This window comes from Roseomonas haemaphysalidis, assembly GCF_017355405.1.
Classification (GTDB): domain Bacteria; phylum Pseudomonadota; class Alphaproteobacteria; order Acetobacterales; family Acetobacteraceae; genus Pseudoroseomonas; species Pseudoroseomonas haemaphysalidis.
The window spans coordinates 226,491-339,045 of sequence record NZ_CP061178.1 but is presented as its reverse complement, the minus strand read 5'-3'; the positions used below and the strand labels follow the sequence as shown (position 1 = coordinate 339,045).

Genomic DNA, 112,555 nt, shown 5'->3' with positions numbered 1-112,555 from the left:
TGGATCAGCACGGAGCCGACGCCGCCGGCGCCGTTGATCACCAGCAGCGTGCCGGTGCTTTGCCGCGACACCTTCAGGCGGTCGAACAGCAGCTCCCAGGCCGTCAGGCTGGTCAGCGGCATGGCGGCCGCCTCCGCGAAGGACAGGTTGGCGGGCTTGCGGCCGACCAGCCGCTCGTCCACCGCCTGGAACTCAGCGTTGCTGCCGGGGCGGTTCAGGGCACCCGCGTAGAATACCTCGTCGCCCGGGCGAAACAGCGTCACGGCGGGGCCGACGGTGCGCACCACGCCGGCGGCGTCGAAGCCCAGCACGCCCGGCTCGTTGCCATTGGGCGCCGCGCGGCCCAGCACCTTGGTATCCACCGGGTTGACCGAGATGGCGCGGACCTCCACCACCAGGTCATGGACCTCGGGGTGCGGGTGCGGCCGCTCGATGTCGTCCAGGGCCGATGCGTCGCCCGGAGCGTGGTAGCCAACGGCTTTCATGCGTGTGTCGCCTTTCCGCTTTCGAATCGGTCCACCCAGGCCGGCTGCGCGCCGGGCCAGGCCAGGGACCGGGCATGGTAGATGGCGCGCGCGACGGCCCTTGCCACCACCTGGGTCGCCGCATGGCCGAGTTGCGTGAGCTCGGCGATGGGATCGTGCAACTCCCGCGTCCCGGTCGAGGCGGCGAACAGGGTGTCGCCATCGGTCGGCGCATGGGCGGGCAGGATGGCGCGGGCCAGCCCGTCGTCCCCCATGGTGGCCAGCCGCCGGGCCTGGACCTTGGATAGCGCCGCATCCGTCACCACCAGCCCGATGGTGGTGGCGGTGCCAGGACCGCCCTTCAGGCGCGGCGTCAGGTATTCCGGGCGGAACTCCGGCAGGCCCCGCCCGCCGAACTCGTTGCCGCATTCGAAGGGCGCAGCCCAGAACCAGGGGCCATCGCCGATCAACGGCGTGCCGACCGCGTTCACCGCCATGATCGCCGCCACGCGGTGGCCCTGCGCCGTGACGGTGCTGGCCGAGCCCAGCCCGCCCTTGACCGTGGCTGTGGTGGCCCCCGTGCCGGCGCCCACGGAACCGAGCGCGAAGGCGCCAGTGGCGGCGGCGCGCGCCGCCTGGTAGCCCAGTTCGCGGTACGGGCTGAAGCGGCCCCAGTCCTTGTCGCCGCCGTTCAGCAGGTCGAACAGGATGGCCTGGGGCGCCAGTGGAACGTTCACGCCGCCGAAGCGGATGCCGCGCCCGTCTTCCCGCAGTGCCGCCTGCACGCCCCCCGCCGCGTCCAGCCCGAAGGTCGAGCCGCCGGACAGCACGATGGCGTCCACGCGCTCCAGCGTCATGTCGGTGCGCAGCAGGTCGGTGTCGCGCGTGCCGGGGGCACCGCCGCCGATGGCCACGGCGGCGACGGCCGGCGCATCGAACAGGATGGCGGTGACGCCGGAGCCCAGCGCCGGGTCGGTGGCATGGCCGACGCGGAGGCCGGGGATGTCGGTCAGCAGGTTCAGGTCCATGCCCGCCATCCTGGGGCCCCGCCGCCCGGCCGCCAAGCCGGGCGCCGCGTCACTCGACGCGGATGCCGCCTTCGCGGATCACCGGGGTCCAGCGGTCGTATTCGGCCTTCAGGAAGTCGGCGAATTCCTTTCGCGTGCCGCCGACCACGACGCCCGCCTGGCTTTCGGCCACCGCCTTGCGCACCTCGGGCAGTGCCGCGATCTGGTTGAGCACCGCGTTGATGCGGTCGGCCAGCGCCGGGTCCATGCCCGGCGGTGCGGCGAAGGCGTACCAGATGGCGACGTCGAAGCCGGGGAGCGTGTCCGCGATGGCGGGCACGCCGGGCAGCATGTCCGTCGCCGGGCCGCCCATGGCCACCGCGCGGATCTGGCCACCACGCACCATCTGCAGGCCGGAGGACAGGGTGGGGAACACGAACTGCGCGTCGCCGCGCATCACCGCCGTAACGGCCTCGGAACCGCTGCGGTAGGGGACGTGCACCATGGAGATGCCGGCCTGGCGTTCCAGCAGCGCCATGAACAGGTGGCTGCCGTTGCCGACGCCGGCCGAGGCATAGGTGTAGTAGTCCGGCTCCGCCTTGGCGCGTGCGATGATCTCGGCGACCGTCTGCTCCTTGACCTTGGGATTGGCCATCAGCGTCGCGTTGAGCTTGGCGCCCTGCATGATGGGCGTGAAGCCGGTCATCGGGTCGTAGCCGATGCGCGGGTTCAATTCCTTGCCGATGGCGTTGGCGCCGATGTCGGCCATCATCAGCGTGTAGCCGTCGGGCGGCTGCTGCGTCACATAGGCGCCCGCCACCAGCCCGCCGGCGCCGGAGCGGTTCTCGATCACCAGCGATTGGCCGTTGGCGAATTCCTGGAAGCGCTGTCCGAAGACGCGGGCCAGGGTGTCGATGGCGCCGCCGGCCCCGAAGGGCACCACCATGCGCACCGGCCGGTCCGGCCAGGCGGCGGCAGCGGGGGCGCCCAGGGCAGGGGTGGCGAGCAGGCCGGCGGCCAGCCCGCCAAGGGCGCGGCGGGTCAGGATGGTCTTTGTTGTCATTGCTTGGACGTTCCTCGTGAGGGCAGGCAGCGGGCGTTCAGAACGCCTCTTCGTAGAGCCGCAGGGCGTCGGCCTCGGAGACCTCCACCGGGTTGTTGATCAACAGGCGCTGCTGCTGCATGGCGTCGCGCGCCAGCTGCGGCAGGCTGTCGCGCGTCACCTGCAGCTCATGCAGCCGCTTGGGCATGTCGCAGCCCGCCACCAGCGTCTCGATGGCCGCCAGGAAGCCCTCCGCCGTTTGCGCCGTGGCGCCCACCGAGGAGGCGAGCTGCGCGTAGAGCGGCGCGGCGGCGGCCAGGTTGAAGCGCAGCACCGGCAACAGCATCAGCGCGTTGGAAAGCCCGTGCGGCACGTGGTAGCGACCGCCCAGCGGATAGGCGAGCGCGTGCACGGCAGCCACCGGCGCATTGGCGAAGGCCATGCCGGCGAGGCAGGAGCCCAGCAGCATGGCGCCGCGCGCCTCGACATCCCTGCCGTTCGCCAGGACGCGCGGCAGGTTGGCCGAAAGCAGCGCCAGCGCCTGCTGCGCCAGCACGTCCGATAGCGGATTCTTCAGGCGTTTGCTGGTGAAGGCCTCGATGGCATGCACCATGGCGTCGATGCCGGTGGCCGCCGTCACCGGGCCGGGCAGGCCGAGCGTCAGCGCAGGGTCCAGCAGCGCCACATCGGGCAACAGGCGGCGGGACACGACGCCCCGCTTCTCGTCGCCCGCCGTGGTGACGATGGAGATGGGCGTGACCTCGGACCCGGTGCCGGCCGTGGTCGGCGCCAGCACCAGCGGCAGGCGCGCGCCGCGGGCGAGGTCGACGCCGTAGATGGTGTCCAGCGCGCAGGGCGAGCGGAGCAGGTAGGCGACCAGCTTCGCGACATCCATGGCGCTGCCGCCGCCGAGGGCGAAGACGCCATCCACGCCCGCCGCCCGCAGCTGCTCCACCGCGCCGAGCACGATGTGCTCCGGCGGGTCGGCCTGCACGGCATCATACAGCGTGACGGAAAGCCCCGCCGCGCGCAACGATGCCTCCACCGGCGCCACCAGCCCGGCGCGCACCAGCCCGGCGTCGGTGACCAAGGCCACGTGGCGGACGCCGAACTCGGCCAGGATCGCCGGCAGCTTGTCCAGCGCGCCGTCGCGCAGCACGATGCGCGGGGTGGTCGCGAAGTTCATCGCCAGCATGGCGGCGTTATTCCGCCGCCTGCTTGGCGTCCGGCCGCGCCCAGCGCTTGTCGAAGTCCCAGACCTCGGGGAAGCCCATCAGCTCGTTCATCTTGCCGAAGTCGTAGATCACGCCCTCGGGCAGGCCGTTGGTGTCGCCGTGCTGCAGCAGGTGGCGGTAGGAATTCTCCAGCGCCTGCGCGACCGTCAGGAAGCCCACCGCCGGGTAGATGGCGATGTCGTAGCCGAAGGAGGCAAGCTTCTCGGCCGACAGGATCGGCGTGCGGCCGCCGCCGTCGACGTTGTTGGCCAGCAGCGGCGCGTCGATCTCCTGGCCGATGCGCTTCATCTCGTCCTCGGATTCCGGGCTTTCGATGAAGACGATGTCGGCGCCGGCCTGGCGGTACAGCTTGCCGCGGCGGATCGCCTCGTCCAGGCCCAGCGTGGTGCGGGCGTCGGTGCGGGCGATGATCAGGAAGTCGCTGCTTTTGCGGGCCTCCGCGGCGACCTCGATCTTCAGCGCCATCTCCTCGGCCGGGATCACGCGGCGGCCGGGGGTGTGGCCGCACTTCTTGGGCACTTCCTGGTCTTCCAGCTGGATCGCCGTCACGCCGCCGGCCTCATACCCCATCACGGTGTGGCGCACGTTCAGCAGGCCGCCGTAGCCGGTGTCGGCATCGGCGATCACCGGCGTGGTGCTGCCCTGCGCGAAGCGCGCCATGCGGGACACCATGTCGGTGAAGGTGGCCACGCCCGCGTCGGGGATGCCGAGATGCGAGGCGACAGTGCCGTAGCCGGTGGCATACAGCGCGTTGAAGCCCATGCGGTCCGCGATGCGGGCGGAGATCATGTCGAAGATGCCGGGGGCGACGACGAACTGCTTGGCGGCGAGGGCTGCCTTGAGGCGGGGATCGGCCATGTGTGTGTCTTTCCTCTTTGGAGTGTTCTTAAGCCGCCAGCGCGGCGCGGACGCGCGGCACCAGCCCGCCGGCGGCCAGGATGGCGCGGACTTCATCGCCCAGCGGCAAGGCCTGCCACTGCATGCTGCCCTGCGCCACGGTCATGCTGTCCAGGTCGATGCGTGCGTCCTCGTCCGCCCGCAGCGCCGCCGCACCCTCGGGGCAAAGCAGCACGGGCAGGCCGAGGTTGACGGCGTTGCGAAAGAAGATGCGCGCCGCGCTGTGCGCCACGATGGCCGCGACGCCGGCGGCCTTGAGCGCGATCACCGCATGCTCGCGCGAGGAACCGCAGCCGAAGTTGCGGCCGACGGCCAGGATGTCGCCCGGCCGCACGCGCTTCACGAAGTCAGGGTCCAGCCCTTCCATGCAGTGCTGGCCCAGCTCCTCCGGCTTGCGCAGGGACAGGTAGCGGCCGGGCAGGATGACGTCGGTGTTCACCTCGTCGCCGAAGCGGTGAACGCGGCCCTGAAAGGTGCTCATGCAACGGTCTCCAGCATGCGGGCGACGTCCTCGGGCGGGACGATCTCGCCGGCCACGGCGGCGGCGGCGGCGACCCAGGCATTGGCCAGGAACACTTGGCTGTCCGGGTGCCCCATGCGGCCGCGATAGTTGCGGTTGGTGGTGGCGATGGCGGTTTCGCCGGCGGCCAGGATGCCCATGTGGCCGCCGAAGCAGGCGCCGCAGGTGGGGGTGGAAACGGCGGCGCCGGCGGCGGCGAAGACATCCAGCAACCCTTCCGCCAGCGCCTCGCGCCAGATCTTCTGGGTGGCGGGAACCACCACCATGCGGACGCCGGGGGCGATCTGCCGGCCGCGCAGCATCTCGGCGCATTGCCGCAGGTCGGTCATGGTGCCGTTGGAGCAGTTGCCGACATAGACCTGGTCCACCTTCTGCCCGCGCAGGGCACCGACCGCGACGCCCGAGGCCGGGGAGGGGGGCCTGGCCACCATGGGCGTCAGCGAGGAAAGGTCGATCTCGATGCGCTGGCGATACACGGCGTCGGGGTCGGCGGCCACGGCCGCGGCCGCCGGCACCCCGCGCTTGACCATGTCGGCCGTGGACGCCGCATCGCCCTCGAACACGCAGGTGTCGGCACCGGCCTCCACCGCCATGTTGGCCACCGCCATCCGCTCGTCGATCGCCAGCGCCGCCACGCCCGGGCCGCCGAATTCCAGCGCGGCATCGGCGGCGCCGTCCGAGCCGATGCGGCGGATCAGCTCCAGGATCACGTCCTTGCCCGTCACATAGGGGCCGGGCTGCCCGGTCAGCTCGACGCGGATGCTGTCGGGCACGCGCATCCAGAGCTGCCCCATGGCCAGGGCGCCGGCGAGGTCGGTGGAGCCGAAGCCGATGCCCAGGGCGTTGAAGGCGCCTGCCGTGCAGGTGTGGCTGTCGGCGCCGAAGACGATGGTGCCGTGGCCGACCATGCCGAGCTCCGCCAGCAGCGTGTGCTCGATGCCGCCGCGGCCCGGCTCGTAGTAATGGCGGATGCCGTGTGCCTTGGCGAAATCGCGCGTCAGGGCGATGGCGCCGGCCGCCACGATGTCCGGCGCGGGGGCGAAGTGGTCGGCCACCAGCACGATGCGCTCGGGGTCGAAGGGTCGGGCCGCGCCCATCCGATCGAACTGCTCGAAGGACAGCGGGCCGGACACGTCGTTCAGCAGCACCACGTCCGGGCGGATGGTGACGATGGCGCCGGCCGGGGCCTCGCCGCCAACCGCATGCGCGGCCAGGATCTTCTGCGTGATGGTGCCGTCCCGCATGGCGCCGCTCCCTCCATGGCAGGCCGCGGCGGGGCGCCGGGCGCTGCTCGTTTGCCGCCAGGCTGCGACCCGGCATATGCGCAAACGATAGCACGTCCCCGCATCGCGTAAAGCGCTTCCCTGGCGTCGGTCGGCGTGATTGCACCGCCAAGGCCCGGCTGCTAACGGCGCGGGCATGGATGACCGCCCTCCCGCCGGCCTTCCCGACCCGGCCGGGGCGCAGCCGGTGCGCGCCACGGTGGCCAGCCTCGCCCGCCGGGCCGGTGTCGCCGCGTCCACCGTGTCGCGCGCGTTGCGCGACGACCCGCGCATCTCGCCCAAGGTGCGGGAGCGCATCGTCGCGCTGGCCCAGGAAGCGGGCTATACGCCCAATGTCCTGGCCCGCACGCTGGTCAGTGGCCGCAGCGGCCTGATCGGGCTGGTGCTGGGGCCCGTGGACAACCCCTTCTATGCCGAGCTGATGCAGCAGACCGTGTCGCAGGCCGCCGAGCGCGGCTGGCGCCTGCTGCTGCTCCATGCCGGCCGCGGCCCGATCGAGGACGCGACCGCCGAGGCGCTGCTGCAATACCGGGTGGATGGCTGCCTGATCACCTCCGCCACGCTGTCGTCGCGCGCCGCCGCCATCTGCGCCGCCAACCGCGTGCCGCTGGTGATGCTGAACCGCGTGGCGCGGGAGCATGGCAGCGCCGTGTCCTGCGACAACATGGCCGGCAGCGCCGCTCTGGCGCGGCTGCTGCTGGACGGCGGGCACCGGCGCATGGCGGTGATCGCCGGCAATGCCGGCACCTCCACCAGCACGGAGCGTGTGGCGGGCTTCGCGCAGGCGGTGCAGGCGGCCGGGCTTCCGGCACCCCTGGTGCTGCCAGGGGGCGCCGGGCACCCGGAAGGCTTCGCGGCAGGGCAGGCCATCGCGGCCATGCCGGCGGCCGAGCGCCCCGACGCGGTGTTCGGGGTCAGCGACATCCTGGCCATGGGGGCCATGGATGCGCTGCGCGAGGCCGGGCTGACCGTGCCGGGGGATGTGGCGGTGGTGGGCATGGACGGCATCGGCGCCGCCGCCCGCCCGCCCTACCGCCTCACCACCGTGGTCCAGCCGCTGCCGGCGATGGTGGCGCGCGGGCTGGACCTGCTGCTGGCGCGCATCGGCGGCGCGCCGCTGGAGGACGAGATCGTGTCCCTGCCCGGCACGCTGGAAGTGCGGGGTTCGACGCGCTAGGGCGCGGCGGTGGCCGGTGCCGCCGCCGTGTCGATATGCGCGATCACGGACATGCCCGGCCGTAGCCGCGCCGCGAGCTCCTGCCCCTCGTCGATCGAGATCCGCACCGGCAGGCGCTGCGCCACCTTGGTGAAGTTGCCGGTCGCGTTGTCGGCGCGGATGACGCTGAATTCCGAGCCCGTGGCGGGCGAGAAACGCTCGATCCGCCCGCGCATCTCGGCGCCGCCCAGCGCATCGACGGTGAAGCGCACCGGCTGGCCGGGCTGCATGCCGGCGAGCTGGGTTTCCTTGTAGTTGGCCACCACCCAGCGGCGCGGCGGCACCACGGTGGTCAACTGTGTGCCGGCCTGCACGTATTGCCCCACACGGGCGCCGACCTCGCCGAGTCGGCCATCCTCGGGCGCCACCACACGGGTGTTTTGCAGGTCGATCTCGGCCAGGCGCACGGCGGCCTCGGCATTGTGCACGCTGGCTTCCAGCGTGGCGCGGGTGGCCTGGGTTTCGGCCAGGTTCTGCTCGGCCACCGTCACGGAGGCGCGCGCCTGTGCCAACCCGGCACGGGCCTGCTGCAAGGCCGCCTGGGTGGTCACCAGCGTGGCGCGCGACTGGATGTTGGAGGCGACCAGCGGCGCGATGCGGTCATTATCCGCGTCCGCCTTGGTCAGCACCGCCTCGGCGTTCTGCACCTGGGCGCGGGACACGGCGATGCTGGCTTCCCGCGTCTCGATGGTGACAGCGAGGTTGGTGAGATTGGCCTGAGAGGACGCCAGCGTGGCGCGCGCCTGCTCCAGCTTCTGCCGGTAGATGCGGTCGTCGATCTGGACCAGCAAAGCGCCCTGCTTGACCTCCATGTAGTCCTGCACCGGGATCTCGGTGACATAGCCGGCCACCTGGGGGCTGATCACGGTGACCAGCCCGCGCACATAGGCGTTGTCCGTCACCTCCTCCGTGGTGGTGAAGGGCGGTAGGCGCCAGGCGTGCAGCACCAGCAGCACGCCGGCGACACCGACCAGCAGCACCGGGATGGTGGCGCGGGACTTGAAGAAGTTCAGGCTCATGGGTGTGGATCTCAGGCGGGTTCGGCGGCGCGGGCGCGCAGCAACTTGAAGGCGACATGGCACAGCAGCAGCGCGATCGCGGCCAGCGCCAGCAGGGCAACGGCATGGAACACGTCGTTGTAGGCGAGCACGTAGGATTCGCGGGTGGCGGTCTGCGCCAGCAGCGCCGTTCCCTCGGCGCCGCGCAGCGTGGGGTCGCCCAGGGTTCCGGCATAGGCGCCGCTGTATTGCTGCACGCGCTGGGCCACCAGCGGGTTCTGCATCGTCAGCGATGACACCACGTGGCTGGAATGGAACTTCTCCCGGTACACCATCAGCGTGCCGAGGCCGGCCGAGCCGAGCAGGCCGCCGAAGTTCTGCGACACCAGGAACACCGCCAGAAAGCTTGGCAGGTACTGCATGCCGGTGCGGACCACGTGGGTGAAGCTCCAGGACATCGCGGCCGGCAGGAAGATCGCGGCACCGAAGCTGATCAGGCCCTGGGACAGGTACAAATCATGCGGCCGCGTCAGGCTGGTGGCATGGCTGTCCATCCAGGCGCCGACCGCGATCATGCTGAGCGCGATCAGGTGGATCAGCTCCGCCCGGTCCGGCTGGTTGAACGGTGCGACGCACAGGTAGCCGGCGATGGTGGCCAGCGATATCACGGTGAACAACCCGATCATGTGGTCGTTCAGGAAGCCGAGGTTCTGAAAGAAGCCGACCACGCCGCTGGTCTGCTCGGCCAGCACGAAGCGCGCGATCAGCATGGAGCCCGCGAAGGTGATCATGGCCCCCGACGACAGCCAGCGCAGGTGCAGCAGCGGCTGCTTGCGGTTCAGCTCGATCACCAGCACCAGCGCCAGCACGCCGATGCCGGCGGCCAGCGTTACGCCGACCCAGGGCGCCTCGGTCCACCAGTAGTAGCGCCCGACGGTGAGCGCGACCGAGATCAGCCCGGCGCCCAGCGCCAGCAGCGGCAGGCTGATGGCGTCCATGGCATCGAACACCTTGGCGCGGGGCGGCGGCGTGATGGGTACCAGGTGCACCACCGTCAGGCTGAGCAACGCCAGCCCGAGCTCCAGCATGTTCAGCCCGTGCCACAGCCCCACCTCCAGCAGGTGTGGCGAGATCACCCGTGCCAGCGGCGTGGCCAGCGAGGTGCCGAGCAGCCCGAGGCAGATGCCCGTGGTCAGCCGGCGGGCCGGGGGGAACGGTTCCAGCATGTATAGGAAGGCCAGCGTGCCGAGCGGGGCCGTGGCGAAGCCGGCGACGGCGCGCAGCACGACGGCCGCATTCAGGTCATTGGTGAACAAGTGCAGCAGCGACACCAGGGCGAAGGCCGCCAGCCCCAGCTTCGCGAACAGCCGGATGCCGTATTGCGTGCGGAACTTCCACAGCATCAGCGTGGCGGTGACGCTGGTGGAGGTATAGGCGGCGGTAAGCCACAGCGCCTCGTTTGTGGTGGCGCCGAACTGTGCCTGCGCCGCCTGGATGTTGACCGCGACCAGGTTGTTGCTCAGCCCGGAGGTGAGGCCGAACAGCAGCGAGCACAGGAAGAACCCGCACACGCGCAGCACCCCGCCTTCCGGCGGCGGCACGGTATCGGGCACGGCGGCCGCGGTGGTGGCGCTCATGACCGGGCTTCCGTGGACAAGGCATCAAGGTTGGCGCTGATGGCGCGCAGCACGTCCAGCGCCGTGGCGAGCTCGGCATCGTCGATGCCCTCCAGCACGCGTTCGCGCAGGCGAGCGGAGATCTCCACCACCTCGTCCGCGACGGGGCCGGCCGCGGGGGTCAGCGCCACGCGGTTGGCGCGGCGGTCGCCAGGGGCGGGCAGGCGGGTGACCAGGCCCTGTTGCTGCAGGCCGTCCAGGAGGCGCACCAGCGTCGGATGTTCGATCGACAGGGCAAGGGCGAGATCGCGTTGCGGCAGCCCCTCCGGTTCCGGCGCCAGCACCGCCAGGGCCCGGGCGCGCGCCAGCGTCTGGCCGGAAGCGCGCAGCTCGCTGTCGAAATGGCTGCGCCAGCGGAAGAACACGCGGCGCAGCTCAGCCCCGAAGGCTTCGTGAACGGGCATGGACACAACGGTTCCTGTAGCAAGCTAACGTTAGCATGCTAACTAAGGCTTGCGTTGCAGTGCGGCAAGCGCCGAAGCCATGCGCTGAGGCCCTGGCTGACCGGCGATGGGCGGGGCGGGGTGACAGCATCCGGCGGGGAACCTAAGTCTGCCGCATGCCCGACAGCCTGTTTCCCGCGCCCCACCCGTTTCTGCAGCATTGCCAGGCGGCCCTGGCGCAGATGCGACAGGAAGGCCGCTACCGAAGCTTTGCCGCGCTGGCCAAGTCGCGCCGCGACTTTCCGCGCTACACGGACAGCACGGGGCGGCGGATCACGGTGTGGTCATCCAATGACTACCTGGGCCTTGGCGGGTCGGACGTTCTGGCCGCGGCCGCCACGGCGGCGATCGAGGCACATGGCGTCGGCTCCGGCGGCACGCGCAATATCTCCGGCAACACCCCGCTGCACGAGGCGCTGGAAAGCGAGCTCGCGGCGCTGCACGCCAAGCCCGCCGCCCTGGTCTTCACCTCCGGCTACGTGGCCAACCAGGCGGCGCTGGGCACCATCCTGAGCAGCATGGATGGCAACTGGCACGTGTTCTCGGACGAGAAGAACCACAACTCCATGATTGCGGGCATGAAGAACGCCCGTGCCAAGAGCATCTTCCGCCACAACGACGTGGCCCATCTGGACGCGCTGATGGCGGCCGCCGGCCCCGGTGTCAACAAGCTGGTAGCCTTTGAATCTGTCTACTCCATGGACGGCGACATCGCGCCGCTGGCGGAGCTCGCAGCCACGTGCCGCCGCCACGGGGCGCTGAGCTACCTGGACGAGGTGCACGCGGTGGGCATGTATGGCGCGACGGGCGCGGGGGTCGCGGAGCGCGACGGCGTGCTGGACCGCATCGACATCGTGCAGGGCACCCTGGCCAAGGCCCTTGGCTGCCATGGAGGCTACGTGGCGGGCCCGGCCGAGGTGATCGACTTTCTGCGTTCGGCCGCCGCGGGCTTCATCTTCACCACCTCGCTGCCGCCGGCGCTGGCCGCGGCGGGCCTGGCCAGCGTGCGGCATGTCAAGGGTGCCACGGCACTGCGCGAGCGGCATGCCGAGCGCGCAGCGCGCCTGAAGGCGGCCTTCCAGGCGGCGGGCGTGCGGCCGATGCCCTCGGCCAGCCACATCGTGCCGGTGCCGGTGGGCGATGCCGCGCTGTGCCGCGAAGTCAGCCGCCTGCTGCTGGAAGAGCACGGCCTTTACGTCACGCCGATCAACTACCCCACCGTGCCGCGCGGCACCGAGCGGCTGCGCTTCACCCCCACGCCGCGCCACGATGACGCGGACATTGCGTTCGCCGCGCAGGCCGTGGCAGCGGTGCTGCGCCAGGTGGGACTGCTGCCCAACGCCCCCTGACGCATGGGCGGCCGATGGCTGAGGCGTGACAAATGCCCCATGCCCCGTGGCGACCCTTGTTGCGATGTTGCAAAGCTGCGCTGGATGCCTGGCCGGGACAACATTCCCAGGCGGGCCCACGACCCGCCGGGACGCAGGAGCGCATCATGGACGCCTTTTTCCGCCCGTTGTCCCCGTTCTGGAAGATGATCGGCCGCAACCCCTACGCCTCTGCGCTGGTCTGCGCCGTGATCGCCGGGCTGGCGGCCTATGTGCACTCGGGCCATCTGGTGGCGCTGTTCGCCTGCCTCGGCTCGATGATCATCATGTACAAGGTGGAGGCCGACCATCCGGCGCAGGGCATGGACCTGCCGGTGGTGCCGCTGGGCTGAGGCGCCCTAGCCGGCGCCGCCGCCGGCGGGCAGCGGCACGATCTCGACCATCGCGGTGCCCTGCTCGCGCATGCCGAGCTGGGTGGCGACGCTGGGGCTGACATCGAGCACGCGGCCGCGGGTGAACGGCCCGCGGTCCTGGATGCTGACAATGGCGGTGCGGCCGTTTTCTAGGTTCCGCACCTGCGCCCGGCTGCCGAGTGGCAGGCTGCGGGACGCCGCCATGTTGGAGTTGCGGTCGAATCGCCGGCCATTGGCCATGCGCCGCCCGTGAAAGCGGTTGGCGTAGAAGGATGCCCGGCCCCGCTGCGGCTTGGCGACCTTGGGGCCCTGCTGCGCGCTGCTGACGCCGTGGCTTGTCCGCTCGCGGCTGGACGCCGGCTCGCTGCCGCCCGCCAGGGCCAGGACCAGCCCGACCGCCAAACACCTCATCACCCGCATCGCCGTGCTCCCCTGCGTCTCCTCGCGTCGCAAGAGGGTGATGACGCAGGTTGGCCGGCTGATTCAACCTTGGCCGTTTCCTCAGGCCCGCAGCGAGGGCGTCCGGCGGTCCGCCACGGAGCGGCCGGGGCGCGGCGGCGGCGGCACCCGTTCGCGCCCCCCGACGGCAACAAGCAAGTTGGCGACGAGCAAGCCCAGCAGCAGCCCCGCCAAGCCATAGGTCGCCCCGGCCAGCGACAGCACGACCTGTGGCACATGGGTGTCCAGCGCGAGGCGCAGCACGGCGCGGACCTCGTCACCACCCGATGGCCAGTCCCACGCCGCCTGCACCGGCCGCAGCAAGGCGGGGCGGGCGCGAAGCCGGGCTTCGGCCTCGCGCAGCTGCTGCTCGCGCCGGACCGAACCTGCGAGGCCTTCCGCGTTGGCGGGCTCCGGGCCGCGCAGCGCGTCGATCGCGGCGCCGTCGGTGAGGGTGCCGTCCCAGCGGTAGAACTGGCCGGCGACCTGCTTGCGCTGGTCGATGTCGCGCCGCGCGCCTTCGGCCACCTGCAGCAGCGCGGTGCCGTAGGAGGCGGCCAGGGCGGGCAGCTGCATGGCGCCGATGGCCAGCCCCAGGCCCAGCCCCAGCCGCAGGAAGTCCGACAGCCACCGCCCGAGGAATCGCCGCATGCCCTGTCTCCCTGCCCAAGCGCCTCCCCATAGTCGCTGCGGCGGCGGTGGGCAAAGCCGGCGGCGCGGCTATGCTCCGCGCCGATGTCCAAGCCTCCTGCTGCCCCGCCCCGCCGCCCCGAGCGTGCCGCCACGGCCCATGACGTGGCGCGGCGGGCGGGCGTGTCCCAGTCGGCGGTGTCGCGGGCCTTCACGCCGGGCGCCAGCGTGTCGGCCGCCACCCGGGCGCGGGTGGAGGAAGCGGCGGCGGCGCTGGGCTACCGGCCCAACCTGATCGCACGGTCGCTGATCACGCGGCGGTCCAGCATCGTGGGCGTCGCCGTGGCCTATCTGGACAATCCCTTCTACGCGGCGTTGCTGGACGCCCTGTCCGTGGCGCTGGAAGCCACCGGGCACCGCGTGCTGCTGTTCACCGCCCGCCCCGGCGCCAACACGGACCCGATCCTGGAGGAGGTGCTGCGCTACCGGGTGGATGCGCTGGTGCTGGCTTCGGTCGGCCTGTCGTCGCGCTTTGCGCGGGAATGCCGCCAGGCGGGGGTGCCGGTGGTGCTGGTCAACCGCCGCAGCGAGGACGATGGCGCCGCCTGCATCACCGGCGACAACGCCGGCGGCGCGGCGCTGATCGCGCGCTTTCTGGCCGCCGGCGGGCACCGGCGGCCGGCGTTTCTGGCCGGGCTGGAAGACGCCTCCACCAGCCGCGAGCGCGAAGCGGGGTTCGCCACCGAATTGGCGGCGCTGGGGTTCGGCCCGCCGCTGCGCGCGGTGGGGCATTACGACTTCGGGCGGGCGGAGGCCGCCACGCGCGTGCTGTTGTCCGCCGCCGCGCCGCCCGACGCGCTGTTCTGTGCCAACGACCACATGGGCTTCGCGGCCCTGGGGGTGGCGCGGCGGGAATTCGGCGGGCTGCCGGTGTCCGTGGTGGGGTTCGACGATGCCGGGCCGGCCGGCTGGGCGGCGCTGGGCCTGACCACCTACAGCCAGCCCTTGCGACCCATGGTGGACCGCGTGGTGACGGCCCTGATGCGCCAGATGCTGGCGCCGGACGAGGCCCCGCTGCGGGAAACCGTGCCAGGGGCGCTGCTGCTGCGCGGTTCCGCCCGGGAGCCGCATGACGGGGTTTCGTTGCAGGATGGCGAACGGGTCTGGCGCGGCTGAGCCGGCTGCGCTAGACTTCTTGCATACGTATGCAAAGACAGACGAGAGGACGTCCCATGGCCCAGTGGCTCAAGCGCGGCACCGATGTCGAGGCGGCGAAGACCGCGGACAAGCAGGTCCGGGAAACGGTGGAAGCCATTCTGCTGGACATCGAGGCACGCGGCGACGCCGCGGTGCGCGAGCTGTCCGTGCGCTTCGATAAGTGGGACCGGGACGGCTACCGCCTCAGCTCCTCGGAGATCCAGGACTGCATGGGCCAGCTCAAGGACCGTGACCTGGAGGACATCGCCTTCGCGCAGAAGCAGGTGAAGAACTTCGCCCAGGCGCAGCGCGACGCCTTCAAGGACGTGGAGGTCGAGACGCTGCCGGGCGTCGTGCTGGGCCACAAGAACGTGCCGGTCAACTCCGTGGGTTGCTACGTGCCGGGCGGCAAGTACCCGCTGCTGGCCTCCGCCCACATGTCCGTCATCACCGCCAAGGTGGCGGGCGTGCCGCGCATCATCACCGCGGCCCCGCCCTACCAGGGCAAGCCGGCGCCGGCCATCGTCGCCGCGCAGCACATGGCGGGCGCGGACGAGATCTATTGCCTGGGCGGCATCCAGGCGATCGGCGCCATGGCGCTGGGCACGGAAAGCATCGAGAGCGTGGACATGCTGGTCGGCCCCGGCAATGCATTCGTGGCCGAGGCCAAGCGCCAGCTCTACGGCCGCGTCGGCATCGACCTGTTCGCCGGCCCGACGGAAACGCTGGTGATCGCCGATGAGAGCGTGGACGGCGAGATGTGCGCGACCGACCTGCTGGGCCAGGCGGAGCACGGCCCGGACTCGCCTGCCATCCTGCTGACCACCTCCGAGAAGCTGGCGCGCGATACCATGGCGCAGGTGGAGCGCCTGCTTGGCATCCTGCCCACCGCCGACATCGCCCGGAAGGCCTGGGAAAGCCACGGCGCCGTGATCGTCGCGGAGGACGATGCGGAGATGCTGAAGATCGCCGACCAGATCGCTTCCGAGCACGTGCAGGTGATGACGCGCGACCCGGACTGGTTCCTGAACAACATGACCAACTACGGCGCGCTGTTTCTCGGCCCGCGCACCAACGTGGCCTATGGCGACAAGGTGATCGGCACCAACCACACGCTGCCGACCAAGAAGGCAGCGCGCTACACGGGCGGCCTGTGGGTCGGCAAGTTCCTCAAGACCTGCACCTACCAGCGGGTGCTGACGGACGAGGCCTCGGCGATGATCGGTGAATACTGCTCGCGCCTGTGCGCGCTGGAAGGCTTCATCGGCCATGGCGAGCAGGCCAACCTGCGCGTGCGCCGCTTCGGCGGCAAGAACGTGCCCTATGGCGCCGCCGCCGAATGACCGCCGCCGTGAAGGTCGCCGTGATCGGCACGGGGCTGGTGGGCAGCGGCTGGGCGGTGGTCTTCGCCCGCGCCGGCTGCGACGTGGCGCTTTATGACAGCGTGCCCGGCGCGGCGGAGCGGGGCAGGGAGGTGGTGGCGCAGCAGCTGCGCGACCTCGCGGCCCACGGGCTGATCGCCGAGGCGCCGGAAGCGGTGCTCGGGCGCGTCAGCGTGGCGCGGGACCTGGCCGATGCGCTGTCCGGCGCCGCCTATGCCCAGGAAAGCACCTTCGAGCGGTTGGACGTGAAGCGCGAGGTCTTCTCGGCCATCGATGCCGCGATCGGGCCGGACACGCTGGTCGGCTCCTCCTCCTCCGGCATCCCGGCCTCGGCCTATACCGACCACGTGGCCTGCCGGTCGCGCTGCCTGGTGGCGCACCCGGTCAACCCGCCCTCGCTGGCGCCGGTGGTGGAGCTGGTGCCCGCGCCCTGGACGGCGCCCGAAACGGTGCGGTCGGTGCGTGCCCTGATGGAGCAGGTCGGCCAGTCCCCGGTGGAGATGACGCGGGAGATCGAGGGCTTCATCCTCAACCGCCTGCAGGGCGTGCTGCTGATGGAAGCATGGCGGCTGGTCGAGGAAGGCTATGCCACGGCCGAGGACGTGGACCGCACCGTCAAGGACGGGCTGGGCCTGCGCTGGGCCTTCATGGGCCCCTTCGAGACCATCGACCTCAACGCGCCCGGCGGCGTGGCCGACTACGCCCGCCGGCTGGGCCCGTTGTACCGGTCCATCGCCGCCTCGACCGCCGAGCACAAGGTCTGGGATGACGCGGTCATCGGCACGGTGGAGGCGCAGCGCCGCGCCGTCCTGCCGGCCGACGGCCTGGCGGAGCGCCGCGCCTGGCGGGACCGCCGGCTGATGGCCCTGGCCGCCCACAAGAAGGACGCCGAGGCATGACGGTGCAACTCCCCCGCACGCCATCCTTCCGGCTGGACGGGCAGCGGGCGCTGGTCACGGGGGCGGGGCGGGGCATCGGCCTCGCCATGGCCGCCGCGCTGGCCGAGGCAGGGGCGCATGTCACCCTGCTGGCCCGCACCGCGACCGAGATCGAGGAAGCCGCCGAGGCGATCCGCGCGGAAGGCGGCAGCGCCGACGCGCTATGCCTGGACATCAACGAACCGGCGGCCACCGCCGCTGTGCTGGCGGGGCAGCCCGCCTACGACATCCTGGTCAACAACGCCGGCACCAACCGCCCCGCCGCCTTCACCGAGGTGACGGTGGAGGATTTCGACGCGGTGCTGGACCTCAACCTGCGCGCCGCCTTTTTCACCGCCCAGGCTGTGGCCAAGCGGCTGGTGGCGGAAGGGCGGCCGGGCTCCATCATCCATGTGTCCTCGCAGATGGGGCATGTGGGCGGGGCGCGGCGCACGGTCTACTGCGCCAGCAAGCACGCGCTGGAAGGGCTGACCAAGGCCATGGCCATCGACCTCGCGCCGCACCGCATCCGGGTCAACAGCATCGGCCCCACCTTTATCGAGACGCCGATGACCGCGCCGTTCTTTCAGGACCCCGCATTCCGCGAAAGCGTCGTATCGCGCATCAAGCTCGGGCGTATCGGGCAGGTGGAGGAGCTGATGGGCGCGGTGGTGTTCCTGGCCTCGGCCGCCTCCTCGCTGATGACCGGCTCGGCGATGCTGGTCGATGGCGGGTGGACGGCGGAGTAGCGGCACCCCATCTCATGGAGCGACCCAGAGGAGGCCGCCGATGAACATCTGGCCTTTCCGCCGAACCGCCCAGGAGAGCCGCCCCATGAGCGAGACCCAGGACTACCCCGTCACCTTCACCGACGCCGAGTGGCGCCAGCGCCTGTCGCCCGAGCAGTACCGCGTGATGCGGGCCCACGGCACCGAGCGTCCCGGCTCCTGCGCCCTGCTGCAGGAAAAGCGTGCCGGCGTATTTTCCTGCGCCGGCTGCGCGCAGCCGCTGTTCGAGGCGGGCAAGAAGTTCGAAAGCGGCACCGGCTGGCCGTCCTTCGACACGCCGGTGGAAGGCGGCGTCGCCACCACCACGGACCGCAGCCATGGCATGATCCGCACCGAGGTGCACTGCGCCCGCTGCGGCAGCCACCTTGGCCACGTGTTCCCGGACGGCCCGCCGCCGACCGGCCTTCGCTACTGCATCAACGGCGTGGCGATGGACTTCACCCCCGCCTGACGCCCCGCCGCCGGGGCGGGGAGGCATGAGGGCAGCACATGCGAGCCGCCCGCCAGCCCCTGTCATGCCCCGGCGGCAAAGGCGCTATCGTGGCCCCGAAGGCACCTGCCAGCCGGAGGAGACCACCGCATGACCTTTCTGATCCCGAACGCCCGGCTGGACGCCATGCTGCGCGAGGACGCGCCCTATGGCGACCTGACCACCCTGGCGTTGGGGATCGGCGAGGAACGGGGCCAGGCGGTGCTGCGCGCCGGCACCACCATGACCCTGTGCGGTGCCGAGGAGGCCGAGGCGCTGTTCCGCCTCGCCGGCTGCGGCGAGGTGCACCGGGTCGCGGCCTCCGGCGCGCTGCTGGAAGAAGGCGGCACCATCCTGACCGCCAGCGGCCCGGCGGCCGGGTTGCAGCTCGCCGCCCGGGCGGCGCAGCGGCTGATGGAAACCGCATCCGGTGTGGCCACGCGCGCCGCGCGCATCCGCGCCGAGGCCCGCACCGCGCGGCCGGACGTGGTGGTCGCCGCCACCCGGCAGCACCTGCCGGGCATCAAGGACATCATGATCAAGGCCATCATGACCGGCGGCTGCGTGCCGCACCGGCTCGGCCTGTCCGACAGCATCCTGGTGCTGGCGCAGCACCGGGCATTCCTGGGGCGCGAGCCCGCGCACCGCTGGGTCAGCCGCCTGCGCGCCGCGCAGCCCGGCCGCAAGGTGGTGGTGGAAGCCGGCACGGTGGACGAGGCGGTGCTGCTGGCCCATGCCGGTGTCGACATGGTGCAGTGCGTCGATCTCTCGCCCGAGCAATTCGCCGAGGTCGCGCGCGCCCTGGCCGACCATGCCGGCCGCCCGCTGCTGGCCGCCGCCGGGCCGGTGGACGAGGGCAGCGCCGCCGCCTATGCCCGGGCGGGGGCTGACATGCTGGTGACCGCCGCTCCCTACGCCGCGCCGCCGCTGGCGGTGAGGGTCACGCTGGAGCGCCTTGGCTAGGCGCGATTCGCACGCCACACGGAATGATTGCATTCGCCGCTGCCCAGGATGCAAGCTGACGCCGCCTGATGTGGCGGCACCCATGATCGCCCCGGGCGGGGGATATACGTCATGGACCAGCGAGACCTGCCACGCGGCGGTCGCCGTGCCCTGCTGGCTGCCGCCGCCGCGGCGCCGCTGCTGGGCGGCACGGCCACCACCGCCGCCCTGGCCGCCGAGATGGGGCGGTCCGAGAAGCCGTTGCGCGCCGCCTTCTCCAATGCCGGGCTGCAGGCCACATGGTGCGCCCAGGGCAAGGCCGCCGCGGAATACTGGGGCAAGCTGTACAACGTGGATGTCACGTGGTTCGACGGTGAGCTGAACGCCACCCGCCAGCGCGCGGCCATCGACAACATGGCGTCCCAGCGCTGGGACTTCGTGGCGATCCAGGCCTTCGGCATCGGCACCCTGACCGCGCCGGTGCGCAAGATGATCGATGCCGGCATCCCGGTGATCGACATGGACACGCTGATCGCGCCGCTGGACCAGGTGAACGTCCACAGCTTCCTGGCGCCGGACAACGAGTTCATGGGCGCCTCCGTCACCGAGGCGCTGATGCAGGCGATCGGCGGCGAGGGCACCATCATCATGACCCAGGGCGCGCTGGGCCACACCGGGGCGCAGGGGCGCGCGCGGGGCTTCGATTCTGTGGTCAAGCGCTACCCCAAGGTGGAGGTGCTGGACACCCAGCCGGGCGATTGGGACGTGACCAAGGTGGCGCGCATCTGGGACACGCACCTGACCAAGTTCCCCAAGATCAGCGCGGCCTACTTCCACAACGACGACATGGCGCTGGCCGCCTACAACGTCATGCGCGCCAAGGGCCGCACGGACATCAAGATCGGCGGCTGCGACGCCATGCCGCCCGCGCTGGCGGCGGTGCAGGACGGGCGCATGCTGGCCACCGTGCGCAACCCATCCTGTCGCATCCATGGCGGCGCCATCATGGCCGGCGTGGCGGCCGTGGTGGCGGGCGAGAAGACCGGCGCGGACGGCATCCCGAAAAGCGTGATCACGGACGGTCCCGTCGTCACCAAGGCCAATGCCGGGGGCATGGCCTGGATGCAGAAGCACTTTCTGATCTAGCGGGACCACCCGCATGGTGACGGAACAGGGAGCGCTGCTGGAACTGCACGGCGTGTCCAAGCGCTTCGCCGGCGTGTTGGCGCTGGACGGCGTGGACTTCACCCTGGGCCGTGGCGAGATCCACGGCCTGGTCGGCGAGAACGGCGCCGGCAAAAGTACGCTGATGAAGATCATCGCCGGCGTGCACGGGCAGTTCGAGGGGGAGATGCGGCTGGATGGCCAGCCCATCCGCCTGCGCTCCCCGCGCGACGCGCGGGATGCCGGCATCGGCATGGTGCATCAGGAACTGTCCATCGTGCCCGCGCTGTCCGTGGCGGAAAATGTGCTGCTCGGCCGGCAGCCGCTGAACGGGCTTGGGCTGGTGTCCTGGCGGCGCATGCGCGACATGGCGCAGGCGCAGCTCCGGGAACTGGGCATCGAGGTCGACCCTGCGGCGGCGGCCGGCGACCTGCCGCTCGGCCTGCAGCAGATGATCGAGCTGGCGCGCGTGCTGCTGTCCGGCGCGCGCATCCTGATCCTGGACGAGCCGACCTCCGCGCTGTCCCCGCCGGAAGTGGAGCGGCTGTTCTCGCTGCTGGAGCGGCTGCGGGCATCCGGCCGCAGCGTGGTGTTCATCTCGCACTTCCTGGACGACGTCCTGCGGATCTCCGACGCCGTCACCGTGTTCCGCAACGGCCGTCGCGTCGACGGCGCGGCGGCGCGCGACATCGACAAGACCTGGCTGATCGAGCGCATGATCGGCCGTGGGCACGAGCGGCTGGAGGAAAGCCTGGCCGGCACGCGCCTGCTGCCGCCGCGGTCAAACACGCCGGTGGTGCTGGATGCCGCCGGCCTCGGCGTCGCCGGGCTGTTCGACGACGCCACGCTGCGCGTGCATGCCGGCGAGGTGCTGGGCATCTACGGCTTCATGGGATCGGGGCAGCTGGAATTGGCGCGCGCGCTGTCCGGCAAGCTGCCGCTGGACCACGGCACGGTGCGGGTGGACGGAAAGGCGGCACGACTGCGCGGCGGCACGCCGGCGGCAAAGCGCGCCGGCATCGCCTTCGTGCCGGAAAGCCGCCGCGCCATGCTGTTCGCGCCCGAGCCGGTGTACCGCAACATCAGTATCTCCATCCTGGAACGCATCGGGCGCCTGCTGGTGCACCCGCGCCGGGAGCGCGACATCGCGGAGGGCCATGTGCGCCGGCTCGGCGTGCGCCCGGCGCAGGTGGACCTGCCGGTGGGGCAGCTGTCCGGCGGCAACCAGCAGAAGGTGGCGCTGGCCCGCTGGCTGACCCACCTGCCGCGCGTGCTGCTGCTGAGCGAGCCGACCCGTGGCATGGACGTGGGCGCCAAGGACGACGTGGTGCGCATCGTGCGCGCGCTGCGGGCGGAGGGCATCGGCATCGTGGTCGTGTCGTCGGAGCCGGAAACGGTGCTGTCGCTGGCGGACCGGATCCTGGTGATGCGGCGTGGCACGCTGGCGCGCGAATTCGCCGGCGAGGCGGTGGGCAAGGACCACCTGCTGGAAGCGGCCTGAGAAACCCCCGAGGAACCCGGATGTCCGCACCCCTGACCGACCATGCCGCGCCGCCGGCGCCGCTCTGGCAGCGCCTCGGCGGGCAGCTGCGCAACCTCGCGCCCTTCGCGACGCTGATCGCGCTGGTCGTGCTGTTCAGCCTGCTGAGCCCGTCCTTCGCCACGCTGGGCAACCTCGGCAACGTGCTGCAGCAGGTGTCCATCACCGCCATCATCGCGGTGGGGCTGACCTACGTGATCCTTTGCGCGGAGATCGACCTCAGCGTCGCCTCCGTCGCCAACGCCGCCGGCATCCTGCTGGCTTTCTTCACGCTGCAGGACAGCAGCGTGAACATCGCCAACCTGCCGCTGCCGGGACTGCTGGCGATCGCGCTGACGCTGGCGGGGGCATTGGCGCTGGGGGCCATCACCGCTTTCGGCGTCACCTGGATCGGCATCCCGTCCTTTATCATGACGCTGGCCATGCTGCAGATCGGCAACGGCATCGGCGCGCTGCTGGTGCGCGGGCAGATCGCCTACAACGTGCCCGACCTGGTCGTGGCGCTGGGCAGCGGCTCCATCGGGCCGGTGCCGTGGATCGTGCTGATCGCGGCGCTGGTGCTGCTGGTGGGGCACCTGGTGCTCGCCTACACGCGCTTCGGCCGCTACGTCTACATGGTGGGCGGCAACCGCGAGGCGGCCGAGCATTCCGGCGTGGCGGTGAAGGCAGTGGTGGCGGGGGTGATGATGATCTCCGCCCTGTGCTCCGGCATCGCGGGCATGCTCGGCGTCGCCTATTTCGGCAGCGCGCAGCAGAACCAGTTCGACAACTACCTGCTGGATGCCATCTCGGCCGTGGTGGTGGGCGGCACCAGCCTGTTCGGCGGGCAGGGGGGCATCGGCAACACCATCGTCGGCGTCTTGGTGCTGGGTGTGCTGAACAACGGGCTGGACCACGTCCGCATGGACAGCTTCCTGAAGATCCTGATCCGCGGGATGGTGCTGCTGCTGGCGCTGGTGGTGAACGTCTACGCGCAGCGGCTGCGCGCGCGCGGGCGGGTCGCCAGCTGAGGCGCCCCGCCCGGCGGCTGGCTACCGCCCGTGGTGCGGGCGGAACAGGCGGCCGCCCTCGGCGAACAGCACCATGCCCAGCGCCAGGATGCCGCAGGCGGCGAAGCCCACCATCAGCGGCGCCGTGGTGCCGTCGAACTGCTGGCCGATGAAGAAGCCGATCAGCGCGCCGCCCACCGTGGTGACGAAGCCCTGCGCCGAGGAGGCGGTGCCCGCGATGTGCCCCAGCGGCTCCATGGCCATGGAGCCGAAGTTCGGCGCCGTCAGGCCGAAGCAGAACATCATGCCGGCCTGCAGCACCGCGAAGGTCCACAGGTTCTCATGCCCGGACAGCGCCACGCCGGCATGCACCACCGCGAAGCCAATGTAGCCCAGCAGCATGGCGTGCGAGATGCGCCGCGTGCCGAAGCGCCCGACCAGCTTGGCGTTGACCATGGAAGCCACCGCCATGGCGACCGCGATGCCCGCGAAGATGCTGGTGAACCACTGCGCCGCGCCGAAGGTGTCCGCGAAGACCTGCTGCGCCGAGTTGATGAAGCCGAACAGGCTGCCCATGATCAGGGTCATGGCCAGCATGTAGCCCACCGCCACGCGCTGGGTGAGCGTGTACTGGAACGCGGCGAGGATGCGCCCGGGCGCGATGGCGCGGCGGTCCTCCGGGTGCAGGGTCTCGGGCAGCTTCACCGTCATCCACAGCGCGACGCCTGCGCCGAACACCGCCAGCGCCGCGAAGATCCAGGGCCAGGGCGCGACCAGCATGATCACCTGACCGAGCGTCGGCGCGATCACCGGCACGGCCAGGAAGACGATAAAGGCCAGCGACATCACCTGCGCCATCTTCCGCCCCGCGTAGCAGTCGCGCACGATGGACACGGCCAGCACCCGGGTGCTGGCGGCGCCGATGCCTTGCGCCACGCGCGCCGCCATCAGCATCTCGAAGCTGCTGCTGAACATCGCGACGATGCTGGCCACGGTGTAGATGCCAAGGCCGGTCATCAGCAGGGGTTTGCGGCCGAAGCGGTCGGCCAGCGGCCCGTAGACGATCTGCGCCGAGCCGAAGCCCAGCAGGTAGGCCGTGATGATCCATTGCTGCTGGTTGGCGCTGCTGATGCCCAGGGCGTGGGCGATCTCGGGCAATGCCGGCAACATGGAATCGATGGCCAGCGCGTTGGCCGCCATCATGGCGGCGATGATGGCGACGAACTGCTTGAAGCCCATGCCGGGGTGAGGCGCGCCGCTGCGCGCCACGGGGGGCACGGTCGCCCCCGCTGCGGTGTCCATGCCTGCCGTCCTGTCGTTGTCGCCTGCTGTCTAGCCCGTGCCGCGCCGGGCTTGAACCCGCGGCAAGGCAAGGCTGCCCCGCCCTCTCACCGCGTCAGGTCCAGCCGGTTCTCGAACACCACAAAGAAGGGCGCCTTGTCCCAGGGCGGCGGCAGGGCGCGGCCGGCGGCATCGGCCGGAAAGCGGCGCAGCACCACGGCGTCCAGCACGTTGCCCCCGATGGCCTGAACCAGTCCGCCGCCGCTGGCCACCACGACGTCGCAATGCATGGGCCGGAACGATCCGGCCTCGGACAACCGTTCCTGCCAGTGGTAGAGCGGCGAGCGGGAACGGTCGGCGCAGATCAGGTCGCCGGGGCGGGGGCTGTAGTCCACCGGTTCGTGCGGCACGAAGGCCGCCCCCTCCGGGTTGCCGGACCAGGAAAACAGCAGTGCGTCGATGTAGGTGGAATGCGCGGCGGCGGGGGGGAACACGAAGCCCGGCACCCCCGCGCGCTGCATCACGTAGCTGACGAAGGCCGCCGACCAGGCCGGGCTGGCGAACAGGGAGATGGCGGGCAGCGGCGGGGGCGGGGCGCCTTCCGCCTGGAATTCGGCCATGGCCACCATCATGGCGTCGCGGGTGCCCTCATGGCGGCGGATCACGGCCGGCCCCTCGGGCACCGTTTCCCAATAGGCCAGGATGCTGGGGAAGTTCTCCGGTGCCGCCGGGGGGTCGAGGAATTCCGGCCAGCCGTCCACCGTCAGCTTGCCCCAGCGCTGCCATTCGGTCAGCGCCGCCTGGACCACCGCCGCGCGCTGCGGCGGCAGGCGCGCCGAGGCCGTGACCGGCGGCGGAGGCGGGGGCGGCGACAGCGTGCACCCCGTGAGCGACAGCAGGCCGGCCGCCGCCACTGCCACGCCAGCCCGAACCCATCCCCGCATCCAACCGCTCCACACCCGTGCGCAAGCGTCAACGCGGCAGCGGGCAAATCGTCACGCCGCTTTACACCGGATGGCCTTCCTTCCGTCCGTCGCTGCGCGCCGCGGCCGCGATCACCGCCACGGTTTCGGGGCTCAGCGCCCGGCCGGGCTGGCGCGGCTTGGTCAGCGGCGTCGGCACCATGCGGTTGCCATGGATCAGCGCCATGGCGGCGGCCCGCTCGCCCAGGCCCTCCAGCTCCAGCCGGGCGCGGTCGCGGCGGCGCACGTCGTCTTCCAGCTCGGCCACGGCCTCCTCCTCCACGCCGAGGTGGCGCAGGGTGGCCATGCTGAAGAGCAGCGCGGATTCCAGCGTTTCGCGGATCTGGAAGTCCACTTCCGCCTTGATCAGCGCCACGGCGTGCGGGCGGTCAAAGGCACGCGCCATCACCGGCACCAGCGGGAACTCGGCCTTCAGCATGGTCACCACCGCCGTGGTCACCTCCGGCCGGTCGGTGCACACCAGAACGGCGCGCGCCCGCTCGGCGCCCGAGGCGTGCAGGACGTCCAGCCGCCGGCCGTCACCGTAATAGACCTTGAAGCCGAAGCCGGCGGCGGCCTGGATCATTTCCGGGTCGCTGTCGATGATGGTGATGTCGATGCCGCGCGCCAGCAGCGCCTGCGCCGCCACCTGCCCGAAGCGGCCGAAGCCGACCATCAGCAGGTGGTCGCGCACCTCGCGGATGCCGTCCGTGCCTTCCACCCCGTCCATGTTGGCGGGCGGCGGGGGCAGGAGCTGCAGCGCCAGGGCGGCCAGCGGCGTCAACGCCATGGACAGCACCACGATGGCGGTCAGCACGGCGTTGATGCGCGGTTCGAACAGCCCGGCCGCCGCCGCGGCGGCGTAAAGCACGAAGGCGAACTCGCCGCCCTGGCCCATCAGCGCCGCGCGGTGCAGCGCTTCCCGCGTGCCGGCGCAGGTCAGCCGGGCGACCACGAAGATACCGGATGCCTTGACCGCCATCATCACCAGCACGCCGGCAACGATCACCGGCCAGTCCCGGCCCACCAGCGCGATGTCCAGCGACATGCCGACACCCATGAAGAACAAGCCCAGCAGGATGCCGCGGAACGGCTCGATATCCGCCTCAAGCTGGCGCCGGAACGGGCTTTCGGACAGCATCACGCCGGCGGCGAAGGCGCCCATGGCCATGGAAAGCCCCGCCGCCTGCATGGCCAGCGCGGCGCCCAGCACCACCAGCAGGGCCGCCGCCGTCATCACCTCCCGCGCATGGGCATTGGCGAGCATCGCGAAGACCGGCGTCAGCAGCCAGCGGCTGATCGCCACCAGCCCGGCGATGGCGGCCAGCGCGATGGCCACCGTGACCCATTGCGAGGCGTCGCTGCCGCCCGATGGCACCGGCGCCAGCAGCGCCACCACGGCCAACAGCGGCACGATCGCCAGGTCCTCCAGCAGCAGGATGGACACGATGCGCTGCCCGGCCAGGGTGCCGGCCTCGCCGCGCTCCTCCATGATCTGCATCACAATGGCGGTGGAGGACAGCACGAAGCCCATGGCGGCCACGAAGCTCATGGGCAGGGGAAAGCCGCACAGCCAGCCGAGGCCGGTGAGCAGCCCGCCGCACACCACCACCTGCGTCAGGCCTGAGCCGAAGATGTCGCCCCGCATGCCCCACAGGCGCGACGGCTGCATTTCCAGCCCGATCACGAACAGGAACATCACCACGCCCAGCTCGGCCACGTGCAGCACCGCCTGGGGGTCGTCGAAGAAGCGCAGGCCGAAAGGACCCACGGCCAGCCCCGCCGCCAGGTAGCCCAGCACGGAGCCGAGGCCGAGCCGCCGGAACAGCGGCACCGCCACCACGCCCGCCGCCAGCACCACCACAACATTGACCAGGTCGCCGCCCTGTTCGGCCGCCATCGGGCATTCTCCATTCGAGGTCGGGGCGCAGGATAATCCCAAGCGGGCTTGAGCGCGACAATCGGGAACCCCGGGCTCGCGCCTACGTTGAGAAAGGTGGCGAAACAAACGCGGAGGCTGGCATGGCGATGAAGCGCGGGCGCAAGTGGCTGATCGGGCTTGCGATTCCTGTTGCCGTCATTGCCCTGGCGGTGTTGCTGTTCCGCTGGGACTGGCTGATTCCGCTGATCGAGCCCCGCGCCTCTGCCGCGCTGGGCCGCCCGGTTACGCTGGAACACCTGCATGTGAAGCTGGGCCGCACCGTCGTGGTCACTGCCAACGGCGTGACCGTGGGCAACCCGGAAGGGTTCGAGGACCCGGTGCCGCTCGCCCGCGTCGGCCGGCTGAGCGCCGCCGTCAACGCCTGGGACTGGTGGCGGGGCCGCGGCCTGACGCTGCCGTGGATCGAGCTGGATCACCCGGTGGTCAACGTGCGTGCCATGCCGGACGGGCGCGCCAACTACCTGTTCAACACCACCCCGCCTGCCGCGGACGCGCCCCCGGCCGAACCGGCCGCCGCGCCGCAGATCGGCGTGGTGCGCATCCGCGATGGCGAAGGCAAGGTGGTGATCCCGCAGTTCCGCGCCGACTTCGCCATTCGCGTGGCGACGGAGGAAGGCTCGCCCGAGGCGACCGCCGCAGCCGTGTCGCGTGCCGCAGCAGCCGCGCCTGCCCCCGCCGCGGCCCCGGAGCCGGAGCCGCAGTCCACCATGGTGATCGCCGAGAACGGCCTGCCGCTGCCCGCGCCCCCCGCGCCCGAGCCACCGGCGGCCGCCAACGACCTGCCGCCGCCGCCCGCGCTGGACGACGAGCCGGCGCGCATCGTCGCCAGCGCCGAGGGCACCTACGCCGGCCAGCCGATCCGGGCCCGGCTGGTCGGCGGCGCCCTGCTGTCGCTGCGCGATACCGAGAAGCCCTGGCCGGTGCAGCTGCGGGTGGACAACGGCCCCACCAATGTTGCGCTGGAAGGGACGGTCAGCGACCCCCTGCACTTCCAGGGCGCCGCGTTGCGGCTGGTGCTGGCCGGGCCGGACATGAGCCTGCTGACGCCGCTGACCGGCGTGCCCATCCCCAAGACCCCGCCCTATCGCGTGGCGGGCGCGCTGGACTACACCGCCGATCGCATCCGCATGGAGCGGATCCAGGGCACCGTCGGCAGCACCGACCTGTCAGGCAGCGTCGCGGTGCTGCCGCGCCAGCCGCGGCCGGACGTGACCGTCGACCTGTCGTCCCGCCGGGTGGACCTGGACGACCTCGCCGGCTTTATCGGCGAGGAACCGGGCCAGACGGCCCCCGCGCCAGCCAGTGCCAAGGTGCTGCCGGACACGCCGGTGAGCCTGCCCAAGCTGACGGCCGCCGACCTGCACGTGCGCTACCGTGCCGGCAGCATCCGCGGCGGTCGGCGGCAGCCGCTGGACAACCTGCGTGCCGATTTCGACATCGTGGACGGGGCCATCAACCTGCACCCGATCGGCTTCGGTATCGGGCGGGGGCAGATGCTGTTCACCGGCCGCCTGTCCCCCGCCGGCAACGGGCTCAGGGCGGATGTGAAGGCCGAGTTCCAGCGGCTGGACATTTCCAAGCTGATGGCCGCCGCCGGCTCCGAAGGCGGCGGCGCGCTGAACGGGCGGGCGGAACTGCGGTCCACCGGCGCCTCGGTCGCGCAGCTGCTGGGCAATGGCGACGGGCGGGTGGTGCTGTCCACCGCCGGCGGCAACCTGTCGGCCCTGCTGGTGGACCTGTCGGGGCTGCGGCTGGCCAACGCGGTGCTGTCGGCGCTGGGCATCCCGGCGCGCACCGACCTGCGCTGCTTCGTGGCCGACCTGGCGCTGCGCGATGGCACGCTGAACACCAACGCCCTGATCATCGATACCGACGACGCCATCATCATCGGCGATGGCAGCGTCAACCTGGCCCGTGAAACGCTGGCCTACCGGCTGCGCACCCGCTCGCGCGACTTCACCATCGGCGCATTGTCCACGGACATCCGCATCAGCGGCACGCTGCGGGACCCGGGGGTGCTGCCGGAGGTGATGGAACTGGGCGCACGGGGCGGCGCGGCGGTGGGGCTGGCGCTGATCAACCCGCTGCTGGCGATCCTGCCGACCATCCAGTTCGGCACCAGCGAGGACAGCGGCTGCAACGTGCTGGCCGGGCGCGCCGGCCAGCGCGCCCGGTAGCCCGGGGCTATTCGACCCGGATGTCGGCCTTGCGCGCCACCTCGCCCCAGCGGGCCGTTTCGCTGGCCACAAAGGCGGAGAACTCGGCGGCGGTGTTGCCCACCGGGGTGATGCCCAGCTCGGCGAAGCGCGCACGCACCGTGTCGGAGCGCAGCGCGGCGACCGCCTCCTTGTTCAGCCGCTCCACAATGGCCGGCGGGGTGCCGGCGGGCGCGAAGAAGCCGTGCCAGGACAGGCTTTCGAAGCCGGGAACCGTTTCGGCCACCGTGGGCACGTCCGGCGCCGTCGGGCTGCGCGAAAGCGAGCCGACGCCCAGGATGCGGATCTTGTTTTCCCGCGCGAAAGGCCAGGCGGAGGAGAAGTTGTCGAAGGCCAGCGGCAGCTCGCCCGTCAGCAGCGCGGTCATGATCTGGCCGCTGCCGCGGTAAGGCACGTGCTCCATGGTCACGCCTGTCAGCTGTGAGAACAGCGCGCCGGCGAGGTGGATGGAGGTGCCGACGCCGGAGGAACCGTAGTTGTAGCGGCCAGGGCTCGCCTTCAGCAGCGCGATCAGTTCCTGGACGTTCCTGGCCGGCACTTCCATGCCCACCGCCAGGGCGTTGGGCTGCGACGCGAGCTGGGTGATCGGCGCGAAGTCGCGGATGTTGTCATACGGCATCTTGGTGAAGATGGCCGGGTTGATGGCGTGGGAGCTGATGGTGCCGAGGCAGATGGTGTAGCCATCCGGCGTGGCGCGGGCGCAGGCTTCCGAACCGATGTTGCCGCCGGCGCCAGGGCGGCTCTCGATCACCAGCGGCTGGCCCATGGCCTGGCTCATGGTCTGGCCGACCAACCGGGCCACGGTGTCGGACGTGCCGGCGGAGAACGGCACGATCACGCGGATCGGCTGGGTGGGATAGGGCCGGGGCTGGGCGGCGGCCGGCAGCGCGCACAGTGACAGCAGCGCGGCGGCCGCGATGGTGGCGCGGGACAGCATCTTGGTCATGGTTCCTCCTGGTGACGGGGCGTTGGCCGCCCGCCGGATTGATGGCTTTCTTGGCCCGGCAGCAGCGCTGCCGGCGGGCGTCAGCGGTCGCGCGTTTCCTCCGGAAAGGCCACGGACAGCGAGCGCAGCGTGTGCGCGCGCATCAGCGCCTCGGCCCGCTCGGCATCGCGGTCGGCGATGGCGGCCAGGATCGCGGTGTGCTCGGCCAGGGCCTGCGGCCATTGGTCGTCGGCCGACAGCACGCGGGCGCGGCCGATGTGGTCATAGACCTTCAGCGCATGCAGGCTGCGGTCCAGAAAGCCGTTGCCGGTGATGGCCAGCAGCGCGGTGTGGAAGGCCTCGTTTTCCCGCCGCAGCACCACCGGGTCACCCAGCGCGGTGGCAGCGCGAATGGCGGCGAGGCGGGTTTGCAGCGCGGCGAGGTCGGCGGGCGTGGCGCGGCGCGCGGCGAGGCCGGCGGCGGCGCCTTCCAGCGCGGCGCGGATGCGCCCCATGTCCACCAGCCGCGCCGTTTCCAGGCTGGCGACAAAGGAGCCGCTGCGGGGGCGGGTTTCCACCATACCCTCGGCTTCCAGGCGCCGCAGCGCCTCGCGGACCGGCTGGGCGGATACGCCGAGCGCCTGCGCCAGGCCGCGCTCCGACAACTTGCTGCCTGGCGCCAGCACACCCTCGATCAAGGCTTCCCGCAACCGCTCATAGGCGCGTTCGGCCAGGGGGCGGAGATCCTCGGTCGACAAGGTGTCCAGCGTCAGGTCCATCGCTTCTGCAATAGCAGATGGGATGACAGCGCCGCAACCTTGCTGTCAGCCGAAGCCGAGCCGCCCCAGCCCCGGCAGCTTCAGCGCCGGCCGCCGCAGGTCCAGCCCCGCGACGCCGCCTAGGATGTTCAGCTCGATCCCCTCCACCCAGGCCACGGTCAGGCCGCCATAGCCGCCGAGGCTGAGGCGGAAGCCGGTGCCGGACGGGGTTTCGCGCAGCCAGCGCCCGTCATAGGGATAATCCTTGCCGATGGCGGTGGGCGGCAGCGCCAGCGATACCTCCGGCAGCCCGTCCAGCACCGCGGCCACGAACGTGTTGGAGTTGGGGCCCGGCCAGGCGCGGTAGTCGCCCTGGTTGCGGAAGGCATAGCCCTGGATCGCCTGCCGCACGCGCGGGATCAGCGCGCCGGCGGCCTCGCCATCCGCCGAGAACACCGTCTCCGGCACCTTGCCGAACCAGCGCCCGTCCGGCTCGAAGCCGTTCATGCGGATCGGCGCGCCCCAGGCGGTGTAGTCGTATCGCGTATAGGTGGCGGCGCCTTCCTCCTTGAAGACGATCCAGCAGTGGACGGCGAAGATGCCGCGCCATCGCACCGTCTGCGCCGCGAACACGCGCAGCACCGCCGGCCTGTGCGCGGCGGGCGCGGGCAGCAGGCCGGCGCTGGACCGGTCGGCGGTCTGCCAGCCGGCGCCCTGGCCGCTGTTCCAGTACAGCGCAGCCGAGATGCCGAGGGGGAGGAGGAACAGCAGCAGGAAGCCCCACAGGGCAATCTTCAGGACAGCAAGCATGCACCCCAGATGGCGCCGCTGCCGCGAAACGGCAACCGGCCTCAGCCGGACGCGATCAGCCGGTGCACGGCGGCGACATGCGCGCGCATGCGGGCCGCGGCGGCCACGGCATCGCCCGCCGCGATGGCGGCGACGATGCCCTCGTGCTCGTCGAAGGAGGGATGCCCGGGGGGCGGGCCGTCCGGGCGTTCGCGCGGGCGGTCCCAGGTCAGCACGCGGCGGATGGCGGCGAGCTGGTCGAACAGGTGCAGCAGCAGGGGGTTGCCGGCGGCCAGTGCCACCTCGCGGTGCAGCCGGGCGTCCTGGCCCTCGTATCCGCGCCAGGACAGGCCGGGACGACGCGAGGCCGCCATGGCCGCGCGCATCGCCTGCAGCCCGGCGGGCGTGGCGTGGCGCGCGGCCAGGGCGGCCAGCTCCGGCTCCACTGCCAGCCGCGCCGCCACCACGTCCGCCGGCCCGGCCCGCCGCGCGAGCTCCGCGATGTCGCCGATCGCCGCCAGCGGGCGCGGGCCCAGAAAGGTGCCCTTGCCGACGTGCCGCCACAGCTGGCCTTCCGCTTCCAGCACCGCCAGCGCCTTGCGCAGCGCGGGGCGGGAGGTGCCCAGCGCGGCGGCCATCTCGCGTTCCGGCGGCAGGCGGCCAGAGGCGGGCAGGGACAGGCCGGCGAGGTAGGCCTGCAGCAGGGCGGGAACGGGGACGTCGTCGGACAGGGGCGGCTCCGGGGTGGCTTGACGCTGCGTGGGGGCAGGCGTAACCAATCTGGCGAATTGGTCAAGTTCCAGGGAAAGGTTCCGCCATGGCCGACTATGTGATCCAGCCCGCGCCCGAAACCACCATCCCCGTGCGGGGCGAGGCCGGGGTGTTTCCCGTCCGCCGCATCTGGTGCGTCGGCCGCAACTACGCGGACCATGCCCGCGAGATGGGCCATGACCCGGACCGCGAGCCACCTTTCTTTTTTTCCAAGCCGGCCAATGCCGCCGTGCCCGGCGGCACGCTGCCCTTCCCCGGCGAGACCAAGGACTTCCACCATGAGGTGGAGCTGGTGGCGGCGCTGGCCAAGGGCGGCAAGGACATCCCGCAGGACCAGGCGCTGGACTGCGTCTACGGCTATGCCATCGGCCTCGACATGACGCGGCGCGACATCCAGGCCGAGGCCAAGAAGATGGGCCGGCCGTGGGAGCTATCGAAGGGCTTCGACCAGTCCTGCCCGATCAGCGAGATCGTGCCCGCCAGCGTCATCGGCCACCCGACGCAGGGCAAGATCGAGGTCACGGTGAACGGCCGCGTGCAGCAGACCGGCGACATGAACCAGATGATCTGGTCGTTGCCCGAGGCCATCGCCTATCTGTCACGCTACGTGGAACTGCTGCCGGGCGACCTGATCATGACCGGCACGCCCGCCGGCGTCAGCGCTGTGAAGCCTGGCGACGTGCTGCACGGCACCTGCGAGGGCGTGGGCGAGATCACCGTCACCTACGCCGGCTGATTCGCCACGGGGGCGCGGCGGGCCTATACCGCGCCCCAGCAAAGCATTCGGGGAAACGGGCCAGCCTTCAGCCCAGGGACCCCCATGACCGGCGCCATCACCGCACTCCTGCTCTGCCAGCTCACCGGCGAGGTGCTGGCGCGCCTGCTGCACCTGCCGGTGCCCGGCCCGGTGCTGGGCATGCTGCTGCTGTTCCTGATCCTGTTGGCACGCGGGCGGCTGGCGGCCGGCGGCGATCAGCCGCCCGAGGCCCTGGGCCGCGTGACCGATGCCCTGTTGTCGCATCTCGGCCTGCTGTTCGTACCGGCCGGCGTCGGCGTCATCGCGCTGCTGCACACCATGGCGGACAATGGCTGGGCGCTGCTGCTGGCCGCCGGCCTGGGCACGCCGCTGACCATGGCGCTGACCGGCCGGCTGGCGCAGGCCGTGCTGCGGCGCTGGGGATGAACGCCATGGCGCCGCCAGACATCGCCGCCATCTGGGTCTACCTGGCGCGGGAGCCGCTGGCGGCGCTGACCGTGACGCTGCTGGCGTGGCTGGTGGCGTTGCGGGTGCAGAAGCTGTGCCGCTTCCATCCGCTGGCCAACCCCATCCCGCTCGCGGTGGCCATCGTCGCCGCCGGGCTGCTGCTCGCGGGGGTGGACTACCGCACCTACTTCCAGGGCGCGCAGTTCGTGCACTTCCTGCTCGGCCCGGCCACCGTGGCGCTGGCGGTGCCTTTGTACCGCCAATGGCGCAGCCTGCGCAGCGTGCTGCTGCCGGCGGCGCTGTGCATCCTCGCCGGCGGCCTGCTGGCATCGGTGTTCGGCGTCGTGGTGGCCCTGGCGCTGGGCGCACCGCCGGACGTGGTGGCCTCGCTGGCGCCGCGCTCCGTCACCACGCCGGTCGCCATGGGCATCGCGGAGCGGCTGGGAGGGGTGCCGGCGCTGGCCGCCGTGGTGGTGCTGTGCTCGGGCATCGCGGGCGCCGTGCTGGGGCCGCTGGCCATGACCTGGGCCGGCGTGCGGGACTGGCGCGCGCGGGGGCTGGCCATCGGCACCACCGCGCACGGCATCGGCACGGCGCGCGCCATCGCGGTGCATCCCGTGGCCGGGGTGTTCAGCGGGCTGGCGATGGGCCTGAATGCCATCGCCACTTCCTTGTGGCTGCCGCTGCTGTGGCGGCTGCTGCGGGGCGGCGGGTGACAACCGCGCCGCCGCTGCCGCGTTGCCCCCCCCGAACCGGGTGCGTCGTGCGTGCCCCAGGCGCCGGGCCGCCGACCTGCTAGGAGCGACGAAAGCAGCCATGGACCATCTTCCGACGACACTGCCGCTGCTGCGGCCCGGCGAAACCTGCTGGCGCCTGGCCAGGGCCGACCGCGCCGCCGTGATCATCGACGCCGACGACTATTTCCGCGCCGCCCGTGCCGCCATGCTGGCGGCCGAGCACCGCATCATGCTGATCGGCTGGGACTTCGACGCGCGCATCCGCCTGAGCCGTGGCACGCCGGCGGACGACGCACCGGCCGAGCTCGGCGCCTTTATCCTGCATCTCGTCAAGCGCCGGCCATCGCTGGAGGTCTACTTGCTGCGCTGGGACCTGGGCGCCTTCAGCACGCTGTTCCGCGGCACCACCGTGTTCACACTGCTGCGCTGGATGAAGCACCCGCGCATCCACACCAAGCTGGACAGCGCCCACCCCACCGCGGCCTCGCACCACCAGAAGATCGTGGTGCTGGACGATTGCCTGGCCTTTTGCGGCGGCATCGACATGACGACCGACCGCTGGGACACCCGCCAGCACCGTGACGAGGAGCCGGACCGCATCCGCCCCAACGGCAAGCCGCACCCGCCCTGGCACGACGCCACCACGGCATTGCAGGGCGAGGCCGCGACGGCGCTGGGCGACCTGGCGCGGGAGCGCTGGCAGGCCGCCGGCGGCGGCGTGCTGGAGCCGGTGCGGAGCGCGACCACCTGCTGGCCAGAGCCGTTGGAGCCGCAGTTCCACGACATCGAGATCGGCATCGCGCGCTCGCGTCCCGACATGCCGGGCATTCCCGCGGCGCTGGAGGTGGAAGCGCTGTACCTGGAGCTGATCGCCCGGGCAAAGCGCTTCATCTACGCCGAAAGCCAGTACTTCGCGTCGCGCCGCATCGCGGAAGCCATGGCGCGGCGGCTGGCAGAGCCGGACGGGCCGGAGATCGTTCTGGTCAACCCCATCACCGCCCAGGGCTGGCTGGAGGTGGCGGCGATGGACACCGCCCGCGCCCGGCTGCACGGCGCGTTGCGGCGGGCCGACAAGCATGGCCGCTTCCGCCTCTACCACCCCTACACCGCCGGCGGCGCCGCGATCTACGTGCATGCCAAGATCATGATCGTCGATGACGAGGTGCTTCGCGTCGGTTCCTCCAACATGAACAACCGCTCGCTGCGGCTGGACACGGAATGCGACGTGGCGCTGGACGCCACCCGGAACCCCGGCACGGGCGACGAGATCCGCGCCATCCGGCTTGGCCTGCTGGCCGAGCACCTGGGCAGCACGCCCGAGGCGGTCGCGGAAGCGCAGCGGCGAACCGGCTCGCTGGTCGCGACGGTGGAAGCGCTGCGGGGCGACGGGCGGTCGCTGCGCCCCTACGAGGAGCCGGACCTCAACGCGGTAGAGGAATGGCTGGCCGACAACGAGGTGCTGGACCCGGAAGGGCCGGACGAGATGTTCGAGACAATGGCCAGGCGCGGACTGTTCCGCGGTGGCCGGCTGCGGAACCTGTTTCGCCGCAAGCCTTTCTGAGACTGATCGGACCCCCCACCATGGACCGCAGCGTGGCGCAGGGCGTCCTGCTTTCCTTTCTCGCATATTTCGCCTACGCGCTCAGCGACGCGGCCGTGAAGCTGCTGGAAGGCGGCATCCATCCCTTTCAGTCTGCGTTCTTCGGCGGCGTCTTCGGGCTGGCGGCCATTCCCTTCGTGCTGCGGCCGGGCGAGCGTCTGTTCCACGCCTTCGCCACCACCAACCGGAAGCTGTGGCTGCTGCGCGCGCTGATGGCGGTGACGGGAGCACTGGGCAGCATCACCGCCTTCACGCACCTGTCCATGGCCGAGGCCTTCTGCCTGCTGTTCCTGCTGCCCGCCTTTGTCACGCTGCTGTCGCTCGTGTTCCTCAAGGAAAGCATCGGCTGGCGGCGCTGGGCCGCCGTGGTGGTGGGCTTCGCCGGTGTGCTGGTCGTGCTGCGGCCGGGCTTCCGGGAACTCAACATCGGGCATCTCGGCGCGGTGGTCGGCGGTTTCTCGGGCGCCGTCACCATCGTGCTGATGCGCGCGCTGGGGGGGCGGGAGCGGCGCATCTCGCTTTACGGTGCCGGGCTGGCGGGGCTGATCGTCGTCGCCGGGGTGCTGATGCTGCCGGAGTTCCGCTGGCCGAATGCCGTGCAATGGCTTTGGCTGGCGGGCTACGGGCTGCTGGCGGCGGTGGCCAATGTGTTGATCATCGCGGCCTCCGCCAAGGCACCGGCCAGCCTGGTGGCGCCGCCGCAATACAGTCAGATGATCTGGGCGATCATCCTGGGCTACCTGGTGTTCCATGACCGGCTGGATTGGCCGATGGCGGTGGGCACGGCGCTGATCGTCGCGTCCGGCCTGCTGACGCTGCTACGCGAAAAGAAGCGCGTGCCGGTGGCCGCGGCGGCGCCCGCGATCCACCCGCAATAGGCGCCCCCCCGCCGCCTCAGAACTCCGACAGTAGCCGGCCGAGGTTCTGCACCTTGTCCTGGATGCCGTTGGCCCGCAGCGCGTGCCAGTAGGTGGCGGTGTTGATCGCCACCACCGGCTTGCCCAGCCACCATTCCGCCGCCGCCGCTTCCCGCACCGCCGACAGGTTGGTGCCCACCTGCACGATGGCGTCCACGTCGTCGCCATCCAGCTCACGCAGGGTGTCGCGCACCTGCTGCGGGGTGACTTCCGCGATGGCGGTCCAAGAGGTGCAGCGCAGGCAGGTTTCGCGCACCGTTTCGAAGCCCATGTCGCCGAAGTAGCGCTTCACCTCGGTGTTGATGGTCGGCCAGTAGGGGGAAAAGAAGGCGATCCGCCTGACGCCGCCATAGGCGCGCAGGGCCGCCGCGCAGGCATGGCTGCCGACGCTGATCTTGATGCCCGCCTCGCTTTCCACCTTGCTCACAAAGGCGTCCGCGCCCTTGGCGCCGTCGAAGAAGGTGACGGCGGACATGCCCATGACCAGGTAGTCCGGCTTGCTGGTCATCACGCTGCGCACCGCGTCCAGCACGTTGGAGGCGATCACCTCCGTGCCGGCGCGGGAGCTTTCGTCGCTCACCGCGTTGGCGTTGGGCGTGAAGATGCGCGAATAGTGGTTGGTCACGCCCACCGGCCGCATCAGGTCGAAATCCGGCTGGACGATGGTATTGGTCGACGGGCCGAGCACGCCGAACTTCGCGCGCCACCCCTGAACGTCGGGCATGATCGGGTTCCTTTGCTTGCGGTGCCGCTGGCCATGCCAACGAGTGCACGGCATGGTGGCGCATCACGTCGCCGGTGGGAAGCAGGGCCATGAGCATCGAAACCGAAGCCGCGCCAGCGGAAGTTGGCCTCAGCGCCGCGCGACTGGCGCGGGTGGATTCCTGGCGCGACGCGCTGGTGGACAGCGGCCGCCTGGCCGGGGCGACCACGCTGGTCATGCGCCGGGGCAGGGTGGCGCATCTCGGTTGTTCGGGCATGGCGGACATGGCGCGCGGCGTGCCGATGCGCGCGGACACCATCCACCGCATCTATTCCATGACCAAGCCGCTCACCAGCGTCGCCGCCATGATGCTGTACGAGGAAGGCCGCTTCCAGCTGGACGATCCCGTCACGCGCTTTCTGCCCGAATTCTCCGGCATGCGGGTCTTCGCCGGCGGCAGCCGCGGGAGCTTCGAAACGGTGCCGGCGGTGCGCAACATCACGGTGCGCGACCTGCTGACCCATACCGCCGGCCTGACCTACGGCATGATGCACGCCAACATGGTGGATGCCATGTACCGCGACCAGGATGTCGACTTCCAGACATCGGACCGCACGCTGGCCGAGGTGGTGGCCACCGCCGCCACCCTGCCGCTGCTGGCGCAGCCCGGGGCGGAATGGAACTATTCCATCGCGACCGACGTGCTGGGCCATCTGGTCGCCGTGCTGTCCGGCCAGGACTTCGGCGCCTTCATGGCGGAACGCATCCTGGCCCCGCTGGGCATGGCGGATACCGGCTTTCACGTGCCGCCCGAACGCCTGTCGCGGCTGGCCGCCAACTACCGCCGCGGCGGCGATGGCCGGCCGGCGCTGATCGACGACCCGCAGGACAGCAGCTTCGCCCGGCCCCGCCGCATCGCCTCGGGCGGCGGCGGGCTGCTGTCGACCGTGGGGGACTACGTCCGCTTCTGCCGTTTCCTGCTGAACCGTGGCGAGCTGGAAGGCACCCGCCTGCTGGGCCGCAAGACGGTGGAGCTGATGATGAGCAACCACCTGCGGGGCGACATGGCGGCGATGGGGCAGCCGCGGTTCTCCGAAAGCACCTTTGAGGGCATCGGCTTCGGGCTGGGCTTCTCGGTCATGCTGGACCCGGCGCGGGCGCAGATCATCGGCACGCCGGGGGAATGCGCCTGGGGCGGCGCAGCCTCCACCGCCTTCTGGGTGGACCCGGTGGAGGAGCTGGCGGTGATCCTGCTGACGCAGCTCATGCCCTCGTCCACCTATCCGCTGCGCCGGGAGCTGCGAGTGCTGTGCTACCAGGCCATCATCGACTGAGTGGCGGCGTGGTCGCGGCCGGCACGGGCTGGGCGCTGGACGCCGCCTGGGCCAGGCGGCGGCGGCGCGGCAGGGGCCAGAACCGGCGCAGGCCACGGCGGCGCTTGGGGGCGTTCGGGTCCTCGTCGGTGCGGCGGGTTTCCGGCATCACGAAGGTCGCCAGCACGAAGGCCAGCATGCCGGCCACCGCCAGAGCGGCGAAAGCGAAGCCCGGGCTGATCCAGGAGGCCAGCGCGCCGGCCAGGGTGGTGCTGATCGTGCCACCTATGCCCATGGACAGGCCGAACAGCGCCATGCACAGGTTGAAACGGTTGCTGCCGCGCGTCAGGTCCGCCGCCAGCAGCGGCACCATGATGCCGAGCGCGGCGGCGCTGACGCCATCCAGCGCCTGCACCGCGATCAACCCGGCCGGATGCTCCACCACCATGAGCAGCAACCCGCGCACCGGCAGGGCGCCAAGGCCCATCATCAGCACGACGCGCCGCCCGCGGCTTTGCGCCAGCCGCCCGACCCAGGGCGAGATGGCGGCCATCACCAGCTGAGGCACCACGATGCAGGCAGCAATGATCAGGTTGGCGCCGGCGCCGGTGGAACGGGTCAGACCCGTGCCGGCCAGCGGCAGCATGGCGGCATTGCCCAGCGTGAACAGCAGGCAGCAGGCGCCGAAGATCAGGACACCCTTGTTGGTGAGCAAAGCCTTGAATTCGCTTGCCGGGGTACGCGGCTTGCGTTCGCGCATGCGTTCCGGCTTCATGGTCGCGCCGCGGATGGCGGCGAGTGCCACCAAGCTCGGGATCACCAGGATGGCGGTCAGCCAGAACACCGCGCCTGCGTAGAAGTAGCTGCCCACCGCGCCCATCAGTGCCGCCGCGATGCCGCTGCCCAGCGAGGCATAGCGCGCGTTGCGCCCCAGCCGCTCGCCCAGGCCGGACCGGCCGACCAGCGCCAGGCTGATGGCGGCGATGGCCGGCGTCAGCACGCAGGACGCGATGCCATGCAGCACCTGCGAGCCGACCACGGGCACCAGGGTGGGCGTGACGACCATCAGCAGGGCACTGCCGGCGATGGCGGCCAGCGCCACCAGCGCCGCCAGCTTTTTACGGGGCGTCGCGTCCACGAGCATGCCGGCGGGCACCTGGCTCAGCATCATGGTGGCGGTGCCGATGCTGAGAACCAGGCCGATCTGCACCTCGGTCCATGCCTGGGTGGTCAGAAACACGACGACGAAGGCGCCGAAGCCGGTTTGTACGTTGGCTGTGAAGAAGTTCAGCCAATCCAGCGCGCTTTCGCTGCGTTTGGTCGCCATGCTGCCGCCTCTGGTTACTGGACGGGCTTCTGACCCTCCGCCGCCGCCGCGTCCAGGGCCGGTGGAACAGCCAGGGTCGCCGCCTCGCCGTCCTTAAAGTCCGGAAGGTCACGAAGTTGCTCATGGCTGAGGCTCAGCCGGATACCATCCGCGTTGAAGCTCAGCGTCCGCCATGCAACCGCGATGCGTTGCTTGCCGACGCCCAGAAACCCGCCGTAGTCCACCACCCCGGCGCGGGGCGTGCCATGGGCATCCATCAGGATGTTGACCAGCTGCCCGACCACCGTGCCGGAAGGCTCCTTGATGTCGCGGCCCAGCACGGCGAAGGCCGCGTCCGCCGCCAGTGGCTCCCGCCCGGCCAGGGGCAGGGTGGGCTTCGCCTCGGCCGGGGCATTGGCCGGCGCGGCGGCTGGCGGGGGCGCCTGCGCCCAGGCCAGCGACGGCAGCAGCAGCAGCGCCATCGCTATGTGGGAAAGCGTCGGGGTCGGGATCGGACGGGGCATGGCCGATACCTGCGCTCATGCGCCGGCCCCTGCAAGCCCCGCGTCGCATGCTCAGGCCGCCGGGCGGCGCAGGGCCCCTTCCAGCAGCTCCAGCTGCCGGGCGATGCGCGACAGCGGATCGACCATCCCGGCTGCCGCGGGGGGCGCCGGGCGCGGGTCCAGCGCGCCGCCGCCGCTGGCCAGCCGCGCCAGGGAGGTGGCAATCCAGTCGCGCCATGCCAGCCCTTCTGTGGCGTCCAGCCCGGCGCGGGCCGGGTCATGCCGCAGGGCGGACAGCCGGCCCGCGATGCGGCGCAGCGTGGCATCCACCAGCGTGGCGGTGCCAAGCTCGGCCCGGCGCCGGCCGCGCGGCTCCTGCAAGGCGCGGGAGATAGAGGCCTCCAGGTTGTTGGTGGCCATGCCGGCGGCACGACGGGCGGCCTCGGCCGTATCCGCCCCGCGCTCGCCCACCAGCTCTGACAGCACGGCGCGGGCATAGGCGGCATGGGCGGCAATGGCGGCGCGCTGCTCGCCGCCCAGCCGGCGCGGTTCCCAGCTCGGCCACAGCAGCAGCCAGCCCAGGATGGCGATCAGCCCGCCGGCGGTGGTGAAGGCCGCGCGCAGCCCCGCCACGGCCCAGGAGCTGTGGCCGGGGTGCACCAGCTCCATCAGGATCACCACGATGGGCGTGATGCCGGCGATCCAGAAGGCGAAGCTGACCTGCCGCGCGGTGAAGGTGATCATGCACAACGGAAACAGCATGGCGGCCAGCACCAGCGGCGACTGCGCGAAATAGGCCAGTACTGCGCCGACCACGCCGCCCAGCACGGTGCCGCCGATGCGCTCCAGCGCCCGCTGCCAGGTGGCGGCATAGAAGGGCTGCAGCGTGACCACCACCGTGATGGGCAGCCAGTGGGCGAACTCGTCGCTGAACGGCGCGGTGGCCAGCAGGGCCGGGGCGCCGATCACCGCGACCCGCAGGGCATGCCGCAGCGTGGCCGAGGACCAGGACAGGTTGGCCCGCACCGGCCCCAGCACCCGCGCCGCCCAGGGCTCCGCCTGGGTGGAACCGACGCCGCCGCCGGGCAGAAAGCCTTCGGGCGTGCTGAGCCGCGCGGCGATGCGCAGCCGCTCGGCCATCGCGTCGGCCAGCGGCGCCAGGACGGGGTCGGCGCCGGCGGCGGCCTGCAGCCGCGCCGTGGCGCGTTCCAGCACGGCGGCGCGCACCGGCGTGTCATGCTCGATGGCATGGGCCAGCACCACCAGCATCGGGCGCAGCACCCGCAGAAGCGGCTCGGCTGCCCCCAGGCGGGCCGGGTCGGTGGTGACTTCCAGCTGGTCGGACAGCGCGATCAGGTGGCCGAACAGCTGGTCGCAGGCTTCCAGGCGAAGCAGCGCCTGGGCGCCGCGCAGCGACAGGCGGCCCCGCATGCCCACCAGGTCCATGACGATCACCCGCGCGTGCTCGATCTCCTCGCGCACGGCGCGGCGGTGGGCGCGGCCATGCGCGTCCCATCCCTCTGTCCCGGCCTCGCCGGCCAGCAGCAGCGTGCGCTGGTCGGCGGCCAGCTCGGCCAGGCGGCGCCACGCCCCCGCCACGGCGGCCCGCGCCGGGCGGTAGGGATGCACGCGCCAGATCAACATGGTCAGCAGCGTCGCCCACAGCCCGCCGGCGGCGAACATGGTGCCGATCTCCAGCGCCTGCCGGGGATCCAGCGGCTTTGTGAGGGACAGGATCACGACGATGGACAGCACGTTGCCCACCGCCGTGGCGCCCGTGCCCCAGACCCGCGCGAAGCTGAAGCCGAACAGCCCGAGGCAGGCCAGAGGTATGGCGATGGCAAGCCCCTCGGCCCGCAACAGGCCGAAGCCCATCCAGGTCAGGGCACCGATGCCGCTGAAGGCCAGCAGCGCCGGCACGCGAAAGCGGATGGGCCCGCCGGCATCGCACAGGCAGGTGAAGAATGCCGCCAGCGCCATGTAGACCAGCGGCGGCCAGGCCAGGAACTCGTTGAGCAGGATGACCAGCGCGCAGGCCAGCGCGGCGCGGATGCCTTCGGCCAGCTCCAGCGCGCGAAGATCCAGGCCCAGGGGCAGCCGGGCGAGGTCGGCGCCAGGGTTGCGCGGGGTGCCGTGGCGCCGCCAGCGGCGCCGCGGGGGGCTGTCAGTGGGCGCCATGTCCGCTCCGATCGGGCGCCGGGCTCTTAGGCCGCGCGGCGCCCGAAGGCCAGACGTGGGCGCCGGTCAGGTGGCGATGCTGGCGACGGAGCCGCCGTCCACCCGGATGCTGGCGCCGTTGACGAAGGACGCCTGGGCGGAGCACAGGAACAGGATGGCGGCCGCCACCTCCTCGGCCTCGCCGCGCCGCTTCAGCTCCAGGGTAGGGCGTTCCTCCTTCAGAAAGCTCTCGATCGCCTCCTGCTTGTCCGTGCCGCGCTCGGCGGCGCGCTTGTCCATCATGGCGTCCGTCATCGGCGTGGCGATGAAAGCGGGGGCGACCGTGTTGGTGAGGATGCCGTCCTTGGCATAGGCCTTGGACAGGCCCTTGGCGAGGTTCAGGATGCCGGCCTTGCTGGCGCAATAGGGCAGCTCGTCCGCATAAGGCTGCACGGCGTCCTCGGACGCCACCAGCACGATGCGGCCCCACCCCTTGGCCCGCATGCCGGGCAGGGCGGCACGCGCCATCCGGACCGCCGACATCAGGTTGGTGTTCAGCGCCTCCATCCAGTCGTCGTCCGTGGCTTCCAGAAAGTCGCCCTGCTTGCCGGTGATGCCGGCACAGTTGACCAGGATGTCCGGCGTGCCGAAGGCCGACGTGGCCTGGCGCACCACGGCCTCGGCCGCCGCCGCGTCCGTCAGCCCGGCGGGCGCGCCGTCCACCTGCCCCAGGGGACGGAGTTGCCGGAGCGCCGCTTCCAACCTGTCCGGATACTGGTCCGTGATGAAGACCTTGGCGCCTTCCCGCAACAACAGCGTGGCGGTCTGAAAGCCCATGCCGGAATCGGCACCGGTCACCAGGGCGACGCGGCCCTCCAGTCCGTAATTCATGCGATCCATCCTGCGAAGCGACGCCAAGCAGAATGCCTTCGCGGCCCGATGGTTACAGGCTGTGCTGCCCCGGCAGGCCGGGCACGGTGCGTTCCAGCACCCGCATCACCTCGCCCAGGAATTGCCGGGTGGTCTGCGACAACGGCCGGCGCGCCGACCAGAAGGCATGCGCCACGGAGGGGATGGCGGGCAGGAAGGGCCGCACCGTCAGGCCGCGCGCGGCTTCCCCCAGGTGCTGGCCCGCAGCGTCGCGCGTCGGCGAGAAGGGGTCCACCACGGCGGCGCCGAGGCCGGAGGCCGCCAGCACGCAGGCGGTGTCGCAGTAGCGCACCTCGGCCCGGAAGGCGAAGGGCTGGCGGGCGGCGAGAAAGGCATCCCGCACCGCGATGCCCATGCGCGTGCCATCTTCCAGAGCGATGAAGGGATGCGCGGCGAGGTCCTGCGGCGTGACCACCGGCAGGGCCGCCAGCGGGTGGTCCGGCCGCAGCACGCAGACCATGCGGCCGGCATACAGCGGGCGTGCCTCCAGCCCCTGGTGATGGCCCAGCCCGAGCCCGAAGCCGAGGTCGGTGGTGCCGCCCTCCACGCTGCGCACCACCTCGTCCAGGTTGCGGACGTCGAAGAAGATGCGCAACCGCGGGTGGCGCCGGAGAAAGGCCTCCAGCGCCGCGGGGATGGCCGCGTGGCCCAGCGGCGGGGTGCTGAGGATGCGCAGGCGGGTGATCTTGTCGTCCCGCAGGTCCTGCAGCTTCAGCTCCAGGGCGGCGTGGATGGCGAACAGCGGCTCGGCATCCTCTTGCAGCACGCGGGCGGCCTCCGTCGGGAACAGGCGGTTGTTGACCCGCTCGAACAAGGCGAAGCCGAGCTGGGCCTCCATGTGGCGGATGGCGCTGCTGACCGCGGGCTGTGACATGTTGAGGGCGAGGGCCGCGGCGGTGGTGGTTTCCCCGCGGATCACGGCGCGCAGGATTTCGAGCTGTCGGAGGGTCATGATTCAGGCAGGGTATAACCTGAATGATTGGTTGTGCCGCATTTCAAATGGTTCAGCCGCTTGAACTGCCCTGAGATTGTGCGACGGTGGGCGCAACAGCCATAAGACCAGGATCACGCGCATGCCCCGCAAACTCCGGATCGCCGCCGCCCAGATGGGCCCCACACAGAAGGCCGAGCCCCGCGCCACCACCCTTGGCCGCATGGTGTCCCTCCTGGAACAGGCGGCGGCGCAGGGGGCGCAGCTGGTGGTGTTCCCGGAACTCGCCTTCACCACCTTCTTCCCCCGCTGGCTGCTGAGCGGCGAGGAGCTGGAAAGCTACTACGAGACGGCCATGCCCAACCCCCAGGTGCAGCCGCTGTTCGACCGGGCGCGGGAGCTCGGCATCGGCTTCTATGTGGGCTACGCGGAGAAGACGCCGGAAGGCCTGCACTACAACAGCGCCATCACGGTCGGGCCGGACGGCGCCACCCTGGGCAAGTACCGCAAGGTGCACCTGCCCGGCAGCGTGGAGCCGCGCGAGGGGTCGCGCTTCCAGCAGCTGGAAAAGCGCTACTTCGAGTACGGCGACCTGGGTTTCCCGGCTTTTCGCGGCGCCGAGGCTTGGCACCGCCCCGTCATGGGCATGCTGATCTGCAACGACCGCCGCTGGCCCGAGGCCTGGCGGGTCTACGGCCTGCAGGACGTGGAGCTGATGGTGATGGGCTACAACTCCGCCGCCTACGACCCCAACGGCGGCAGCACGGAGGACGCCAAGCTGCGCACCTTCCATTCCACCATGGCGGCGCAGTCCAACGCCTACATGAATGCCACCTGGGCGGTCAGTGTCGCCAAGGCCGGCGACGAGGATGGCTCCGGCCTTATCGGCGGTTCCTGCATCGTCAGCCCCGATGGGGTGGTGGTGGCCCAGGCGCAGACGCTGGCCGACGAGATCGTTTGCGCCGAGATCGACCTCGACGCCGTGCGCCAGGGCAAGGACAAGATGTTCCACTTCGCCAGCCACCGCCGGCCGGAACACTACCGTCGCATCGTCGACCAAGTCGGCGCGCAGGCGCCGGCATGAGCGCACTGCCGGATATTTCGGGCTTCCGGCATGTGCCGTCGCGCCATTGGGGGCGCTGGCTGGCCGTGGCCGTCATCCTGGTGCTGCTGGTGCTGCTGGTCCGGGCCTTCGCGCAGGGGCAGATCGAGTGGGACTACGTCGGCCGGTTTCTGACCGCGCCGGCCATCCTGCAGGGGCTGGTCAACACCATCTGGATGTCGATCGCCGCCATGGCGCTGGGCATCGCGCTCGGCGTCGGCACCGCCATCATGCGGATGTCGCCCAACCCGGTGCTGCAGGGCGTGGCCATGGGCTACACCTGGCTGTTCCGCGGCACGCCGGTGATCCTGCAGCTGCTGCTGTGGTTCAACCTGGCGCTGGTCTTCCCGCGCCTCGGCTTCGGCGACTGGTCGTTCCGCACGGTCGATGTCGTGACGCCGGCGCTGGCAGCACTCCTTGGCCTCGGCATCAACCAGGGGGCCTATACCTCGGAGGTCGTGCGCGGCGGCATGCTGTCGGTCGATACCGGGCAATACGAGGCCGCCAAGGCGATCGGCATGACGCGGCTGCGCGCGCTGCGCCGCATCGTGTTTCCGCAGGCGATGCGCGTGATCATCCCACCGCTGGGCAATGAATTTATCGGCATGGTGAAGCTGACCTCGCTGGCCAGCGTCATCCAGTTCGCCGAGATCCTGCACAACGCGCAGAACATCTACTACGCCAACTCACGGGTGATCGAACTGCTGATCGTGGCCGGCATCTGGTACCTGGTCGTCGTGTCCGTGCTGACGCCGGCGCAGATGCTGCTGGAACGCCGCTTCTCGCGCGGCGCGGGAGGCGGCCGATGAGCCCGCTGGTTTCCATCGTCAATGTCGAGAAGCACTTCGGCAGCTTCCACGCGCTGAAGGGCGTGTCGCTGGACGTCAAGGCGGGCGAGGTGCTGTGCATCATCGGCGCCTCCGGCTCCGGCAAGACCACGCTGCTGCGCTGCGTCAACCAGTTGGTGGAGCCGGATGCCGGCGCCATCTGGATCGATGGCGAGCTGACCGGCTTCCGCATCCAGGGCCAGAGCCTGCACAAGCTGCCGGAAGCCGAGATCGCCCGGCAGCGGCTGGCGACCGGCATGGTGTTCCAGCGCTTCAACCTGTTTCCGCACATGACGGCGCTGGAAAACATCATGGAGGGCCCGGTGCAGGTGCAGCGCCGCCCGAAGCGCGAGGTGGAGGCCGAGGCCCGCGCGCTGCTGGCCCGCGTCGGGCTGGAGGCGAAGGCCGATTCCTACCCGGCCAACCTCTCGGGCGGCCAGCAGCAGCGCGTGGCCATCGCGCGCGCGCTGTGCATGCGCCCCAAGCTGATGCTGTTCGACGAGCCGACCAGCGCGCTGGACCCCGAGCTGGTGGGCGACGTGCTGGCCGCGATGAAGGAGCTTGCCCGTTCCGGCATGACGATGATCGTGGTCACGCATGAGCTGGGCTTCGCCCGCGAGGTGGCCGACCGCGTGGTCTTCATGGACCATGGCGCGATCGTCGAATCGGGTCCCGCCGATGCCGTCCTGGGCAACCCGCGCGAGGCGCGGACCCAGGCCTTCCTGTCCGCCGTCCTGTCCTGAAAGCCGCCGCCATGAACAAGACCCTCGCCCTCGCCGCCGCGCTGCTGGCGACCACGACCATCGCCCAGGCGGCCGAGCTGCCTTCGCGCATCGCCTCGCGCGGGACGCTGATCGCCGCCATCGTGCCGAACTACCCGCCGCTGGAGATGCGCGACCCCGCGACCAACGAGCTGACCGGCTTCGACGTCGAGATGGGCAACGCCCTGGCCGCCAAGCTTGGCGTGCGCATGCAGTGGCAGGAAACCAGCTTCGACCAGATGCTGGCTTCCGTCCGCACCGGGCGCGTGGACATCATCCTGTCCGGCATGAGCGACTTGAAGCCGCGGCAGGAAACCGCGACCTTTATCGACTACCTGCGCAGCGGCTCGCAGTTCTTCACCCAGGCGAGCCGCGCCGGAGAGTTCGCCACGCCGGAGGCGCTGTGCGGCAAGCGGGTCGGCGCCAGCCGCCGCACCGCGCTGCCGAATGACATCAAGACCTTCAGCGATGCCGAATGTGTCGCCAAGGGCCGCCCGGCCATCGACTACGTCCCCACCGAGGGCTCGGCCGACGCGCGCACCCAGCTGCGCCAGGGTCGCATCGATGCCGCCATGCAGGGTGGCGAGACGCTGCCCTACATCATGGGCCTGGAACCCAACACCTACGCCCCGGTGGGCGAGCCGGTGCGCTACACGCTGATGGGCATCGCGGTGGGCAAGGAAGAGGCGCAGCTGCAGCAGGCGCTGGCCGATGGCGTGCGCGCGCTGGTGGCCGACGGCACCTACGCCAAGCTGCTGGCCAAGTGGCAGCTCACCCCCTCCGCCATCCCGGAAGTGCAGATCAATGGCGGCAACTGATGGGCTGAAGGCGGGGCTTGACGCCCTGCCGCTCCTGCCGGCCAACCGGGCGCCGCTGGCGCCCGAATACCCCTGGCCCGACGGCAACCAGGCCGCGATGTTCCTGTCCTTCGACGTGGACGCCGAAAGCGCCTGGACCGCCAAGGACCCCGCCCGCTACGGCGAGCTGGTGACCATGTCCTTCGGCGGCTACGAGGCGCGCGTCGGCACGCCGAAGCTGCTGGAGATGCTGCGGCAGCAGGCGCTGAAGGCCACCTTCTTCATCACCGGCTGGTCGGTCGAGGCGCATCCGGCGATGTGCGAGGCAATCCTGCGCGATGGCCACGAGATCGGCCACCACGGCTTCCACCACCTGATGCCCCAGCCCGGCGACCCGATGCTGGTGGAGGAGGTGGACCGTGGGCTGGACACGCTGAAGCGCCGCCTTGGCGTGGTGCCCAAGGGCTATCGCGCACCCTCCGGCGAGTTCTGCGAGGAGCTGCGCGTGCTGCTGAAGGCGCGCGGGCTGGTCTACACTTCCTCCTTCCGCGACGACGTGCGACCCTATCGCCACCTGCTGGCAGATGGCACGCCGGGGCTGGTGGAGCTGCCGGTGACGGCCAGCTACGACGACTGGCTGCTCGGCCTGTCGCAGCGCTACAGCCGCCACACGCTGCTGACGCGCGAGCAGGTGCTGTCGCTCTGGACCGACGAGCTGGCGGAGCTGCGCGACTGGGGCGCCATGGCCACCACCGTGCTGCACCCGCAATGCAGCGGCCGGCCGATGCGCCTGCGCCTCCTGCGCGAGTTCCTGGAGCACGCGCGGACTTATGGCGACGTCTGGATCACCACGGGCGAGCAGATCGCGGCGCATTTCGCCGCCTGCGAGGCCGGCGGCTAACCCACGAACAGCAAAGGCAGGCACTATGAAGAACACCGTTGTCGCGGCCGGTATCGCCGCCATGTCGATCATGGTGCCTGCTGTCGCGCAGGAATTGCCGGCGGCCATCCGCCAGCAAGGCCACATCAACGTGGGCATCGAGGCGACCTATCCGCCGATGGCCTACAAGGACCCCGCCACCAACGAGCGGCGCGGCGTCAATGTCGATCTCGTGGAAGCCATCGGCAAGGAACTCGGCATCCCCCTGCGCTTCCAGGAGATGGCCTTCGCGCAGTTGATCCCGGCGCTGACCACCGCGCGCATCGATTTCAACGGCAGCTCGATGACCGACCTGCCGTCGCGGCGGGAGCAGCTGACCTTCGTGGACTACATCAGCACTGGCGCACAGATCTTCACCACCACGGCACAGCTGCGCGGCGCCACGCAGCCGACCGATTTCTGCGGCCGCAGCGTGGCCACGCCCCGCACCACCAACTACTTCCCCCAGGCCCAGGCCTGGAGCGAGGCCAACTGCGTTGCCCAGGGCCGCCCGCCAATGCGGGTGATCGGCACCGAGGGCGCCGCCGCCGCGCGCACCGACCTGCAGCAGGGCCGGGCGGAGGGGGCCATCCTCGGCGCCGAATACGTCGTCTACCTGTCGCAGCAGAACCCCGGCACCTTCGTGGCGGTGGGCGCGCCCATTTCGCGCAACCTGTCCGGCCTCGCCTTCAGCAAGGAACAGGCACCGCTGCGCGATGCCGTGGCCGGCGCGCTGACGCGGCTGATGGCCAATGGCACCTACCTCGCCATCCTCACCAAGCACGGACTGGAGCGCCAGGCGCTGACCGCCGTGACCATCGACGCCGGCGAGTAAGCGCGCCGCGTCCCAGGAGTAGCCTGCATGCACCGTCGTTCCCTGCTGCGCGCCGCCGCGGCCCTGCCCGCGCTCGGCCTGCCCGCCGCCGTCCGCGCCGCCTCCGCCACCACGCTGCGCTTCACGCCGGTGATCGACCTCGCCTTCGTGGACCCGGTCTATTCCACGGCACAGGTGTCGCGGAACCACGGCTTCATGGTGTTCGACACGCTCTACGGCATGGACAGCAACCTGCAGGTCTCGCCGCAGATGCTGGAAGGCCACGTGGTGGAGGACGGCGGGCTGCGCTGGGACCTGCGGCTGCGTGACGGTCTGCTGTGGCATGATGGCGAGCGGGTGACGGCGCGCGACTGCGTGGCCAGCATCCGCCGCTGGGCCAAGCGCGACGCCCTGGGCGGCGCGCTGATGGCCGCGACGGAAGAGCTTTCGGCCGCCGACGACCGCACCATCCGCTTCCGCCTGAAGCGTCCGTTCCCGCTGCTGCCGACCGCGCTGGGCAAGGCCGCCGTGCCAGCCTGCTTCATGATGCCCGAGCGGCTGGCCAATACCGACCCCTTCAAGCAGATCCCCGAGGTAATCGGCAGCGGTCCGTTCCGCTTCGTGGCCGATGAGCGGGTGCCCGGCGCCCGCAACGTGTACCAGCGCTTCGAGGGCTACCGCCCGCGGGAGGGCGGCACCAGCGACTGGACCGCCGGCCCCAAGCGCGTGCACTACGACCGCGTGGAATGGACCACCATGCCGGATGCGGCGACCGGTGCCTCCGCCATCCAGTCCGGCGAGCAGGACTGGCAGGAAACCACGCCGCACGACCTCCTGCCGCTGCTGAAGCGCAACCGCAACGTCACCATCGACGTGCTGGACCGGCTGGGCTTCTGCTGCAACATGCGCGTCAACGCCTTGCAGCCGCCCTTCGACAACCCCGCCATCCGCCGCGCGCTGATGGGCGCGATCGATCAGGCGGCCTTCATGACCGCCGTCGCCGGGGACGACCCCGCCTTCCAGCAGACGCCGGTGGGCTTCTTCGCGCCCGGCACGCCGATGGCGAGCGAGGCCGGGCTCGACGTGCTGCGCGGCCCGCGCGACTGGGACAAGGTGAAGCGCGACCTCGCCGCCGCCGGATACAAGGGCGAGAAGGTGGTGCTGCTGGTGCCGGCCGATTCGCTGGCTCAGAAGCCGTTGGGCGATGTTGCGGCGGGCATGCTGCAGCAGGCGGGCATGAACGTGGACTATCAGGCGCTGGACTTCGGCGCGGTGCTGACGCGGCGCAACCGCAAGACGCCGGTGGAGGAGGGGGGCTGGAGTGCCTTCGTGTCCAACTGGCAGGGCATCGACTGGCTGAACCCCGCCGGCCACCTGACGCTGCGCGGCGACGCCAGCTATCCGGGCTGGTTCGAAAGCAAGACGATCGAGTCGTTGCGCGAGCAGTGGCTGGCGGCACCGGACCTCGCCGCGCAGCAGCGCATCTGCGCCGAGCTGCAGCAGGTGGCGTTCCAGGAGGTGCCCTACTACCCGCTGGGCCTGTACCGGCAGCCCACGGCGTATCGCAAGCAGATCACCGGCGTGAACCGCGGCACCGCGACCTTCTGGAACGTGCGGCCGGCCTGACGCGAACCGGAAGGGAGGAGACAATGATGACCGAGCAGAGCACGGCGATCTTCGGCAGCTTCGTGCTGACGGAGCTTGACGGCGCGCCCCGCGTGCTGCGCGACCACTGGGTGCTGACGGAAGGCGGCCGCATCGCGGCGCTGACCACGGAGCGCCCGCGCGCCGACATCGTGTTGGACGCACCAGGGCGCATCGTGCTGCCCGGGTTGATGAACCTGCACAACCACTGCTTCAGCGAGGCCGTGGCCCGCACCCATTCCGAGGACGGGGCCGGGCGCAAGAACAACGAAAGCATCGTCTACACGGTGCTGCTGCCGCTGACCAAGCGCGGCATCGAGATCCTGTCGCGCGAGGAGCGGATGGCGGTGGCCCGCCTCGGCATTCTGCAGTTGCTCAAGGGCGGTGCGACCAGCGTCATGGAGCCGTTCCGCAACGGCATCCCCGAGATGTTCGACGCGGCGGAGGAGATGGGCATCCGCTTCTGGGGCGCTCCATACCTGTTCTCCACCGCCGACGCCAAGGCCGATGCCAGCGGCGAGGTCACCTACGCAGGCGATGACGGCGCCGCCGACCTCGCCGCCTGGGACGCGCTCCACGCGCGGTGGGAGGGGGCCGCGCATGGCCGCATCCGCCTGGCCATGAGCCCGCATGCCACCGACACCTGCGCGCCCGACCTGTTGCGCGCCTGCGCCGCGCGGGCGCGGGAGCTGGGCGTGCCCATCACCACGCATCTGGCGCAAAGCCCGCAGGAAGTGGCGACCATCGGCCGGCGCCACGGCGGCCGCACCCCGGCCGAATACCTGGACTGGCTGGGCCTGCTGGCGCCGGACCTGCTGGCCGCGCATTGCATCAGCTCCAGCGATTCGGATCTCGACCTGATGGCGGCGCGCGGCGCCACGGTGCTGAACTGCCCGCGCGTCTTCGCCCGCGCCGGCACCACTGCCTCCTATGCCCGCTTCCGCGCGCATGACGTGCGTACCGTGATCGGCACGGACGGCTACAACATGGACCTGCTGGGCGAGATGAACGCCGCCGCGCTGATTTCCAAGATCACCACTGGCCGCGCTGACGTGGCCACCGCGCCGGAGCTGCTCGGCGCCGTGACGCGGGACGCGGCGGCGGCGGTGGGCCGGAATGACCTGGGCGCCATCCGGCCGGGTGCCACGGCCGACCTGACGGTGGTGGACCTGACGCACCCGCACCTGCAACCGCTGCACGATCCGCTGCGGGCCCTGGCCTGGCTGGCCAACCGCGCCAACATCGATGCCGTGATGGTCGATGGCCGGCTGCTGCTGCACGGCGGCACGCTGCTGGTGGGGGACGAGCACGCCATCACCGCCGCCGGCGCGCGCGCGATCCAGCGCATCTGGGACCTGCCGGAAGCCCGTGCCGCCTTTGCCGGATGAAGGCAGCCTTGGGCATGGCAAAAAAATGCGCCGCCGGACAACCTGTGGCGCATGCGCACGTTGAACCCTTACCCTGGACGGGCAGCGGCGCCCCTGCCGTTTCGCCAGCAGGAAAAGGAGAGATGACCATGAGGAAGATCACCCTGGCCGTTCTGGGCCTCGGACTGCTGGTCGCCGCTTGCGCGCCCTCGCCCAGCAACCAGCGCGGCCCCGCTTCGGGTGAAGTGGTCCGGGAAGGCGGCCGCCCGGCCGAGCCCCGCGCTTCCGCCCCGCCGCCGCCGGGCACGCCGATCATCAACACCCAGCCGGGCACCGGCTCGCCGCGCTGATCCGCGCTGGGTGATGTGGCCGACGGGGCCGGGCAGCACTGCTGCCCGGCCCCGTTGCGTTTGTGGTCGCCACCCAGGACGTGCCGGCGTGGTTTGATTGCACTCAGAGAGTATAAATTTACTTCTGGTGCAGGTTACGCTTTTCAAATTGCAGACATCCCACCATAAATCGCGGTGGGCGCAGATGGGCCCGGCATGTCGGCCCTTGCGCTGACATCCGGGTCCGGCCCGGGCGGGATGGCGCAGTCTGGGCAGCGGATTTGATCGGATGACAACAGGCGACTCTCGGCGCGGCGGCCGGAACCGGCAACCGGGGCAGGGCAGGACGGCTGCCAGGCAGGGCGTTCCCGCGCTGAGGCTCGTGGTCGGTGCCCTGTTGCTCACCGGCGGCGGCGCCAGAGCGCAGACACCGCAGCCCGCAGCGCCCGCCGCCGCCCGCCCTGTGCAGACGGGTGAGAACCCCGCTCAGGCGACGCTGGCCGAACAGGTGGAATACTGGCGCGGGCAAAGCCGCCCGGACATGGCGATCACGGCCGCCGAGCGTCTGGTGGCCAGCAACCCGCGCGACCCGGACGCGCTGGCCACCGCCGCCGAGATCGCCGGCGAACTGGGCCGCACGGACGAGGCAGCGGGCTTTCTCAACACCCTGCGCCGCGTGGCACCGAACGACCCGCGCATCGGCCGCATCGAGCACCAGCGGCGTTTCAGCGCCGAGGACCGCAAGGCGCTGGAGGATGCCCGTGGCCTGGCGCAGTCCGGCCGCGCCGCGGATGCCGTGGCCCGCTATCGTGAGCTGTTTCCCAACAACAGCTTTCCCGACAGCATCGTGCCGGAATTCTACCGCACCCTGGCGGGTATTGACCTGGCCGGCTCGCGCGAAGCCATCGCGGCGCTGCGCGGCCTGCTTGAAAAGGACCCGGACAACGCCCGGCTGAAGCTGACGCTGGCGCAGATCCAGACCTACCGCGAAACCACCCGCTACCAGGGCATCGACACGCTGACCACCCTGGCGCGCGTGCCTTCCGTCAGCACGGCGGCCAAGGCCGCGTGGCGTCAGGCACTGCTGTGGCAGGGGCCGAGCGGCGAGTTGATCGAGGCGCTGAACACCTACCTCGCCAGCAACCCGACCGACCCGCAGATCGACCAGAAGGTGGTCGAAGCGAAGCAGGCGCTGCCGGACGCGGCGACCCAGGCCCGCATGGACGGGTTCGAAGCCTTGAACGGCGGCGACATCGCCAAGGCCGAAACCCTGTTTCAGACGTCCATTGCCGCCCAGGGCAACGAGCCGACGGCGCTGGCCGGCCTCGGCATGGTGCGCTTGCAGCAAGGCAAGCTGGAGGAAGCCCGTCAGCTGCGCGACCGCGCGGTGGCCATCGCCCCCGAGCGCGAAGCCGAGTTCCGGAAGATGTTTGACTGGATGGGCTATGCCTATCTGGCGCAGAAGGACCGCACGGAAGCCGAGCGCACCTTCAACGATTCGCTGGCGCGCGATGCCAATGATGCCGGCGCGCTGGCCGGCCTCGGCGTGGTGCGGCTGCAGGAAGGCAAGCTGGACGAGGCCCGGCAGCTCCGCGAGCGGGCCATCGCCGCCGATGGCAGCCGCAAGGCCGAGTTCGACCGCATGTATGTGGGTCTCGGCTTTCTGGCGCTGCGGGCCAATCAGATGGCGGAAGCCGAGCGCGAATTTCAGCGCATCGTGGACGGCAGCCCGGACGAGGCGCCGGCCCTGGCCGGCCTGAGCTACATCCGTGCGCGTCAGGGCCGGGCCCAGGAAGCGGCGGCGCTGCGCGAACGCGCGCTGAGCAACGCCGGCCCGCAGCGGCAGGAGCTGGAAGCGTTGCTGGCCGGCGGCCGTGGCGGCGGCGGCGGGGGGCAGGGTGGCCGCCAGCAGGCGGGGGGCGGAAGGGGTGCGCCGAGTCCCTCTGTCCAGGCACGGCAGGCGCTGGAGCGCGGGCAACTGGACCGGGCCGATGACCTGGCCCGCCGCGCCGCCCGCAGCAACAGCAACGAGCAGGTGCAGGCCGAGGTCATCCTGGGCCAGATCGCATTGCGACGGAATGATGCCACCACGGCCGAAGCCCGCTTCCGCACCGCGCTGGCGCGCCGCCCCGGCCTGTCGGAAGCGCTGGGCGGCCTGTACGAGTCGCTGACCCAGCAGAACCGCTTCGCGGAAGCGGAGGCATTGCGTGCCGAGCCGGGCTTCGCCGCCGCGGGCGGCACCGGCGCCCGCCGCGCCGCCGCGTTGCGTGACGAGGCATCCCGCGCCGAGGACCCGGAACAGGCGCTGGCGCTGCTGGCCCAGGCCCGCGCGCTCGACCCCGACAGCCCCTGGATCCGTTTGGACGGCATCCGGCTGCTGCGCAGCCAGGGCGACGAGGCAGCGGCGGCGCAGGAGGAACAGGCCCTGGCCGCGCTGCCGGGCAACGACGCGGCCTATGCCGCCGCCCTACTGGCACTGGACCAGGAGCGGTACGGCACCGCCATCACCCGTCTGGAGTCGATCCCCAACCGGCTGCGCAGCGCCGACGCCACCCGGCTGCTGGCCCAGGCCCGCCAGCAGCAGGACATCGCGCAACTGGAGCAGCAGGCGCTGGCCGATCCGACCGGCGACATGCGGCAGCGGCTTCTGGCGCTGGCGGCGCGGCCGGACCCGTCCGGCGTGGCCGGTGCCGGCGTGGTGCGCGCATTCGGCCGGCTGCGGCAGGACGACCTTGCCGTGCGGGCTGCCCAGGCGGCGTTGAACAGCAACCCCGGCGCTTCCGCCGATGCGCGGATCCAGCTCGCCGGCGCGCTGCTGTCCGCCCGTCGCCCGGCGGAAGCCCGGCAGCTGACCGATGCCTTGCTGCGGGAGCCCGCCACCACGGCGGAACAGCGCCGGCAGATTGCGGAACTCTCCACGGGCGCCGCGCTGTTCAGTGCGGGCGAGGCCACCACGCGGGGCGACCAGGATGCCGCGCTGGCCGAGCTGCGCCCCGCTTTGCAGGCCATGCCGGACAGCGTGCCGGTGAACCTGGCGCTGGCCCGCGTGTACCTGGCCAGCAACCGCTCGGTGGAAGCCCAGGCGGTGGCCGATGCGGTGCTGGCGCGCAACCCCGCCAACTTGGAAGCGATGACCATCGCCGCCGACGCCGCCATGCAGCGCCGCGACTGGCCGCGGGCCGAGGCCCTGCTGGCGCAGGCGCGTGCCCGCAATCCGGCCGACCCGCGCGTGATGATGCTGGATGCCCGCCTGGCGCGGGCGCAGGGCGACTACCGCCGCGCGCTGCGTTCGCTGGAAAGCGCCGGCGTGCGCCGCTACGCGCAGTTGCAGGCCGATGGCTCGCGCACGGCGGCCGGCGATGCCGGGCTGCTGGCCGCCCGCCTGCGCAGCAGCGCGGCCGACACAGGCGGCGCCGAGATCTCCGACCCCATGGCCGCGCAGATCGCCACGGAGCTTGCGGCGGCGCGGCAGGACACGCTGACCTGGATCCAGGGCGGGGTGGGCTTCCGCACCCGCTCCGGCAGCGGCGGCCTCAGCCGGCTGAACGAGGTGACGGTGCCGGTCGAGGTGTCGGGCATCGTGCCGGGCCTGGGCGGCCGCGCCACGGCGCGGGCCGAGACGGTGGTGCTCAACGCCGGCTCGCTGGATGGCGGTCTGGCGGCGCGGCGGCAATACGCCACCAATCCGCTGGCGGGTGCCGGCACGGTGGACCCGTCTGGTACCGATGGCCGCGCGACCGGCGTGGCCTTGAACGTCGGCTACGCCTATGGCGCGGTGAAGGCCGACATCGGCACCACGCCGCTCGGCTTTCGGCTGGCCACGGGCGTCGGCGGCGTGGAATACGCGCCGAACCTGACCCGCAGCCTGGTGCTGCGCCTGACGGGCGAGCGGCGCGCGGTGACCGACAGCCTGCTGTCCTACGGCGGCATGCATGACAGCCGCGCCGGCATCAGCTGGGGCAATGTGGTGCGCACCGGCGGCCGGGGGCAGCTGGAATACGCGGCCACGCCCGACGTGGTGCTGTATGGCGGCGGTGGCTATGCGTCGATCGACGGCCAGAACGTCGCTAGCAACACCCGGTTCGACCTTGGCGGCGGCATCGCCTGGACGGTGCTGCGCCGGCCGGACGAGAGCTTGGTGCTGGGCGTCGATGCCCGCTACGCGGCGCATGACCGGAACCTGCGCTACTTCACGCTGGGGCAGGGTGGCTACTTCAGCCCGCAGTCGCAGTTCGCGGCGGTGGTGCAGGCCGATTGGCGCAAGCGTTACGGCGACCTCCGGCTGCGTCTCGGCGGCGCCGTCGGCTGGCAGACCTATCGCGAGGACGACAGCGACGTCTTCCCCAACAACCCGTCGCTGCAGGCGCAGCTGGTGGCGGCCTCGGCCGGCGATGCCTCGCTCACCACGCGTTACCGCGGCAGTTCCGGCAACGGCGTGGTCGGCGGCTTGCGGGCCGAGGTGGAATACGACCTGACGCGCAACCTGCGGCTCGGCGCGCTGGCCACCTACGACCGCAGCGGCGACTGGAACCAGGCCGCCGCGCTGGTGCGGTTGCGCTACGCTTTCGACCAGTTCGGGCCTGACCTGACCGCCAGCGCGCCGGCCCGGCCATGACCCGCCCCTTCCCCGCCATGGAGTGCCCGATGTCCGCAGCCCGCCCCTTCCGCCGCACGGCGCTCGCCGCCGCCTTGTTCGCCGGGTTCGGCCTGTGGCCGGCGCAGCCCGCGCAGTCTCAGGCCCCGCTGCTGTACGAGCAGCGGCTGCCGGATGGCACCGCCTTTATCCGTTTCATCAACACGTTGCCCGGCGCCGTGGCCGTAAAGGCCGATTTCACGCCCGCCTTCACCCAGGGCGCGGGGGATGCCGACCGCGTCGGCCCCTATGTGCCGGCTGAAAAGGCGGCGGGGCGCGAGATCACGCTGGATATCACGGTGGACGGGAAGGCGAGCCAGTCCAAGGTCACCTTCAAGGAAGGTTACAACACCGTCGTCCTGGCCCAGGTGGACGGCAAGGTGGTGGCCACCGTGCTGCCGGATGGGCTGGAGTTCAACCAGCTGCGGGCGCGGCTCGCCTTCTACAACGTCATCCCGGCCTGCGCCGATGGCTCGCTGACCATCCAGGGCTCGAACCAGGCGGTGTTCACGGGCGTCGCGCCCAACACCACCAAGTCGCGCAGCGTCAACCCGACTGCCGCCAGCGTGCGCGCGGCCTGCGGCGGCAAGCAGGCTCCCGTGCAGGACCTGGGCAAGCTGGAAGCCGGTGGGCAGTACAGCGTATGGCTGATGGCGCCGTCCGGCACGCCCGTGACGTTGCTGGCGCGCGACCGCATCGCCGCGAGCCGCTGAGCATGCGCGCGGCGGCGGGGCTGGCACTGCTGGCGGCCCTGGGCTGCGGCTCGCCGGCGGCGGCGCAGATGCTGTGCGACCGGCTGCCGCCGCGCAACCCGCCGCCCGCGGAAGCGAGGCCCGCGCCGGTGGCCCTGGAATGGTGGCAGCAGCGGCAGCAGGTTCTGGAACAGCTGAACGGCACCGACCTGTCCGGCGTGCGGCTGCTGTTTCTGGGTGACTCCATCACACAGAACTGGGCGGCGCCGATCTTCGCGCAGTTCTATGGCCATCGCGCGGCGCTCAACATGGGCGTCGGCAGCGACACCACCCAGGGCATGCTGTGGCGTCTGGCCCGTTCGCCGCTCGGCGCCAGCCTGAAGCCGGAGCTGGTGGTGCTGATGCTGGGCACCAACAACGCGCACAACCCGCGCTCCGACGAGGTGGCGACCGGCATTGCCGAGGTGGTGCGGATGATCCACGCACGCTCGCCGTCCAGCAAGATCCTGCTGCTCGGCATCTTGCCGCGCGGCGCGACGCCGCAGGACCCGTTCCGGCCCCTGGTGCGGGAGGTCAACAACCTGATCTCCACCTGTGCCAGCGAGGCGCAGCGCGTCACCTTTCTGGACCCCGGGCCGCTGTTGCTGGACGCGGCGGGCAACCTGTCCGAGGTGGTGGCGCCGGACCGGTTGCACCCTTCCGCCGTGGGCTATGCCATCATCGCCACGGCGATCGAGTGGAAGATGCGCGAGCTAATGGGGCGCTGAGCCCCTACCACCGGTCCAGGAAGCGCTGCTCCGCCGCGTCGATCGGCTGGCCGACCACGCGTTCCGGAATTTCCCACACCACCAACTTCGGCGGGGTATCGCGGAAAGCCTCGCCGGTGAAGTAGGTGTTGGCCGCGCGCCAGAAGCCGCCGCCGGCTTCCGCGAAGTTGGCCACGGCGACGCCGAGTGCCTGTTGCAGCCGGCCGTGGAAATTGGCGTTCACGGAGTAGGAGGAACCCAGCAGCGTCACCGGCGGGGTGGGCGTGTCGTCCAGCAGGCCGCCGCCAGCCTCGGCCGGCTGCGCCGCCTCGGTGGTTTCCTTGCGCTGGCGGTCCGGGGTGGGGCGCAGCCAGTCGGGCACGTGGTCCAGACTCATCAGCCTTAGCAGGTCGCCCGGGCCGTTGCTGTCGGCCGGCTCGGCGCTGGTACGGAACTCCTCGGCGGGTGCGATGCCTTGCGCCCGTACCGGCGCGGCCAGCGCGGCGGCGGCGGCGGCGGCGCCCGTCTGGCTCCAATGTGTGTCGGTGCGGTAAAAGGCGGGGGCGCTGCGCGCGGCATCCTGCATCACCGGCAAGAGGCCTAGGCTGTTCAGGCCGGCCGCCTGCAACTGCGCGGTGAAGGCGGCGTACCGGGCCTGGGACTGCGCCGACCAGCGCACGCCGCACAGCTGGTTCGTGTAAACGCGCGCCTTGTCCGGCACGACGGCGATCACCAGCCGGATGTCCTGGGCGGCCAGCTTGTCGGCCACGCGCTTCAGGGCGGCGACGCGGGCGGCTTGGTGCGCCTCGGCTTCCGGCCAGGGGCGCAGCTCCTCTGTCAGGAACAGCCAGTCGTCGCAGCCGGCACGCACCTGTGGCCCGGCGGCGCCGAACAGCATCCAGCGGAAGATGCCCCCGATGGCGCGGAACTGCGGGTCCACGGGCAGGTTGTGCGCCATGGCGTGGTTCACGGCCGCCGCCGTCTCGCCTTTCAGCAGGGCGGACCAGGACAGCGTGTCCCGGATGCGGGCCTGGGCCTCGGGCTTCGACAGCGCCGTGACGCCCTGCCAGAAACCCCAGCCCAGCAGGGCGATGACGGCGACGGCCTGGCCGGCCGAGGCAGCGGTGCGGAAGCGGCTTTCCGGTGGGGTCATTGCTCGCTCCTCAGAACTGGAAATAGAGGAAGGGCACGGCGGCGCGGCTGTACAGCAGCACCAAGCTGAGCAGGAAGCCGAGGAACGGTGCCGCCACCCAGGCTGCCCGCCACAAAGGCCCATTCTCCTCCGGCGCGCGGAGCAGGGGCGTGCGGGCGGCGAGCAGCGGCAGGTAGATCACCACCGCGGCGATCAACATGGTCCACCACTGGTCGGGCGTAATCTGCCACGCCAGGGCGTCGGTCAGGCCCCAGCCGCCGTTCAGCCCCAGCATGCCGCGATACATGCCGAAGGTGGCGTGGATGTCGTGCGCCCGGAACGTCACCCAGCCGATGATGACGCAGAGCATCAGCACCGCGTTGCCCACCCAGAAGGGCATGCGGAAGCCGGCGCGGTTCCACCAGCGGTGCGCCGCCAGCATGCCGCCATGCCACACGCCCCAGAGCACGAAGGTCCAGTTGGCGCCGTGCCACAACCCGCCGATCACCATGGTGAGAAACAGGTTGAGATAGGTGCGCCCGGCACCGCGCCTGTTGCCGCCCATGGAGATGTACAGGTAGTCCCGGAGGAAGCGGCCCAGCGTCATGTGCCAGCGGTTCCAGAAATCCTGGATGTTGGCCGACAGGTAGGGGTGGTTGAAGTTCTCCGGGAAGTGGAAGCCGCACATCAGCGCAAGCCCGATGGCCATGGCGGAGTAGCCGGCGAAGTCGAAGAACAGCTGCAGGGTATAGGCGATGGCGCCGGCCCAGGATTCCAGCAACGTCGGCGCGGGCAGGGCGAAAATGGCATCCACCATCGGGCTCAGCGTGTCGGCCAGCGCTACCTTCATGACGAAGCCGATCATGAAGCGCCGCGCGCCGGCGCCGAAGATCGCCAGGCTGTGGCGGCGGGACTTCAGGTCCTGCTCGATCTCAGCATAGCGCACGATGGGACCCGCGATGAGCTGCGAGAAGATCGCCTTGTAGGTGGCGTAGGCGATGAAGTTGCGGCTGACCGGCACGTGGCCGCGCTTGAGGTCGATCAGGTAGCTGACCGATTGCAGCACGTAGAAGGACAGGCCGATGGGCAGCAGGATCTCGGTCCAGGCCAGCGGCGTGAAGCCAGCGGCCTCGATCAGCCCGTTGAAGGTGTCCACCCCGAAGTTGGCGTATTTGAAGTAGGCCAGCACGCCGAGGTTGCCCAGGATGCCCGCCCAGAACAACCGCCGGCCGGCGGGGCTGTCGACGCCCCTGGCGTCCATCAGCCGGGCGATGGTGAAGGTGAACACCGTCACGGACACCAGCAGCCCCAGGAAGTCCACCCGCCACCAGGCATAGAAGCCCCAGGACAGGATGAGCACCGGCCAGTTGCGGAAGCGCGCCGGCGTCAAAAAATACAGCGCGAAATAGACAGGCAGAAACAGGAAGATGAATTCGAAGGAGGCGAAGATCATGCGGTCGCGCCTGCACTGGAAGGGCGTGGGGGCAGCCGCGCCGCGCCGCCACCCGGGTTCAGGCAGCGACGACCGGCACGGGCCGCGTCAGTCCGGCAGGCGTCCGGCGGGCGAACCCGCCGGGCGCCGCGGCTCAGCGCGCGCCGATGGCGGCCTTGACCTCGGGCATCTGGGCGATCTGCTGCGCCAGAGCCGTGCCATAGGAGCGATAGCCCGCAACAGTGTAGTGCTGGCCGTCGAAGGTGGGCCACTCGCCCGGCTTGTCCAGCTTGGTGCTGTCCACGTAGGTGCAGGGGCTGACCACGGTGGCCATGTAGGCCGACAGCTCCTGCACGCGGGCGAAGGTCTTCATGAAGGGACCGCCCTCGGTGCCCCAGCTCGGGCCCACCCACAGGCAGGGGATGTTCATGGCGCGCAGCTTGTCGGTCAGCGCCGTCACCTGCTCCTGCACGTCGTCGCGCGGCAGGGCGGGGCGGGTGTAGCCGCCGATGGTGTCGGCCATCGCCACGATGATCAGGTTCGGCTTGTTGGTCGCCACCAGCTGGTCGATCGGCACGGTCTTGGCGGCGGCGCCGCTCTGCTGGGTGATCGGGCCGGACTGCAGGCGCTGCGCCGTGCCGCAGGAGGCGACGCGCGCGGTCAGCCAGATGCTGGGCGGGGAGCCGCAGGCGGAATAGGTGGCCACCTTGGCGCCGCGGCGGATCAACTCATCCTGCAGCGTGGTGATCAGGTAGTCGGGCTTGCCGAAATGGCTGTCGCCCAGAACCAACAGGGACAGGCCCATGAGGATCGATTGCATGCAGTCAAGGCTCCGCTGCCAGCGGCCACCGGTGGCCGTGACTCCCTTATAAATTGCGCGGAGAGAAAAACGAGACGTTTTGCACGATCTTTTTACGTTTTCTGCAACCTCTGGCTTGGCAGGGGGCCGCGGCGCAACCGCCGCGTCAGCCATTGCTCCACCCCGTCCATATAAGAGTAGGCCACCGGCACGAAGACGAGGCTGAGCAGCGTGGAGGTCAGCAGCCCGCCGATCACCACCAGCGCCATGGGCGAGCGGAACTCGCTGTCCGCCCCGAGGCCGAGCGCGATGTGGGCCATGCCGGCGCACATCGCGATGGTCGTCATGACGATCGGCCGCGCCCGCTTGCGCGCGGCTTCCAGGATCGCGCTGTCACGGTCCAGCCCGCGGTCGCGCCGCGCCAGGATGGCGTATTCCACCAGCAGAATGGAGTTCTTGGCGACAATACCCATCAGCATCAGCACGCCGATCACGGCCGAAACGCCCAGCGACTTCTGCGCGATCAGCAGCGCCAGCAGAGCGCCGCCGAGCGACAGGGGCAGGGCGGACATGATGGTCAACGGCTGCAGAAAGCCGCCGAACAGCAGCACCAGCACCAGGTAGACCATCAGCACGCCGGCCCCCAGCGCCATGCCGAAGCCGCCGAACAACTCGCGCATCACCTCCGTGTCGCCCACCTCCTGCTGCCGGACACCGGGCGGCAGGCGCTGCAGGACCGGCAGGCCAGCGACCAGATCGGTCGCGACACCGAGCGGCAGTCCGTTCAGCTCCGCCTGCACGGTCACCTTGCGCACGCGGTCCAGCCGGTCCACCTGCGCAGGGCCGGCGCCGTGGCGGATCTCGGCCACGGCACCGAGCGGCACCGGGCCGCCGCGGCCATCGACGCGCAGGGCGGCGAGCTGGGACATGTCGCCCCGCGCCTGCTCGTCCAGCATCACGCGGATCGGGATCTGCCGGTCCGGCAGGTTGAAGCGGGGCAGGTTCTGGTCGATGTCCCCGGTGGTGGCGATGCGCGCCGTGGCGGCGATGGCGCTGGACGACACGCCGGCATCCGCCGCCCGGCCTTCCAGCGGCACGATCTGCAGTTCCGGCCGCGCCAGGCTGGCGGTGGAACGGGCGCCGGCCAGCTGCGGCAGCGCGCGCATCTGCCGCTCCAGCTCCGCGGCGGTGGCATTCAGCAGCGCGCCGTCCTCGCCCACCAGGGTGATCTCCAGCTTGGAACCGCTTTGCCCGTCCGCGCCGAAGCGCACACGGGTGCCGGGCAACTGTTCCAGCGCCGGGCGGACGGCCGATTCGAACTGTTGCTGGGTCAGGGCGCGCTGGCGGCGCGGCAGCAGGTTGACGGTCAGGTTGGCTTGGCGCGGATCACCCGCCCGGGTGACGGAACCGATCGCCATCTGCCCGCCCGTGCTGGTGCCCATGGAGGCGAAGACGCTGGCCACCTCGGGCCGCGCCTTCAGGATGCGCGTCGCCTGCTGCACCACCCGATCGGTCTCGGCCAGGGTGGATCCCGGCGGCAGCTCGATGGACAGGGACGACCGGGCGCGGTCGGCGCCGGGCACGAAGTCCTTGGGAATGAACGGCACCAGCGCGAAGGACACGGCCAGAAACCCGACCCCCGCCACCAGGGTGACGAAGCGGTGCCGCAGGCACCATTGCAGCAGCGGCAGGTAGCGCCGGCCGAAGGCACCGGTCGCGTCCTCGTCATGGCCGCCGGCGCCGGCCTTCAGGAAGTGCGCGCCCAGCAACGGGGTCAGCAGCCGGGCCACCACCAGGGAAAAGGCCACGGCGGCGGCCACGGTCAGCCCGAACTCCCGGAAGAACTGGCCGGGGATGCCGGGCATGAAGGCGACCGGCACGAACACCGCCAGGATGGTGGCGGTGGTGGCCACCACCGCCAGCCCGATCTCGGCCGAGGCATCCAGCGCCGCGCGCATGGTGCCGCGCTCGGGGTGCGCGCGCAGGTGGCGGACGATGTTCTCAATCTCGACGATCGCATCGTCCACCAGCACGCCGACCACCAGCGTCAGCCCCAGCAGCGTGACGTTGTTCAGCGAAAAGCCGAAGCACCACATCACGAAGAAGGTCGGGACCAGGGAGAAGGGCATGGCGATGGAGGCGATCCAGGTCGCCCGCCAGTCGCGCAGGAACAGCCACACCACCAGCATGGCCAGCGCGGCGCCGACCAGCAGCGCCTCCACCGCCGCGTGGTAGCCATCCACCACGAAGGTGACGGTGGATGCCACCTGGCGGATCTCGACGCCGGCATGCGTGGCCATCAGCTCCCGCACCCGGGCGGCGACGCCTTCGGCCACCGCGACCTCGGAGGAGCCCTTGGTCCGCAGCACCTCGAAGCCCACCACGGGGCGACCATCCAGGCGGGCGGCACTGCGCACCTCGGCCGTGCCGTCGCTGACATCGGCGAGGTCGCCCAGCCGCGCGGTGCGGCCATTGGGCAGCACGATGCTGCGGGCCCGCAGGGATTCCACGCTGGGCGCCGCGCCGAGGGTGCGGATCGCCTGCTCGGCGCCGCCCAGCGTGCCGCGTCCGCCGGGCAGGTCGATGTTCAGCGCGCGCAACTGGTCGTTCACCTGCGCCGCCGTGATGCCCAGCGCCAGCATGCGGTCCGGCTTCAACGACACGCGGATCTCCCGATCCACGCCGCCCACGCGGTTGATCTCGGCCACGCCCTTCACCGACAGGAGCGACTTGGCCAGCACGTCCTCGACAAACCAGCTCAGCTCGGCGTCGCCCATGGCGGGGGCGGCGACGGTGTAGGTGAGGATGGCGCCGCCGGTGGCCTCCACGCGGGTGATCACCGGGTCGCGGATCGCGGCGGGCAAATCGGCACGGATGCGGGCCACACGGTCGCGCACATCGTTGGTCGCGCGGTCGATGTTCTTGCCGAGCGCGAATTCGATGATGGTGGTCGATGTGCCGTCCAGCACGGTGGAGGTGATGTGGCGCACATCGCCCAGCCCGCTGACCGCATCCTCCACCCGCCGCGTCACGGTGGTTTCCAGCTCGCTCGGCGCGGCGCCGGGCTGGGCGACGGTGACCACCACCACCGGCAGGTCGAGGTCCGGGGTGTTGTTGATGCGGAGCAGGGGGTAGGTGACCAGGCCCGCCACCATCAGCAGCAGAAACAGCACGGCGGTGGCCACCGGGTTGCGGATGGCCCAGGCGGAGATGTTGCGGTGCTCGGCCATCGCTCAGCCACCCACGGCCGGGACCACGCGCACGCGGTCGCCATCCGCCAGAAAGCCTGCGCCGGACCGCACCACGGCTTCGCCGGCGGCGAGGCCGGCGCGGACTTCCACCTCGCCATCCTGCCGCGCGCCGGTGTCCAGCCGGCGCAGCCGCGCCTGACCGTCCTCCACCACGAAAGCGGCGGCGGCGCCGTCGCGGAACACCACGGCCTCCTGCGGCACCACCAGGGCGGGCGCGGCGTCGCCATGGATCTCGGCACGGGCGAACATGCCCGGGCGCAGGCCGGAGTCCGGCGGCAAGGCCACGTGCACGACGCCCAGCCGGCTTTCCGCCGTCACGTTTGGGGCCACCGCGCGCACCGTGGCGGCGATCTCCCGCCCGCCATGCGTCACCCGCACCGCCTGGCCCGGGGCCACGGCGGACAGCTCCAGCTCTGGCACCCGGGCATCCAGTTCCAGCCGCCCGTCGCGCAGCAGCCGCACCAGCTCAGTGCCAAGGCCCGGCACGGCGCCGGCCAGCACGTTTCGTCGCAGCACGATACCCGCGAAGGGTGCGCGGATGGTGGCCTGCGCCAGCCGTGCCTCGGCTTCCGCCAGGGCGGCGCGGGCGGAAGCGAGCCGCGCCTCGGCCTGCCGTGCCGCCGCCTGCCGCTGGTCCACCAGCTGGCGCGACGCGCTGCCCGAGGTCGACAACTGCGTGGCGCGGCCGAGGTCGCTGCGCGCGATGGCCAGCGCAGCCTCGGCTTCCTGCAGGCCAGCCGCTGCGCCATCGCGTTGCGCGGTGGCCACGGAGGCGTCCAGTTGCAGCAGCACCTGCCCGGCCCGCACGGCATCGCCTTCCTCGACCAGGACGGCGGAAACCCGCAGCCCTCCGGTTTCGGCCCCGATCACCAGTTCCTGCCATGGCACGACACTGCCGTCCCCGAAAACAACGCGGGCGAGCGGGCGTGCCTGCACCGGGACCACGGTGACCGACAGCGACGGGAGGGGGGAGGCGGACGTCGTGACCGGCACGGACACCGGCGCCGTGCGCGGCCACAGCCACCAGCCGGCCCCGCCGGCCAGGACAAGGACCAACAGCGCCAGCCAGCGCCGGGAGCGGGCAACCGGCCTACATCGGGAAGCGTAGTCAGCGTGTGGCATCGGGCTGTCGAGCATGGACGAGGTCCGGGGTCCCAGGCATGGCGGCAGTAGGCCGCGGCCAAGGCTATATTGTTCTTGTTGACCAAATGGTCAATAACTGGATGCGACGATGAACGATGCACTGCCTGCCCGGGGCGCCCGGCTGCCTTCCGCCGAGCGCCATGCCCTGATTCTGGAAGCGGCGGTGGAGGAATTTGCTGGCCGTGGCTATGCCGGTGCCCGCATGGCGGCGGTCGCCAACCGGGCCGGCGTCACCAAGGGACTGCTTTATCACTACTTTCCCGGCGGCAAGACCGACCTGTTCCGTGCCGCCATCGCGAGCTGCGTGGCACCCGCGCTGGCCGAGGCGAACCAACTTGCCAGCGGCTTCGCCGGCAGCGCGCGCGGCCTCATCACCGCGTTGATTGACCTGGGCTATGCCCGCATGGCGCTGGAGCCGCGCGAGCACATCCTGATGCGGCTGCTGATGACGGAAGCCGACCGCTTCCCGGAGCTGGCGGAATTCTACCGGAGCGAAATCCTGCAGCCTTCGCTGATGCTCACCCGGCAGGTGCTGCGCGCTGGGGTGGAAAGCGGTGAGTTCCGCCCTGATGCCGACAGCCTGCCGGGGTTGGCCCATGTGCTGCTCGCACCGATCCTGATGGGCTCGGTTTGGCGCATGACACTGGGAGAAGGGGCGCCGGATGCGGCGATGCTACGAGCGGCGCATCTGCAATCGGCCATGCGCGTGCTGCTGGCGGCGCCGGATGGTTGACCCTTCCGGCGCCGGCTGGTCAGCGCCGGGGAGGAGTCTGGTCGGGCCGTGCACCGGGGCCGACGGACTGGCTTTCCAGCGACGGGCCCTCCGTGGTCAGCGTGTCGGGGCGGGCCGGCGTGGCGGATTGCGGCCCAGGCTGCGCGGCGCTGTTGCCCGCATTGCCGCCGGGGCGGCTCAGCCCCGTGCTGGAACTGGCGGTGCCGCTGTTCGGATTGGGGACCGAGGCGGTCGGCGGCTGGCTGATCGGCGTTTGCGGACCGGGCTGTGCGAGCACCGGCGTGGCGGCGCCTACCAGGGTGGCCAGGGAAAGGGCGAGTGTCGCAATGCGCATGATGGTTATCCTCCGTTCGGTCGTAAGGAGAACCACGCGGACGCCACACGGGTTGCCGCCGCGCCGCCACCACGCTGCGGCCGGACGGCGCGGATGTGGGCCGGCCATCTTATCTGCTCGGAGGATAGGGCGTGGTGGCAGTTCGTTTCCCTGGCGGACTTACATTTGATGCAGCGAAACCTACATTCTATTAAAGTAAATCGGCTCAACCAGCGAAAGTCCGTCGGTTCCCGTGTCCTGCCCCCCCGATAGCCCGCGCGATGTCCCGCCTGATCGGCGTTTGCCATGAACCGCGTCGTCCGCGATGTCATCATCGACCCAGCGACGCAGTTTCCCATGGGCCATCACGGCATGGCGGCGCTGATCCGCGAGTTCGACTGGGCGGCAACGCCGCTCGGCCCCATCATTGAATGGGGCGGGACGCTGCGGGCGACGGTGAGTTTCATGCTCGGTTCTTCCATACCGCTGGTGCTGATGTGGGGCGAGGCGGGGACGATACTCTACAACGATGCCTTCGCCGCCTTCTCCGGCGACCGGCATCCGGACCAGCTCGGCCAGCCCGCGGCGAAGGCCTGGCCGGACGGCGCGACGTTCGCCGAGCAGGTGCTGCGGCATTGCCTGCGTGGTGGCACGCAGTCCTTCCGGGAATTTCCTTATACGCTGTCGCGCGATGGGGCCCGGCAGGACGTCTGGCTGGACCTGCACTACAGCCCGGTGCGCAACCGCCGCAACCAGCCTGTCGGCGTGTTGTCCCTGGTGACGGACACCACCGAGCGCGTGCTGTTGCAACATCGCCAGGATGCCGATGGCCGGCGGTTGCAGCAGAGTGAGGAACATCTCAAGGCATTGACTTCGGCCATCCCGCAGTTGGTTTGGACCGCGAATGCAGCCGGCGACTACGATTTCTTCAACGATCGCTGGCGCGAGTTCACGGGGCTGGATGCCGGGGCCACGGACGTCAAGACCTGGCTCAGCGTCGTCCATCCGGACGACCAGTCGGATGCCGCGCTGAATTGGCGCCACGCGATCGAGTCAGGCCAGGGCTACCAGTCGGAATACCGCCTGCGCCGGGCTGACGGGGTGTGGCGCTGGTTTCTGCGCCGCGCCCTGCCGGTGCGCGATGCGGCGACGGGCCAAGTGGAGCGTTGGGTCGGCTCCTGCACCGACATCGAGCACACCGTCCGGGCCCGCGACATGCTGCGGCAAAGCGCACTGGAGCTGGAGGCGCGGGTGCGGGAGCGCACCCGCCAGCTGACAGAGGAGCAACAGGAGCGCCAGAAGGCCGAGGCGCAGCTTCTGCAGGCGCAGAAGATGGAAGCCATGGGCAACCTGACCGGCGGTGTCGCCCACGACTTCAACAATCTGCTGCAGGTGATCCACGGCAGCCTGGAACTGCTGGCCGAGGATGTCGCCGGCCAACGGGAGCCGACCAACCGGGTGCATGGCGCGCTGGAGGCGGTGGAGCGTGGGGCACGGCTGGCATCGCAGCTGCTGGCCTTCGGGCGCCGGCAACCGCTGCAGCCCCGGGTGGTCAACATCGGCCGCTTTGTCAGCCGGCTGGAAGATTTGTTGCGGCGCAGCCTGGGCGAGCAGGTGGAGCTGGAAACGGTGGTCGCGGCCGAGTTGTGGAACACGATGGTCGACCCTGGGCAGGTGCAGAACGCGCTGTTGAACCTGGCCATCAACGCGCGCGACGCCATGAACGGCCAGGGGCAGCTGACCATCGAAGCCAGCAACGCCGTGCTCGATGAGACTTACGTGCGCATGAACCCCGAGGCAGTGCCCGGCAGCTATGTTGTCCTGTCCGTCAGCGACACCGGCACCGGCATGACGCCGGAGGTGCAGGCCAAGGTGTTCGAGCCGTTCTTCACCACGAAGCCGGAAGGGCAGGGCACCGGGCTGGGCCTGTCCATGGTCTACGGCTTCGTCCGCCAGTCGGGCGGCCATGTCGTCATCTACAGCGAGCCGGGGCAGGGAACCTGCATCAAGCTGTATCTGCCCCGCAGCGAAGCGGAGGAGCAGCAGGACAGCCTGCCGTCCGCGCCCGCGGTCGGCGGCGGCACCGAGACGGTGCTGGTGGTGGAGGATGACGACGCGGTGCGCGGCGTGGTGGTGGAAACGCTGACCGGCCTGGGATACCGCGTGCTGCGGGCGCGTGACGCACAGGCGGCCTTGTCCATCATCGAAAGCGGCATGCCCATCGACCTGTTGTTCACCGATGTGGTGATGCCCGGGCCGATACGCAGCACCGAGTTGGCCGAGCGTGCCCGCGCCCGCCTGCCAGGGATCGCGGTGCTGTTCACCTCGGGCTACGCCGAAAACGCCATCGTGCATGGTGGGCGGCTGGATGCGGGGGTGGAGCTGCTCAGCAAGCCGTATTCCCGGCAGGCGCTGGCGCGGAAGTTCCGCCACGTGCTGGCCAATCAGGCGCAGCGGTCTCGCATTCAGGCCGGGTCGTCGCAAGCCGCCGTCCCGCCCTTGACGGTGCTACTTGTGGAGGACGACGCCGCCATCCGGGCGGATACCAGCGAAATTCTCCGCCGCGCCGGGCATTCCGTCGAGATCGCGCCCGAGGCCTCCGTAGCGCTGTCCCTGCTGAGAAGCCGGCGCTTCGACCTGTTGATGACCGATATCGGCCTGCCCGGCCTGACCGGTGACCGCCTCGCGGCCGAGGCCCGGGTGGCGACGCCCGGCATCGCGGTGGTCTTCGCGTCTGGCGAGAATCACCTGCCGGCGGCGATGCGCGACAGCGCCGTGCTGTTGCGCAAGCCCTACAACACCCGCCGGCTGCTCGGCAGCCTGGGCGAGGCGATGTCATTGCGGACCCGCTGACCGCGCCTGGGGCTTTGACCCGAAGGGAGGATCAGGGCATGAGGGTCACGCGGCGCTGACCTGCGGCGCGCTCGTTCCACCCTTCCTGCGTGAGGCTGAGTCGGATTTTGCAACAACTGGCTCGGCTTGAAAGCGGCATCGGAGGACTGGATACCCTGCTGAAGGGGGGGCTGGTCGCCGGCGCCTCATATATTATCCAGGGGCGCCCGGGCTCGGGCAAGACGATCTTCGCCAGCCAGATCGCGTTTCACCATGCGCGCCGCGGCGGCAAGGTGCTGTTCGCCACCCTGCTCTCGGAATCGCACGAGCGGCTGTTCCAGTTCCTGTCCACCATGAGCTTCTTCGACCAGGCGCGGGTCGGCAGCGACATGCAGTTCGTCAGCGCCTTCGATACCCTGATGACCGAAGGGCTCGACGAGGTGGTGCGGCTGCTGCGCCGGGAGATCAGCCGCCAGAAGGCGTCCCTGCTGGTAGTCGATGGCGTGCTCACCGCCCGGTCCCGCGCGGAAACGCAGCTGGACACCAAGCGGTTCATCGCCGAGCTGCAGGGGCACGCCGCCTTCGCCGGGTGCACCGTGTTGTTTCTGACCAGCGCGAGGCTGGACGACTCCAGCCCCGAGCACACCATGGTCGATGGCGTGATCGAGCTGGGCGAGGATGTATTCGGCAGCCGCTCCGTCCGCCGCCTGCACCTGCGCAAGACCCGCGGCAGCGGCGCCCTGTCCGGTCTGCATGAGTTCGACATCGGCGACGACGGTATCGTCGTCTACCCCCGGTTGGAGGCGCTGCCCAGCACTCGCCTTACAGATGAGGTGACGGAGGCCGCCCGGGCCCGCACCGGCGTTCCAGAACTGGATGCGATGATCGGCGGCGGTCTGCAGCCGGCGTCCAGCACCCTGGTCCTGGGGCCTTCCGGCAGCGGCAAGACCAGCCTTGGCCTGCACATGATCGCGGAGGCGACGCCAGAAGCCCCTGGGCTGGTTTTTGGTTTCTATGAGACCGAAGCCAGGCTGGTGCAGAAGGCGGCATCCATCGGCATCGACCTGCGCGGCAAGATTGCGTCCGGCGCCGTCAGGGTCATGTGGCAGCCGACGACCGAGCGGCTGATGGATGCGCTGGGGCACCGGCTCCTGGACGCGGTGCGGCAAGGTGGCTTCCGTCGCGTGATGATCGACAGCCTGGGCGGCATCGCGCGTGCCAGCACCAATCCGCATCGCCATGTGGAGTTCTTCACCGCGCTGATGAACGAGCTGCGTGGCCTTAGGGCCACGGTCATCGCCACTTGGGAAATCCGTGACATGTTCGATGCCAATGCCCAGGCACCGGCCTTCGAATTGTCGAGCCTGTACGACAATTTGCTGCTCACGAGATTTGTCGAGGCGGATGCTGAACTCCGGCGGATGCTATCCGTTATCAAAGTCAGGGACAGTCACTTCGATCCATCCCTGCGAGAATTGATCATTGATGAACGTGGGCTTCACCTGGCCGGGGCGATGCGGGATACGCAGACCTATCCGCACGTGCCGGGCCCGGTGCCGGGACGCTGATGGGCTAGGCGGACCCGCAGCATGACAACCATTCTGGTGGTCGATGATGAGTTCCTCATCGCGAATGTGCTGACATTCGCGTTGGAAGACGAGGGGTTCATGGTCGTTCGCGCCAGCAACGGACGAAAGGGGCTGGAGGTCTTCCAGCGCGACCACCCGTCTCTTGTGATCACCGACTTCATGATGCCGGCGATGAATGGTTTGGAGATGACCCGCGCGATCCGGGAGTTGCCGGAAGGGCGCGCGGTGCCGATCATTCTGATGAGCGGAGCACAAGCTGAGATAGCGCGGCAGCATGGTCAGATGTTCGCCGCGGTCTTCGACAAGCCTTTTGTCCTGTCGAAGATAGTCGAGGCGGTGATCACTCTGATCGGCCGCCCCGACCCGGAAGTATGACGGCGGGGAGCAATTCCGCCGCCACCATGGTCTTCAGGCTCCCAGAAAGATCCAGTTGTCGTGGGTTTCACCTGCGGTCTGGATGCGGTTTTCCAGACTGTCCGAAAAGGAAACCAGCACCTCGGCACGGCTCGTTCCGGAAGCCAATTCGGCCTGGAAATGCTCGAAGCCGGCTGCGTCAGGCGCCCGGCCCAGGACGTTCAGATACAACTGGCGGATGAAGCCATCGTTGTCCTGACCGCCGTAATTGGTGCGAAATTCATCGGAATTCATGAAGCCCTGGGCGATCTGGACGACACTCTCGCCGGCTTCGAGCTTGCTATACCAGAAGTTCAGACCTGTGGCTTCGGGTGCTCGGTTCAGCGCCGCCTCGTACAGACGGTAAGCGTGGCCATATTCGTTGTCGCCGGTACGGGAAGTCGTATTGTTGACGTTCTCGAAGCTGTTAGCGAAGCCGTATAGTACCGTGTCGCGACCGGCGCCCGTATTCAACAGATTGAGCCAGCTATCAATGCCTGTCTGCTCGCCTGCTCTATTGAGAACGTTCAGATAGAGCTGGGATACGTAGCTGCGGTCGTCGAGATTGCCATAGGTCACGCGGAACTCGTCGGACTGGGTGAAGCCAGTCGCGACGGCCATCTCGCTGGACACCCCCGTCTCGACACGGTTGATCCAGAATTCAAGGCCCGTGGCATCGGGGCGGCGATCAAACGCCGCCTGATAAAGATGCGCGACTTCGCTGCCGATGCCGCTGGCGTCAAAGCGCCCGACGCCATCAGCAAAGAGCACATAGGTTCCGTCAGTCACGGTCGTTGAGGCATCCCGCCCGCCAATAGTATCCTGCAAGTACAACTGGCCAAGATCGGTCCGAGCCAAAATATATTCATTGTGCAAGCCTTGCACGAAGACATCGTTGGACAAGCCGCCACCATTGCCCAGGCCTACGCCCACATGAACGCCGCCGTGTCCATCGGATTGCACGCCAAGGGCAGTGGTATCGAAGGTGCCACCAAGCGCAACGCTGGCAACCGCAGAATCGCCATTGAAAACGGTCAGCACGCCGTTCGCATAACGTGCGCTGGTGGCCACTGCCACATCGCGAAAAGCAATGACGTCATCGTTGTTGAAGCCACTGATGCCGCTGAGCACGCCCAAACCGATGTCATGATCCAAAGCAAGGATACCTCCCTCGCCAGTGAACCGGATTGGAGCAGCGACATTTATGTTGGCAAGGTTTGATAGGTCCAGCAGACCACCATCGCCTATATTATAGGTGGTGAGCACGCCCAGATTGGCCAAGCCGCCCAGGGTGACGCTTGCGTTCTGAACGGTCAGCGTACTCAGTACCGGAGCAGATATCGTCTCGAAAACGACATTCACGGGGTCGTTGGCCGGGGTCGACACGTCCCGCTGTACGGTGACGGAGGACGATAAACCGAGAGTCAGAGTGTAGTCACCCGAAGCCGAAATGGTCTGATTGCGGCCGATAGGAACGTTGACTGATGTGCTCACCGGGGCATCTCCTATGTGGCGCAATATCACTCGGTGATAGGGCATGTGCTCAGGACGACCAGTAAGGTCATCGCTTGAACATCGATCCCCTCTCTATCCGGGTGCTTAAGTTGCGACAGGAGAAATAAGCAGAGCTATCGATGTAAGTTCTGTCTGACAAGGTCGCTTTTTGTCGATCGTACATCGTGACAAAGAACTTTCTAGAATGACAACAATCCATTTCGAAGCAATAATTTTACATAAGAAAAATTATCGCGCAGGAGGAGCTAATTACGTTCTCATATGCCCCTTACGGCCGTGTTTAAGCCTAGCACCACTCCCCTCTAGACCATTGTTCTAAATTGATATTTCATAAGTTTGTTCTGAATCCAAACCTGTTTCTAAAGAGAAAATGGCAAAAACGTGACCTGCCATCGTCATATAAGGCTGGAATGTGGCGAGGTTTTGCCCCAATTTAGGCTCAGCAACGGAGGCGATCATGGACAACAAGCTCACCGACCCGCGCAGTGCCAAGAAGTCCCGCGAGGATGCCGTGGCTGCCGCCCGCCGCGAGCGCGAAAGCGCTGCCTACGCTGAACTGGCTGAGATGAACGGCACCTGGAACAGCTGGGGCGAGAAGAACAGCCTCGGCCTCGGGTCCTACCGCCCTTTCTGAACACGGCACGATCACCGTGTGACGGCTTGGCCACGCACCCTGAGGGTGCGCCACCAGGCCGATCTGCGTTCTAGTCGGTCAGCGTCTTGAGCACTGTGTATAGCGCCGACTTGCGTTCGAAGCCGATACCAGGCGTGTCGTGCAGCTTGATACGGCTGTCCTGCACGGGACTGTCATCCGCGAAGCCGCCAAACGGCGCGAAGACCTCCGGGTAGCTTTCATTGCCCCCCAGCCCCAGCCCGACCGCGATGTTCAAGGCAAACTGATGCCCGCCATGCGGCACGCAGCGGCGCGGGCTCCAGCCGTGGGCCACCAGCATCTCCAGCGTTCGAAGGTACTCTACGAGGCCGTAGGACAGGGCCGGGTCGAATTGCAGGACGTCGCGGTCCGGCCTCAGGCCACCATGGCGGATCAGGTTGCGGGCATCGACCATGCTGAACAGGTTCTCGCCCGTGGCGATCGGGCCGTCATAATGTTCGGCCAGGGCGGCATGGGTGCTGTAGTCCAAGGGGTCCAGCGGCTCCTCGTACCACCGCAGCTTGTAGGGCGTGAGCGCGGCGCCGTAGCTCAGCGCGGCATGCAGGCCGAAGCGGCCGTTGACGTCCACGCATAGCCGCGAGCCGTCGCCGCCCAACAGCTTCAGCACTGCCTCGATCCGCGCCACATCCTCTTTCAAGGCGTCGCGCAGCGGTGTGCCCGGGGCGCCGCCGATCTTCATCTTCACCACGGAATAGCCCATGCCGAGGTATCGCCGCATTTCCTCGACCAGCGCGTCCACGCCCTTGCCAGGGTAGTAATAGCCGCCGGCGGCGTAGATCCAGGCGCTGTCATCGGCCTGTCCCTGGCGGTAGCGCTCGGCCAACAGCTTCCACAATGGCACGCCTTCCAGCTTGGCCGCGGCGTCCCACAGCGCCATGTCCAGCACCCCCACCGCCACGCTGCGCTCGCCATGGCCGCCGGGCTTCTCGTTGCGCATCATCGCTGCCCAGGCGCCGGCCGGGTTCAACGTGCCCTCCGGCGTGGACAGCGCCACCTCCGGCGCTTCCAGCAACCGCTGAATGAAGCGCTCCCGCAACAGGCCCGGCTGCGCGTACCGGCCATTGGAATTAAAGCCAAAGCCGGTGGCCCGCCGTCCCGCGCCATCTTCCACCGTCACGGCGACGATGCTCGCCGTCATCTTGGAAAAATCGATATAGGCGTTGGCGATGTCGCTGGCGATCGGCGCCACGCCGTCGCGGATGGAAACGATGCGCATGGGTCAGATCACCTTCTGGTCGCGCAATGCGCTGATCTCGTCCGGGGAAAAGCCGAACTCCGCCAGCACCGTGTCCGTATGCTGGCCACGATCCGGGGTGGGGTTGCTGGCGGGCGCCACGCCATCCAGCTGCATGGGCGGCCGCACCAGGGCGATCTCGCCCAGCTTCGGATGCTGCACGGGCCAGGCCAATCCGAGGTGACGCACCTGCTCGTCGGCGAAGACCTGGTCCATGGAATAGACATGGCCGCTCGGCACGCCGGCGGCGTTGAACCTGTTCACCCAGTTGGCGGCCGTGTCGGTTTCCAGCCGGGCCTGGATCACCGCGTTGGTCTTGGCGCGGTTGCGCGAACGCAGGGCATCGGTCGCCAGCTCCGGGTCCTTCGCCTGTTCCTCGATGCCGAGCACCTCCACGATGCGGCGCCACATCTCGCCGCCGCCGCCGGCAATGTTGACCACGCCGTCGCTGGCACGGAACAGCCCGGTGGGGATGGTGGTCGGGTGATCGTTGCCGGCTTGCTGCGGCACCTCACCCTTCATGGTCCAGCGAGTGGCCTGGAAGTCCATCATCGCCACCATCGCCTCCAGCAGCGAGGTATGCACCCAGCGCCCCTGGCCCGTCTGCTCGCGCTCCAGCAGCGCCACCATGATGCCGATGGCGCAATAAAGCCCGGCCGTGAGGTCGGCCACCGGGATGCCGGCGCGTACCGGCCCCTGCCCCGGCAAACCCGTTACGCTCATCAGCCCGCCCATGCCCTGCGCGATCTGGTCGAACCCCGGCCGCTTGGCGTAGGGCCCATCCTGGCCGAAGCCCGAGATGCTGCCCAGGACGATGCGCGGGTTGATGGCAGCCAGGGCCGGGTAGTCGATGCCCAGGCGTTCCTTCACGTCGGGCCGGTAGTTTTCCACCACCACGTCGGCCTTCTCCACCAGCCGGCGGAAAGCCGCCAGGCCTTCCGGCGCCTTGAGGTTCAGCGTGATGCCGCGCTTGTTGCGATGGACGTTCTGATAATCCGGCCCCAGCGTATCGCCGCCCAGGCCCTTGCCGGTGTCGATCGCCTCCGGCGCCTCGATCTTGATGACATTGGCGCCCCAGTCGGCCAGCTGGCGCACCGCCGTCGGGCCGGACCGGACGCGCGTGAGGTCGAGCACGGTGAAGCGTGACAATGGCAACATCGGTGATTCCTTCCCTTCGGCCCATGCATGGTAGCGCCTGGACCGGAGGGGGAAACCCCGGCGTGTCAGCCCCGCGGCGTATCCGACAGCCGCGCGAAGGGGCCGTACAGGTCGTTCAGCTCGGTGCCCTGGGCCAGCTTGTTGTAGCGCAGCGCCGAAGTCGGCTCCTGCGGCTGAACCGCCAGCATGTGGCGGCCCTGGCGGTCCAGGAACAGCAGGTGGCGGTGCGCGTCGCCACGATTGATCACGTAGACCTGCCGCATCTCCGCCACGCGCTCATCCAAATCCGCCAGCGCCCGCTGGCGCCAAGCCAGGGACCAGTGCTCCAGGTTCTGGGCGATGCCGGCCTGCGTCGCTTCCGACGCGGGGGGGGCGGGTTGCAGGGGTACCTCCTCCAGCAGCCGGTCGAGGTCCTCCCGCAGGCGGGAGATCACCGGGTTCAGCGCCGGCGAAAGGGCCTGCTGCGCGTCCTGCGCGCGGGCTTCCAGCTCCATCTGCTTCCAGGTGGCTTCATCCGAACCACCATAGCCGGTGAAGCGGTTGGCGGCGTAGCCTGCTGAGGACTCGGACGGCGAAGTGCGTGGGTTGCTCATGGCGGCGGGCCTCGTGGCGCCGGTGGCAACGTGCCCCGGCCTGGCGGCATCCTGCCACCCGACCGGTGAACAAACGGTGTGCGTCAGCCAGCGACGCCGTAGCCTTCCTCTTCCACCGCCGCCTGCACCTGGTCGCGCGGCAGCGTGGTGGTGGCACGCAGCCGGCCACTTGCCAGGTCGATGACCACTTCCGCCGCAGGGTCGCGCGACCGGATGGCCTGGGTGACGGCCTTCACGCAGTGCTCGCAGCTCATGCCGCTGATCGTCATCTCGATGCTGGTCACAGCGTCTTCTCCAATTCGTTGAGGATCGGGCAGTCCGGCCGGTCGTCGCCCGTGCAATGCGCCGCAAGGTGGCGCAGGCTGCTGGCCATGGCCTGCATCGCCTGGGCCTTGCTTTCCAGGGCTTCCACATGGTCCAGCGCGATCCGCCTGACATCGGCGCTGCAACGCTTCTCGTCACCCCACAAGGCCAGCAACTTCCCGACATCATCCAGCGGAAACGCCAGCGCGCGGGCATGCCGAATGAAGCGCAGCGTCGTCACGTCCGCGTCGGCATAGTTGCGATAGCCATTGGCGAGGCGTCGGGACGGGATCAGTCCCAGCGACTCGTAGTGGCGGATCATCTTCGCACTCAGCCCGGACAGCTTCGCAGCCTCACCGATATTCATGCGGCCCTCCATCGTGACAGCAGCAGCGCGTTGCCCAGCACGGCTACCGAAGAAAATGCCATCGCCGCGCCCGCCAGCGCCGGCGACAGCCAGCCCAGCGCCGCCAGCGGAATGCCCAGCGCATTGAAGCCAAAGGCCCAGAACAGGTTCTGCCGGATCTTGCCCAGCGTCCGCCGCGTGATGTCCAGCGTGGCCGGCACCAGCGCCGGGTCCGGCCGCAACAGGGTCACGTGCGCGGCCGCGATCGCGGCATCCGTGCCGCTGCCCATGGCGATGCCGAGGTCCGCGCTGGCCAGGGCCACCGCGTCGTTGACGCCGTCGCCGACCATCGCGACGCGCCGCCCGCCGGCGCGCCATGCCGCGATGCGCTCGGCCTTCTGCGCCGGCAAGACGCCAGGGGCGACATCCGTGATGCCGAGCTGCGCCGCGGCCGCGCCGGCGGCTTCCGGCCCGTCACCGGTCAGCATGGTCACGTGCACGTCCCGCGCGCGCAACGCGGCCACGGCACCCACCGCGCCAGGGCGCAACGTGTCCGCAAAGGCGAGCAGCGCCAGGACGCGCGGCGTCGTAGGCTCCAGCAGCCAGGACAGCGTATGGCCCTGGCGGCCTTCATGGGCGGCGGCGGCGGCGAGTGCACCGGCGGCGAGGCCGCTTTCTTGCAACAGGTGGCCACTGCCCAGCGCCAGCCGGCGGCCGTCCACCACGCCTTCCACGCCGCGCCCCGGCAAGACGCGGAAATTCTCCGCCGGGTGCGCCGCCCCCTGCCCGGCCGCGGCCAGGACGGCGCGGGCCAGCGGATGCTCGCTACCCGCCTGCAGGCGCGCCGCGAGCCGCAGGATGACCGCCTGCGATTCACCGGCTGCGGGGTAGACGTTGGCCAGGATCGGCTGCCCCTCGGTCAGCGTGCCGGTCTTGTCGAAAGCCACGAAGTCGATCCGCCCCGCCTGTTCCAGCGCTTCCGCGTCGCGCACCAGGATGCCGGCACGGGCGGCGGCACCTGTGCCCGCCATGATGGCGGCGGGGGTGGCGAGCCCCAGCGCGCAGGGGCAGGCGATCACCAGGACCGACACCGCGTGCAGCACCGCCAGCGTGAAGCCGGCGCCCGCCAGCCACCAGCCGAGCCAGGTCAGCAGGGAAACCACCACCACGGCCGGCACGAACACGGCGCTGACCCGGTCCACCAGCCGTTGCACGGGTGCGCGGCTGCCTTGCGCCGCCTGCACCAGCGCTGCCACCCGGGCCAGCCGCGTGTCGCCGCCCACGGCGCGCGCCAGTACCACCAGCCGCCCGTCGAGCGACAGGGTGCCGGTCGACACCGCATCGCCCGGGCCTTTTTCCACCGCGCGGCTTTCGCCGGTCAGCGCGCTCTCGTCCACGCCCGCGGCGCCGGTCTCCACCTCGCCATCGGCCGGGATGCGTTCGCCGGGACGGACCACGACGCGGTCGCCGGCCCGCAGCGAGGTCAGGGGAACCTCCCGCTCCACCCCCCCGCCGTCCAGCCGCCGTGCGGTGCGTGGCCGCAGGTCCAGAAGGGCGGCGATGGCAGCGCCCGTGGCGCGCTTGCCGCGATGTTCCAGGTACCGGCCGAGCAGCACAAAGGCGATCACGATGGCCGAGGCCTCGAAATACAGGTGCTGCGCACCCTGCCACCATTGCACCAGCGACAAGCCAAAGGCTGCGGTGGTGCCGAGCGCCACCAGCAAATCCATGTTGCCGGTCCATGCCCGCAGCGCGCCCCAGCCGGCGCGATAGAAGCGCAGGCCGAAGCCGAATTGCAGGGGCAGCGCCAGGGCGAGCTGCGCCCAGCCGGGGATCATCCAGTGCTGCCCCAGCGCCATGCCCAGCATGCCGACCAGAAAGGGAGCCGCCAGCGCGAAGGCGGCCACCACTTCCAGCAGCCGCCGATGGTCCGGCGCGGTATCCTGCGCCATATCGTCGAGGGAAAGCGGGGCGAGGTCGTAGCCGGCCCGGCGCAAGGCCTCGGCCAGGGCAGCCTCCTCCACCGTGGGCAGGAGATGCAGCGTCGCCCGCTCGGTGGCCAGGTTGACGGTGGCCGACAACACGCCGGGGACCCGCAGCAGGGCGCGTTCCACCCGCCCGGCGCAGCTGGCGCAGGTCATGCCCGACACGCCGACTTCGCGCGTGGCCTGCCGCAGGCCGTAGCCTGCTTGGCGCACCGCCGCCTCCAGCGCCGGCAGCGGTGTTCTGCCCCGCAGCCGTGCTTCCTCGGTCGCCAGGTTGACGGACACGTCCTCCACGCCCGGCAGGCGGCGCAGCGCGCGTTCGACCCGGCCGGCACAGCTTGCGCAGGTCATGCCTGTAATGGGGAGCAACACGGTTTCGGCGAGGTCGGTCATCTATCCCATGTGGTGCTTGACCTTATGGGAAGGTCAAGGTGCACAGGATGGTGATTGACGGCGAGGCCCGGACGCGGAACATGCCGCTCCATGCAACCCAATCCGCTTCGTCCCGCCATCCTGGCCATGCTGCTGATGCCGACCCTGCCCGTGGTCGCCGCAGCGCAGGCTCCGGCGCAGAATCGCTTTCAGGTGGTCAACCGCACCGGGCAGGAGGCCAGCAGCGTGCAGGCCGTGCGCACCGGCCGGGGCGACTGGGGCGGCAACCTGGCGCCCGGCCCGATGCCCACTGACAAGGCGCTGACGCTGCGCCCGGACGCCGACAGCGGCTGCCGCTTCGACGTGCGGCTCCTGCTGGCCGACGGGCGCGAGGCGATGAAGCGCGACCAGGACATCTGCGCCACCCCGCGCGTGGCGCTGGAAGCCGGGGACGTGCGGGCCGCCGCCGCGGCCCCCGCCGCGCCGCCCGCGACGCAGCCGGCACCGGGTCGGCCGAACCCGCAGGCACGCAACGTTTCCTCCGGCAGCGGCTTCGTGGTGGCGCCGGACCGGGTGCTGACCAACCGCCACGTGGTGGATGGCTGTGACCGGATCTTCATCCGCACCGCCGATGCCCGCATGCTGCCGGCGGTGCCGCCCGCGCGGGTCGATGCGGGGCTGGACCTGTCCCTCCTGGCCGTGCCGGGCAACCCGGGGCCCGCCCTGCCCTTCCGCTCCGGCCCCGCCGTGCGGCGCGGCGAGGGGGTGATCGCCTACGGCTTCCCGCTGCCCGGGCTGCTGTCCTCCGACCCCAAGCTGACGCGGGGCGAGGTGAACGGGTTGAACGGCCTGGGCGACAACCCGGCGCAGTACCAGATCAGCGCCGCCGTGCAGCCGGGCAATTCCGGCGGGCCGTTGATCGACCTGCACGGCAACATCGTCGGCGTCGTGGTCAGCAAGCTCAATGCCGGCGCCGTGTCCCGCCGTACGGGCGACATCGCGCAGAACGTCAATTTCGCGGTCAAGGGCGCGGCGGCGGCGGAGTTCCTGCGCCGTGCCGGCCTTTCGCCCCGCATGGCGGACAGCACCGGGACAGAGCAGGGGGCCGCGGATATCGGCGAGATCGCCAACCGCAGCACCGTGTTCATCCGCTGCGAGCGTTAGCCAGCACCCGCAGCGGCATGCCGCGCAGCCAGCCGTCGATATCCTCTACGGCCTGGCCGAAGAACACCCGGTAGCCGGCCTCGCTGACATAGCCGAGATGCGGCGTGGTCACGAGGTTGGGCAGCGAGCGCCAGGGGCTGTCGGCCGGCAATGGCTCCTGCTCGTAGACATCCAGCGCGGCGCCGCCGATGCGGCCTTCCCGCAGCGCTGCCTGCAGCGCGGCCGCGTCGACCAGCGGCCCGCGCGAGGTATTGACCAGCAACGCGGTCGGCTTCATCCGCGCGATCTCGGCCGCGCCGATCAGGCCGCGCGTGGCGGGCGCCAGCACCATGTGCAGTGTCACCACGTCCGCCTGTTCCAGCAGCGCGTCCAGCGAGGGCGCAAGGGCGGCGCCGCCGGCCGCGGCGCGCTCGGCGGTCAGGTTCGGGCTCCACGCCAGCACCCGCATGCCGAAGGCCGTTGCGTAGCGCGCCATCACCTGGCCGATCTTGCCCAGGCCGACGATGCCGATACACTTGCCCGCCAGGTCGAAGCCAAGGCTGTTCTGCCACGGGCCGCCGGCGCGCAGGTTGGCGTGCTCGGCCGGGATGTGGCGGGCCAGCGCCATCAGCAGGGCCCAGCTCATCTCCGGCGTCGAGTTCGCGGCGCCGTGGGTGCCGCAGACGACGATCCCGCGCGCCGCCGCCGCCTCCATGTCGATCGAGGCGTTGCGCATGCCGGTGGTGACCAGCAGGCGCAGGGCCGGCAATTGGTCCAGCAGCGCGGCGTCGAAGCGCGTGCGCTCGCGCATCGCCACCACCACCTCGGCCCCCGCCAGCGCTTGCGGCAGCGCCTCGGGCGGCAGCCACTGGTCCAGGGCCTCGACCGAAAGGCGGTCGCTCAGCACGGTCCAGTCGGCCATGGCGAGGGCGACGAGCTGGTAATCGTCCAGGATCACGCAGCGGGGCAGTGCGGCCATGGTCAGAAGGCTCCCTCGTCCATCGCCATCAGGGGCGTGGCGCCGGCCTGCAGGGCCAGCTCCAGCGCCACGGCCTGCGGCAGGACGCGTGCGTTGAAAAAGCGGCTGAGCACCAGCTTGGACTCTGGCGCGCCGGGCACCGCGGCCATGCGCGCCAGCATCCAGCCCAGCGCGACCAGCGCGAAGAAGCGCAGGTAGTCCGTGGCAGCCGCGCCAGTCTCGGCCGGGTCGGCGGCGGCGCGGTCCAGCAACCCGGCGGTCGCCGCCTCCAGCCGGTCCAGCGCGCGCAGCACGGGGATGGCGAACTCGCTGTCGGGTGCGAGGCTGTCGCGGATCAGCGCGAAAAAGGCACGAGGCAGCGCGCCGTCCTCCTGCGCCAGCTTGCGGCCCACCAGATCCATGGCCTGGACGCCGTTGGTCCCTTCGTAGATCTGCGCGATGCGGGCGTCGCGCACCAGCTGCTCCATGCCCCATTCGCGCACATAACCATGGCCGCCCAGCACCTGCTGCGCCTGCACCGCCGCTTCGAAGCCCAGGTCGCTGAAGGCGGCCTTGATGACCGGCGTCAGCAGCGCGACCATGCCCTCGGCCCGCGCGCGCGCGGCGGGGTCGGGGTGGCGTGCCGCCTGTTCCATCTGCAACGCCGTCCAGGCCGCGAGCGCACGGCCCGATTCCGCGAAGGCCCTGACGGTCAGCAGCATCTTGCGCACGTCGGGATGGACCAGGATGGACTGCGGCCCGCCGCCCCCCGCCCCCGGCGCGCGTCCCTGCAGCCGGTCCCGTGCATAGGCGCTGGCCCCCTGATAGGCCGCTTCCGCGATGCCAAGGCCCTGGACGCCGACGAACAGCCGCTCGGCGTTCATCATGGTGAACATCGCCCGCAGCCCCTGGTGCGGCGCGCCCAGCAGCCAGCCCTTGGCGCCGTCATAATTCATCACGCAGGTCGGCGAGGCCTTGAGCCCCATCTTGTGCTCGATGGAGCCGGCGGACAGCGCGTTGCGCGGGCCCAGCCCCCCGCCCTCGCCCGGCAATACCTTGGGGACCAGGAACAGGCTGATGCCCTTGACCCCCGGCGGCGCGTCTGGCAGCCGGGCCAGCACCAGGTGGATGATGTTTTCCGCCAGGTCGTGTTCGCCGGCACTGATGAAGATCTTGCTGCCGGTGATGGCGTAGCCACCGTCCTCCAGTGGTTCCGCCTTGCTGCGCAGCAGGCCGAGGTCGGTGCCCGCCTGCGCCTCGGTCAGCGCCATGGCGCCCATCCAGCGTCCCTCCACCATGGGCGGCAGGTAGAGGTGCTTCAGCCCATCATCGGCGTGCCGCTCGATCGCCTCGATGGCACCGCGCGTCAGGCCGGGAAACAAACCGAAGGAGAAGTTGGCCGAGGACAGCATTTCGTCGAACAGCAGCTGCAACACGCGGGGCAGGCCCTGGCCGCCATGTTCCGGTGCGTGTGCCAGTCCGGGCCAGCCGGCGTCCACGAAGGCCGCATAGGCTTCGCGAAAGCCGGCGGGAGTGCGCACCACGCCGTTTTCCAACACGCAGCCTTCCTCGTCGCCGCTGCGGTTGATCGGCTGTGCTACCTTCTCGCAAAAGCGCCCGGCCTCGCCCAGCACCTCGGCCATCAGCGACAGCGGCACCTCCTCGCCGCCCAGCGGCGCCAGCACGCCGGGTGCGTCCAGGAGGTCGCGCAGCACGAACATCATGTCGTCCACGGGCGCGGCATAGGCGGGCATGGCGGGCCTCCTTCTAGATCACGCCGCCGGCGCGCAGGCGCGCGACATCCTCGGCGGTCATCTTCAGCAGGTTGCGCAGAATATCGTCCGTATCGGCCCCGAAGGCGCGGCCGGCATGGCGCAGCACGGGCGGGGTGTCGGACAGGGTCGGGACACCGGCCGGCAGCACGATTTCACCCACGCGCGGGTCCTGCACCGTCACCAGATTGCCGCGCGCCGCATACTGCGGGTCCTCGAAGATGTCGGCGATGCTGTTGATCGGGCCGCAGGGCACGCCGGCCGCGTCGCAGGCCACCATCAGCTCATCGAAATTCTGCCGTCCCACCCAGTCAGCGACCAGACCATTGGTTTCTTCCCGCCGCGCCAGGCGGTTCCTGGTCGGGCCCAGCGCATCGGGGCCGGCCAGCTCGGGCTTGCCCATCACGTCGCACAGGCGGGCGAAGATCTTCTCGCTCGTGCAGGCCAACGCGATCCAGCGGCCATCCTTGGTTTGCCAGTGGCCATGCGGCACCACCTGCGGCACGTCGGGGCCCATGCGCTCGCGCACCGTGCCGTGACGGGCAAAGGCGGGGGCGATCTCGTCCAGCAGGCGGAACACCGACTCATACAGGCCAATATCCACCACCTGCCCCTGCCCCGTCTTTTCCGCCTGGCGCAGCGCCATCATCACGCCCACCGCACCCCAGACGCCGGACATGTAGTCCGCCAGCGAGGTGGAGCCCGGCACCACCGGCACCCGCCCCGGCTCGCCCGCCAGGTAGGTCAGGCCGGAAAAGCCGTGCGCGATGCGTGCGAAGCCTGGCTTGCCGCGCATCGGGCCGGTCTGGCCATAGGCGCTGATCCGCAGCATCACCAGCTTGGGATTGACCTCGCGCAACACATCCCAGCCCAGGCCCCATTTCTCCAGCGTGCCGGGACGGAAGTTCTCGATCACCACGTCGGCCTCGGCGACCAGCCTTTTGAACACCGCGTTGCCGTCGGGCGTGCGCAGGTCCAGCGTCATGCACTGCTTGTTGCGGGACTCGCTCATCCAGGCCAGCGTATCCCCGCAGTCGGTCGGCGTGCCGAACTTCCGCATGGGGTCGCCATCCTTCGGATGCTCGACCTTCAGCACCTCGGCGCCGAAATCACCCATGATGGTGCCGCAGAAGGGGCCGGCGATGAAGGTCGCGATATCCAGCACGCGCACGCCGCTGAGGGGCTGGTCCTGTTCCGTCATGTCGTTTCCCTGTTCTATGCGCGAGCGTTTGCGCTTGAGCAGAAAGTGAGAGCCGCGGGCCATGCTGTCCAGGGCAATTCGTACCTGCCGCTTTCAAGCCGCCGTGGCAGGATGCACCTTATGATCCCGATCACACCGCGCGCCGAACCCTTGCCGGAGCCCGGCGGGGGCGACCACTCTGCCCTGGCCCGCGCGCTTTTGCGCGAAGCGCTGACCGCCTCGCTGGCGACGCTGGACCCGTCCGGCGGGCACCCCTTTGTGTCGCTGGTGACCGTGGCCACGGATTACGATGGCGCGCCGCTGTTGCTGGCGTCTCGCCTGGCGCTGCATAGCCGCAACATGGCGGCGGACGGCCGGGTGTCGCTGCTGCTGTCGCGCCCCGGCAGGGGGGACCCGCTGGCGCATCCGCGCCTGACGCTGTCCGGCATCGCGACGCCATCCGGAGCGAAACACCTGCGAGCCCGATTTCTGGCCCGCCACCCGAAGGCCGCGCTGTATATCGACTTCCCGGACTTCCGATTCTGGCGGGTGCTGCCAGGCGCGGCGCATCTGGTTGCCGGCTTCGGCCGTGCCCCGGAACTGCCGCCCGCGGCGCTGCTCACGGATCTCACCGGGGCCGAGGCTCTGCTTGACGCCGAGCCAAGGCTTGTGGAGCAGTTGGATGCCGCCGCAATCCAACGCTATGCCCTCCGCCAGGGGGCACCGGCGGGCGCTTGGCGCCTGGTCGGGCTGGACCCGGGCGGCGTGGACCTTCTGGACGGGGAGCGGGCGTTGCGGCTGCCCTTCCCCTGCCACGTTACCGATCCGGCCATGCTGGACGATGTGATGCGTTGAGGGTTCCTGCCACGGCCCGACCCTCCTGCAGGGCGGGCCAATGCGCTGTTCCGGTCAACGCGGCGCGACGCGCCACACCGTGTTGCCGGTGTCATCGGCTACCAGGAGGCCGCCGCGCCGGTCCATCGCCACGCCCACCGGCCGGCCATAGACCTCGCCGGTATCGGGATTGGCCATGAAGCCGGTCAGCAGGTCGCGCGCCGCGCCAGCCGGCTTGCCATCGGCAAAGGGAACATACACCACCCGGTAGCCGCTGTAGTTAGCGCGGTTCCAGGAGCCGCGCTGGCCGATGATGGCGCCGCCGCGCCAGTGTTCGGGGAAGGCAGTACCGGTCGAAAAGGTCAGGCCGAGCGACGCGGTGTGCGGACCCAGGGCGTAGTCGGGGGCAATCGCCTGCGCCACAAGCTGCGGCGCCTCGCCCTTGCGGCGCGGGTCTTCGTTCTGCCCGAAATAGCTGAACGGCCAGCCGTAGAAGCCCCCTTGGCGCACGGAGGTGATGTAATCGGGCACCAAGTCGTTGCCCAGATTGTCGCGCTCATTCACCGCCGCCCAAAGCTGGCCGGTCTGCGGCTCGAACGCGATGCCGACGGGATTGCGCAATCCGCTGGCATAGATGCGCTCGTTGGCGCCATCCAGCCCGATCTGCAGCACGGCGGCGCGACGTGTTTCCCGCTCCAGCCCATATTCGCCCACGTTGCTGGCCGAGCCGACCGCCACCATCAGGCTTTGCCCGTCCGGTGCCGCCAGCAAGGTGCGGGTCCAGTGATTGTTGTAGCCGCCCGCCGGCAGGTCGAGGATTTTGCGCCCCGCTGCCTCGATCCGCTGCTGCCCGGGGGTGAAGGGAAAGCGCAGGATGCCATCGGTGTTCGCCACGAACAGCGCATCCCCGACCAGCGCCATGCCGAAGGGCTGGTTGAGCCCGCTCAACAGCACCGAGCGGGTTTCGGCCACGCCATCGCCATCGGCATCGCGCAGCAGGGTGATGCGGTCGGCGCTGTCACGTACCGTCCCCGATCGGCGCTGCTCTTCCTGCTTGGCGCGTTCTTCGGCGCTTTCCGCCGGCCGGGGTTTGGTGGCCGCCTCTGCTACGAGGATGTCGCCATTGGGCAGCACCTCCATCCAGCGTGGATTATCCAGCCCCGCTGCGAAGCGCGTGACGGCAAAGCCTTCCGCGGCAGTCGGCATGCGACCCTCTGGCCAGCCGACGCGACGGGGATGGTTTGAGACGTTGTGGCTTTCGTCCGGGGCCACCAATGTTGGGCTGGCGCCCATGCCGGGAAGTTGGGTCGGACCCTGCTGCGCACCTGCACTAGAGGCGAAGGCGACGGAGGCTAGGGCGACAGCCGTGGCAAGGGTCGATCGGCGCATGCTGCTGGGTCCCGGACGTTGCGAGTTATTCAGCAACGCTGTGCTCCCGCCGAGGCTGCGCACTTGCCTATGATTGTTACAATTCATCCATGTTAAGCGTCATGCGACAGATACGCGTAGCCCCGCCGGATAAGGCAAACCGTGGTCCCTGTGCCTATGCGTGATGATGAGCTATCGCGTGCCCAGGGTAGCTGACCAATGTCGGAGAAGGGGCGAAGGCGGCCCTTCACTTGATGGGATCAGTGGTCGCCATCATCAAAGGTGGCTGCATGAACTCGATCGTCGCGCCATCAGGACCAACGACGTAGATCACCCGCGTTCCGGCCCGCGCACCGCTCTTGATTGGCTGAGGCATGCCCTGCGCCTTCCAGCCGTAGGCAGCAACCCGCGCCAGGAGTGCGTCGATATCATCGACCACGAGAGCGAGATGCGCGAAGCCAGGGTCGAACGGCTTGGCCGGCACGCCCGGCCGATCCAGGCCCCGATACTCCAAGAGTTCGATCGTCAGACACGCTAAGGACACGATCGCCAAGCGCACCTGTGCCCCATGGGCCCCCGTCACTTGGCCGAGGAACTCGCCCTCCATTTCACCGGTTCGCACGAGCCGCGCGCCGAGCCCATCAACCCAGAACCGAAGGCTCTCATCGAGAGACGCAACCGCGAAGCCGACATGATCGGCGCGTTGAACCCGGATCTTTGCGTGTTCCATCATGCGGCCGTTCTACCGGCAAACGAGCTGGGTGTCTGCTTCGGGGTTGGGTGCGGACATGCACAGCAACGGTGGAACCGTGGCACTAAGCCACCCTCTGCGGTTCCAGCACGATAATAGATAATTATCGTGACTCAACTCTTACCAAAAGCGGTCAAAAAGGGAGCGGTATGGGCGCACCTTTCCTTGCCCCCACACTGTGAATGCCTCTGGCAACGGAGGCAGTTCAACGGCCGACATGGCCGGCAGGATTGTCGGCCTCAGCCCTCTCTTCCTCACTCTGCGCGTACCACAAGGAGGCGTAGAGCCCCTGGCGCCGCAGCAGGTCATCGTGGCTCCCGCGCTCGGCCACCGCGCCGGCATCCAGTACGACAATCTGATCAGCTTCGCGGATCGTCGACAGCCGGTGCGCAATCACCAGTGTCGTCGTCCGTTGCGCCAGTCGGTCCAACTGGAGCTGCACCTCGCGCTCCGTCCGGGTGTCGAGCGACGCGGTCGCCTCGTCCAGTACCAGGAGCCGCGGCTGCTTCAACAGCGCCCGGGCGATGGCCACCCTCTGCCGCTCACCCCCCGACAGGCGCAGTCCCCGCTCGCCAACCACGGTCTCCCACCCCTCAGGCAGCGAGGCGACAAGCTGGTCCAGACCTGCCGCCTGCGCTGCCTGCTCGATCTCCGCCATGCTGGCGTCCGGCCGTCCGAACGCGACGTTGCGACGCAGCGTGTCATGCATCAGCACTGTCTCCTGCGGTACCACGGCGATGGCGGATCGCAGGCCATGCAGGTCGAGGTCTTTGATCGACACGCCATCCAGCAGGATCTGCCCCGCGGTGGCCGGGTACAGCCGAACGAAGAGTTTGGCCAAAGTCGACTTCCCGGCGCCGCTGCGGCCCACAACCGCCAGGGTGTGTCCCGCCGGGATGTCGAGGTCGACGCCGCGCAGGACCTCCTGGTCGCCATAGCCGAAGCGCAGGCCCCGCACCTGCACGGACAGGGCGCCGCCGGTCGGCATCGCGGCCCGTCCGGGGTGGAGTTCGCGCTCGGACGGCTCCGTCAGCAGCAGGCGGAGCCGCTGTGCTTGGTCCAGCCCCCGCGTCACTTCCCGGGCCAGGTGGCCCAGCCGTTCGACCGGGCCCATCACCTGCAGCACATAGGCGCCGACCAGCACGAAGTCGCCCGCCGTCAGCCGCCCGGCGGCCACCTCCCGTGCGGTCAGCAGCAGGGTGCACCCCATGGCGGCCGCAATCACCAGGCCCTGCGCGGCCCCGCCCAGCCCACTCAGGCGCATGTAACGGAACCAGTGGCGGTCGCTGCGGGCCAGGCCCTCCGCCACGTGGTCCACCACATAGCCTTCCCGCGCGAACAGCTTGATCGCCTCGTGGTTGGTGAAGGCGTCCTGCGCGATCCCGGCGGCCGCGGCCGTGTCTTTCATGGCGTCCCGGTGGGAGGCACGCACGCCGGCCACGGTCTTCTCGAAGACGCAGCCATAGATCGCGATAAAGACGATCAGCATCCCGGTGACCGACCAGGGAAGGGCGCTGGTGGACAGCACCAGGACCGCGATCCCCACCTCCACCACGAAGGGGAGGACCGAGAAGATCAGCGCCATCAGCACGACGGTGTGGCCCCCCACACCATCCGACACGGTGCGGGCCATCTCGCCGCTGCGATGTTGCAGGAAGAAGGCATGCGGCAGGTCGAGCAACCGTGCGTAGGCCCGCAAGGTGAGGACGCGCTCGATCCGTCGCGACAGCCGCTGATGTCCCCAGAGGGCCACCGCCGGGACGACCCGCGCGGCGCCGATCAGCCCCGCATAGGCCATGACCGGCACGACCACGGCGAGGAAGCCCCCGGCAAAACCGTCGACGATGGCCTTCAGGGCGAGGGGGGACAGAGCCTGGAACGCGGAGCCCAGGGCTGCGCAGGCCAGGAGGCCCGCCATCTGCCAGCGCATCAAAGGCACGGCGCTTTGCCACAGGGTGGCAGCGACGCGCCGCAGATCACCGCCCTTTCCAGCCTGCTTGCTGGTTCTGTCTGGGTGATCGACAGCGGACATGAGGGTGATCCAATTGCGATTAATTCGCAATTATACGCACCATGGCATGCCACACCAGCGGTCGTTGACGTCGGTGCACCCTGGCCTCGCCCGATGTCTCGTCAAGCGGGCCGAAGCGTCATCGATCAAAGGCCCAGGCGGCGAAGAACCAGAAAGGTGTGTGCTCCTCGCGATGTCCCAAAAGAAGGGAGCAGGGTCGGGGGACGCTTGGCGCCTGAGCGGCAACCATGCGTCCCTTCTCAACTTGACTTCATTGAGAATCATTCTTATTCGCGTGCCTGCCTGACGATTGGCGCCATGGCCCATGCCCCGGCCTTCGCCTTGCCTGCACCAAAGGGACATGCCCGTGCGTCTTCCACACCCCCGCGCCCTGCTTCTTGTCACCACCGCCTGCGGCAGTGTCCTCCCCGCCGGATCAGGCTGGGCTCAGGACTCCATGGCGCCGCTGTTGTTGCCGACCGTCGAGGTCCGAGGCCGGTCATCCGCGAATGCTGGTTATCAGCCCCTGGACAGCACGCTGGGCAGCATCACAGCAACACCGATCCTCGACGTGCCGCAGGCCATTGCCGTCGTGCCGCGCGAGGTGTTGCAGGACCAGCAGGCCGCTTCGCTGGACGATGCGCTCGCCAATGTCAGCGGCATCGCTCAGGCCAACAACCTCGGCGGCACACAGGATGCCTTTCTTCGCCGGGGCTTCGGCGACAATCGCGATGGCTCCATCATGATCGACGGATTGCGCACTGTGGTGCCGCGCAGCTTCACGGTGATGACCGACTATGTGGAGGTGCTGAAGGGTCCGGCATCGGCACTCTACGGCATCCTGGACCCCGGCGGCCTGGTCAACGTCCGGACCCGACGGCCGCAATTGCAGCAGCAAGGCGTCCTGGCGCTGCGCGGCAGCAGCTTTGGTGGTGGTTCCACCGGCTTCGATGCCACCGGCCCCCTGGGCGAGCATGGCCTGGCCTTCCGCCTGTCTGGTGACTATCAGAACCAAGAGTACTGGCGGAATTTTGGCAGCCTCAAGCGCACGCAGATCGCGCCCTCGCTCGCGTGGTACGGCGCCGACACCACGCTGGAGGCCTCCTATTTCCATGAGGACTACGCGGTGCCCTTCGACCGTGGCACCGTCTTCGACCCGGCGACCGGCAGGGCCGTGCCGGCATCCCGCCGGGCGCGCTTCGACGAACCCTTTAATGTGTCTCGCGGCTACACCGACTACGCCACGTTGCGGGGGACGCACCGGATCAACGACAACTGGAGCCTGTCCGCCGGCTACGCCTACAGCCTGAACAACTACGCGGACCAGAACGCCCGCATCATCAGCTACAATGCCAGGACCGGACAGCTGACCCGGCGCGCCGATGCGACCGAGGATTCAGCCATGTTTTCGCACGCTCTGCGGGCCGATCTCACCGGACAGGCCGAGCTGCTGGGCATGCGGCATGACCTGTTGTTCGGCATCTCCTACGATTACAGCAGTACCCGCCGGGCGGAGCTGGTGCGCGGTGTCAACCGGGGCGGCTTCAACATCTCTCATCCGGTCTACGGCCTTCTGGCGCCCCCGGGCCGGATCGGCGCCGCTGCGGACAGCGACCAGACAGAGCGGCTGATCACCGAATCCGTCTACGCACAGGATGCGATCCATTTGAATGACCGCTGGATCGTGGTGGGCGGGCTCCGCTTCCAGCATTTCGACCAGGTGGCCGGCAAGGGCCGACCCTTCAATCTGAACACCGACAGCAACGACAGCCGCGTGGTGCCGCGGCTCGGCCTCGTTTACAAACTGCGGCCGGACGTGTCGCTGTATGCCAGCTACAGCCAGTCCTTCAAGCCGAACTCCTCCATCGCCAACGCCTATGGCGCGCCCCCGCCGGAAACCGGCGATTCCTGGGAAGTGGGTGCCAAGTTCGACCTGCTGGATGGACTGACAGCCACCGTCGCGGCCTTCGACATCGTCAAGCAGAATGTGCTGTACCGGTACGAGATCGGCGGTGTCAGCTTCAATGCCACGGCGGGCGAGGTCCGCTCGCGTGGCGTCGAGGCGGACTTCGCCGGGCGGATCACGCCGCAGCTCAGCGTCATCGGCAGCTACGCCTTCACCGATGCCGAGGTCACGGATGACCCGGAGATCAAGGGTAACCGCCCGGCCCTGGTGCCGCGCCACACCGCCGCGCTGTTCCTGACCTATGATTTCGGTGCCGTGCTGGGCTCGGAAGGCCTGCGCGCCGGCTTTGGCGGCCGCCACATGGGCGCGAGAGAAGGCGACCGCGCCAACAGCTTCGCCCTTCCGGCCTATCAGGCGTTCGATGCCTTCGTAGCCTATGACACCCGCGTGCAGGACACGCCGCTGCGGCTGCAGGTGAACGTCAAGAACATGTTCGACCGGACCTACTACACCTCCTCGATCGGAACCAACCTCGGGGTCGCCGTGGGGGAGCCTCTCCAGGTGATCGCCAGCGCCACGGTACGGTTTTGAGCGGCCGCGTGCCCCTGCGACGCCGCGCGCTGCTCGCTGCCGGCCTTGCCGTCGCCGCGCCGGCCCTGGTGCGGGCGCAGGAAACAGTTGTCGTTTCCGATCTCCTGGGACGGAGCGTGCGGCTGGACCGGCCGGCGCGCCGCATCGTGCTCGGCCAGGGGCGGCTGCTCAGCCTGATGGGGCTGCTGCATCCCGATCCGGTGTCGCTGCTCGCCGGCTGGGCGAGCGACCTTCCGGTGGTGCTGCCCGATGAATACAGCCTGTGGCGGAAGCGCTTTCCCGAGATCGACACGGTGCCGCAGCTTGGCCGCCGCGTGCTGGGCGATATGTCGCTCGAAGCGGTGGTGCAGCTCCAGCCTGACCTCATCCTGCTGAACCGCATGAATGCGGGTGCCGTGGATGCCGAGGGGCGCGGCGAAACGCTGGACAAAGTCGCCGCGCTCGGCATCCCTGTCGCCGTGATCGACTGCATGGCGGAGCCATTGCGGGACACTCTACCCAGCATCGGCATTTTGGGAGCGCTGCTCGGTCGCCCATCGCAGGCGGCGGCGCTATCGGAGTTCTATGCGGCAGGGCTCACCCGGCTGGACCGCTGGTTCGCCGACCACAGCCCCCCGACGCAACGCGTCCTGCTGCACAACCACGGTGGAGGGCGGGAATGCTGCTATTCCATCGCCCAGGGAAGCTTTGCCGCCCTGCTGCTGCGCGTGGCGGCCCGCAGCATCGCGGCCGACCTGTTGCGGCGGCCTTTGGGCCAGCTGCACAAGGAATACGTGCTGACGCATCCGGCCGATGCCTATGTCACCACAGGCGGCGTCTACAACGGACGTGGCGGTGTCTCCCTGGGTGCTGGCATCGCGCCCGATCTCGCGGCGCGCAGCCTGGCGGATATGCTGCGGGCACAGGGGCTGGCGGAACTGCCGCCCGTCGCCGACGGCCGCGCCTTCGCGCTGTGGCACGGGTTCAACGAGATGCCACAGCATCTGGTGGCGCTGGAGGCGCTGGCCGGTTGGCTACACCCTGATGCCCGCGCGATGTTCGACCCCCGCCCGACCATGGAAGCCTTCAACAAACGCTTCAGCGCGGTTCCGTTTCAGGGCACGTACTGGACATCTCTCAGCGGCTGACGGCGTGGCGCGTCTTCAAGCCGGCAACGCACGGCGGCCTCTGTCCCGGTCGCAAACCGCAAAAGGCCCGCACCGCTAGGCTGGCAGCAGCCCCGCCTCCCGGTAGCCCTCGATCGCGCCGTCGAAGAGGGCGATATCCGCTCGGCTGCGGGCCATCAGCTGGGCCCCGGCCACGGCCGCGAAGATGGCGCTGGCGCGCCGCCCGCAGGCCGCGGCATCTTGCCCGGTGGCCGCTGCCAGGACCCGGGCCAGCCAAGCCAGATTGATTTCGGCAAAGGCGGAGACCTCCGTCTTCACCGGGTCCGGCAGGTCGTCATATTCGGCGGACATGAAGCTGCACAGGCAGATGCGGTTGCCGTTCTCCAATGATTGGCGGAACGTGCCCGGATAGGCGCGCAAGGCGCCGGCGGGATCGGCTCCGCCATTCCACAGGCTGTCCAAGACAGCCTGGGAGTCCTCCCAGTAGCGCTTGGCCACGGCGGCGCCGAGGTCGGTCTTGGTGGGGAAGTGATAGTGGATGCTGGCGCTCTTGATGCCGATCTCGGCCGCCAGCTCACGAAAGTTCAGCCCGGTGTAGCCGTGGGCCTGCGCGGCGCGCCGGGCGGCGGCCATGATGTCTTCCCGCACATTCGAGCTCATTCCAGCCTCGTCCCACATTTTTCTATCAAGTGATAGATAGGCGTTGACGGGCCCAATGTGAAGCCATAGGCTTTACCTACCAACTGATAGATAGGGAATTTGAGAATGTCCGATTCGTTGTTCCGCCTCGACGCCGCCCAGCTCGCCGAACTGATCCGCAGCCGCGAGGTCTCGCCCGTCGAGGTCGTGCAGGCGCACCTCGACCGCATCGGAGGCGTCGACCCGCAGGTCAATGCCATCGTCACGGTGGCTCCTGATGCGCTGAATGCTGCCAAGGCTGCCGAGGCCGCCGTCATGGCCGGCGAGCCGCTCGGCCCGCTGCACGGCGTGCCCTTCACCGCCAAGGATTCCATCGACACCGCCGGTGTTCCGACCCAGCGAGGCTCGCCCATTTTCCGGGGCCGCACCCCGGCGCGGGACGCCACCAGTGTCGCCCGCATGAAGGCGGCGGGCGGCATCCTGCTCGCCAAGACCAACCTGCCGGAATTCTCTTACTGGATCGAAAGCGACAACCTCCTTTCGGGGCGCTCCAACAACCCCTGGGACCTGGCACGCACGCCAGGTGGCTCCAGCGGCGGCGAGGCTGCGGCCATTGCGGCGGGCATGTCCCCGCTGGGCCTCGGTACCGATCTCGCGATTTCGGTGCGCGGTCCCGCGGCGCAGACGGGCATCACCTCCTTGAAGCCGACGCATGGCCGCGTGCCGATGACCGGCATCTGGCCGCGCGCGCCGCGCCGCTTCTGGCATGTCGGACCGATGGCGCGCTCGGTCCGCGATGTCGCCCTGGCCTTTTCGCTGCTCGCGGGCCCGGATGGGCAAGACGCCTTCGCCACCATCGCCGGCCGGGCGGAGGTGGGGGCCGGCCCGCAGTCCGACCGCCCGTTGCGGGTCGGCTGGATGGTGGGGCCTGGCTTCGGGCCTGTCGATCCCGAGGTTGTGGCGACCGTCAGGGCCGCGGCGGAGGCCCTCGCAACCTTCGGCGTGCAGGTCGAGCCTGTCGGTATCCCGGCGCTGGAGCGTGACTTCGCGCTCGATGTCTTCAACCGACTGCATGTCATGGAAATGAAGCCCGCCTTCCGCGAAGCGACGCGTGGCCACGAAGGCGAGATGTACCGGATGGCGAAGACCATGTTGTCGCTGCCCGACACCTCGATGGCTGACTTCATCGACGCCGAGCAAGCCGCCGAGCGGCTGCGCGATGGATATGCCGACTACTTTTCCCGCTTCGATGCGCTGATCACCCAAGTGCTGCCGATCCCGGCGCACCACCATGGCGCCGACAAATTCGCGATCGATGGCCAGGAGGTCGATGCGACCTATCTTCAGGGTGCGACCGTCCCCCTCAACGTCACCGGCCTCCCGGGTCTCTCCATGCGGTTCGGAACAAGCCGGAGCGGCATGCCGATCAACGTGCAACTCGTGGGCGCTTGGCATGCTGAAGCGACGATCCTGCATGTCGCCTCGCTTCTGGAAAGCGTGAGCCCGGTCCAAGGCCTTTTTCCGAACATCTGAATCTAGTGACTTGGTGGCGCTCGGCTGGGGCGCCTCCTGGTTCTATCAGCGGGCAAAACGTACAGATACTGTGCGTGCAGCCATCCCAAGCTGCGAAGGCCGCCTAATAAAGTTGTGACCGACAGCGTCGAACCACAGATGTGGTGCCGCAGGCGCATTGTTGCAGCGACCCGCCCTGCGTTGCGATGCACTGCCTTGGCGCGATCGAGGCCCTATGGCTCGCGTACCCATTCCAGCCCGGCATCGCTTGCCATATAGCTTCCCGTCCATTGCACGCGGCGGCGGTGGTCCAGCGCATCCACCTCCCGTCGGCGCACCGCTTGGTCCTCGTCTCCCGCAAGCTGCTGACGCTGGACCAACCGAAGGACGGGCACCTAGCTCAAAACATCATCTCTGGCGGTGATCATGTCGAATAGCGGAAGGATGGTCCACGCTGGCATGGGCATGTTTTCCATGCGATGCGTCGCGGGTCCGCAGCCACTCCGGAGCAATTTGCTCACTCACCGCACTTCGTTGAGGTAGCGCGTTTCCTGCGTCGTGAACCGGTGATGGCCCAGGATCACGGGGGCGCCGGCCTGGTCATAGCCGGTGTCGTGAATCACCAGCAGGGCAGCCGGTGCGTCCAGGCGCAGCAGCACGCTATCTTCGGCCTCTGCCAGTTCCGCCGTCACGCTTTCGCGCACGGCCACGACGCGAATGTCGTACTGCTCCAGCAGATGGCGATAAAGCAGCGACGGCACCGCCTCCACGGTACGCGGGAAGTCGGGTAGCCGGGCCAAGGGCAGTAGGATCCGCTCGTGCATGGCGGGGCGGCCGTCCAGCAGGCGCAACCGGTGCAGGCGCAAAACGGGGCCGAGGTCGCCGAAGGCTTCGGCCTCTGCCGGCGTTGCGGCATCCTCCACTACGGACAGCACTTGCGTGGCGGAATTCAGCAACGCGCCGTCTGCGCCATGGAGCCGGAAATACTCGAAAAAGAACCGCAGGCTGTGCTGCGGCGCCCGGCCGGTGACAACGGTGCCAAGTTTGCGCCGTCGCATCAGCAGCCCCTCCGCCACCAGGTCCGCCAGTGCCCGCCGGATGGTGCCCACCGCCACCCCGTATTGGGCTGCCAGCGCCACCTCACCCGGCATCGCCTCGCCAGGTGCCCATACCCTCATGAGGATCTGCTCCGACATCTGGCGCTTCACATGCTCGTACAGCGGCAACGGGAGGGGTGGGCGGGCGGCAGGCGCGGCACGGGTCTTGACAGAGAGCATGACAATTCCGTTCAATTCTTTATAGAATATAGAAAATTGGGCCGGCGACCAGATGCTTCCTACCTTTTCGCCCTGGGCCAGGGCTCCCTCCAGCCTGGACGTGGCCTTCCGCCATATCGCCGCGCATGTCGAGGATGCGGTGCAGGATCTGTCGCGGATGCTGGCGGTCGATACCACCTTCCCGCCCGGCGCCGGCTACGCCGATTTTGCGACACTGCTTGAGGCAATGGTGGCGCCGCTGCGCCTGCAGACACGCCGGATCAGCGTGCCGGAGGCCCTTTGGAAGGTCCCCGGCGGCCCGGCATGGGGGGAACGGGTCAACCTGATCGCCGCCCGCCGGACCGGCCGTCCGGTGCTGGGGCTGTATTTCCATACCGACACAGTGCCCGCTGCCGAGGGCTGGACCCGCGACCCTTTCGCCCTGACGCGAGAGGGCGACCGGCTGCACGGCCTGGGGGCGGCCGATATGAAGGGCAGCATCGCCGCCACCCTCCTGGCGCTGCGCGCGGCCGAAGCTTGCGGCGTGCCCCTGGCCTATGATCCGCAACTCTTGCTCTGCACGGATGAGGAAGGCGGCCTTTACCCCGGAGTTCGCTATCTGGCCGAGCAAGGACTGCTGGAAGGCCACGTGCTGAATTTCAACGGCACCGCCGCAGCACGCATCTGGGCCGGTTGCTTTGGCGCTTTCAACCTGCAACTGCGCATCATCGGGCGCGGTGCCCATGCGGGCGATATGGGTGGCGCCGTCAATGCGGTGGAAGCGGGCGTGCCGGTGATGCGGGCGTTGCTGGGGCTGCAATCCGACGTTGCGCGCCGTACTTCCGCGCTGCCCGCGCCGCCCTGGTGGCAGGGGCGGCCGCTGGCGGGCAGCCTCGCCATCGTTGCGGCGCAGGGTGGCACCGGCAGTGGCGGACAGGTGCCCGCTGCCTTCACCCTCGTGATCAACCGCCGCTACCCGCCGGAGGAGGATTTCGCGGCCGCGCACGCGGAGATCGAGGCCACCATTCATGGTGCCCTGCCACCCGGCGCCACGGGGCAGATCGACTTGGTTGGCCATTTGATGCCGACCGCCGACCCGCGTGGCCCGCATTGGCCGCGCTGGCAGGCGGCGCTGAGCCAGGGCTTCGGCTATCGGCCCGACGAGTTCCGCGCCTGGGGCGCCGCCAGCGCATCCGATTTCGGCTGGGTACAGCGCGCGACCGGGTGGCATGAGGTGCTTCTGACCGGCCTGGGCCGCGCCGACAATGCCATCCACGCGCCGGACGAGCACACCACCACACATGACCTGATAGCACTGGCCCAAAGCGTGCTGGCCTATCTTGCCGCCGATTTTTCCCCGGAGCTGATCCCGGCCGCGGATGCCGCGCGTGACCCGCGCCGCCCGGGACAATGAAGACCACAAAAGACGCCGAACCGGCGCCCGCACACCGGCCCAACTGACTGCCCCATGGAGCCCCACATGACCCGTCTGACCCGCCGCCTGCTGCTGTCCGGCACCGCCGCCGTCACTCTGCTGCCCGGCCTCGCCGCCGCGCAGGCTGCCGCCCCGACCCCGCGCCGCGGCGGCACGCTGCGCGTGTCCGTGGACCAAGCCGCAAGCGTGATCCACCCGCTGCGCGCGCGGGTGAACCCGGAATACCTTGTCACCGAGCTGCTTTACAGCAACCTGACGCGGCTGAAGCACGACATGACGGTGGAGCCGGACCTGGCCGAGCGCTGGTCCAGCAACGACGCGCTGACCGAATGGACCTTCGTGCTGCGCGAGAACATCAGCTTCCACGACGGTGCCCCCTGCACCGCCGAGGACGTGGCCGCGACGTTCCGCGCCATCCTGGACCCAAAGACTGCCTCCCCCGCCCGCGCCAATGTCGGGCCGATCGACAAGGTGGAGGCGAAGGACGCGCGCACCGTGGTCTTCACCCTGAAGACCGCCTATGCCGACCTGCCGGTGGCCGTGGCCTTCACCACCGCCCGCATCATCCCCGCCCGCTTCGCGACCGGCGACATCGACCGCCTGTCGCGCGAGGCGGTGGGCACCGGGCCGTTCAAGCTGCAGTCCTACGAGCCGGACCGCCGCATCGTCGTGACGCGCAACGACAACTACTACGACCCCGCGCGCCCCTACCTGGACCGCGTGGAGGTGATGGTGTTTCCCGACCCCACCGCCGAAAGCTCCGCGCTGATCTCGGGCGACACGGATCTGTTGAGCAATGCCGGCCAGGGCGAGTTCCCGCGCCTGGAAAGTGCGCGCGGCGTGGCCGCCATGCGGGTGCCGTCGGGCCTGTTCCTGAACGTCAACATGGGCTGCGACGTGGCGCCCTTCAACGACATGCGGGTGCGCCAGGCCTTCGCTTTGACGGTGGACCGCGCCGCCATGGTGGGCTTCGTGGCGCAGGGCTACGGCACGCCGGGCAACGACAGCCCGATGAACGCCGCCTACCATTTCTTCCGCGACATGCCGCTGAAGAAAGCCGACGTCGCCCAGGCCAAGCGGCTGCTCGCCGAGGCCGGGCACCCCAACGGCATCGACCTGACGCTGGTGGCCTCGGAAACCCCGGGCACGCGCGCGCAGCTCGCGGTCGCGATGCGCGAGATGGCGCGGCCCGCCGGCATCCGCATCACGGTGCAGACCATGCCGCACGCCACCTACCTCGACCAGGTGTGGAAGAAGGGCAACTTCTACGTCGGCTACTACAACATGCAGCCCACCGCCGACGGCATCTTCTCGCTGCTCTACACCTCGGACGCCGCCTGGAACGAGACGCGCTGGAACAACAAGGAGTTCGACGCGCTGGTGGCCGAGGCGCGGGGCACCACGGACGAGGCGAAGCGCCGCGACCTCTACGGCCGCGCGCAGGGCATGATGCATGAGCAGGTTCCCTCGGTCATCCCGGCCTTCTTCGACATCCTGCAGGCGCGGCGCGCCTATGTTCAGGGCTATGCGGCGCATCCGCGCGGCTCCGTCTACCGGCTGGACCAAGCCTGGCTCGCCGACGGCGCGCCGCGGCGGGGCTGAGGCCTTGAACGCTTCGTGGCTGCTGCGCCGGCTGGCGCTGGTCTGCTACACCGTGCTGGTGGTGTCCGTGCTGGTGTTCGGCATCACCCAGGTGCTGCCGGCCGACGCCGCCGTGACCCTCCTGGGCGAGAACGCGACGCCGGAGGCCCTGGCCGCCGTGCGCGCGCAGCTTGGCCTCAACGACCCCTTGTGGCTGCAGTACTGGCACTGGCTGTCCGCAGCCCTGGGGGGTGACTTCGGCACCTCCATGCGCACCGGGCAGCCGGTCGCGCCCACCATGCTGGTGGCGCTGTCACGCTCGCTGCTGCTGGCGGGGCTGTCGCTGGCGCTGATGCTGGTGGTGGCCATCCCGCTCGGCGTCTGGGCGGCGCTGCGGCAGGGGAAGGCGGCGGACCTGGTGACGGGGCTGGTGTCCTATCTCGGCGTGTCGCTGCCAGAATTCGTCACCGCGACCCTGGTGCTGATGGTCTTCGCCGACTGGCTGCAATGGCTGCCGGCCACCGGCTACGTGCCGCCGGGCGAGGATTTCTGGGACAGCATGGCGCATCTGGTGCTGCCGGTGCTGACCGTTTCGCTGATCATGGTCGCCCACGTCTCGCGCATGGTGCGATCCGAGACGATCGACGTGCTGCACAGCGACTACATCCGCGCCGCCCGGCTGAAGGGATTGCCGGAGCGCAGCGTGCTGCTGCGGCACACGCTGCGCAACGCGCTGCTGCCGGTCATCACCATCGTGGCGCTGGATGTCGGCTACCTGCTGGGCGGCATCATCGTGGTGGAGGAGATCTTCGCCATCCCCGGCATCGGGCGGCAGCTCATCGTCGCCGTCACCTCGCGCGACCTGCCGGCCATCCAGGCGGGGGCGATGATCATGGCGCTGACCTATGCCGTCGCCTCCACGCTCGCCGACATCGCCTATGCGCTCCTGGACCGGAGGATCCGCTATGACTGACATCCTCCGCCGCCTGTGGCGCACGCCGCAGGGCGCCATCGGCCTCGTCATCCTGGCGCTGCTGCTGCTGCTCTGCCTGCTCGGCCCGTCCCTCGCCCCGCGCGACCCGGAGGCGATCGACTTCATGGGCCGCTTTCGCCCGCCGGGCGCGCTGAACTGGCTGGGCGCAGACCAGCTCGGCCGCGACGTGCTGAGCCGGTTGATGACCGGCGCGCGGGCCACCGTGCTGCTGGCGCTGGCCGCGACCCTGCTGGGCACGCTGGCCGGCAGCGTGATCGGCACGCTGTCCGCCTATCTGGGCGGGCGGTGGGACGAGGCGATCATGCGCAACGTCGATGCCGTGATGGCTATCCCCGGCCTGTTGCTTGCGTTGCTGCTGGTCAGCAGCCTGGGCAAGGGCAGCTTGAATGCGACGCTGGCCATCGCCATCGCCTTCACCCCCGGCATGGCGCGCGTCACGCGCTCCGTCGCCCTCAACGTCCGGGCGCAGGACTACGTCAAGGCGGCGCAGGCGCGGGGCGAGCGCGCCACCTTCATCGTGCTGCGGGAGATGCTGCCCAACGTGGTCGGCCCGGTGATCGTCGAGACCACCATCCGCGTCGCCTTCGCGGTCATGTTGTTCGCGACGCTGAGCTTCCTCGGTCTCGGCGCACAGCCGCCGGCGCCGGAATGGGGGCTGATGGTGGCCGAGGCACGGCGCTTCGTGCATCAGGCACCCTGGGTGATCATCGCGCCCTCCGTCGCCATCGCGGCCACCGCCATCGCCTTCAACCTCCTGGGCGACGGGCTGCGCGACGCGCTGAACCCGAGGGACGAGCGATGATCCTCTCCGTCGAGAACTATTCCCTGTCCTACCGCACGGCGGCGGGCCTCGCGCCGGCGCTGGTGGATGTGTCGCTGGACATCGCCAAGGGCGAAGTGCTGGGGCTGGTGGGCGAGTCCGGCTCGGGCAAGTCCTCGCTCGCCTGGGCCATCATGCGCCACCTGCCGCGCAACGCGGTGGAGGCGGGCGGCGCGCTGCGGCTGGGCGGCACCGACCTGCGGGGGCTGGACGCGCGCGGCATCGCGGCGGTGCGCGGCAAGCGCATCGGCATGGTGTTCCAGGACCCCTCCACCGCGCTGAACCCGACGCTACGGCTCGGCGACCAGGTGATCGAGGTGCTGATGCGCCATCGCGGCCTGTCCCGCGCCGAGGCGCGCGAGGCGGCGGAGGAGGCGCTGCGCGAGGTGGAGCTGCGCGAGCCCGCCGCCCTGATGCGCCGCTTCCCGCACGAGGCCAGCGGCGGCGAGAAGCAGCGCGTGGTGATCGCGACCGCCTTCGCCACCCGCCCCGAGCTGATCCTGTTTGACGAGCCGACAACGGCGCTCGACGTCATCACCGGCGCGCGCATCCTGGAGCTGTTCGCGCGGCTGCGGGCGCGCACGGGGGTTTCCGCGCTCTACATCTCGCACGACCTCGCGCTGGTGTCGCGCGTGGCCGATCGGGTGGCGGTGCTCAAGCGCGGCGTGGTGGTGGAGCAGGGCACGCCGGAGGCGGTGTTCCGGGCGCCGCAGCATCCCTACACCCGGCAGCTCGTCGCCGCCGTGCCGCGCCCCGGCCACCGGCTGGTGCGGGACGAGGCGGCACCGGGCACCGTGCTGGCGGCCAATGGCATCAGCGTTCGCTACGCCCGCCGCCGGCTGTTCCGCCCCGCGCCGCCGCCCGCCACACACGCGGTGTCGCTGGCGGTGAAGCCCGGCGAGATCTTCGGCGTGGTGGGGGAATCCGGCTCGGGCAAGTCCTCGCTGGCCCGCGCGCTCAGCGGCCTCGCGTCCTTCGATGGCGGGATCGAGGCGGCGGGGCAACGGATCACCCACGCCCGGGACATGGGGCGGGACTACCGCCGCGCGGTGCAGATCGTCTTCCAGCACCCGGATTCTTCGCTGAACCCGCGCATGCGGATCGGCGCCATCCTGGCGCGGCCGCTGCGGCTCTATGGCGGCAGCGATGCCGAGATCCCGCGCCTGCTGGAGGAGGTGCGCCTGCCGCACGACTATGCCGCCAAGTATCCGCACCAGCTGTCGGGTGGCGAGAAGCAGCGCGTCGCCATCGCCCGCGCCTTCGCGGCCCGTCCCTCGCTGGTGATCTGCGACGAGATCACGGCGGCGCTGGACGTGTCCGTGCAGGCCCAGGTGGTGGAGTTGCTGCTGGAGCTGCGACGCCAGCACGGCACTGCCTACCTGTTCATCACCCACGACCTCAACCTGATCCGCCAGATCGCCCACCGCATCGCCGTGATGCGCAACGGCGAGATGGTGGACCTGCGCGATGCCGCCGCCATCGGCGGCGATGACGCCCACCCCTATACCCGCGCCCTGATCGCCGCCTCCCCGGTGCCGGTCGGCGAGGCGCTGCCGGAGCACAATGCATGACCCCTGAGGACCTTCTGGCGCGCATCGATGCGCAGGACTGCCTCGACACGCTGGCCGCCATGGCGCGCCACAAGAGCTACAGCCAGACGGAGGGCGAGCGGACGCTGGTGGAGGCGATGGGCGAGCGCATGCGCGAGCTCGGCCTCGAGACGGAGCTGACGCCGGTGCCCGGTGGGCGCATCAACGCCGTGGGCCGGCTGCGCGGTGCGGGCGGCGGCAAGAGCCTGCTGTTCAACGGCCACCTCGACACCAACCCGGCGACGGAAGGTTGGACCGTCGATCCCTGGGGCGGCAAGGTCGACGAGAACTTCATCTACGGCATCGGCGTGTCCAACATGAAGGCGGGCGATGCCGCCTATTTCTGCGCCGTCAAGACGCTGCTGGACGCGGGCGTGAAGCTGAAGGGCGACGTCATCCTCACCTTCGTGGTGGGCGAGCTGCAGGGCGGCATCGGCACCCGCGCGCTGATGGAGCAGGGGCTGCGCGCCGACTACTTCGTCAATAGCGAGCCGACTGACCTGGCGGCGCTGACCATGCACGCCGCCGCCTTCACCTTCGTGATCGAGCTGACCGGCGACACGCGCCACCTGTCCAAGCGCGAGGAGGCGGTGGATGCGATCGTCGCCGCCGTGGACCTGATCCCGCGCTTGAATGCCATGCGCTTCTCGGGCGCCGCCTCGCCCGCGCATGAAAGCATCAACCGCGTGCATGTGGGCGTGGTGCGCGGTGCCCTGGGGCAGGAACTGCATGAGTGGCGCGCGCCGCAGGTGGCAGACTTCGTGCGCCTGCGCGGCTCTGGCCGCTATGCCCCCGGCCAAACGGAGCAGGGCGCGCTGGCCGACATGCGGCGCGAGCTGGACGCACTCGAGGCTCGCTTCCCCGGCCTGCGCGCCAGCCTGACCACGGAGGCCGCGACCGGACATCAGCCCATGCCGGCCTTCGAAGTCTCGCCCGAGAGCCGCATCGTCCAGGCCATCAACCGTGCCTACATGGCGGTCCGTGGTACGCCGCAGCCAACCGGTGCCATCACGCCGCCGGGTTATTACGGCACCGACGCCGGGCATCTCTACAAGCTGGGCGGCATGGAAGGCATCGTCTGCGGGCCAGGCGGCCGCTACAACACCATGCCGGACGAGCGCGTGGACATTGTCGATTTCCTCGACATGGTGCGGGTCTACCTGCTGACGATCCTGGATATCTGCGAAGTGGCCTAGCTTGCCTTCGACGTCATGAGGTCGCGTGCTTCAGCGTCGCGTTGCTGCGCGCTGGAGCTACGCGGCGTCATCATGAGTGGCTAATTTGCCATGCCCGAAGCAAGCCTTCCCAGACTCACATATGCCAAAGCTTCAGGCCTTCTGTCCTGCCGTCCACGCTGCACCAGCCTGAGTGATCCGGACAGGGACGAAACCAGTAATTGAGCAAGTCCTTCAGGGACAGCGTTTGGCGCCAGGGGTGCAGGGCGCTCTTTGGGGTCCCCCATAATCATAAGGATAAGCAATTCCTTATCCGCACTTTCGATCATTGTATTTTCCCTAATACGGTGTTTCCGCCAAGCTTCCGGCCCGAACGAATGCGCTGGTCCGCCAGCGGTCATCATCAATGCCCGGGCGTGGAGCCAATCCCATCGTGAAGTCGCCGACGACGAGGACCGCCCCGGGCAGCGGAGCGATGTCAGGCTTTGCCGCACCGTCGCTGACGGTGATCCGCACCCTGGTCATCGCTGCCCTCGGCGGCGGAGCCCTCAACGCAGTCGGCATGCCGGCGGGCTGGCTTTGCGGCGCCATGCTGGCCGTCGCCCTGGCTGCTCTGTGCCGCCTGCCTGTCCGTGTGCCTGATACCCTCAGGGACGGTACTTTCATCGTGCTGGGTACCTCGATGGGCAGTGCCGTCACGCCGTCCACACTGCATGACGCGACGCTGTGGCCGATCAGCCTGTTGATCCTCATGGTGTCGATCGCCGCCACAATGGCGGCGGGCTCCTTCTACCTCCACCGCATCCATGGCTGGGACCCGGCCACGGCGCGGCTGGCCTCGGTGCCGGGCGCGCTGTCCGCTGTGCTGGCCCTGGCTACCGGCACCACCGCCAACTTCCCTGTCGTGGCCCTGGCGCAAACGCTACGGCAACTTCTACTGGTCGGCCTGCTGCCGGTCGCCCTGGCTTTCGGCGGGCATGCCGCGCTGGCCCTGGCCACCCCGCCTCCCGCCACGCTGGCGGACATGGCCATCATGCTGGTGGCCGGGGCCGCTGGCAGCCTGGTGCTGGCACGGCTGGGCGTGCCGGGTGGGCGGCTGGTGGGCGCCATGCTGGGCAGCGGCGTGCTGCACCTGCTGGGCTTCGTATCCGGCCGCCTGGACCCGGCCCTGATGGTAGCGGCCTTTGTGATGACCGGCACGGTCATCGGCAGTCGCTTCGCCGGCACCTCGCCCAGCCTGCTGCTGCGCACCGTGCGCCCGGCCTGCATCGGCACCGCCATCGCCGTCATGCTGTCCTTCGGCTTCGCCCTGCTTTGTCAGAGCCTGCTGGGGTTTCCCTTTGCCGAGATCTGGCTTGCCTATGCTCCCGGCGGAGTGGAGGCGATGACCGTGATGGCCTTCGCGCTTGATCTCGACCCATCCTATGTCAGCGCGCACCACGTTGTGCGTCTGATGGCGCTGACGCTGCTCAGCCCGCTTTGGATGTGGTCCATCACCGCCAGGCATGCCGCCGACCCCCTGAAGCAGGGGCAACCGGATGCGTGACGTGAGCCCGCCTGCCGGTCGTGCCAAACCCTTTGAAGGACACCGTCCCGCCATGCCCCAGGCCTGCCTGCCCCCGTTCCGCCGCCCGGGACTGGCATTGTGCGCCGTGCTGGCAGTCGTTGGCCCGCTTTCCGGCGCCGCGGCGCAGTCGCTGGTGATCGCCACCTCCTCGCCCCCCACCGCGCTCGACCCGCATTTCCACAACCTGATGCCGAACAATGCGCTGGCCGCGCATGTCTTTGATCGGCTGGTGCACCAGGACGCACGGCAGAACCCAGTGCCGGGCTTGGCGACGGCCTGGACACCGGTTTCCGACACGGTGTGGCAGATCACGCTGCGGCAGGGCGTGCGCTTCCATGACGGAACGCCCTTCACCGCCGCCGACGTGGTGGCCAGCCTGGCGCGCGCGCCCGATGTCGCCAACAGCCCAGGCTCCTTCGCCCAGTTCCTGCGCGGCATCTCCGCGGTGGACATGATCGGCGAGCACATGCTCCGCATCACTACCGTCACGCCGAATCCTCTGCTGCCCAACGATCTGTCCATGATCGACATCGTGCAGGCTCGCTTCCGCAACGCGCCGAGCGAAGCCTTCCGCAACGGCGAGGCCATGGTCGGCACTGGTCCCTTCCGTTACCGCGCCTTCACGCCTGGCCAGGAGGCCGTGCTGGCGCGCAACCCGGATTACTGGGGCGGCGCCGCGCCATGGCAACAGGTGACGCTGCGCGTCATCCCCGACGACAGCGCCCGCCTGGCTGCCCTGGCCGCCGGCGACGTGGACGTGGTGGAGGGCGTGCCCAGCAGCCAGCGGGCGGCACTGGAAAAGCGGCCGGGCGTCGGGCTCTGGAGCACCGTGTCCAATCGCCTGATTTTCCTGTCATTCGATACGGAGCGGCAGAGCACACCCTTCGCCGCCGGCCCGGACGGCCAGCCGCTGCAGTCCAACCCGCTGCGAGACGCGCGGGTTCGCAAGGCCATCTCCCTTTCGGTGGATCGCGGCGCGCTGGCGGAGCGGCTGATGGAAGGCTCCGCCCTGCCCGCCGGCGCCGTGCTGGCGCCCGGCTTCTTCGGCGTCAGCCAACGGATGCAGCCGGAACCGGCGGACGCGCCAACGGCCCGGGCGCTGCTGGCAGAAGCCGGCTACCCCAAGGGCTTCCAGCTGACCTTGCACGGTTCCAACAACCGCTTCCCCAACGACGACAAGGTGTTGCAAGCCGTGGCGCAGATGATGACGCGCAGCGGCATCGCGGCGAAGGTGCAGACCATGCCCTTCTCCATGCTGCTGTCCCAGGGCGGTGCGCCGAACTACGCTTATTCGGCCATGCTGCTGAGCTTCGGCGCCAATACGGGTGAGGCATCCTCCTCCCTGCGCTCGCTCATCGCGACGCCGGACCGGGCTACCGGCATGGGCGCCGCCAACCGCGGACGCTATTCCAACCCCGGATTTGATGCGCTGCTGCGGCGCGCCCTCGGCACGGTGGAACCGGAAGCGCGGCGCGCCCTGCTGGAGCAGGCGGGCGAGATGGCCATGGCCGACCATGCCATCGTGCCGCTGCTGTTCCAGGTGAATCTCTGGGCCACGCGCGCGGGCCTTTCCTACGAGCCGAGGGCCGACGAGTGGACCCTGGCCCAGTTCGTCCTGCCCCGGAAGTGAAGGCACATCCCATGAGCACAGCCACCCTGGCCGCCGAGGCCACCACCACCCCCATCCACCGCCTGACGGCGACTGAGCTGGCACGCCGCTACCGCCAAGGCAGCCTAAAGCCCAGCGTTGCGCTGGAAGCCATCCTCGCCCGCATCGCCCAGGCCAATCCCGTGGTGAATGCCTTCGCGACTCTGGACGAGTCTGGCGCGCGGCAGGCCGCCGCCCAGGCCGACGCGCGCTTCGCCGCCGGCCAGCCGCTCGGCCCTTTCGACGGCATACCTGTCAGCATCAAGGACAACATCACTGTGGCGGGGCTGCGCTGCGCCTGGGGCAGCGAAACCTTCGCGGATTTCGTGCCGCAGCAGGATGAGACACCCGTGGCGCGGCTGCGCACCCAGGGCGCGGTGATCCTGGGCAAGACCAATGTCTCGGAGTTCACGCTGGGCCGGGGCAATGTCAGCACGGAGCTGTTCGGCACCACGCGAAACCCCTACGACCCCGCCCTGACCTCGGGCGCTTCCTCGGGCGGCGCGGTGTCCGCCGTGTCTTCCGGCATGGGACCTGTGGCGCTGGGGACGGATGGCGGCGGCTCCATCCGGCGGCCCGCGGGCTACACCGGGCTGCTTGGGCTGAAGCCCAGTGTGGGTCGGGTGGCGCGCAGCGGCGGCCTGCCGGTCATCCTGCACGATGCCGAGATCATCGGCCCCATCGCCCGCACCACCGATGACCTGGCCATGGCGCTTGCCGCCATCCAGGGCCCGCTGGACGAGGACCGGGGCTCGATGGCCTTTCGTGCCGACGAGGGCGAACCGCCGGCGCGGCCCATGCGTATTCTTTACGTGCCGCGCTTCGGCGACTGGCCGGTGGACGCACCGATCGCCGAAGCCTGCGCTGCCGCCGCGGAAAACCTGCGCGCGCTGGGCCACATAGTGGAACAGGGCACCTTGCCCGCCGATCTCGCGTTGTTCGAGAAGAACTGGCCCAATGTGGGTGCCGCCGGTCTGGCCTGGCTGCTGCGCGGCAAGGAATGGCGCGGCCGCGTCGGCAAAATCTACGAGGAGATGATAGAGAAAGGCATGGCTCTGAGCGCCATGGACTATCAGGACGCGCTGCAGGCCTTCCGCGACATTCAGGCGCAGTTCGCGCGCTTCTTCCGCGACTACGACCTGATGATGACCCCCTCCTCCGGCGCGTTGCAATGGAAGGCGGAGGAGTTCGGCCCGCCGCACCACCGCGCCTTTACCGGCATCGTCAACCTGGCCAGCCTTCCCGGCATCAGCATCCCGGCTGACCCCTCGCCCGCCGGCCTGCCCATCGGCTTTCAGCTGGTGGCACCCTATGGCGGAGACTGGACGCTGGTCGCCATGGCCCGCCAGTACGAGGCGGCGCATCCCTGGGCGGACCGCTGGCCCGCGCTCTGAACTCCGGGGGCGCGGGCCGTCAGGCGGCCTGCGCCCCGCTCGTCCGCACCGCCGCCGCCCATCGTGCGCGCTCCTTCGCCAGGAATGCGTCCAGCTCTGGGCCTGAGGTGAGAGCCAGGGGCATGGAATGGCGGGCGCGCAACTGATCCCGCCACTGCGCCGTGCCGGTCACCTGCGCCATCGCCTGCTGCAGCTTCGCCAGTACGGGCGCCGGCGTGCCGGCTGGCGCGAACAGCCCGAACCAGTTGGGCACGTCCAGGCTGGGAAAGCCGAGTTCCGGCAGGGCGGGTACGTCCGGCAGGCTGTCCTGCCGCGCCGCCGTGGCGGTACCGAGGATGTGGAGCGCGCCGGCCTGCGACAGCGGCAGTGCCGTGACCACGGCGTCGAAGATCAGCTGGATCTGGCCGGACAACAGGTCCGCGATGGCGGGCGGGCTGCCGCGATACGGCACATGCGTCAACTGCACGCCGGCATCCTTCGCGAACAGCTCGCCGGTCAGGTGCGCCAGTGACCCGCTGCCGCCAGAGCCGAAGTTGAGTGCCCCGGGTCGCGCGCGCGCTGCCGCCAGCAGCCCGTCCAGGCTTGGTGTGGCCAGTGCCTTCGAGCTGGTCAGCAGCACGTTGGCCTGCGCGCCCATCAGCCCGACCGGCAGCAGTTCGGTATCCGGATCATAGCTCAGCTTGCCGTAGAGCGGCTTGGCGATGCCCATCGTGGCCGGGCTGGCGCAAAGCAGGGTGTAGCCGTCCGGCGAGCCGTGGGCGACGTATTCGGCGCCGACGTTGCCACCGGCACCGGAGCGGTTCTCCACCACCATCGACTGGCCCAGCACCGGCGTCATGGCTTCCGCCAGCGCGCGGGTCAGGATGTCACTGACGCCGCCGGGCGCGAAGGGCACCACGATGCGGAGTGGGCGGTCGGGAAAGCCGGGCCCGGCCAGCGCGGGCCGTGCCAGCAGGGTGCCGGCGGCGGCGAGAAAGCCGCGACGGGAGCCGGTCAGGCGGTTGCTGGTCATGGCGAAAGATCCTTGCGGCGAGAGGAATGTCCGCAGCTTGCCATTCAAGCTTCTTCAGGGAAAATACGCTTTCCTGGGGCTTCCATAACGGATCACTTATGAAACTCGGCGTTCGCCAGCTGGAAGTGATCCGCATCTTCGCGCGCACGCACAGTGTCACGGAAACGGCGCGCGTGCTGAACGTGTCCCAACCCGCCGTCAGCCAGACGCTGCGGGAGGCGGAGATGCAGCTTGGCTTTCCCATTGCCGTGCGCTTCGGCAACCGCACCCGGTTGACCGACGAGGCCCGGGCGCTGATGCCGGATATCGAACGCATCCTCGCGCAGTTCTCGTCGCTGAAGGGGCGGGCCGAGGAGTTGCGGGATTCTCGTGCCGGCTCACTTTCCATCGCCAGCGTGCCTACGTTGTTCATCGCGCTGCTACCCCGCGCCGTGGCTTCCTTCCTGAGGGAGCACAGGCGCGTGCAGTTGCAGGTCGGCAGCCACACCGCCGCCAAGGTGCTGCAGCAGATCCGGCAGGACACAGCCGACATAGGCTTAGCCTTCATGCCGATCGACGAGATCGGCGTGGCCGTGCAGCCGGTCCTGCGCATGGCCGTGGTCTGCGCCGTTCCCGTCGGCCACGCGCTGGCAGGCCACGACTGCATCCGCCCCGCCGACCTGATTGACGAGGTCATTGTGGTGCAGAACGCACACGGCCCGCCGGGGCTGGTGCTGCGGGAAAGGCTGGAACACGACTTCTCGCGCATGCGGGTGGTCGGCACCAACCAGTCCTCGGCGGCCTTGAGCATGGCCTGCGAGGGGATCGGCATCGCACTGGTGCACCCCCTCACCCTTTCCGGTCCGCCGAGGCCGGAAGTGGTGACCATCCGTTTTGAACCGAAGATCGAACTGACGCTGGGCCTCGTTTATGCGCGGCAGAAGCCGGTGTCGCGCATCATGCTGCATTTTGAGCGGCATCTCC

The 112,555-nt window shown here is 69.9% G+C and carries 99 protein-coding genes (2 of these 99 only partly in view); 51 read left to right on the top strand and 48 right to left on the bottom strand.

The genetic code is table 11. The features are described 5' to 3' along the window. The 7 genes in view from IAI59_RS19150 to IAI59_RS19120 are tightly spaced (at most 49 nt apart) and all read right to left on the bottom strand, a layout consistent with a single transcriptional unit that may run on beyond the window. Positions 1–485: the start of a zinc-binding alcohol dehydrogenase family protein gene (locus IAI59_RS19150; RefSeq protein ID WP_207415976.1), read on the bottom strand. The gene continues 517 nt to the left of window position 1, outside the view; only the first 485 of its 1,002 coding nucleotides appear in the window; the start codon lies at positions 483–485; its stop codon lies off the left edge, out of view. Further along, the gene (locus IAI59_RS19145; RefSeq protein ID WP_207415975.1) at positions 482–1,492 is read right to left on the bottom strand and encodes a P1 family peptidase; all 1,011 of its coding nucleotides are present in this window, start codon (positions 1,490–1,492) and stop codon (positions 482–484) included. The genes IAI59_RS19150 and IAI59_RS19145 overlap by 4 nt, the downstream gene beginning before the upstream one ends. A 49-nt stretch (positions 1,493–1,541) precedes the next feature. Then, the gene (locus IAI59_RS19140) at positions 1,542–2,534 is read right to left on the bottom strand and encodes a Bug family tripartite tricarboxylate transporter substrate binding protein (protein WP_207415974.1); all 993 of its coding nucleotides are present in this window, start codon (positions 2,532–2,534) and stop codon (positions 1,542–1,544) included. A 37-nt stretch (positions 2,535–2,571) separates the two neighbouring features. Next, the gene (locus IAI59_RS19135) at positions 2,572–3,708 is read right to left on the bottom strand and encodes an iron-containing alcohol dehydrogenase (RefSeq protein WP_207415973.1); all 1,137 of its coding nucleotides are present in this window, start codon (positions 3,706–3,708) and stop codon (positions 2,572–2,574) included. Between the two features lie 7 nt (positions 3,709–3,715). Then, a complete protein-coding gene (locus tag IAI59_RS19130) occupies positions 3,716–4,606 on the bottom strand; it encodes an isocitrate lyase/PEP mutase family protein (RefSeq protein WP_207415972.1) in 891 nt (296 codons plus the stop codon). 28 nt (positions 4,607–4,634) lie between these two features. Continuing rightward, positions 4,635–5,126, bottom strand: coding sequence for a LeuD/DmdB family oxidoreductase small subunit (locus IAI59_RS19125; RefSeq protein ID WP_207415971.1), 492 nt, complete (start codon positions 5,124–5,126; stop codon positions 4,635–4,637). After that, positions 5,123–6,409 (bottom strand): aconitase/3-isopropylmalate dehydratase large subunit family protein, encoded by a 1,287-nt coding sequence (locus IAI59_RS19120; RefSeq protein ID WP_207415970.1) that lies wholly within the window; start codon positions 6,407–6,409, stop codon positions 5,123–5,125. Before IAI59_RS19120 ends, IAI59_RS19125 begins: the two co-directional genes overlap by 4 nt. A gap of 175 nt (positions 6,410–6,584) precedes the next feature. Here IAI59_RS19120 and IAI59_RS19115 point away from each other — a divergent pair, with 175 nt between their 5' ends. Next, positions 6,585–7,625, top strand: a complete 1,041-nt coding sequence (locus IAI59_RS19115; protein WP_207415969.1) for a LacI family DNA-binding transcriptional regulator — start codon at positions 6,585–6,587, stop codon at positions 7,623–7,625. Here IAI59_RS19115 and IAI59_RS19110 read toward each other — a convergent pair. Genes IAI59_RS19110 through IAI59_RS19100 form a run of 3 tightly spaced genes read right to left on the bottom strand, consistent with a single transcriptional unit; the run spans position 7,622 to position 10,742 of the window. Then, complete coding sequence (locus tag IAI59_RS19110) at positions 7,622–8,683, bottom strand: HlyD family secretion protein (protein WP_207415968.1); 1,062 nt, start codon at positions 8,681–8,683, stop codon at positions 7,622–7,624. The two genes, IAI59_RS19115 and IAI59_RS19110, sit on opposite strands and share 4 nt — an antisense overlap. An 11-nt stretch (positions 8,684–8,694) precedes the next feature. Continuing rightward, on the bottom strand, positions 8,695–10,299 hold the full coding sequence (locus IAI59_RS19105) for an MFS transporter (protein ID WP_207415967.1): 1,605 nt from the start codon (positions 10,297–10,299) through the stop codon (positions 8,695–8,697). Beyond that, positions 10,296–10,742 carry a MarR family winged helix-turn-helix transcriptional regulator gene (locus IAI59_RS19100; RefSeq protein WP_207415966.1) on the bottom strand — a complete coding sequence of 149 codons (447 nt, stop codon included), beginning with the start codon at positions 10,740–10,742 and terminating at the stop codon, positions 10,296–10,298. The genes IAI59_RS19105 and IAI59_RS19100 overlap by 4 nt, the downstream gene beginning before the upstream one ends. Positions 10,743–10,897: 155 nt before the next feature. Between IAI59_RS19100 and hemA the strand changes: the two genes are divergently transcribed. Then, complete coding sequence (gene hemA / locus IAI59_RS19095; protein WP_207415965.1) at positions 10,898–12,130, top strand: 5-aminolevulinate synthase; 1,233 nt, start codon at positions 10,898–10,900, stop codon at positions 12,128–12,130. 146 nt (positions 12,131–12,276) lie between these two features. Continuing rightward, the gene (locus IAI59_RS19090; RefSeq protein WP_207415964.1) at positions 12,277–12,501 is read left to right on the top strand and encodes a hypothetical protein; all 225 of its coding nucleotides are present in this window, start codon (positions 12,277–12,279) and stop codon (positions 12,499–12,501) included. Positions 12,502–12,507: 6 nt separating this feature from the next. Here IAI59_RS19090 and IAI59_RS19085 read toward each other — a convergent pair whose 3' ends face one another. Together IAI59_RS19085 and IAI59_RS19080 are read right to left on the bottom strand one after the other, a co-directional pair. Then, positions 12,508–12,942: a septal ring lytic transglycosylase RlpA family protein gene (locus IAI59_RS19085; RefSeq protein ID WP_237181236.1), complete on the bottom strand. Its 435-nt coding sequence runs from the start codon at positions 12,940–12,942 to the stop codon at positions 12,508–12,510. Positions 12,943–13,023: 81 nt separating this feature from the next. Next, complete coding sequence (locus IAI59_RS19080; RefSeq protein WP_207415962.1) at positions 13,024–13,611, bottom strand: DUF2937 family protein; 588 nt, start codon at positions 13,609–13,611, stop codon at positions 13,024–13,026. Between the two features lie 84 nt (positions 13,612–13,695). Between IAI59_RS19080 and IAI59_RS19075 the strand changes: the two genes are divergently transcribed. The 9 genes from IAI59_RS19075 (at position 13,696) to IAI59_RS19035 (ending at position 22,999) form a co-directional block, all read left to right on the top strand. Then, positions 13,696–14,766 carry a LacI family DNA-binding transcriptional regulator gene (locus IAI59_RS19075; protein WP_207415961.1) on the top strand — a complete coding sequence of 357 codons (1,071 nt, stop codon included), beginning with the start codon at positions 13,696–13,698 and terminating at the stop codon, positions 14,764–14,766. Between the two features lie 56 nt (positions 14,767–14,822). After that, the gene (hisD, locus tag IAI59_RS19070; protein WP_207415960.1) at positions 14,823–16,130 is read left to right on the top strand and encodes a histidinol dehydrogenase; all 1,308 of its coding nucleotides are present in this window, start codon (positions 14,823–14,825) and stop codon (positions 16,128–16,130) included. Next, positions 16,127–17,068 carry a 3-hydroxyacyl-CoA dehydrogenase gene (locus tag IAI59_RS19065; RefSeq protein WP_207443884.1) on the top strand — a complete coding sequence of 314 codons (942 nt, stop codon included), beginning with the start codon at positions 16,127–16,129 and terminating at the stop codon, positions 17,066–17,068. The genes hisD and IAI59_RS19065 overlap by 4 nt, the downstream gene beginning before the upstream one ends. Continuing rightward, positions 17,065–17,835, top strand: coding sequence for an SDR family NAD(P)-dependent oxidoreductase (locus IAI59_RS19060; RefSeq protein ID WP_207415959.1), 771 nt, complete (start codon positions 17,065–17,067; stop codon positions 17,833–17,835). Before IAI59_RS19065 ends, IAI59_RS19060 begins: the two co-directional genes overlap by 4 nt. A gap of 85 nt (positions 17,836–17,920) precedes the next feature. Beyond that, positions 17,921–18,325 (top strand): peptide-methionine (R)-S-oxide reductase MsrB, encoded by a 405-nt coding sequence (gene msrB / locus IAI59_RS19055; protein WP_207415958.1) that lies wholly within the window; start codon positions 17,921–17,923, stop codon positions 18,323–18,325. 129 nt (positions 18,326–18,454) lie between these two features. Beyond that, entirely contained in the window at positions 18,455–19,306 is an 852-nt protein-coding gene (gene modD / locus IAI59_RS19050; protein ID WP_207415957.1) for a ModD protein, read from the top strand. A 111-nt stretch (positions 19,307–19,417) separates the two neighbouring features. Further along, a complete protein-coding gene (locus IAI59_RS19045) occupies positions 19,418–20,431 on the top strand; it encodes a sugar ABC transporter substrate-binding protein (RefSeq protein ID WP_207415956.1) in 1,014 nt (337 codons plus the stop codon). Between the two features lie 13 nt (positions 20,432–20,444). Further along, complete coding sequence (locus IAI59_RS19040) at positions 20,445–21,950, top strand: sugar ABC transporter ATP-binding protein (protein ID WP_207415955.1); 1,506 nt, start codon at positions 20,445–20,447, stop codon at positions 21,948–21,950. Positions 21,951–21,970: 20 nt separating this feature from the next. Further along, the gene (locus IAI59_RS19035) at positions 21,971–22,999 is read left to right on the top strand and encodes an ABC transporter permease (protein ID WP_207415954.1); all 1,029 of its coding nucleotides are present in this window, start codon (positions 21,971–21,973) and stop codon (positions 22,997–22,999) included. Between the two features lie 21 nt (positions 23,000–23,020). On the opposite strand, the gene IAI59_RS19030 is transcribed toward IAI59_RS19035, so the two are convergent. The 3 genes from IAI59_RS19030 to IAI59_RS19020 form a co-directional block, all read right to left on the bottom strand. Beyond that, entirely contained in the window at positions 23,021–24,217 is a 1,197-nt protein-coding gene (locus IAI59_RS19030; protein WP_207416094.1) for a multidrug effflux MFS transporter, read from the bottom strand. Positions 24,218–24,366: 149 nt separating this feature from the next. Further along, entirely contained in the window at positions 24,367–25,203 is an 837-nt protein-coding gene (locus IAI59_RS23155; protein WP_237180496.1) for a DUF2272 domain-containing protein, read from the bottom strand. 61 nt (positions 25,204–25,264) lie between these two features. Then, positions 25,265–27,121, bottom strand: coding sequence for a monovalent cation:proton antiporter-2 (CPA2) family protein (locus tag IAI59_RS19020; RefSeq protein ID WP_207415953.1), 1,857 nt, complete (start codon positions 27,119–27,121; stop codon positions 25,265–25,267). 122 nt (positions 27,122–27,243) lie between these two features. On the opposite strand from IAI59_RS19020, the gene IAI59_RS19015 reads away from it, so the two are divergent. Then, positions 27,244–29,340, top strand: coding sequence for an AsmA family protein (locus IAI59_RS19015; protein ID WP_207415952.1), 2,097 nt, complete (start codon positions 27,244–27,246; stop codon positions 29,338–29,340). Positions 29,341–29,347: 7 nt separating this feature from the next. Here IAI59_RS19015 and IAI59_RS19010 read toward each other — a convergent pair whose 3' ends face one another. The 4 genes from IAI59_RS19010 to IAI59_RS18995 all read right to left on the bottom strand — a co-directional run bounded on the left by IAI59_RS19010 (position 29,348) and on the right by IAI59_RS18995 (position 32,630). Then, positions 29,348–30,325 carry a Bug family tripartite tricarboxylate transporter substrate binding protein gene (locus IAI59_RS19010; RefSeq protein ID WP_207415951.1) on the bottom strand — a complete coding sequence of 326 codons (978 nt, stop codon included), beginning with the start codon at positions 30,323–30,325 and terminating at the stop codon, positions 29,348–29,350. Positions 30,326–30,405: 80 nt separating this feature from the next. Beyond that, positions 30,406–31,083 carry a GntR family transcriptional regulator gene (locus IAI59_RS19005; RefSeq protein WP_207415950.1) on the bottom strand — a complete coding sequence of 226 codons (678 nt, stop codon included), beginning with the start codon at positions 31,081–31,083 and terminating at the stop codon, positions 30,406–30,408. 45 nt (positions 31,084–31,128) lie between these two features. Further along, complete coding sequence (locus tag IAI59_RS19000) at positions 31,129–31,872, bottom strand: DUF3750 domain-containing protein (protein WP_207415949.1); 744 nt, start codon at positions 31,870–31,872, stop codon at positions 31,129–31,131. A gap of 41 nt (positions 31,873–31,913) precedes the next feature. Continuing rightward, positions 31,914–32,630 (bottom strand): FadR/GntR family transcriptional regulator, encoded by a 717-nt coding sequence (locus IAI59_RS18995; RefSeq protein ID WP_237180495.1) that lies wholly within the window; start codon positions 32,628–32,630, stop codon positions 31,914–31,916. A gap of 38 nt (positions 32,631–32,668) precedes the next feature. Here IAI59_RS18995 and IAI59_RS18990 point away from each other — a divergent pair, with 38 nt between their 5' ends. The 5 genes from IAI59_RS18990 (at position 32,669) to IAI59_RS18970 (ending at position 37,041) form a co-directional block, all read left to right on the top strand. Further along, positions 32,669–33,358 carry a fumarylacetoacetate hydrolase family protein gene (locus IAI59_RS18990; protein WP_207415948.1) on the top strand — a complete coding sequence of 230 codons (690 nt, stop codon included), beginning with the start codon at positions 32,669–32,671 and terminating at the stop codon, positions 33,356–33,358. An 84-nt stretch (positions 33,359–33,442) separates the two neighbouring features. Beyond that, a complete protein-coding gene (locus tag IAI59_RS18985; RefSeq protein WP_207415947.1) occupies positions 33,443–33,805 on the top strand; it encodes a CidA/LrgA family protein in 363 nt (120 codons plus the stop codon). A 5-nt stretch (positions 33,806–33,810) separates the two neighbouring features. Beyond that, positions 33,811–34,542: an LrgB family protein gene (locus IAI59_RS18980; RefSeq protein ID WP_207415946.1), complete on the top strand. Its 732-nt coding sequence runs from the start codon at positions 33,811–33,813 to the stop codon at positions 34,540–34,542. A 100-nt stretch (positions 34,543–34,642) separates the two neighbouring features. After that, positions 34,643–36,124 carry a phospholipase D-like domain-containing protein gene (locus IAI59_RS18975; RefSeq protein WP_207415945.1) on the top strand — a complete coding sequence of 494 codons (1,482 nt, stop codon included), beginning with the start codon at positions 34,643–34,645 and terminating at the stop codon, positions 36,122–36,124. 20 nt (positions 36,125–36,144) lie between these two features. Next, entirely contained in the window at positions 36,145–37,041 is an 897-nt protein-coding gene (locus IAI59_RS18970; RefSeq protein ID WP_207415944.1) for a DMT family transporter, read from the top strand. A 16-nt stretch (positions 37,042–37,057) separates the two neighbouring features. On the opposite strand, the gene IAI59_RS18965 is transcribed toward IAI59_RS18970, so the two are convergent. Next, positions 37,058–37,804 carry a maleate cis-trans isomerase family protein gene (locus IAI59_RS18965; RefSeq protein ID WP_207415943.1) on the bottom strand — a complete coding sequence of 249 codons (747 nt, stop codon included), beginning with the start codon at positions 37,802–37,804 and terminating at the stop codon, positions 37,058–37,060. An 89-nt stretch (positions 37,805–37,893) separates the two neighbouring features. On the opposite strand from IAI59_RS18965, the gene IAI59_RS18960 reads away from it, so the two are divergent. Then, on the top strand, positions 37,894–39,117 hold the full coding sequence (locus tag IAI59_RS18960; protein WP_207415942.1) for a serine hydrolase domain-containing protein: 1,224 nt from the start codon (positions 37,894–37,896) through the stop codon (positions 39,115–39,117). Here IAI59_RS18960 and IAI59_RS18955 read toward each other — a convergent pair. The 5 genes from IAI59_RS18955 to IAI59_RS18935 all read right to left on the bottom strand — a co-directional run bounded on the left by IAI59_RS18955 (position 39,107) and on the right by IAI59_RS18935 (position 44,944). Beyond that, positions 39,107–40,423: an MFS transporter gene (locus IAI59_RS18955; RefSeq protein WP_207415941.1), complete on the bottom strand. Its 1,317-nt coding sequence runs from the start codon at positions 40,421–40,423 to the stop codon at positions 39,107–39,109. The genes IAI59_RS18960 and IAI59_RS18955 overlap by 11 nt on opposite strands. Before the next feature lie 14 nt (positions 40,424–40,437). Next, the gene (locus IAI59_RS18950) at positions 40,438–40,926 is read right to left on the bottom strand and encodes a hypothetical protein (RefSeq protein ID WP_207415940.1); all 489 of its coding nucleotides are present in this window, start codon (positions 40,924–40,926) and stop codon (positions 40,438–40,440) included. A gap of 51 nt (positions 40,927–40,977) precedes the next feature. Then, positions 40,978–43,083: an FUSC family protein gene (locus tag IAI59_RS18945; protein ID WP_207415939.1), complete on the bottom strand. Its 2,106-nt coding sequence runs from the start codon at positions 43,081–43,083 to the stop codon at positions 40,978–40,980. A 66-nt stretch (positions 43,084–43,149) separates the two neighbouring features. Beyond that, a complete protein-coding gene (locus IAI59_RS18940) occupies positions 43,150–43,953 on the bottom strand; it encodes an SDR family NAD(P)-dependent oxidoreductase (protein ID WP_207415938.1) in 804 nt (267 codons plus the stop codon). Between the two features lie 52 nt (positions 43,954–44,005). Then, on the bottom strand, positions 44,006–44,944 hold the full coding sequence (locus IAI59_RS18935; RefSeq protein WP_207415937.1) for a LysR family transcriptional regulator: 939 nt from the start codon (positions 44,942–44,944) through the stop codon (positions 44,006–44,008). A gap of 121 nt (positions 44,945–45,065) precedes the next feature. Between IAI59_RS18935 and IAI59_RS18930 the strand changes: the two genes are divergently transcribed. The 12 genes from IAI59_RS18930 to IAI59_RS18875 all read left to right on the top strand — a co-directional run bounded on the left by IAI59_RS18930 (position 45,066) and on the right by IAI59_RS18875 (position 59,575). Beyond that, a complete protein-coding gene (locus tag IAI59_RS18930; protein WP_207415936.1) occupies positions 45,066–46,007 on the top strand; it encodes an N-carbamoyl-D-amino-acid hydrolase in 942 nt (313 codons plus the stop codon). After that, complete coding sequence (locus IAI59_RS18925; protein WP_207415935.1) at positions 46,004–46,834, top strand: amino acid ABC transporter permease; 831 nt, start codon at positions 46,004–46,006, stop codon at positions 46,832–46,834. Before IAI59_RS18930 ends, IAI59_RS18925 begins: the two co-directional genes overlap by 4 nt. Further along, a complete protein-coding gene (locus IAI59_RS18920) occupies positions 46,831–47,595 on the top strand; it encodes an amino acid ABC transporter ATP-binding protein (protein WP_207415934.1) in 765 nt (254 codons plus the stop codon). Before IAI59_RS18925 ends, IAI59_RS18920 begins: the two co-directional genes overlap by 4 nt. Positions 47,596–47,606: 11 nt before the next feature. Next, positions 47,607–48,431, top strand: a complete 825-nt coding sequence (locus IAI59_RS18915) for an ABC transporter substrate-binding protein (RefSeq protein ID WP_207415933.1) — start codon at positions 47,607–47,609, stop codon at positions 48,429–48,431. Beyond that, positions 48,418–49,311 (top strand): polysaccharide deacetylase family protein, encoded by an 894-nt coding sequence (locus IAI59_RS18910; RefSeq protein WP_207415932.1) that lies wholly within the window; start codon positions 48,418–48,420, stop codon positions 49,309–49,311. The genes IAI59_RS18915 and IAI59_RS18910 overlap by 14 nt, the downstream gene beginning before the upstream one ends. A gap of 25 nt (positions 49,312–49,336) precedes the next feature. Beyond that, a complete protein-coding gene (locus IAI59_RS18905) occupies positions 49,337–50,164 on the top strand; it encodes an ABC transporter substrate-binding protein (protein ID WP_207415931.1) in 828 nt (275 codons plus the stop codon). Between the two features lie 27 nt (positions 50,165–50,191). Further along, a complete protein-coding gene (locus IAI59_RS18900) occupies positions 50,192–51,769 on the top strand; it encodes an ABC transporter substrate-binding protein (protein ID WP_207415930.1) in 1,578 nt (525 codons plus the stop codon). Between the two features lie 26 nt (positions 51,770–51,795). Further along, a complete protein-coding gene (locus tag IAI59_RS18895) occupies positions 51,796–53,175 on the top strand; it encodes an amidohydrolase family protein (RefSeq protein WP_207416092.1) in 1,380 nt (459 codons plus the stop codon). A 128-nt stretch (positions 53,176–53,303) separates the two neighbouring features. Continuing rightward, the gene (locus IAI59_RS18890) at positions 53,304–53,504 is read left to right on the top strand and encodes a hypothetical protein (protein WP_207415929.1); all 201 of its coding nucleotides are present in this window, start codon (positions 53,304–53,306) and stop codon (positions 53,502–53,504) included. A 442-nt stretch (positions 53,505–53,946) separates the two neighbouring features. After that, the gene (locus IAI59_RS18885; protein ID WP_207443882.1) at positions 53,947–58,098 is read left to right on the top strand and encodes a cellulose synthase subunit BcsC-related outer membrane protein; all 4,152 of its coding nucleotides are present in this window, start codon (positions 53,947–53,949) and stop codon (positions 58,096–58,098) included. A gap of 29 nt (positions 58,099–58,127) precedes the next feature. Next, positions 58,128–58,829: an ABC transporter permease gene (locus tag IAI59_RS18880; RefSeq protein ID WP_207415927.1), complete on the top strand. Its 702-nt coding sequence runs from the start codon at positions 58,128–58,130 to the stop codon at positions 58,827–58,829. 2 nt (positions 58,830–58,831) lie between these two features. Further along, on the top strand, positions 58,832–59,575 hold the full coding sequence (locus IAI59_RS18875) for a GDSL-type esterase/lipase family protein (RefSeq protein WP_207415926.1): 744 nt from the start codon (positions 58,832–58,834) through the stop codon (positions 59,573–59,575). A gap of 4 nt (positions 59,576–59,579) precedes the next feature. Here the strand turns inward: IAI59_RS18875 and IAI59_RS18870 are convergent, their stop codons facing one another. The 5 genes from IAI59_RS18870 to IAI59_RS18850 all read right to left on the bottom strand — a co-directional run bounded on the left by IAI59_RS18870 (position 59,580) and on the right by IAI59_RS18850 (position 67,224). After that, positions 59,580–60,707 carry an alginate O-acetyltransferase AlgX-related protein gene (locus IAI59_RS18870; protein WP_207415925.1) on the bottom strand — a complete coding sequence of 376 codons (1,128 nt, stop codon included), beginning with the start codon at positions 60,705–60,707 and terminating at the stop codon, positions 59,580–59,582. A 10-nt stretch (positions 60,708–60,717) separates the two neighbouring features. Further along, positions 60,718–62,139, bottom strand: coding sequence for an MBOAT family O-acyltransferase (locus IAI59_RS18865; protein ID WP_207415924.1), 1,422 nt, complete (start codon positions 62,137–62,139; stop codon positions 60,718–60,720). 133 nt (positions 62,140–62,272) lie between these two features. Beyond that, positions 62,273–62,938, bottom strand: a complete 666-nt coding sequence (locus IAI59_RS18860; protein ID WP_207415923.1) for an SGNH/GDSL hydrolase family protein — start codon at positions 62,936–62,938, stop codon at positions 62,273–62,275. Positions 62,939–63,030: 92 nt separating this feature from the next. After that, complete coding sequence (locus IAI59_RS18855; RefSeq protein ID WP_207415922.1) at positions 63,031–66,147, bottom strand: efflux RND transporter permease subunit; 3,117 nt, start codon at positions 66,145–66,147, stop codon at positions 63,031–63,033. A gap of 3 nt (positions 66,148–66,150) precedes the next feature. Next, positions 66,151–67,224, bottom strand: coding sequence for an efflux RND transporter periplasmic adaptor subunit (locus IAI59_RS18850; RefSeq protein ID WP_207415921.1), 1,074 nt, complete (start codon positions 67,222–67,224; stop codon positions 66,151–66,153). Positions 67,225–67,399: 175 nt separating this feature from the next. On the opposite strand from IAI59_RS18850, the gene IAI59_RS18845 reads away from it, so the two are divergent. After that, complete coding sequence (locus IAI59_RS18845; RefSeq protein ID WP_207415920.1) at positions 67,400–68,044, top strand: TetR/AcrR family transcriptional regulator; 645 nt, start codon at positions 67,400–67,402, stop codon at positions 68,042–68,044. Between the two features lie 19 nt (positions 68,045–68,063). Here the strand turns inward: IAI59_RS18845 and IAI59_RS18840 are convergent, their stop codons facing one another. After that, entirely contained in the window at positions 68,064–68,378 is a 315-nt protein-coding gene (locus tag IAI59_RS18840) for a hypothetical protein (RefSeq protein WP_207415919.1), read from the bottom strand. Positions 68,379–68,663: 285 nt separating this feature from the next. On the opposite strand from IAI59_RS18840, the gene IAI59_RS18835 reads away from it, so the two are divergent. The 3 genes from IAI59_RS18835 (at position 68,664) to IAI59_RS18825 (ending at position 73,153) form a co-directional block, all read left to right on the top strand. Continuing rightward, a complete protein-coding gene (locus IAI59_RS18835) occupies positions 68,664–71,210 on the top strand; it encodes a response regulator (RefSeq protein WP_207415918.1) in 2,547 nt (848 codons plus the stop codon). Between the two features lie 107 nt (positions 71,211–71,317). Then, the gene (locus IAI59_RS18830; RefSeq protein WP_207415917.1) at positions 71,318–72,757 is read left to right on the top strand and encodes an ATPase domain-containing protein; all 1,440 of its coding nucleotides are present in this window, start codon (positions 71,318–71,320) and stop codon (positions 72,755–72,757) included. Positions 72,758–72,778: 21 nt separating this feature from the next. Then, the gene (locus IAI59_RS18825; protein WP_207415916.1) at positions 72,779–73,153 is read left to right on the top strand and encodes a response regulator; all 375 of its coding nucleotides are present in this window, start codon (positions 72,779–72,781) and stop codon (positions 73,151–73,153) included. A gap of 33 nt (positions 73,154–73,186) precedes the next feature. Here the strand turns inward: IAI59_RS18825 and IAI59_RS18820 are convergent, their stop codons facing one another. Beyond that, the gene (locus IAI59_RS18820; RefSeq protein ID WP_207415915.1) at positions 73,187–74,665 is read right to left on the bottom strand and encodes a DUF4214 domain-containing protein; all 1,479 of its coding nucleotides are present in this window, start codon (positions 74,663–74,665) and stop codon (positions 73,187–73,189) included. A 336-nt stretch (positions 74,666–75,001) separates the two neighbouring features. Continuing rightward, positions 75,002–75,145, bottom strand: coding sequence for a hypothetical protein (locus tag IAI59_RS18815; protein WP_207415914.1), 144 nt, complete (start codon positions 75,143–75,145; stop codon positions 75,002–75,004). On the opposite strand from IAI59_RS18815, the gene IAI59_RS18810 reads away from it, so the two are divergent. After that, positions 75,144–75,320, top strand: coding sequence for a hypothetical protein (locus IAI59_RS18810; RefSeq protein WP_207415913.1), 177 nt, complete (start codon positions 75,144–75,146; stop codon positions 75,318–75,320). The genes IAI59_RS18815 and IAI59_RS18810 overlap by 2 nt on opposite strands. A gap of 70 nt (positions 75,321–75,390) precedes the next feature. Here IAI59_RS18810 and IAI59_RS18805 read toward each other — a convergent pair whose 3' ends face one another. From IAI59_RS18805 to IAI59_RS18780, 6 genes are all read right to left on the bottom strand, one after another. Continuing rightward, the gene (locus IAI59_RS18805; protein WP_207415912.1) at positions 75,391–76,575 is read right to left on the bottom strand and encodes an enolase C-terminal domain-like protein; all 1,185 of its coding nucleotides are present in this window, start codon (positions 76,573–76,575) and stop codon (positions 75,391–75,393) included. Between the two features lie 3 nt (positions 76,576–76,578). Then, positions 76,579–77,751 carry a CaiB/BaiF CoA transferase family protein gene (locus IAI59_RS18800; protein ID WP_207415911.1) on the bottom strand — a complete coding sequence of 391 codons (1,173 nt, stop codon included), beginning with the start codon at positions 77,749–77,751 and terminating at the stop codon, positions 76,579–76,581. Between the two features lie 65 nt (positions 77,752–77,816). Further along, positions 77,817–78,344, bottom strand: coding sequence for a hypothetical protein (locus tag IAI59_RS18795; RefSeq protein ID WP_207415910.1), 528 nt, complete (start codon positions 78,342–78,344; stop codon positions 77,817–77,819). A gap of 83 nt (positions 78,345–78,427) precedes the next feature. Further along, positions 78,428–78,613 carry a heavy-metal-associated domain-containing protein gene (locus IAI59_RS18790; protein ID WP_207416091.1) on the bottom strand — a complete coding sequence of 62 codons (186 nt, stop codon included), beginning with the start codon at positions 78,611–78,613 and terminating at the stop codon, positions 78,428–78,430. A gap of 11 nt (positions 78,614–78,624) precedes the next feature. Then, complete coding sequence (cueR, locus tag IAI59_RS18785) at positions 78,625–79,014, bottom strand: Cu(I)-responsive transcriptional regulator (protein ID WP_207415909.1); 390 nt, start codon at positions 79,012–79,014, stop codon at positions 78,625–78,627. Continuing rightward, positions 79,011–81,371, bottom strand: a complete 2,361-nt coding sequence (locus IAI59_RS18780; protein ID WP_207415908.1) for a heavy metal translocating P-type ATPase — start codon at positions 81,369–81,371, stop codon at positions 79,011–79,013. The genes cueR and IAI59_RS18780 overlap by 4 nt, the downstream gene beginning before the upstream one ends. Before the next feature lie 90 nt (positions 81,372–81,461). Here IAI59_RS18780 and IAI59_RS18775 point away from each other — a divergent pair, with 90 nt between their 5' ends. Then, positions 81,462–82,514 carry a trypsin-like peptidase domain-containing protein gene (locus IAI59_RS18775; RefSeq protein ID WP_207415907.1) on the top strand — a complete coding sequence of 351 codons (1,053 nt, stop codon included), beginning with the start codon at positions 81,462–81,464 and terminating at the stop codon, positions 82,512–82,514. Here IAI59_RS18775 and IAI59_RS18770 read toward each other — a convergent pair. Genes IAI59_RS18770 through IAI59_RS18760 form a run of 3 tightly spaced genes read right to left on the bottom strand, consistent with a single transcriptional unit; the run spans position 82,495 to position 86,424 of the window. Beyond that, positions 82,495–83,472 (bottom strand): D-2-hydroxyacid dehydrogenase family protein, encoded by a 978-nt coding sequence (locus tag IAI59_RS18770; RefSeq protein WP_207415906.1) that lies wholly within the window; start codon positions 83,470–83,472, stop codon positions 82,495–82,497. The genes IAI59_RS18775 and IAI59_RS18770 overlap by 20 nt on opposite strands. A gap of 2 nt (positions 83,473–83,474) precedes the next feature. Then, the gene (locus IAI59_RS18765) at positions 83,475–85,205 is read right to left on the bottom strand and encodes an acyl-CoA dehydrogenase family protein (protein ID WP_207415905.1); all 1,731 of its coding nucleotides are present in this window, start codon (positions 85,203–85,205) and stop codon (positions 83,475–83,477) included. Between the two features lie 13 nt (positions 85,206–85,218). After that, positions 85,219–86,424 carry a CaiB/BaiF CoA transferase family protein gene (locus IAI59_RS18760; RefSeq protein WP_207415904.1) on the bottom strand — a complete coding sequence of 402 codons (1,206 nt, stop codon included), beginning with the start codon at positions 86,422–86,424 and terminating at the stop codon, positions 85,219–85,221. A 120-nt stretch (positions 86,425–86,544) separates the two neighbouring features. On the opposite strand from IAI59_RS18760, the gene IAI59_RS18755 reads away from it, so the two are divergent. Beyond that, positions 86,545–87,258, top strand: coding sequence for a HugZ family pyridoxamine 5'-phosphate oxidase (locus IAI59_RS18755; RefSeq protein WP_237180492.1), 714 nt, complete (start codon positions 86,545–86,547; stop codon positions 87,256–87,258). A gap of 54 nt (positions 87,259–87,312) precedes the next feature. Here the strand turns inward: IAI59_RS18755 and IAI59_RS18750 are convergent, their stop codons facing one another. The 3 genes from IAI59_RS18750 to IAI59_RS18740 form a co-directional block, all read right to left on the bottom strand. Beyond that, positions 87,313–88,626 carry a PQQ-dependent sugar dehydrogenase gene (locus IAI59_RS18750; protein ID WP_207416090.1) on the bottom strand — a complete coding sequence of 438 codons (1,314 nt, stop codon included), beginning with the start codon at positions 88,624–88,626 and terminating at the stop codon, positions 87,313–87,315. Positions 88,627–88,852: 226 nt separating this feature from the next. Next, complete coding sequence (locus tag IAI59_RS18745) at positions 88,853–89,338, bottom strand: VOC family protein (RefSeq protein ID WP_207415902.1); 486 nt, start codon at positions 89,336–89,338, stop codon at positions 88,853–88,855. 223 nt (positions 89,339–89,561) lie between these two features. Then, a complete protein-coding gene (locus tag IAI59_RS18740) occupies positions 89,562–91,388 on the bottom strand; it encodes an ATP-binding cassette domain-containing protein (protein ID WP_207415901.1) in 1,827 nt (608 codons plus the stop codon). 436 nt (positions 91,389–91,824) lie between these two features. Here IAI59_RS18740 and IAI59_RS18735 point away from each other — a divergent pair, with 436 nt between their 5' ends. Together IAI59_RS18735 and IAI59_RS18730 are read left to right on the top strand one after the other, a co-directional pair. Further along, on the top strand, positions 91,825–93,864 hold the full coding sequence (locus tag IAI59_RS18735; RefSeq protein WP_207415900.1) for a TonB-dependent siderophore receptor: 2,040 nt from the start codon (positions 91,825–91,827) through the stop codon (positions 93,862–93,864). Between the two features lie 8 nt (positions 93,865–93,872). Continuing rightward, on the top strand, positions 93,873–94,991 hold the full coding sequence (locus IAI59_RS18730; RefSeq protein WP_207415899.1) for a TroA family protein: 1,119 nt from the start codon (positions 93,873–93,875) through the stop codon (positions 94,989–94,991). A gap of 75 nt (positions 94,992–95,066) precedes the next feature. On the opposite strand, the gene IAI59_RS18725 is transcribed toward IAI59_RS18730, so the two are convergent. Continuing rightward, a complete protein-coding gene (locus IAI59_RS18725) occupies positions 95,067–95,630 on the bottom strand; it encodes a TetR/AcrR family transcriptional regulator (RefSeq protein ID WP_207443878.1) in 564 nt (187 codons plus the stop codon). Between the two features lie 105 nt (positions 95,631–95,735). Here IAI59_RS18725 and IAI59_RS18720 point away from each other — a divergent pair, with 105 nt between their 5' ends. Beyond that, on the top strand, positions 95,736–97,142 hold the full coding sequence (locus IAI59_RS18720) for an amidase (protein WP_207443876.1): 1,407 nt from the start codon (positions 95,736–95,738) through the stop codon (positions 97,140–97,142). 500 nt (positions 97,143–97,642) lie between these two features. On the opposite strand, the gene IAI59_RS18715 is transcribed toward IAI59_RS18720, so the two are convergent. Continuing rightward, positions 97,643–98,398, bottom strand: coding sequence for a GntR family transcriptional regulator (locus IAI59_RS18715; RefSeq protein ID WP_207415897.1), 756 nt, complete (start codon positions 98,396–98,398; stop codon positions 97,643–97,645). A 52-nt stretch (positions 98,399–98,450) separates the two neighbouring features. Between IAI59_RS18715 and IAI59_RS18710 the strand changes: the two genes are divergently transcribed. The 9 genes from IAI59_RS18710 to IAI59_RS18670 all read left to right on the top strand — a co-directional run bounded on the left by IAI59_RS18710 (position 98,451) and on the right by IAI59_RS18670 (position 110,580). Then, positions 98,451–99,791, top strand: a complete 1,341-nt coding sequence (locus IAI59_RS18710) for a M20 family metallopeptidase (RefSeq protein WP_207415896.1) — start codon at positions 98,451–98,453, stop codon at positions 99,789–99,791. A 66-nt stretch (positions 99,792–99,857) separates the two neighbouring features. Continuing rightward, positions 99,858–101,414, top strand: a complete 1,557-nt coding sequence (locus tag IAI59_RS18705; protein ID WP_207415895.1) for an ABC transporter substrate-binding protein — start codon at positions 99,858–99,860, stop codon at positions 101,412–101,414. 4 nt (positions 101,415–101,418) lie between these two features. Then, positions 101,419–102,366 (top strand): ABC transporter permease, encoded by a 948-nt coding sequence (locus tag IAI59_RS18700; RefSeq protein WP_207415894.1) that lies wholly within the window; start codon positions 101,419–101,421, stop codon positions 102,364–102,366. Beyond that, the gene (locus IAI59_RS18695) at positions 102,359–103,189 is read left to right on the top strand and encodes an ABC transporter permease (protein ID WP_207415893.1); all 831 of its coding nucleotides are present in this window, start codon (positions 102,359–102,361) and stop codon (positions 103,187–103,189) included. Before IAI59_RS18700 ends, IAI59_RS18695 begins: the two co-directional genes overlap by 8 nt. Next, positions 103,186–104,778, top strand: coding sequence for an ATP-binding cassette domain-containing protein (locus IAI59_RS18690; protein ID WP_207415892.1), 1,593 nt, complete (start codon positions 103,186–103,188; stop codon positions 104,776–104,778). The genes IAI59_RS18695 and IAI59_RS18690 overlap by 4 nt, the downstream gene beginning before the upstream one ends. Then, a complete protein-coding gene (locus IAI59_RS18685) occupies positions 104,775–105,992 on the top strand; it encodes a M20 family metallopeptidase (RefSeq protein WP_207415891.1) in 1,218 nt (405 codons plus the stop codon). Before IAI59_RS18690 ends, IAI59_RS18685 begins: the two co-directional genes overlap by 4 nt. A 454-nt stretch (positions 105,993–106,446) precedes the next feature. After that, a complete protein-coding gene (locus IAI59_RS18680) occupies positions 106,447–107,517 on the top strand; it encodes an AbrB family transcriptional regulator (protein WP_207415890.1) in 1,071 nt (356 codons plus the stop codon). A 52-nt stretch (positions 107,518–107,569) separates the two neighbouring features. After that, entirely contained in the window at positions 107,570–109,168 is a 1,599-nt protein-coding gene (locus IAI59_RS18675; RefSeq protein ID WP_207415889.1) for an ABC transporter substrate-binding protein, read from the top strand. 11 nt (positions 109,169–109,179) lie between these two features. Continuing rightward, positions 109,180–110,580, top strand: a complete 1,401-nt coding sequence (locus tag IAI59_RS18670) for an amidase (protein WP_207415888.1) — start codon at positions 109,180–109,182, stop codon at positions 110,578–110,580. Between the two features lie 19 nt (positions 110,581–110,599). On the opposite strand, the gene IAI59_RS18665 is transcribed toward IAI59_RS18670, so the two are convergent. After that, the gene (locus tag IAI59_RS18665) at positions 110,600–111,592 is read right to left on the bottom strand and encodes a Bug family tripartite tricarboxylate transporter substrate binding protein (protein ID WP_207415887.1); all 993 of its coding nucleotides are present in this window, start codon (positions 111,590–111,592) and stop codon (positions 110,600–110,602) included. 98 nt (positions 111,593–111,690) lie between these two features. On the opposite strand from IAI59_RS18665, the gene IAI59_RS18660 reads away from it, so the two are divergent. Then, positions 111,691–112,555 carry the 5' portion of a LysR family transcriptional regulator gene (locus IAI59_RS18660; RefSeq protein ID WP_207443874.1) on the top strand. The gene runs 68 nt beyond the window's last position, so only the first 865 of its 933 coding nucleotides appear in the window; it begins with the start codon at positions 111,691–111,693; its stop codon lies off the right edge, out of view.

What these genes read in the sequence shown, in the direction of transcription:
- IAI59_RS19145 (WP_207415975.1), bottom strand. Translation starts at nt 1,492, where the DNA reads ATGGACCTGAACCTGCTGACCGACATCCCCGGCCTCCGCGTCGGCCAT.
- IAI59_RS19140 (WP_207415974.1), bottom strand. Translation starts at nt 2,534, where the DNA reads ATGACAACAAAGACCATCCTGACCCGCCGCGCCCTTGGCGGGCTGGCC.
- IAI59_RS19135 (WP_207415973.1), bottom strand. Translation starts at nt 3,708, where the DNA reads ATGCTGGCGATGAACTTCGCGACCACCCCGCGCATCGTGCTGCGCGAC.
- IAI59_RS19130 (WP_207415972.1), bottom strand. Translation starts at nt 4,606, where the DNA reads ATGGCCGATCCCCGCCTCAAGGCAGCCCTCGCCGCCAAGCAGTTCGTC.
- IAI59_RS19125 (WP_207415971.1), bottom strand. Translation starts at nt 5,126, where the DNA reads ATGAGCACCTTTCAGGGCCGCGTTCACCGCTTCGGCGACGAGGTGAAC.
- IAI59_RS19120 (WP_207415970.1), bottom strand. Translation starts at nt 6,409, where the DNA reads ATGCGGGACGGCACCATCACGCAGAAGATCCTGGCCGCGCATGCGGTT.
- IAI59_RS19115 (WP_207415969.1), top strand. Translation starts at nt 6,585, where the DNA reads ATGGATGACCGCCCTCCCGCCGGCCTTCCCGACCCGGCCGGGGCGCAG.
- IAI59_RS19110 (WP_207415968.1), bottom strand. Translation starts at nt 8,683, where the DNA reads ATGAGCCTGAACTTCTTCAAGTCCCGCGCCACCATCCCGGTGCTGCTG.
- IAI59_RS19105 (WP_207415967.1), bottom strand. Translation starts at nt 10,299, where the DNA reads ATGAGCGCCACCACCGCGGCCGCCGTGCCCGATACCGTGCCGCCGCCG.
- IAI59_RS19100 (WP_207415966.1), bottom strand. Translation starts at nt 10,742, where the DNA reads ATGCCCGTTCACGAAGCCTTCGGGGCTGAGCTGCGCCGCGTGTTCTTC.
- hemA (WP_207415965.1), top strand. Translation starts at nt 10,898, where the DNA reads ATGCCCGACAGCCTGTTTCCCGCGCCCCACCCGTTTCTGCAGCATTGC.
- IAI59_RS19090 (WP_207415964.1), top strand. Translation starts at nt 12,277, where the DNA reads ATGGACGCCTTTTTCCGCCCGTTGTCCCCGTTCTGGAAGATGATCGGC.
- IAI59_RS19085 (WP_237181236.1), bottom strand. Translation starts at nt 12,942, where the DNA reads ATGCGGGTGATGAGGTGTTTGGCGGTCGGGCTGGTCCTGGCCCTGGCG.
- IAI59_RS19080 (WP_207415962.1), bottom strand. Translation starts at nt 13,611, where the DNA reads ATGCGGCGATTCCTCGGGCGGTGGCTGTCGGACTTCCTGCGGCTGGGG.
- IAI59_RS19075 (WP_207415961.1), top strand. Translation starts at nt 13,696, where the DNA reads ATGTCCAAGCCTCCTGCTGCCCCGCCCCGCCGCCCCGAGCGTGCCGCC.
- hisD (WP_207415960.1), top strand. Translation starts at nt 14,823, where the DNA reads ATGGCCCAGTGGCTCAAGCGCGGCACCGATGTCGAGGCGGCGAAGACC.
- IAI59_RS19065 (WP_207443884.1), top strand. Translation starts at nt 16,127, where the DNA reads ATGACCGCCGCCGTGAAGGTCGCCGTGATCGGCACGGGGCTGGTGGGC.
- IAI59_RS19060 (WP_207415959.1), top strand. Translation starts at nt 17,065, where the DNA reads ATGACGGTGCAACTCCCCCGCACGCCATCCTTCCGGCTGGACGGGCAG.
- msrB (WP_207415958.1), top strand. Translation starts at nt 17,921, where the DNA reads ATGAGCGAGACCCAGGACTACCCCGTCACCTTCACCGACGCCGAGTGG.
- modD (WP_207415957.1), top strand. Translation starts at nt 18,455, where the DNA reads ATGACCTTTCTGATCCCGAACGCCCGGCTGGACGCCATGCTGCGCGAG.
- IAI59_RS19045 (WP_207415956.1), top strand. Translation starts at nt 19,418, where the DNA reads ATGGACCAGCGAGACCTGCCACGCGGCGGTCGCCGTGCCCTGCTGGCT.
- IAI59_RS19040 (WP_207415955.1), top strand. Translation starts at nt 20,445, where the DNA reads ATGGTGACGGAACAGGGAGCGCTGCTGGAACTGCACGGCGTGTCCAAG.
- IAI59_RS19035 (WP_207415954.1), top strand. Translation starts at nt 21,971, where the DNA reads ATGTCCGCACCCCTGACCGACCATGCCGCGCCGCCGGCGCCGCTCTGG.
- IAI59_RS19030 (WP_207416094.1), bottom strand. Translation starts at nt 24,217, where the DNA reads ATGGGCTTCAAGCAGTTCGTCGCCATCATCGCCGCCATGATGGCGGCC.
- IAI59_RS23155 (WP_237180496.1), bottom strand. Translation starts at nt 25,203, where the DNA reads ATGCGGGGATGGGTTCGGGCTGGCGTGGCAGTGGCGGCGGCCGGCCTG.
- IAI59_RS19020 (WP_207415953.1), bottom strand. Translation starts at nt 27,121, where the DNA reads ATGGCGGCCGAACAGGGCGGCGACCTGGTCAATGTTGTGGTGGTGCTG.
- IAI59_RS19015 (WP_207415952.1), top strand. Translation starts at nt 27,244, where the DNA reads ATGGCGATGAAGCGCGGGCGCAAGTGGCTGATCGGGCTTGCGATTCCT.
- IAI59_RS19010 (WP_207415951.1), bottom strand. Translation starts at nt 30,325, where the DNA reads ATGACCAAGATGCTGTCCCGCGCCACCATCGCGGCCGCCGCGCTGCTG.
- IAI59_RS19005 (WP_207415950.1), bottom strand. Translation starts at nt 31,083, where the DNA reads ATGGACCTGACGCTGGACACCTTGTCGACCGAGGATCTCCGCCCCCTG.
- IAI59_RS19000 (WP_207415949.1), bottom strand. Translation starts at nt 31,872, where the DNA reads ATGCTTGCTGTCCTGAAGATTGCCCTGTGGGGCTTCCTGCTGCTGTTC.
- IAI59_RS18990 (WP_207415948.1), top strand. Translation starts at nt 32,669, where the DNA reads ATGGCCGACTATGTGATCCAGCCCGCGCCCGAAACCACCATCCCCGTG.
- IAI59_RS18985 (WP_207415947.1), top strand. Translation starts at nt 33,443, where the DNA reads ATGACCGGCGCCATCACCGCACTCCTGCTCTGCCAGCTCACCGGCGAG.
- IAI59_RS18980 (WP_207415946.1), top strand. Translation starts at nt 33,811, where the DNA reads ATGGCGCCGCCAGACATCGCCGCCATCTGGGTCTACCTGGCGCGGGAG.
- IAI59_RS18975 (WP_207415945.1), top strand. Translation starts at nt 34,643, where the DNA reads ATGGACCATCTTCCGACGACACTGCCGCTGCTGCGGCCCGGCGAAACC.
- IAI59_RS18970 (WP_207415944.1), top strand. Translation starts at nt 36,145, where the DNA reads ATGGACCGCAGCGTGGCGCAGGGCGTCCTGCTTTCCTTTCTCGCATAT.
- IAI59_RS18965 (WP_207415943.1), bottom strand. Translation starts at nt 37,804, where the DNA reads ATGCCCGACGTTCAGGGGTGGCGCGCGAAGTTCGGCGTGCTCGGCCCG.
- IAI59_RS18960 (WP_207415942.1), top strand. Translation starts at nt 37,894, where the DNA reads ATGAGCATCGAAACCGAAGCCGCGCCAGCGGAAGTTGGCCTCAGCGCC.
- IAI59_RS18955 (WP_207415941.1), bottom strand. Translation starts at nt 40,423, where the DNA reads ATGGCGACCAAACGCAGCGAAAGCGCGCTGGATTGGCTGAACTTCTTC.
- IAI59_RS18950 (WP_207415940.1), bottom strand. Translation starts at nt 40,926, where the DNA reads ATGCCCCGTCCGATCCCGACCCCGACGCTTTCCCACATAGCGATGGCG.
- IAI59_RS18945 (WP_207415939.1), bottom strand. Translation starts at nt 43,083, where the DNA reads ATGGCGCCCACTGACAGCCCCCCGCGGCGCCGCTGGCGGCGCCACGGC.
- IAI59_RS18940 (WP_207415938.1), bottom strand. Translation starts at nt 43,953, where the DNA reads ATGAATTACGGACTGGAGGGCCGCGTCGCCCTGGTGACCGGTGCCGAT.
- IAI59_RS18935 (WP_207415937.1), bottom strand. Translation starts at nt 44,944, where the DNA reads ATGACCCTCCGACAGCTCGAAATCCTGCGCGCCGTGATCCGCGGGGAA.
- IAI59_RS18930 (WP_207415936.1), top strand. Translation starts at nt 45,066, where the DNA reads ATGCCCCGCAAACTCCGGATCGCCGCCGCCCAGATGGGCCCCACACAG.
- IAI59_RS18925 (WP_207415935.1), top strand. Translation starts at nt 46,004, where the DNA reads ATGAGCGCACTGCCGGATATTTCGGGCTTCCGGCATGTGCCGTCGCGC.
- IAI59_RS18920 (WP_207415934.1), top strand. Translation starts at nt 46,831, where the DNA reads ATGAGCCCGCTGGTTTCCATCGTCAATGTCGAGAAGCACTTCGGCAGC.
- IAI59_RS18915 (WP_207415933.1), top strand. Translation starts at nt 47,607, where the DNA reads ATGAACAAGACCCTCGCCCTCGCCGCCGCGCTGCTGGCGACCACGACC.
- IAI59_RS18910 (WP_207415932.1), top strand. Translation starts at nt 48,418, where the DNA reads ATGGCGGCAACTGATGGGCTGAAGGCGGGGCTTGACGCCCTGCCGCTC.
- IAI59_RS18905 (WP_207415931.1), top strand. Translation starts at nt 49,337, where the DNA reads ATGAAGAACACCGTTGTCGCGGCCGGTATCGCCGCCATGTCGATCATG.
- IAI59_RS18900 (WP_207415930.1), top strand. Translation starts at nt 50,192, where the DNA reads ATGCACCGTCGTTCCCTGCTGCGCGCCGCCGCGGCCCTGCCCGCGCTC.
- IAI59_RS18895 (WP_207416092.1), top strand. Translation starts at nt 51,796, where the DNA reads ATGACCGAGCAGAGCACGGCGATCTTCGGCAGCTTCGTGCTGACGGAG.
- IAI59_RS18890 (WP_207415929.1), top strand. Translation starts at nt 53,304, where the DNA reads ATGAGGAAGATCACCCTGGCCGTTCTGGGCCTCGGACTGCTGGTCGCC.
- IAI59_RS18880 (WP_207415927.1), top strand. Translation starts at nt 58,128, where the DNA reads ATGTCCGCAGCCCGCCCCTTCCGCCGCACGGCGCTCGCCGCCGCCTTG.
- IAI59_RS18875 (WP_207415926.1), top strand. Translation starts at nt 58,832, where the DNA reads ATGCGCGCGGCGGCGGGGCTGGCACTGCTGGCGGCCCTGGGCTGCGGC.
- IAI59_RS18870 (WP_207415925.1), bottom strand. Translation starts at nt 60,707, where the DNA reads ATGACCCCACCGGAAAGCCGCTTCCGCACCGCTGCCTCGGCCGGCCAG.
- IAI59_RS18865 (WP_207415924.1), bottom strand. Translation starts at nt 62,139, where the DNA reads ATGATCTTCGCCTCCTTCGAATTCATCTTCCTGTTTCTGCCTGTCTAT.
- IAI59_RS18860 (WP_207415923.1), bottom strand. Translation starts at nt 62,938, where the DNA reads ATGCAATCGATCCTCATGGGCCTGTCCCTGTTGGTTCTGGGCGACAGC.
- IAI59_RS18855 (WP_207415922.1), bottom strand. Translation starts at nt 66,147, where the DNA reads ATGGCCGAGCACCGCAACATCTCCGCCTGGGCCATCCGCAACCCGGTG.
- IAI59_RS18845 (WP_207415920.1), top strand. Translation starts at nt 67,400, where the DNA reads ATGAACGATGCACTGCCTGCCCGGGGCGCCCGGCTGCCTTCCGCCGAG.
- IAI59_RS18840 (WP_207415919.1), bottom strand. Translation starts at nt 68,378, where the DNA reads ATGCGCATTGCGACACTCGCCCTTTCCCTGGCCACCCTGGTAGGCGCC.
- IAI59_RS18835 (WP_207415918.1), top strand. Translation starts at nt 68,664, where the DNA reads ATGAACCGCGTCGTCCGCGATGTCATCATCGACCCAGCGACGCAGTTT.
- IAI59_RS18825 (WP_207415916.1), top strand. Translation starts at nt 72,779, where the DNA reads ATGACAACCATTCTGGTGGTCGATGATGAGTTCCTCATCGCGAATGTG.
- IAI59_RS18810 (WP_207415913.1), top strand. Translation starts at nt 75,144, where the DNA reads ATGGACAACAAGCTCACCGACCCGCGCAGTGCCAAGAAGTCCCGCGAG.
- IAI59_RS18815 (WP_207415914.1), bottom strand. Translation starts at nt 75,145, where the DNA reads ATGATCGCCTCCGTTGCTGAGCCTAAATTGGGGCAAAACCTCGCCACA.
- IAI59_RS18805 (WP_207415912.1), bottom strand. Translation starts at nt 76,575, where the DNA reads ATGCGCATCGTTTCCATCCGCGACGGCGTGGCGCCGATCGCCAGCGAC.
- IAI59_RS18800 (WP_207415911.1), bottom strand. Translation starts at nt 77,751, where the DNA reads ATGTTGCCATTGTCACGCTTCACCGTGCTCGACCTCACGCGCGTCCGG.
- IAI59_RS18795 (WP_207415910.1), bottom strand. Translation starts at nt 78,344, where the DNA reads ATGAGCAACCCACGCACTTCGCCGTCCGAGTCCTCAGCAGGCTACGCC.
- IAI59_RS18790 (WP_207416091.1), bottom strand. Translation starts at nt 78,613, where the DNA reads ATGACGATCAGCGGCATGAGCTGCGAGCACTGCGTGAAGGCCGTCACC.
- cueR (WP_207415909.1), bottom strand. Translation starts at nt 79,014, where the DNA reads ATGAATATCGGTGAGGCTGCGAAGCTGTCCGGGCTGAGTGCGAAGATG.
- IAI59_RS18780 (WP_207415908.1), bottom strand. Translation starts at nt 81,371, where the DNA reads ATGACCGACCTCGCCGAAACCGTGTTGCTCCCCATTACAGGCATGACC.
- IAI59_RS18775 (WP_207415907.1), top strand. Translation starts at nt 81,462, where the DNA reads ATGCAACCCAATCCGCTTCGTCCCGCCATCCTGGCCATGCTGCTGATG.
- IAI59_RS18770 (WP_207415906.1), bottom strand. Translation starts at nt 83,472, where the DNA reads ATGGCCGCACTGCCCCGCTGCGTGATCCTGGACGATTACCAGCTCGTC.
- IAI59_RS18765 (WP_207415905.1), bottom strand. Translation starts at nt 85,205, where the DNA reads ATGCCCGCCTATGCCGCGCCCGTGGACGACATGATGTTCGTGCTGCGC.
- IAI59_RS18760 (WP_207415904.1), bottom strand. Translation starts at nt 86,424, where the DNA reads ATGACGGAACAGGACCAGCCCCTCAGCGGCGTGCGCGTGCTGGATATC.
- IAI59_RS18755 (WP_237180492.1), top strand. Translation starts at nt 86,545, where the DNA reads ATGATCCCGATCACACCGCGCGCCGAACCCTTGCCGGAGCCCGGCGGG.
- IAI59_RS18750 (WP_207416090.1), bottom strand. Translation starts at nt 88,626, where the DNA reads ATGCGCCGATCGACCCTTGCCACGGCTGTCGCCCTAGCCTCCGTCGCC.
- IAI59_RS18745 (WP_207415902.1), bottom strand. Translation starts at nt 89,338, where the DNA reads ATGATGGAACACGCAAAGATCCGGGTTCAACGCGCCGATCATGTCGGC.
- IAI59_RS18740 (WP_207415901.1), bottom strand. Translation starts at nt 91,388, where the DNA reads ATGTCCGCTGTCGATCACCCAGACAGAACCAGCAAGCAGGCTGGAAAG.
- IAI59_RS18735 (WP_207415900.1), top strand. Translation starts at nt 91,825, where the DNA reads ATGGCGCCGCTGTTGTTGCCGACCGTCGAGGTCCGAGGCCGGTCATCC.
- IAI59_RS18725 (WP_207443878.1), bottom strand. Translation starts at nt 95,630, where the DNA reads ATGAGCTCGAATGTGCGGGAAGACATCATGGCCGCCGCCCGGCGCGCC.
- IAI59_RS18720 (WP_207443876.1), top strand. Translation starts at nt 95,736, where the DNA reads ATGTCCGATTCGTTGTTCCGCCTCGACGCCGCCCAGCTCGCCGAACTG.
- IAI59_RS18715 (WP_207415897.1), bottom strand. Translation starts at nt 98,398, where the DNA reads ATGCTCTCTGTCAAGACCCGTGCCGCGCCTGCCGCCCGCCCACCCCTC.
- IAI59_RS18710 (WP_207415896.1), top strand. Translation starts at nt 98,451, where the DNA reads ATGCTTCCTACCTTTTCGCCCTGGGCCAGGGCTCCCTCCAGCCTGGAC.
- IAI59_RS18705 (WP_207415895.1), top strand. Translation starts at nt 99,858, where the DNA reads ATGACCCGTCTGACCCGCCGCCTGCTGCTGTCCGGCACCGCCGCCGTC.
- IAI59_RS18695 (WP_207415893.1), top strand. Translation starts at nt 102,359, where the DNA reads ATGACTGACATCCTCCGCCGCCTGTGGCGCACGCCGCAGGGCGCCATC.
- IAI59_RS18690 (WP_207415892.1), top strand. Translation starts at nt 103,186, where the DNA reads ATGATCCTCTCCGTCGAGAACTATTCCCTGTCCTACCGCACGGCGGCG.
- IAI59_RS18685 (WP_207415891.1), top strand. Translation starts at nt 104,775, where the DNA reads ATGACCCCTGAGGACCTTCTGGCGCGCATCGATGCGCAGGACTGCCTC.
- IAI59_RS18680 (WP_207415890.1), top strand. Translation starts at nt 106,447, where the DNA reads ATGTCAGGCTTTGCCGCACCGTCGCTGACGGTGATCCGCACCCTGGTC.
- IAI59_RS18675 (WP_207415889.1), top strand. Translation starts at nt 107,570, where the DNA reads ATGCCCCAGGCCTGCCTGCCCCCGTTCCGCCGCCCGGGACTGGCATTG.
- IAI59_RS18670 (WP_207415888.1), top strand. Translation starts at nt 109,180, where the DNA reads ATGAGCACAGCCACCCTGGCCGCCGAGGCCACCACCACCCCCATCCAC.
- IAI59_RS18665 (WP_207415887.1), bottom strand. Translation starts at nt 111,592, where the DNA reads ATGACCAGCAACCGCCTGACCGGCTCCCGTCGCGGCTTTCTCGCCGCC.